This is a genomic window from Massilia pseudoviolaceinigra, assembly GCF_030846505.1.
Lineage (GTDB): Bacteria > Pseudomonadota > Gammaproteobacteria > Burkholderiales > Burkholderiaceae_D > Telluria_A > Telluria_A violaceinigra.
Window position 1 is genome coordinate 114,013 of sequence record NZ_JAVCWL010000009.1, and the last position, 96,529, is coordinate 210,541.

Below are 96,529 nucleotides of genomic sequence, written 5' to 3' on the forward strand. Positions count from 1 at the left end.
GCGAAAATCAGTTCGTAGGCGCGCTGCAGCAGCGCCGCCGCTTCCGCGTCGCTGAGCGCCTTTGCGTTCTCCACATACACCCACTTAGCCCGTGCCAGATAAGGCGCGGGAATGATGCCGGGGCGGTCGGTGAGCTCCAGGAAGCGCTCGTCGTCCACCTTGAAGCAGATGCCCGTGGCCGGCACGGCGTGGTCCGACATCGCAAACATCTTCTCGCCCACCGAATACACCGCCCGCGTTTCCCACTTCAGGTCTTCGGTCGCTCCGGGGAAGGTGCGGCACAGCGCTTTTGCGGTTTCAAAATCCATCGTGATCTCTCAGGCCAGCCAGCGTTTGCGGCGGCGGTAAAATTTCATGTCGCGAAAACTCTTGCGCTCCGCGCCAGACACGCCGAGGTAGAACTCCTTGACGTCTTCATTGCTGGCCAGTTCCTTCGCCTCGCCTTCCATTACCACACGCCCGTTTTCGAGGATGTAGCCGAAGTCGGCGTAGCGCAGCGCCACCGTGGTGTTTTGCTCGGCCAGCAGGAACGACACGCCTTCCTTCTGGTTCAGGTCCTTGACGATGTCGAAGATCTCTTCGACGATCTGCGGCGCGATGCCCATCGACGGTTCGTCGAGCAGGATCATCGACGGCTTGGCCATCAGCGCGCGCCCGATCGCGCACATCTGCTGCTCGCCGCCCGAGGTGTAGCCTGCCTGGCTACCGCGCCGCTCTTTCAGGCGCGGAAAATACTGGTACACCGCCTCCAGCGCCGCTTTCAGTTCGGCGCGCGAGATGTTGCGTGTGTACGCGCCGGTCAGCAGGTTTTCTTCGATGGTCAGGTGGCCGAAACAGTGGCGCCCTTCCATCACCTGCGACAGGCCGCGCTTGACCAGCTCATTCGGGGTCAGATGGTCGACCCGCTCCCCCTTGAACTGCACCTCGCCCTTGGTCACGTCGCCACGCTCGCCGCGCAGCAGGGTCGAAATGGTTTTCAGGGTGGTCGATTTGCCGGCGCCGTTGGCGCCCAGCAGGGCCACGATCTTGCCTTTCGGGACCTGCAGCGACACGCCTTTCAACACCAGGATCACGTGGTCGTAAATGACTTCGATGTTATTGACCGACAGGTAAGGCTGGCTGGCAGTGATGGTGGTCATAGGCTCTTCGCGCGATGTAAAAATCCCCCACGCCGCTGTTCTGGCGCGGGGGCAAGGGAACGTTTACTTCATGTGCTTACTTCATGCAGCTCGGTGTGATCTTCTTCTCGGCCGCATAGGCGTTCGACGAGTCCTCGACCAGCTTGCGCGTGAGGGCCTTGTCGCCCACCACCCAGTTCGGCGTGATGGCGATCCACTTCTTGCCGTCCCACTGCTGGACCTTGACCGCGCCCGACCCTTCGTGGTCGTCGCAGCTGGTTTTCACGGTCGGGAACATGCCGAAGGCGCCCAGCGCTTTCTGGCGCGCTTCATCCACGTTCAGGTTTTCCAGGCCCCAGCGCATCTGCTCGCCGGTCATGATCTTGCCCTTGCCGAATTTGTCCTGCGCCACGCGGATCGCTTCGACCCACAGGATGCCGGCGGTCAGGCCGCGCATGTGGTACACCGAGCCGATACGCGCCTGGTCGGCCAGGTTGCCCTTGCCGGATGCGTAGACCTTCTTGCGGATCTCGTCGATCAGCGGATAGTTACCCGGCGTGTTGAAGGTCATCGAGGTGTAACCCTTGGCCGCATCGCCCGACGGGATCGTGTCTTCTTCGGAACCGGCCCACCACACGCCAAGCATCTTCTCGCGCGGGAAGCCGTTGCGCTGCGCGGTCTTGATCGCGACCGAATTCATCACGCCCCAACCCCACAGGATCACGTGGTCCGGCTTGGCCTGGCGAATCTGCAGCCACTGCGACTGCTGCTCGCTGCCCGGCGGCGCCACGGCGATCTTGATCAACTCGAAGCCGTACTGCCTGGCCTGCGCTTCCAGCACCGGCAGCGGTTCCTTGCCGAAGGCCGAGTCGTGGTACAGGTGGACGATTTTTTTGCCTTTCAGCTTGTCGTAGCCGCCGTTCTTGTCGGCCAGGTACTTGATCATCGCCGCCGCCTGGTTCCAGTAGCTGGTAATGAGCGGGAACACGTAGGGGAAGACCTTGCCGTTGGCCGCGTCCGAGCGGCCGTAGCCGAGGGTCGTCATCGGGATCTTGTCCTGCACCAGGCGATCGAGCACGCCGTAGGCGATCCCGGTCGACAGCGGTTCGACCATGCTGGCGCCGCCGTTCTTGGTTTTCAGCCGTTCGTAGCACTCGATGCCGCGCGACGGGTTGTATTCGGTCTCGCATTCTTCCCACTGGATCTTGACGCCATTGACGCCGCCGTTGGCGTTGACCAGATTGAAGTAATCGATCGCACCGCCGTAAAAGCCCGAACCGCCGGCCGCATACGGACCCACGCGGTAGGATGGCAGCGCGATGAACTGGTCGGCCGCCTGCACCTGGTTGAATGCGCCGATCAGGGTGGCGCACAGCAGCAGGTTTTTGAATGGAGGGCTCTTCATCTTATGTTTTACGTGATTCATTGTCGTCTCCGGAAGAATGCGTTAGTGCGGGAACGGCCAAAGCCGCAGTTTTTCTTTACCTACTTGCCACAGGCGCGCAAGGCCATGCGGCTCCACGATCAGAAAAAAGATAATCAGCGCGCCGAACACCATCAGCTCCAGGTTCGACGCCACCGAGGTTGGCAGCGACAGGCTGTGCGCCAGGATGTTCAAAAAGACCGGCAGCAGCACGATGAAGGCCGCGCCCAAAAAGGAGCCGAGAACCGAGCCGACCCCGCCGATGATGATCATGAACAGGATGCGGAACGACAGATCGAGGTTGTACGCCTCCGGTTCGACCGTGCCCAGATAGGCGTAGGCGTACAGCGCGCCGGCCACGCCGCAGTAGAACGAGCTGACCGCAAACGCCAGCAGCTTGGTGCGCATCGGGCGAAAGCCGATGACTTCGGCCGCCACGTCCATGTCGCGCACCGCCATCCACGAGCGGCCCACGTTCGAGCGGATCATGTTCTTGGCCAGCAGCGCCATGAGCGCCACGATCGCCAGCACCAGCACGTACTTGCTGGCCGGCGTATCGAACTGGTAGCCGAAGATGACGATCTTCTGCGCCGTGATCACGCCCGAGCTGCTGTAGTTGGTCAAATACGGAATCTTGGTCAGGCACCAGACCACGAAGAACTGGGTGGCCAGGGTCGACGCGGCCAGGTAGAAGCCGCGGATGCGCAGCGACGGCAGGCCGAAGGCGATGCCCACCATGGCCGCGCACAGGCCGCCCAGCACGAAGGCAAGCAGCATCGGAATGCCGGGCAGGCGCGCGATGAAGTTAAACGACGCGAACGCGCCCACCGCCATGAAGGCGGCGGTGCCCAGCGAGAGCTGGCCGCAATAGCCGGTGAGGATGTTCAGGCCGAGCGCTGCCAGCGAAAAGATCAGGAACGGAATCAGGATCGCCGACAGCATGTAGGGCGAGGCGAACACCGGCACGATGGCGAGCGCCAGCAGCAGCAGGCCGCCCAGGGCAATGCGGTCCTGGCGGATCGGGAAGATCTGTCCATCGGACTCGTAGGTGGTCTTGAATTGTCCGGCTTCGCGGTAAAACATATCAGATTCTCCGGATGATTTTTTCGCCGAACAGGCCTTCCGGCCGCACCAGCAGGAACAGCAGGGCCAGCACGTACGGGAACCAGCCTTCGATGCCGCCGCCGACCATCGGGCCGATGTAGACCTCGGCCAGTTTTTCGGATGCGCCGATGATCAGGCCACCGACGATGGCGCCCGGGACAGAGGTAAAGCCGCCCAGGATCAGCACCGGCAGCGCCTTCAATGCGATGAAGGTCAGCGCGAACTGCACGCCGTTGCGGGCGCCCCACAAGAGGCCCGCCACCAGCGCGACCAGCCCCGCGACAGCCCACACCACGGCCCAGATCTGCTGCAGCGGGATGCCGACGGCAAGTGCGGCCTGATGATCGTCGGCGACGGCGCGCAGGGCGCGGCCGACTTTCGTTTTCGAGAACAGCAGCGCCAGCGCGGTGACCAGCACCGCGCAGATGCCGGCTGCGGTCACGTCGAACTGGGAGACGATGATGTTGTAGTTATCGAGCAGGAAGGGAATCGGCACGTCGTCGATCGGCAGGTCCAGCTTGTGCACCTGCGAGCCCCACAGCAGCTGGGCCAGGCCTTCGATGAAGAACGCCAGGCCGATGGTGGCCATGAAAAGGGTGATTTCGGGCTGGTTGACCAGCGGGCGCAGGACGATCCGTTCGATGGCCAGGCCGAGCGCGATCATCACCACAATGGTAAGCGGGATCGCGAGCCAGATCGAGACGCCGAATTTGTCGATGATGCCGACGCAGGTGAGAGCGGCGAAAAACACCATCGCGCCCTGGGCGAAGTTGAACACGCCGGAGGCTTTGTAGATCAGCACGAAACCGATGGCGACCAGCGCGTACATGACGCCGGAGAGCAGGCCGCCGATCAGGACTTCAAAGAAAAAGTTCATTGCGCTACTCCCAGGTACGCGTTGATCACGTTCTGATTACTGCGCACCTCATCCGGCGTTCCATCCCCGATCTTCTTGCCGTAATCGAGCACCACCACCCGGTCAGAAATATCCATCACCACGCCCATGTCATGCTCGATCAGCACGATGGTGGTTCCGAACTGGTCGTTCACGTCCAGGATGAAGCGGCACATGTCCTGCTTCTCTTCCACGTTCATCCCGGCCATCGGTTCATCGAGCAGCAAAATATCGGGCTCCGCCGCCAGTGCCCGGCCCAGCTCCACGCGCTTTTGCAGCCCGTACGGCAGGCGCCCCACCGGCGTCTTGCGGATCGCCTGGATCTCCAGGAAATCGATGATCTCTTCCGCCTTTTCGCGGTGCGCCATTTCCTCGCGCCGCGCCGGGCCCCAGTACAGGGCCTGCATCAGGAAGTTCGACTTCATCTTCAGGTTCCGGCCGGTCATGATGTTGTCCAGGACCGTCATCCCCTTGAACAGCGCGATGTTCTGGAAAGTGCGCGCAATGCCCGCCTTGGCCGCGCTGTAGCAGTCCATGTTCTTGCGGTGCTCCCCGCGCAGCACGATATCGCCCTGCTGCGGGCGGTACACGCCATTGATCACGTTCAGCATCGAACTTTTTCCCGCGCCATTGGGCCCGATGATCGCGCGGATCTCGTGCTGCCGGACGTTGAAGGAGATGTCGGTCAGTGCCTTGACCCCGCCGAAGGACAGCGAGATGTTGTTCAGGTCGAGGATGACCGGGCCGATCTTGCGGGTCGATCCCTTCGTCCCTGGTTCATTGTCCGCTGGTTCTTTGAGTTCATTCATGTTCATCGCAACGCGCTCCTCACGCAGCCTTCTCCATGGCGGGATAGGTGGTGGCCCCGCAGATGCGCAAATCGGCGCTCACCGTGCCTACGCGGCCATCTTCAAACTTGACCTGGGTGCTGATGAACTGACTGGCCTTATCGGTGTACAGCGCGTCGATCAGTACCGCGTATTTGTCGGCGATGAATTTGCGCCGCACCTTGCGCGTGCGCGTCAGCTCATCGTCGTCCGGATCGAGCTCCTTGTGCAGAATCAGGAAGCGGTGGATCTGGGTCGCCCCCATCAGCGCTTCGGCGGCCAGGTCGGCATTGACCTTCTCCACGCAGTCGCGTATCAGGTCGTAGGTGGTGCCGTGCGCGGCCAGGTCGGTGTAGCCGGCGTAGGCGATGTTGCGCCGCTCGGCCCAGTTGCCGACCGCTTCCATGTCGATATTGATGAAGGCGCACACCTGCTTGCGCGCGTTGCCGAAGGCGACCGCCTCCTTGATAAACGGGAAAAACTTGAGCTTGTTCTCGATGTAGTTGGGCGCGAAGATCGCGCCGCAGTTCATCTTGCCCACGTCGGCCGCGCGGTCGATGATCTTCAGGTGGCCTTCGCTGTCGAAAATGCCGGCGTCGCCCGTGTGGAAGTAGCCGTCGGCGTCGATCACTTCGGCGGTCGCATCGGCGCGCTTGAAGTAGCCCGCCATCGTGGCCGCCGACTTGACCAGCACCTCGCCGCTGGCGGCAATGCGCACCTCCACGCCGGGCGCGGGCAGGCCGACGCTGTCGAACTTGATGTTCCCGTCCGGCTGCAGGCACACGTAGGCGCAGGTTTCGGTGGAGCCGTACAGCTGCTTGAGATTGACGCCGATCGAGCGGTAGAAGCGGAACAGGTCCGGCCCGATCGCCGCGCCGGCGGTGTAGGCCACGCGCACGCGCGAGAGCCCAAGCACATTCTTGAGCGGACCGTAGACCAGCAGGTGGCCGAGCGCATACGCCGCGCGATCAAACGCCGGCACTGGCTTACCGTCCAGGATATCGGCGCCGCAGCGTTTGGCCACGTCCATGAAGTGATGAAACATATTGCGCTTGAGGGTGCTCGCGTCTTCCATCCGGATCATCACGGTGGTGAGCATATTCTCGAACACGCGCGGCGGCGCGAAATAATAGGTAGGGCCGATCTCGCGCAGGTCGGTCAGCACGGTGTCGCCCGACTCGGGGCAGTTGACCGTGAAACCGGCCACCATCGCTTGCGCCAGCGAGAACAGGCAGTCGCCCACCCACGCCATCGGCAGGTAGGACAGGATGTCTTCGCGGTCGGTCAGCTTGTCGAAGCCGACCCCGCCCACGCCGGCCGCCATCAGCGCGGCATGCGACTGGCATACGCCCTTCGGTTTGCCGGTGGTGCCGGAGGTGTACAGGATGATCGCAATATCGCTGCCGCCGCCGGCGGCAACCGCCGCGTCGAACGCGCCGGGGTGGGCCTGGTCCCATGCGCGGCCCAGTGCCTGCAGCGCCGCGAAAGAGGTCAGGCCGGCCTGTTTATAGTGGCGCATGCCGCGTTCGTCGTCGAAGGCGATGTGGCGCACCTGCGGGCACAGGGCCTGCAGTTCGAGCAGCTTGTCGACCTGCTCCTGGTCTTCGACGATGGCAAAGCTAATGTCGGCGTCGTTCAATACGTAGGCCATGTCGGCCGCCGGCGCGTCCTGGTACAGCGGCACCGGCACCCCGCCCAGGCATTGCGCGGCCAGCATGGCCCAGTACAGGCGCGGGCGGTTGTCGCCGATGATGGCCAGGTTCATCCCGCGCGCAAAACCCAGCGACGCCAGGCCGCAGGCCAGGGCGCGCACCTCGGCGTTCACCTCCAGCCAGCTCCAGGTCTGCCAGATGCCCAGGTGCTTTTCGCGGAAGGCGGGGCGCTGCGGGCGCGCCTGGCCGTGCGCCAGCAGGCGCCGCGGAAAAGTCTGTAATTGCGAGCCATCGGATGTAGTCACCAGCGTCCCCTTTTGTTTGTCCGGCCCCCCTCCCGCGACGGCAAATGCGGGGTGGCGCGCTTTTTGTGTGATGATATTAGCTCGCGTTGGACGAGCAGGTTGTCTTTTGGATGACAATTCGCCCTCTAATTCGCGACTTTCGATGCTGCGACGCACAATGACAAACCAGACACAGACATTAATTGAACACTTGCGCTCGACCATATGGGCCCGCACCCTCACGAGCGCCGAGATGATCCGGGTCGAAGCCGACTGCTTCGAGCAGTTCGTGCCCAAGGGCGGCTTCGTATGCCGCAAGGGTGAGGCGCTGGACAACTGGGTCGGGATCATCGACGGCCTGGTCAAGATCAACAATTTCTCGCCATCCGGTAAAAACGTGACCTTCGCCGGCGTGCCGACCGGCGGCTGGTTCGGCGAAGGCTCGCTGCTCAAGGACCAGACCCGCAAATACGATGTGATGGCGCTGCGCGACACGCGCGTGGCCCGCATGCCGCGCGACACGTTCGAGTGGCTGCTCGAAGTGAGCCTGCCGTTCACGCGTTTTTTGCTGATGCAGCTGAACGAACGCCTGGGCCAGTTCATCGGCCTGGTCGAAAACGACCGCATGCTCGACATCGATACCCGCGTGGCGCGCTGCCTGGCCGCGATGTTCAACTCGCATCTGTATCCGGGACTGGAGAAACTGGTGCAGATTTCGCAGGAAGAAATCGGCTACCTGTCGGGTGCCTCGCGCCAGCGCGCCAACCAGGCCTTGCAACTGCTGGAGAAGGAAGGGCTGGTGCGGCTCGACTACGGCGGCATCCGGGTGCTCGACCTGGAAGGGCTGCGCCACTTCCAGGCATGAAGCCCGCTTGTCCACCTGCGCACGCGTGTCGCCACGGCCGGGCGCGATAGAGGTATCATAAGACACAATGACATCACCCGATTCAACGCTGCCCATGCCCATATCCACCGCGCGCGATGAGCGCCTCGCGCAGCTGCGCGCCGCCATGCAGCGCGCGCAGGTCGACGCCTGCATCATCCCTTCATCCGACCCGCACCTGTCCGAATACCTGCCCGGCCGCTGGCAGGGCCGCGAATGGCTGACCGGTTTTACCGGTTCGGTCGGCACCTTCGTCGCCACGGGCGACTTTGCCGGCTGCTGGACCGATGCCCGCTACTGGACCCAGGCCGAGACCGAACTGGCCGGCAGCAGCGTGCAATTGATGAAAATCCCGTCCGGCGCCAGCCTGCTGCACATCGACTGGCTGGCCGCCAACCTGGCCCCGGGCCAGACGGTGGCGGTCGACGCGCGCGTGCTCGGCCTGTCCACCGCGCGCCTGCTGGCCGACGCCTTGACAGCGCGCGGCATCAATCTGCGCACCGATATCGACTTGCTGGACTCAGTCTGGAGCGAACGCCCCGCGCTTCCACCGCCGCCAGTGTTCGAGCACGGCGCGCCGTTCGCCTCCACCAGCCGCGCCGACAAGCTGGCCGCCACCCGCGCCGCCATGGCCAGACTGGGCGCGGACCGCCACTTCATTTCCACCCTCGACGACATCGCATGGCTGTTCAACCTGCGCGGCGCCGACGTGAGCTACAACCCGGTATTCCTGGCGCACGCGCTGATCAACCCCGATGGCGCGACCCTGTTCGTGGCCGAAGCCAAGGTCGACGCCGCATTGCGCGCGCGCCTGCTGCTTGACGGCGTCACTCTGGCGCCCTATGCCGACGCCGCCGGCGCGCTGGCCGCCTTGCCTTCCGGCGCGGCGCTGCTCATCGACCCGCGCCGCATCACGTCCGGCATGCGCGACGCCATCGCGCCGGGCGTGAAGGTGATCGAGGCGGTCAACCCGAGCACCTTCGCCAAATCGAAAAAGTCTGCCGCGGACGCCGCCCACGTGCGCGCCACCATGGAGCACGATGGCGCGGCCCTGTGCGAATTTTTCGCCTGGCTGGAAGCCGAACTGGCCAACCCGGCGCGCGCGCCGCTCACCGAAGTGGCCATCGACCGCCAGATTACGGCCGCGCGGGCGCGCCGGCCCGGTTTTGTCAGCCCCAGTTTCGGTACCATCGCCGGCTTTAACGCCAACGGCGCCATCATCCACTACCGCGCCAGCGAAGCGGCGCACGCCGTCATCGAAGGCGATGGCCTGCTGCTGATCGACTCCGGCGGCCAGTACCTGGGCGGCACCACCGACATCACGCGCGTGGTGCCGGTGGGCGCCACCAGCGAAGCGCAGCGCAGCGATTTCACGCTCGTGCTCAAGGGCGTGATCGCACTGTCGTCGGCGCGCTTCCCGCGCGGTACCCGTTCGCCGATGCTCGATGCGCTGGCGCGCGCCCCGATCTGGGCCGCCGGCATCGATTACGGCCACGGCACCGGCCACGGCGTCGGCTTCTTCCTGAACGTGCACGAGGGACCGCAGTCGATTTCGGCAAGCAGCATGCCGGAGCCGCACACCGCCATGGAAGAGGGCATGATCACGTCGGTCGAACCGGGCATCTACCGGCCTGGCCGCTGGGGCATCCGGATCGAAAACCTGGTACTGAACGTGGCCCTTGATGCCACCGAATTTGGCGACTGGCTGCGCTTCGAGACATTGACCTTGTGCCCGATCGACACGCGCTGCCTGCACCTGCCGCTGCTGCGCGCCGACGAAATCGCCTGGATCAACGATTACCATGCCACCGTGCGCGCGCGCCTGGCGCCGCATGTCAGCGGCGCGGCCGCCGCCTGGCTACAACAACGCACACAGGAGATCTGATGTCGACCGCACGATCAACCCGGGCCAGCGCCGCCGTCGACCGCCTCAAGGTACGCAGCGGGAACGCCGGCTATTCGATGGCCCGCACCGGCGACGGCCTGTTCTTCCTGTCGGAAGCGCCGGGCGAGCCGCCCCTGTGCGCTCCGCTCGATCTCGACGACTTCGTCGCCTTTGTCAACAAGCTCGGACCGCAGGTAGCGCGGCGCGTCAGCAAGCTCGATGTCGCCTTCGAAAAGCAGCTGGTGAAAAAGAAGCCGGCCCCCTAGCGTCACCTTGAAGGAAACCGCATGTCGTTCACGGAGCTGATGTCGGCCTACTGGTCGCAACCCGAAATCGCCACCAATGGGCTGATCCTCCTCAATCTGCTGGGCGCGCTCATTCTTGGGCTGCTGGTTGGCTACGAACGCTCGTACCATGGGCGCGCGGCCGGCATGCGCACCTATGGCCTGGTATGCATGGCCTCGGCCGCGCTGACCATCGTCGGCGGCTATCCCGGCTTCTGGTTCGGCGGCCATGGCGCCTCGCTGCTGGCCGCGGTCGACCCCACCCGCGTGATCCAGGGCATCGTCACCGGCATCGGCTTCCTGGGCGCGGGCGTCATCATGCGCGAAGGCTTCAACATCAGCGGCCTGACCACGGCCGCCTCGATCTGGACCTCGTCGGTGATCGGCATCCTGGTCGGCGTCGGGTTCTACCTGGCCGCGATGGGGCTGGCCTTTTTTTCAGCGATGATCATGATCTACCTGTCCAAGGTCGAGGCCTGGCTGCCCTCGCGCCACGCGGTGGCGGTGATGATGCGCTTCAAGCACGACTTCGTGCCGCGCGAGGATGCGCTGCGCCGCATCGCGCTGGCGCGCGGCTATGCGATTGCCGGCGGTTCGCTCACCATCGGCAGCGATAACAACATGCAGGAATGGCGCTTCGTGGCGCTGGCGCTGTCCAAGAAAAGCGGTGCGCCGCTGTCCGACCTGGCGGCGGAACTGGCGCAGTTCAACGGCATCGACAGTTTTCAAATTTCGCACGCCCGCAATTAGGCCGGGCTGCACATCAAACTGAACGCAAGGAGCTGCCATGACGGCACAAGACATACTCGATTTCTGGTTCCTGCCCGCTGGCGCCGAGGGACACGGCAAGGCGCGCGAGGTCTGGTTCCGCAAGAGCGACGCGTTCGATTCCGAGGTGGCGGAGCGCTTCGGCCCCCTGCTCGAACACGCGGTCGCCGGCGGCCTGCGCGAGTGGGACGACGAGGGCCCGCAAGGCACGCTGGCGCGCATCGTGCTGCTCGACCAGCTCACGCGCAACGCCTGGCGCGGCCAGCCTGCCTCGTTTTCCGGCGACGCGCTGGCGCTGGCCGCGGCGATGCGGCTGGTCGACAGCGGTGCCGATAAAACGCTTACCCCGCTGCAGCGCTGGTTCGTCTACATGCCGTTCGAGCACGCCGAGGATGCGCGCATGCAGGAGCGCGCGGTCGATCTGTTTTCCGGCCTGGCGCAGTACGGCGAGGCGTTCGAGGGCGCGCTCGATTACGCGCACCGCCATCGCGGCGTGATCGCGCGTTTCGGCCGCTTCCCGCACCGTAATGCGATCCTGGGGCGCGCCTCCACACCTGAAGAAATCGACTACCTCAAGCAGCCGGGGTCGGGCTTCTAGGTGGCGCGCACGCTCAACATCATCGGCGCCGGCCATGTGGGGCGCGTGCTGGGGCGCCTGCTGGGCGCTCGCGGCGGCTTTGCCGTGCAAGACGTGCTGACGCGCTCGCACGCCCGTGCGCTCGATGCCGTCGGGTTCATGGGCGCCGGGCACGCGGCGGCCGGCCTGGCCTCCATGCGGCCGGCCGACGCGTGGATGCTGGCTGTCGGCGACGACCAGATCGGCGCCGTCTGCGCGCAGCTGGCTGGCGCGCAGGCGCTCACGGGCGCCATCGTGTTTCACTGCAGCGGCGCCAAGTCCTCGGCCGAACTGGCGGCGGCCAGCGCGGCCGGGGCGCTGGTGGCGAGCGTGCATCCGATCCGCAGCTTTGCCGATCCGGCGCTGGTGGCGCAGCACTTCGACGGCACCTTTTGCGGGACCGAGGGCGACGCCGATGCACTGGCCGTGCTCACGCCGGCGCTGGCGGCGATCGGTGCGCAGCCGGTAGCCATCGACGCGCAAGCGAAAACGGTGTACCACGCTGCCTCGGTGTTCGCATCGAATTATCTGGTGACGGTGCTCGACGCCGCGCTGCGCGCCTACCAGGCGGCGGGGGTGCCGGAGCCGGTGGCGCGCGCTATGGCGCAGCCGCTGGCCTCGGAAAGCATGGCCAATGTGTTCCGCCTGGGCGCGGCGGCGGCGCTGAGCGGGCCGATTGCGCGTGGCGACATGGACACGGTGGCGCGCCAGCAGGCGGCGCTGGCCGCGTGGGACGGGCCGAGCGGGGCGCTGTATGCGGCGCTGGTGGCGCCGACCCAGGATCTGGCGCGGCGCAAGAAAGACAACAACGCGCGCAACAACGCCGCCGGCAACGGCAAGGACAAGGCATGATCAGAAAAGCCGAAGCGAAGGACCATGCGCAGCTGGTGGCGTTGTACAAGGCGGTGGCGCGCATCCCTGACGGCATTGCGCGCACCCCGGACGAGGTCACGGACGCCTATGTGAGCGGCTTCATGCAAAAAGCGGCCGCCGACGGCATCGAATTCGTCTACGAAGAAGATGGCGTGATCCATGGCGAAATTCATGCCTCGCGCGTGGGCATTGCCGCGTTGGCGCACCTGCTGACCGACCTGACCATCGCGGTGGCGCCCGGGTGCCAGGGCAAGGGCGTGGGTCGCGGCCTGTTCGGCGCGCTGCTGGCCGAGGTGAGCGAACGCATGCTGCACATTACGCGTGTCGAGCTGTTCGCGCGCGAATCGAATGTGAAGGCGCGCGCGCTGTATGCCTCGCTCGGTTTCATCGAAGAAGGGCGCCTGCGCGGCCGGGTCAGGAACTCGCGCGGGGAGATCGAAGACGACGCCTTGATGGGCTGGCTCAGGCCGGCGCCACGGTAAAGGGGTCAAGCTGGCGGCCGGTGCACCGGATCGCCCGCCGCTTATGCAACGCGGCTGATGCATTAATGCGAAAAGATGCAACCATGCATCGACAAACGCAAAAAATCGCAATAAGCTAGACCGTTACGGTGATGTTGCGGAAGAATTGCCAAAACGGCAGGCATTCCCATGCCCCTGCTTACGTCGACGAGGGAGACCAGCATGCTATTTTTGAAAAGTACGTCTGTGACAAAGGCGCCCGGCATTTATGAAGTCGATATCGCCGCCAAGCCCCCCGGCAAGACCTTCGGCGTCTTCCTCGCCACCGACCCCGACAATCCACCGAGTGCGATCCTCGCCGGCCTCGCCGAGCTGGGCTTCCAGAACACCCACAGCGAGGCCTACACCCACAAGGACCGCGGCAAGGTGCTCGACCTGCACTTCCAGAAAGACGGCACCGATATCTTCAAGGGCTGGAAAACCGAAGAGTGCGAGGCCAATCTGAAAGACATCGATACCTTGTTCGGCAACGTCGGCATCACCGTCACGCCGCGTGTGATGTCGCTGGCCGAAGCCTACGCCTGAGCGATTGCCGCCGAGGGCGGCCTCATTGCGTGACCTCGATGTGATACAGGGCCCACGGGCAGGCGCCGAAGCGTTCGGCCACCGGCCTTGCGGCCATGTCGGGAAAACGATCCGCATCGTACACGGCCCACAAGGGCCCCAGCCCGCCCAGCGCCATCGGCTTGCCGTCGAGATGGGTGGCGACGATGAAGCGCTGCGCGCGCGCCTGCGCCACGGGCAGCGCGACCGCATAGCCGTCCACGGCGCGCAGCACCAGCTTGGCGTCGTCGCGCAGGCGGGTGCCGCTGGCCGCCACCACGTCGAGCAGCAGCGGGCCGCGCAGCGCATGCGCCTTGGCGTCGTATTCCAGGGTAGGATTGATGCCGACCGCCGGCAGGGCCAGCAGCGCGCCGAAATCCAGGCTGAACGCCTTGTCGAAGCTGATCTTTTGCTTGTGCATCATCTGGTCGAGCACCGGGTCGAACGGGCCGCGGTTGCTGCGCGCCAGGGCGCCGGTCAGGGTCAGCAGGGCTGGTCCCGGTGCCTGTCGGGCTGGTGTGCCGGCAGCGAGGGCGGGGAGGGCAGCGACGCTCGCGGCGGCGCCCAGGAAGTGGCGTTTTTTCATGCGAAAATACCTCGTCTATCGTGTCATCCTGCCATCATATCGCCAAGCCGCTTTCCATGGACCTGTTTCAACAAAGTCAGTTAACCCCCTTTCCGCTCGACGATGGCACGGTAGCGGTCTTGCCCCAGCTGCCTTTTCATCTGAGTAATGCGGAGGTGCTCGCGCGCCTTGTTGCCGAAACTGCCTGGCGCGCCCAATCGATCACCCTGTGGGGAAAGCAGCATCCGCAGCCGCGCCTGACCGCCTGGCACGGCGAGGCGGCCTACACGTATTCCGGCCTGCGCCTCGAACCGCTGCCGTTCACGCCGCTGCAGCTGGCCCTCAAGGAGACGGTCGAGGCCGCCTGCGGCCAGCGCTTCAACAGCGTGCTGCTCAATTACTATCGAAACGAGCGCGACAGCATGGGCATGCACAGCGATGACGAAGCCGAGCTCGGCCCTGCGCCGGTGATCGCCTCGCTCAGTTATGGCGCTGAAAGAACCTTCATCCTGCGCCACAAACAGACCAAACAGACACTTAAGCTAGTCTTAAAAGACGGTACTTTACTAGTGATGTCAGGCAATACACAAAAGCACTGGCAGCACGGAATTAACAAGTCGACGCGCCCCAGCGGCCCGCGCGTGAACCTAACTTTCCGCTTCATCTTTTAATTTCCGCTTAAATTCGCCTAACTGAAAAATACATATAGCTGAACGCATAGTCAGTAATTTCAGCGTCACACTATTTTTCACGTTACATTTCCTTACAAGTCTTACGGAATGCCCCTTCATGCGTCCATTCGGTGGTGCTATCTTGGTTACCTCGCAATTCATTGGGAATTGCGGAACAGACTGTTTCACACAAAGGATTCCGCATGAAAAAGCTCATTTTTGCATTGATCGCTGGCGCCACCGCGATGACCGCTGCCCAGGCGCAAAGCCCGGCCCCTTACGTTGGTGTGGGCGTCGCATCGTCCGATCACAGCTACAAAATTAGCGGTAGCGACGACGGCGACGGCTACAAGCCATCGCTGAAAGTGTTCGGCGGCCTCGATATCACCCCGATGTGGGGCGTGGAAGCCGGTTACACCGACCTGACCAAGGCCGATTTCAACTACAAGATCGGCAATGACACCCGCAGCGGCACTACCGACGGCAAGCGCGCCTACATCGCCGGCAAGGCCACCATGCCTGTCAACGAGATGTTTTCGGTCTACGGCAAGCTCGGCGCTGGTTATACCAAGGTTGAAGGCAGTTCGCCTAACCTGCGCTACAAGGAAAGCGAGACAGGCGTGTACGGAGCCGTTGGCGGCCAGTACAACCTGAGCAAGCAGGTCGCCCTGACGCTGGAATATGAGCGCTATGGCAAGAGCAAGGACTTCGGTGCCAAGGCAGACGCCATCACCGTTGGTGCTCGTTACAGCTTCTGATCGGGCGCCCGTGGCTTTGCGCGCTGCGCGAAGCCCGGGCCGCAGTTGACAGAAGGGCAGACCGGAACAGGCACGGCGCCTTCCAGTGTGTGCAGCAAGCGCCCCCTCCGCTTGCTGTATCCACCGGGAGGCGCTTTGTCTTTCCGGGGCCGCGTTTGCACCCCGTTCCCTCCCCGGTAAAACCCCCTCAGTACGCCACCATCCCGGCCGCGATAAAGCGGTGCACCGACGACCATTGCCACTCCTGCGGCGCGCCGCACAGGCCGTGACGCAAGGGATTATGGTGGATATAGTCGACCAGGCCGGCATAGTCGTCGCTGCCGACGCAATGCTGCTGGTAGTGCGGTTCCCAGATGATCTCGGTGCCCCGCGTCGCGCGCGCTTTGCTCAGGGATTTGGAAAACGCAATCTTGACGGCGCGCCAGCGGGTGGCGCAATCCTCGTCGCCCGGCGGCAAGGTCCAGATGGCGTGGGCATGGTCGGGCAGGGCAACCCAGGCATCGACATGAAACGGCTTGCGGCTGCGCGCCTGGCGAATAGCCTCGCCGAAAGCGGCGATATGGTCGGTCAATAGCGTGCTGCCGCGCTCGGACAAGCGGACCGTGAAAAAATAACTGTGCCCGGCGACCCGGTTGGCGCGATAGTCATTCATCTGTCCAGTGTGCCGGGCTCGGCGTGCTTATAGGTCGATTAGCGCAAAAGTGAGGGACTTCTGAAACGAGCTGTGCTGCAAAAAGGCGTAGCGCCAGCGCGCGCTGGCTGGACCTGTCCGCTTACACCGTCAGCGGCTTGTAGCGGATCCGCTTCGGCTTGGCGCCTTCTTCGCCCAGGCGTTTCTTCTTGTCGGCTTCGTATTCCTGATAGTTACCGTCGAAGAAAGTGACTTGCGAGTTGCCTTCGAACGCCAGGATGTGGGTCGCGATGCGGTCCAGGAACCAGCGATCGTGGGAAATGACCATGACGCTGCCGGCAAATTCCAGCAGGGCATCTTCCAGCGCGCGCAGGGTTTCCACGTCCAGATCGTTCGACGGTTCATCGAGCAGCAGGACGTTGCCGCCTTGCAGCAGGGTTTTGGCCAGATGCAGACGGCCGCGTTCCCCGCCCGACAGGTTGCCGACGATCTTTTGCTGATCCGAGCCCTTGAAGTTGAAGCGGCCCAGGTAGGCGCGCGACGGCATGTCGAAACGGCCCACGGTGAGCGTATCGGCGCCGCCGGCCACGTCGTCGAACACGGTCTTGGTATTGGCCAGGTCGTCGCGGTTCTGGTCGACGATGGATACGCGCGCGGTCTGGCCGATGGCGACTTCGCCGCTGTCGGGCTGCTCTTTGCCGGTAATCATCTTGAACAGGGTCGACTTGCCGGCGCCGTTCGGGCCGATGATGCCGACGATGGCGCCCGGCGGCACGATGAACGACAGGTTCTCGATCAGCAGGCGGTCGCCGAACGATTTCGACACGTTCTTGAATTCGATCACGTCATTGCCCAGGCGCTCGGCCACGGGAATGAAGATCTCCGACGTTTCGTTGCGTTTCTGGTATTCGTGCTCGGACAGCTCGTTAAAGCGCGCCAGGCGGGCCTTGCTCTTGGCCTGGCGGCCTTTCGGATTCTGGCGCACCCATTCGAGTTCCTTGGCCATGGTTTTCTGGCGCGAGGACTCGGTCGCTTCTTCCTGCTTGAGGCGGTTGCTCTTTTGCTCCAGCCACGAGCTGTAGTTGCCTTTCCACGGAATGCCGTGGCCGCGGTCGAGTTCGAGAATCCATTCGGCGGCGTTGTCGAGGAAGTAGCGATCGTGGGTAATGCCGACCACGGTGCCCGGGAAGCGCAGCAGGAATTGTTCGAGCCAGTCGACCGATTCGGCATCCAGGTGATTGGTTGGTTCGTCGAGCAGCAGCATGTCGGGTTTCGACAGCAGCAGGCGGCACAGTGCCACGCGGCGCTTTTCGCCACCGGACAGGATGCCGATCTTGGCGTCCCACGGCGGCAGGCGCAGCGCGTCGGCGGCCATCTCCAGCTGCAGGTTCAGGTTGCCGCCGTCGGAGGTCGAGATGATCGCTTCCAGGCGCGCCTGTTCGGTCGCCAGCGCATCGAAGTCGGCGTCTTCGTCGGCATAGGCCGCGTACACCGCTTCCAGCTTGGCTTGCGCCTCGAACACTTCGCCCAGGCCCGATTCGACCACCTGGCGCACCGTCTGCTCGGGATCGAGCACAGGTTCCTGCGGCAGGTAGCCGATGTTCAGGCCCGGCATCGGCACGGCTTCGCCCTGGATGTCGGTATCGATGCCCGCCATGATTTTCAGCAAGGTCGACTTGCCGGAGCCGTTCAGGCCCAGCACGCCGATCTTGGCGCCGGGGAAGAACGACAAGGAAATATCCTTGAGGATCTGGCGTTTGGGCGGGACGATTTTGCCCACGCGATTCATGGTATAGACGTAATTGGCCATTGAGTTTCTTGAAATGGGGACGGAAGGTCAACAGGATACAATAAGTCGCCTCCGGATTGGCCCTTTCCTGTGCCGCTCCCGCTGGCGTGCGCTGCGATCGCTGCCCAATTTATGCATGCTGCAAGTATTCTTGCTGCAAAGTGTCGGAATTCTTTACACTTACAAACATGGCACGGCGCAATGTTTCTTCAAGTCATTGATTTAGTGCATCTTTTATTTCAGGTATGGAAATTGCTTAATTTTTCATCGGGCACCGCGCTCACAGAAAAACAGAATTCCAACTCTTACCTGAAAAGAACAAACAATGAAATTTAACTTGATCCGCAGCGTGATGTCGGCCGCAGCACTTCTTCTGGCCACCAGCTCGGCACACGCACTGGTCGTGACCAACACCACCAACGCAAGCACCCTGGCCAACGCCCTGGGCGGCACCGGCGTGAGCATCACCAATGCCACCCTGGCCAGCGCCACCTCGGCCGCCAGCGGCACCTTCACCGACGGCGGCAACATCGGTTTCGGCCAGGGCGTCCTGCTGACCACTGGCCGCACCGCCTGCGCGGTCGGCGGCAACAACGGCGGCAGCTGCTCCGGCGACGGCACCACCACCTCGCTCAAATTCAATTTCACCAGCACCACCGGCAACGTGTTCTTCAACTATGTCTTCGCGTCCGAGGAATACAACGAATTCGTCGGCACCGAGTACAACGACCTGTTCGAACTCAAGCTCAACGGCAAGAACATCGCCCTGGTTCCTGGCGCGAACGGCGTCGTGTCGATCAATAACGTGAACAACAATATCAATGCCGGTTACTACCGCGACAATGCCAAACAGACCGTCGACACCGGCTACGATGGCCTGACCACCGTCATGACCGCCAAAGCCTTCGGCCTGGTTGGCGTGAACACCTTTGAATTCCTGATCCAGGACCGCGGCGATGCGAATCTCGATTCGGGCGTCTTCATCCAGGGCGGCACCTTCGCCGGCGACCCGGTCGGCGTGCCTGAACCAGGCAGCCTGGCCCTGCTGGGTCTGGGCCTGGCCGGTCTGGCCGTCGCCAAGCGCAAAAAAGCGGCGTAAGCGCGTCGCTGGAATGAAAAATAGCGGCCTCGGCCGCTATTTTTTTGTCCTGCCGCCGCGTGCTTATTTGCGCTTGAGCAGTCCCTCCGCCGCATACAGGGCCAGCGCGCTCCAGATGATCGCAAAGCCGATCATGCGCTCCTGGGTGAAGGCTTCGTGGAACAGGAAGATACCCAGGCTGAGCTGGATGGTCGGCCCGATGTACTGCAGCAATCCCAGCACCGACAGCGGAATCTTGCGCGCGCCGCTGGCGAACAGCAGCAGCGGAATGGCCGTGATCGGCCCGGACGCGATGAGCAGCCAGCGCGTGCCGTTCGACGGGCTGTTCAAGAAGGCATTGTCGCCCGTCATGGTCAGCCAGATCACGAAGCCCAGCGCGAACGGAAATAGCAGCATGGTTTCAAACGACAAGCCTTCCAGCGCGCCCAGCGAGGCCGTCTTGCGCAGCAAGCCGTAGCCGCCGAAGGACGCGGCCAGCAGCAGGGCGATCCAGGGCATGCGCCCGGCCTGCCAGGTCAGCCACAGCACGCCGCAGGTGGCCAGCGCGATCGCCACCCACTGGACGGTGCGCAGCCTTTCCTTGAGCACCAGGTAGCCCAGCATCACGTTGAACAGGGGATTGATGAAGTAGCCCAGGCTCGCTTCGATCACATGGCCGCTGTTGACGGCCCAGATGTAGAGCAGCCAGTTGAAGCTGAGCAGCAGCGCGCTCAGGGCGAAACTGGCCACCACGCGCGGCTGCTGCCTGAGCGCCCCCAGCCATTTCCACTGCTGGCGGATGGTCAGCACGATCACCAGGAACAGGAGCGACCAGAGCACGCGGTGACCCATGATCTGGGCTGGCGGCACTTCCTTGAGGGCATGGAAATACAAGGGAAACAGACCCCAGCACAGGAAGGCCAGGGCGGCGGACAGGATGCCGGTACGCATGAGTGACAATCAGAGATTCATTAGATAAATATTATCTCGCAGATAGGCGAAGCTTGCCGGCCGCGGCCCATTCGCCGATCGTGCCAGTTTGCCATCGGAAACGCACTCATCCGCCCACAGCGTTTATCATGGCGTCTTCGTCGGCAAGGGACGTTCTTGCTGTAACCAAGGGTATTAATGATGCAACGAATTGTGCTTGCTTTTTCTATGGTCATCTTCTATTGTGCAATGCACCAAAACAAGAATATGGTGCAATCTTGACAGCGCAACACAAGAAGAGCAGCCTGGCGGCCCTGACCCTGGCTGCCGTCGGCATCGTCTACGGCGATATCGGTACCAGTCCTCTGTACACCCTCAAAGCCGTGTTCCACGAGGACCACGGCCTGGCCCTGAACACCCCCAATCTGCTCGGCATTATTTCCCTGATTTTCTGGGGGCTGACCCTGATCGTCTCGCTCAAGTATGTCGCGCTGATCCTGCGTGCCGACAACCGCGGCGAGGGCGGCATCATGGCGCTGATGGCGCTGGCGCTCAATTCGGTGACCAAGGCCTCCAAATGGTATTTTCCGCTGATGGTGCTGGGCGTGTTCGGCGCCACCATGTTTTATGGCGACAGCGTGATTACCCCCGCCATTTCGGTGCTGGGCGCGATCGAAGGCCTTGAGGTCGCCATTCCCGGCATTCCCAACTGGGTGGTGCTGCTCATTACCGCCATCGTGCTGGTGGCCCTGTATTCGGTGCAGCGGCGCGGCACGGCCGGCATCGGGCGCTGGTTCGGGCCCGTCATGCTGGTCTGGTTCGCCACCCTGGCGGCCATGGGCGTGGCCAACATCATCGAGGCGCCGCAGATCCTGGCCGCCCTCAATCCCCTGCACGCTTTCCGCTTCATGCTGGAAAACAAGTACACCGCCTTCATCGCGCTCGGCGCGGTGGTGCTCTCGCTGACCGGCGCCGAGGCGCTGTATGCCGACATGGGCCATTTCGGCAAGAAACCGATCCGCGCGGCCTGGTTCCTGATCGCCTTTCCGGCGCTGGCGCTGAACTACATGGGCCAGGGCGCGCTGCTGATCATGCACCCCGAGCACGTGAGCAACCCCTTCTACAACCAGCTCGGCAGCTGGAGCATCTATCCGCTGGTGCTGCTCTCGACCATGGCCGCCGTGATCGCCTCGCAAGCCACCATTTCCGGCACCTTCTCGATGACCAAGCAAGCCATCGCGCTGGGTCTGATGCCGCGCATGCGCGTGCTGCACACATCGGAAAGCGAAATCGGCCAGATCTACATTCCGGCCGTGAACTGGCTGCAGCTGGTGGTGGTCTTGATCGGCGTGCTCATTTTCCAGTCGTCCGACGACATGGCCGGCGCCTACGGCATCGCGGTCACCGCCACCATGCTGTGCACCACCATCCTGACCTTCTTCGTGACGCGCTACCGCTGGCATCTGCCGCTGGTGCTGTGCTTCGGCGCGACCGGCTTTTTCATCGTCATGGACATCATGCTGTTCTCGTCGAGCACCTTGAAACTGTTCCATGGCGGCTGGTTCCCGCTGCTGCTGGGCGCGATCCTGTTTACCGGCATGATGACCTGGAAGCGCGGGCGCCATCTGGTGTTCGAGAACCTGCAGTCGCATGCCATTCCGCTCGAAGAGTTCCTGCAGTCGCTGTTCGTGGCGCCGCCAACCCGCGTCTACGGCACCGCGATTTTCCTGCGCGGCGAAAGCGACGGCGTGCCGCACGCGCTGCTGCACAACCTGTCGCACAACAAGGTGCTGCACGAGCGCGTGGTGTTCCTGACCGTGCACATGCTGGAAGAACCGTGGGTGCCGACGGCCGAACAGGCCAAGGTCACCGCGCTGGGACACAATTGCTTCCAGATCAATGTGTTCTACGGCTTCAAGGATGAACCGGATATTCCCAAGGTGCTGGTCCAGTGCGAGGAGCACGGCCTGCCGTTCGAGATGATGGAAACGTCCTTCTTCATCGCGCGCCAGACCGTCATTTCGGCCCCGGGCGGCGGCATGGCGCCATGGCGCGAGCACCTGTTCGTGGCCATGTCGCGCAATGCCCGCGGCGCCGCCGACTACTATCAGATTCCTCCCAACCGGGTGATCGAACTGGGGACCCAGGTCGAAATCTGATTTTTGTCGACAGGATACAAGTCGATACATAAACCCCACACTTTTGATGCGAGACGAATAGTGCGGCGATGGGCAACTGCTGCTAAACTTTGGCAACTTTTTCCGTCACCGCCCAAGGATTTCATGAAACTCAAGCTTACTCTCGCCGCCGCCCTGGTTGCCACTTTTGCCCTGACCGCTTGCGGCAGTTCCGACGACAGCCCGGTCCAGGTGCCGCCGATCACGGTCGTCACCAGCCCGACCGCCCTGACCACCAAGGATACGGTGGTCGGTACCGGCGCCGAAGCCGTGGTCGGCAAGAAAATCAGCGTTAACTACAGCGGTTATCTCTACGATTCGAGCAAGCCCGACAATAAAGGCGCGAACTTCGAAACTTCCAAGGCGCCGGTGGAGTTTCCGCTGGCCACGGGCAGCTTGATCGAAGGCTGGGTCCAGGGCATTCCTGGCATGAAAGTGGGCGGCAAGCGCACCCTGTCGATTCCATCGAGCCTGGCTTACGGCGCGAGCGGCAGGGGCACCATTCCACCGAATACCGGCCTGGTGTTCGACATCGAACTGGTCGCCGTCAAGTAAGTGTGGCGCACGCCGCGCCGATGCTGACCGCATCGGCGCGCGACTGATGCGCCTCAAATAAAGCGCGCAAAGTCGGCAGATCCTTGATCCTTTCACAGCCTGAAAGGATCAAGCCATGTCTCCTCGTATTTTCCTGTTTGCCCTCGTGCTCGCGCCGCTGACCAGCGTTGCCGCGTCGCGTTATGCGGTCACGCCGCTACCCCTCAATACCAATCCTCTCGGCATCAACAATGCCGGCCAGATCGTCGGCGACCGCCCCGGCGACGGCGGCCAGCGCGGCTTCCTCTGGTCGGGCGGCACCCTGACCGAGATCGGTACCTTCGGCGGCCCCGCCAGCTCGGCCGCGGCCATCAACCGGCTTGGCCAGGCCACCGGCCACGCCAGCCTGCCGGGCGGGCAGGCGCGCGCTTTCCGCTATGCGGGCGCCACGCTGGCCGAACTGGCCACCCCCGGCAGCACCGACAGCCTGGGGACCGCCATCAACGATGCGGGCCAAGTGGCGGGGCAATACCTGACCACCACGCCCGCCTACCGGGCTTTCCTGTACAGCGGCGGCGCCAGCACCGACCTGGGCACCCTGGGCGGCAGCTTCGCCTACGCGGCCGGCATCAACAATGCCGGCCACGTGGTCGGCGTGTCGGCGCTGGACGATACCTCGCCCTATCTGGCGCACGCCTTCCTGTACGCGAACGGCAAGATGAGCGACCTCGGCACCCTGGGCGGCAGCTACAGCGCCGCGGCCGCCATCAACGATGCCGGCACCGTGGTCGGCAACGCCTGGGTGCAGGGCAGCGAGCATGCCTTCATGTACGCCAACGGCAAGATGACCGATCTGGGCACCCTGGGTGGACGGCGCAGCTACGCCAATGCGGTCAACCTGGGCGGCCAGGTGGTGGGTCGCTCGGACAGTGCGGGCGACGGCGACTCGCTCGGCTTTTTGTACGAGGGCGCCGGGCTGATCGACCTGAACACGCTGATCGATCCGGTACTCGGCTACACCGTGCACAACGCCACCGGCATCAACGACAGCGGCCAGATCGCCGCCTACGGTTGCCGCAACGGCGGCAGCGAGTGCGGCGGCCTGCTGCTGCATCCGAGCGCCACGCCCGAACCGGGCACCTGGGCCATGCTGCTGGCCGGCCTGGGACTGGTCGGCTGGTGCCGCCTGCGCGCCGCACGCATGACATAACACAGGGCGCGCGGCGGCCGTGCGCGCACGATGGCAGCTGGTCCATCTTCGAGGATTTTGCCATGTCCACTTCCCATCCTGCCCTCGCCCTCGCCCTCGCCCTCGCCCTCGCGCTGCTGCTGTCGGCCGGCGCCGCAGCGGCCGCCCCTGCCGCCGTGCCTACCGCGGTGCCTACCGCTGTTCGCTCCTACACCGTGACCGTCTTGCCGGACGCAATGAGCCCGGCCGGCATCAACAATGCCGGCCAGATCGTCGGCACCCGCAATGGGCAGGCATATCTGTGGTCGGCCGGCGGCGGCATCGACCTGGGTACCCTGGGTGGCGCCAGCAGCACCGGCACGGCGCTCAACCGCTTCGGCGAGGTGACCGGCGGCGCGCTCACCGCCAGCGGCGAAGAACACGCCTTCATCTACAGCAAGGGTGTGATGACCGACCTGGGCACCATCGGCGGCGGCACGATGACGCGTGGCACGGCGATCAACGACCGGGGCCAGGTCGCGGGCAATTTTTATGCGCCCGCCACCGGCTGGGGTGCGTTTGTGGGGGACGGTGGACGGCTGCGCGACATCGGCAACCTCGGTGGTGACAGCATCTGGGCCAGCGGCATCAACAACGCCGGCCGCGTGGTGGGCAGCTCGCTGGGGCAGGGCGAGTTTCATCCGCCGCAGACCGCGTTTGTGTACGAGAACGGCGTTATGAGCGCCCTCAACTATTCGGATTCGGGCAGCAGCACCGCCAACGCCGTCAACCAGGCCGGCCAGATTACCGGCACCGACTGGCATGGGCCCGAAAGCGCCTACCTGTACACGAACGGCATGACGCAGGTGCTGGGAAGCATGTATGGCCTGGCCGCCTGGGGCACCGGGCTCAACAACCGGGGCGAGGTGGTCGGCAATCTGGGCGGCGCGCTGCAAGTGCCTTTCTTTGCGTTTATCTATGCCAATGGTCACATGAGCGACCTGAACACGCTGATCGATCCCGCTCTTGGCTGGACCGTGCAGAGCGCCGCCGGCATCAACGACCTGGGCCAGATTGCCGCCTATGGCTGCCACGCCAGCGAGGGTTGCGGCGGCCTGCTGCTGGCGCTGACCAGCCCCGTGCCCGAGCCGCAGGCTCAGGCCATGCTGCTGGCGGGCCTGGCGTTGCTTGGCCTGGCGTGGCGGCGCCGCCTCAGCGCAGCATATCGATGTGCATGATGCCGTCTTCGTCGTAAGGCGCACTCACCGTGACGAAGCCCAGGCTGGCGTAAAAGACTTCCAGATGCTGCTGGGCGCCGATGCGGATGCGCTGGCCCGGATACTGGCGTTCGGCGCAGGCGATGCCCTCGGCCACCAGCGCGCGTCCGCTGCCGCCGCCGCGCGCGCCTTTGGTGGTGAGCACGCGCCCGAGCGACATTTCCTCGAACTTCACGCCGGGGGCGATGCAGCGCAAATACGCCGCCAGCACGCGCGCGCCGTCGACCGTGTGCCAGCCAAGCAGGTGGTACGCGCCCTGGTCGTAGCCGTCGAGGTCCGGATACAGGCAAGTCTGCTCCAGGATGAACACATCCTGGCGACTGGCCATCACCGCGTACAGATCGGCGCCGGAGAGCTCGTCGAAGTGGCGCCATTCCCAATTGATCATCGTATTGCCTTCATTCACAGTGCGGGGCAGGCGTCGCCGGACGGCGGCGCCGGTGCGTGTTCGGGCGCGTCGGGCGCGGCGAAGGCGCGGCTAAAGGTAAAGGCGCGCGCAGTGGGGCCGTGCGCGCGCAAATGCGCCAGGCTGGCGATGGCATCGTCCATCGTGGGACGCTGCCCGCGCGGCACCCACCACAGCACCATATAGGCCTCGCGCATGCGCTCGAACCACTCCTTGCGCCGCTTCATGATCTCCACGTGCGCGGTTTTGTACACATAGTGGTTCAGCGCCGCCACGTCCTCCCAGACCGACATGTTGACGATCTCGTTTTCGCCGAGAGGACTGAGGGCGGTCGCGTTGCCGTCCTCGGTCTGCAGGCGCCACACGAAGCCGGGCGACTGGTCGGCGAGCGCATTGATGCGGTCGAGATTGGCGACGAAATCGGCCATCACGGGCGAATCGATGGGACCTTTCATCAGGGCGATATTGAGTTGGGCCAGCTGGTAACGCGACATGGGCTCTTTCGTTGTGCAGGTCAGTTAGCGGTTTCAAAACCTTCTAATACATTCACCACATTGATGCCGATCTCGTTGACCGCATACCCGCCCTCGAATACAAACGCGGTCGGCAGGCCGGTGTGCGCAATGCGTTCGCCGATGCGCAGGAAATCGCTGCTTTGCAGGGCGAAGGACGACAGCGGGTCGCCCGCGAACGTATCGACGCCGAGCGACACCACCAGCGCGTCCGGCGCGAAGCTGGCCAGCTTGATGCAGGCCGACTCCAGCGCCAGGAACCACTGCGCCGGGGTCGATCCGGGCGCCAGCGGCAGATTCATGTTGTAGCCCTTGCCCTCGCCGTCGCCGGTTTCGCTGGCGTGACCGAGGTAGAACGGATACTCGCCGCGCGGATCGGCGTGGATCGAGATGAACAGCACATCGTTGCGGCCATAAAAAATGCTCTGGGTGCCGTTGCCGTGGTGGTAGTCGATATCGAGGATCGCGACTTTTTTGGCGCCGTCGTCGAGCAGGTGCTGGGCCGCCAGCGCGGCATTGTTCAGGAAGCAGTAGCCGCCGAAAAAATCGGCGCCCGCGTGGTGCCCGGGAGGGCGGGTCAGCGCAAAGGTGCCGCGCTCGCCCAGGCGCAGCGCATGCGCGGCGTTGACCGCGCAGTCGGCGCCGGTCTTGGCCGCGATCCAGGTGCCGGCGGTGAGCGGCGTGCCGCTGTCCATCGAATAGAGGCCCATGCGCGCGGCAAAATTATCGGGCTCGATATCGGTGCGCATGCCGCGGATCGGCCACACCGACGGAAACGCATCCTTGTCGGCGTTCGCTTCGTCGAGCGCGACCCACTCGCTCCAGGCATTGCGCAAAAAATGCAGGTAGCGCGGCGTATGGATGCGTTCGAGCGAGACCAGCGACACGCCGTGCGGCGTGACCACCTTGCCCAGGCCGCGCCGCTCGAATTCGGCCAGCACCATGTCGACCCGCTCCGGCTTTTCGAAGCACGGCACCAGGGCGCCACGGAACATCTCGTGACGCCCGCGGTGCTGGGCGTGGTGCTCGTTATAAAAGGTCAGCACGCTCGGTCACCTCAGTCGCCACACAATGTGCTGCTGTTGTAGGCGGCCACAAAAGCGTCGAAGCTGCCGGTCTGGGTCTGTTCGATGATGACCTGTTCGGCCAGCGAGGTGGCGGCCATCTCGTCGAACAGCGCCGCCTCGGCCGGCATCAAGGGACTGTCGCGGAACGCCGCCGCATGCAGCTCGCTCTGGCGCAAACCGAAAGCGGCCGAGGAGCCCAGCGCGCGCACTTCGTCGAGCACGCGCGCCGACGGCGTGAGCGCCGGATTGGCGATCTTGGCCCGCTGCGCGGCCAGCGAGGCGGCATGCACGCCATCCTCGTTATGCTGGCTGTCGAGCAGCGCCGCGACCGGGGCGATGCGCCCGATCAGTTCATTGGCCCAGGCGGCCAGCGAAATCTCTTCGCCGTGGCGCGTCAGGGTCAGGCCGGGACGGCGCCCTTCCTTCACGGTGCGCGCGAAATTGCGGGCGTGGACCTGGCTTTCCATCTGGTTGATCAGCGGGCTCTCGTCGAGGGCGCAGAACAGCAGGAAGGCATCCATGAAGCGCCCCGTTTCGACGCTGATGCCGATCGCCTCGAACGGATCGACATCGAGGCAGCGCACTTCGATGTACTGCACGCCGCGCTTGCACAGCGCCTGCACCGGACGCTCGCCGGTGCGGATCACGCGCTTGGGCCGGATGGTCGAATAGTATTCGTTCTCGATCTGCAGCACGTTGGTCGAGAGCTGGATCCACTGGCCATCGCGCTTGGTGCCGAGCGCCTCGTACGGCTTGTACGGACGGTTCACCGCGTCCATCAGGCTGGTGACGTAGCTCTCGAGCGAGTTCTCGTGCGGCGTCAGGCCCGATTGCGCATCGTTCTGGTAACCGAGGTCGCTCATGCGCAGGCTGGTCGCATACGGCAGGTACAGGGTGTCGCCGGACAGCGTTTCGAGCTGGTGTTGGCGTCCGCGCAGGAAGCCCGTGGACAGCGCCGGCGAGGCCCCGAACAGGTACATCAGCAGCCAGCTGTAGCGGCGGAAGTTGCGGATCAGGGCGATGTAGCTTTCGGACTGGAAGTCGCGCAGCGCGCTGCGCCGTTCTTCGGGGATGCCTTCGCTGTTCGAAAACAGCTGGAACATCTGCTCGGGCAGCGAGTAGTTGTAGTGGATGCCGGCGATGCACTGCATTGCTTTCCCGTAGCGCAGCGCCAGGCCGCGCCGGTACACGTGCTTGAGCATGCCAATGTTCGACTTGCCGTACCAGGCGATGTCGATGTCGGCTTCCTCGGGCAGCTCGCACGGCATCGATTCGCTCCACAGCATTTCGTCACCCAGCTTGGTATAGGCGTAGCGGTGGATGGCGTCGAGCTTGTGCAGGGTGGTGCCGATGTCGTGTTCCGCCGGCGTGATGAATTCGAGCAGGGCTTCGGCGTAGTCGGTGGTGATCTGCGGGTGGGTCAGCGCGGCGCCCAGCGCTTCCGGGTGCGGCGTGCGCGCCAGGCGCCCGGCGCGGTCCACGCGCAGGGTCTCGCGCTCGATGCCGCGCAGCCCCTGGCCCAGCAGGGCGCGGTGTTCATCATCGTCGAGCAGGGCCAGGCGGCGGGTCAGTTGGTTCGACACGGTGAATCCTTTCTTGTACTGCCAAATAGGTAAGTGCTGCGAGATTAACCGAAATCCGGCGAGCGCGCCTGCGGCTCCCTTTTCCTGCTGGGGTGGGGCGTGGTTTTTACGACAAGGCTTATTTTATATGCAATGCCAGGGCGGCGGGGGGACGCATCACGCGCTTACGAAGCCGGCTTTTTGGCCGCCGCGATCCATGCGTCGACCTGCTGTTCGAGCAGGGCCAGGGTCAGTGGCCCGTTATCGAGCACCACGCTGTGAAAGCGCCGGATGTCGAATTTGTCGCCCAGCGCCGCCCGCGCCTTGTCGCGCAGGGCGCGGATTTTCAGCTGTCCGACCTTGTAGCCGAGCGCCTGTCCGGGCCATGTGATGTAGCGGTCCACTTCCAGCTCGTTGTCGGAAGGCGCGTTGGCGGTGTTGGCGTTCATGTAGTCGATCGCCTGCTGGCGCGTCCAGCCCTGGGTGTGGATACCGGTATCGACCACCAGCCGCACCGCGCGGAACATGTCGGCGTTCAGGTGGCCGAAGGCCGAAAACGCATCCTTGAAAAAGCCCATCTCCTGGCCCAGCGACTCCGCGTACAGGGCCCAGCCTTCGCCATAGGCGGCGTGCCAGCCGTGGCGGCGAAAGGCCGGCAGGTCGGCGATGTCGGCGGCGCGCGCCACCTGCAGGTGGTGGCCCGGCAGTGCTTCGTGCAGTGCCAGCGTTTCCATCTCCCACATGGGGCGCGTTTCCAGCAGCGAGGTGTTGACCACGAAGGCCGCCGGACGCTCGGCGTTGCCGGCCTCGTACCAGGCCGCGCCCTGTTTCTCGGTGCCCGGGCCGGAAGCCGCCTTGACCTGCACCTCCTGCGCGGGCACGGCCGCGAACAGCTTGGGCATGGCCGCGCTGGCGCGCGTGATGATGCGCCGGTAGCGCGCCAGCAGCGGGTCGGCGCTGGTGTAGAACAGGCGCGGGTCGGTCTTGGCGAACACGATGAACCGGGCGAAGCCGCCGCTAAAGCCCGTGCGCGCGATCGCCGCCGTCATGTCGGCGCGCAGGCGCGCCACTTCCCTCAGGCCCAGCGCGTGGATCTCGGCCGGGGCCATGTCGATGGTGGTCTGGCGCGTCACCGCCAGCAGGTAATAATCGAGGCCGGACGGCAGCGCGCTGGCCGCGATCGACTCGCGCGCGACTGGCAGGTACTCGGTGCGGATGAACTCTTCGAGCTCCTGCAGCGCCGGCGCCACGCGGTTGCGCAGCGCGGCGGGGCCGGCCAGCGCAAGGGCGTCGCGCACCGGCTTGTCGATGGTGGCCGGGATCTGGCGAAACGGCAGGCCCAGGGCGCCGTCGACCGCGTTCTCGCGCAGTTGCTTGAGGATAGCCGGCACGGCGCGCACCGACACTTTGGGCGCGACCCAGCCGGTACGCATTCCTTCGCGCAGCTGTTCGATCAGGCCCGAGACGTGGGCCGGCACCGCGTCCAGGCGCGCCAGGTAGTTGCGGTAGTCGGTCTCGGTGGCGAACGGCATCTGCGCGGCCAGTTGCGCCAGGTTGATGTGGATGCCGGCGTAATAACTGATCGGCTGCGCCTGGAACGGGTACAGCGCGGCCGCCTTGACCGCCTGCTCCTTCTCCCACACGAACAGGTCGTAGGACAGCTGCTGCTGGCCGGTGAGCTTGTCGCGTTCGATCTGCCTGGCCTGTTCGAGCATCCTGCGCTGGTGCGCATTGGCGGCCCGGCTGGCGGCCAGGGTGGTGTCGCTCAGGGTCGCGTCGTAGCGGTAGTCGCCCAGGGCGGTGGCGTATTCGGGCTGGTTTTGGAGGCGCCACTTCCAGTCGCTGTCGAACAGGGCGCGCGCCTGCTGGTCGGGCGTGATGCGCTCGGGCGTGACGGCCGGTCCCGCGCCCGCGGCCAGCGGGGCGAGCATCAGGACACAGATGGCGATCAGTTTGCGCATCTGGTCATTTTAGCAAAGCCGCTGTTGCGTACGCGGCACCGCAGAAACTTACGCGGCGCGCCGTCCACCGGTGACGCGTTCGATGCCGGCCAGGTCGCGCCAGCTCTGCACTTCGGTGTAGCCGCCATCGGCCAGCAGGGCGCGCACCTGGGCCGCCTGGTCGTAGCCGTGCTCCATCAGCAGCCAGCCCTGGGGCGGCAGATGGCGCGGCGCGCCGGCCACGATGGTGCGCAGGGCCGACAGGCCGTCGGCATGGTCGGTCAGCGCGCCCACCGGCTCGAAGCGCAGGTCGCCCTGGGCCAGGTGCGCGTCGCCGTCGGCGATGTAGGGGGGATTGGAGACGATCAGGTCGAACGATTCGCCATCGATGGCCGCGAACCAGTCGCTTTGCACGAAGCGCACGGCGGCGCGGTTGGCAAGCGCGTTGGCGCGCGCCACGTCGAGGGCGGCGGCGCTGACGTCGAGGGCGGTGACGCCGGCGTCGGGCCGGGTGTGGGCCACGGCCACCGCGATGGCGCCGCTGCCGGTGCCCATATCGAGCATGCGGCCGCGCACCGGCAGGCGTTCAAGCGCCAGTTCGACCAGCAGCTCGGTGTCGGGACGGGGAATGAGCACCGCCGCGTTGACGGCAAAATCAAGGCCGTAGAATTCGCGCCGGCCGACGATGTAGGCAATCGGCTCGCCTTTCATGCGCCGTTCGACCAGCGCGCTCAAGGCGGCCGCCTCCGCTGCGGTGAGTACCCGTTCCGACTGGGTGATCATGCCGATGCGCGTGATGCCCAGTGCATGGCAGGCAAGGATGCGGTTTTCCAGCGGGTCGAGCGGCAGCAGCGCCTGCAGCGCGCCGACCGTGGCGCCGGCGGCGACCATCAGCGTGCGCTGCGGCGCGCCAGCACGACCAGCAGCGAGACGCTGATGATGGCGAACCACAGTGCCGACCATTGCGGAATGGTCAGGCCGAGCAGCTTGTCGACGGCGTCTTCGCACAGGCCGTCGGCTTCGAAAATCCAGGGCAGGTAAATCGCGGTCGGGACCTGGTTGAGCATGGTCTGCATCGGATCGATGCCGCACGAGCGGCCCGGATGGGCCAGTACCCACAGCTGCTTGCCGGCGAAGAACAGGCCGGTCAGCGAACCGGCCAGGCCGACGAAGCTCCACAGCTTGAACTGCTTGGCCGACGCCGCCGCCAGGCAGATCAGCCCACAGAAGAAGAAGGCGTAGCGCTGGATCACGCACAGCGGGCATGGCAGCATGTCCTTGTAGTGCTGCAGGTACAGCGCCGCGCCAATCAGGGCGAAGCAGATGGCGGAGAGTGACATCAGGATCGTGCGGTTATTTGGCATCGGATAAGTCCTAGAAGTGTTTTTATTGGCGTCTCTTGAAATGCAGCGCGGGTACGCCGCATGCGCAGTCTACAACGGGCAGCTTACCAAGTGCTTAATCGCCCAGCGCCGCCAGCAATTCGGCCTGGTGTTCGGCGGCCAGCGCGTTGGTCAGTTCGGTCAGTTCCCCATCCATGATGAAGTCGAGTTTATACAAGGTCAGGTTGATGCGGTGGTCCGTCATGCGGCCCTGCGGGAAGTTATAGGTGCGAATCCGCTCGCTGCGGTCGCCCGAGCCGATCAGGCTTTTGCGGGTGGCCGCTTCCTTCGATTGCTGCTCGCGCAGCTGCACGTCCTTGATGCGCGCGGCAAGCACCTTCAGTGCCGAGGCCTTGTTCTTGTGCTGGCTGCGGTCGTCCTGGCATTCGACCACGATCCCGGTCGGCAGGTGGGTGATGCGCACCGCCGAATCGGTCTTGTTGATGTGCTGCCCGCCGGCGCCCGAGGCGCGGTAGGTGTCGATGCGCAGGTCGGCCGGGTTGATGTTGACGTCTTCGACTTCGTCCGCCTCGGGCATCACCGCCACGGTGCAGGCCGAGGTATGGATGCGGCCCTGCGTTTCGGTGGCCGGCACGCGCTGCACGCGGTGCCCGCCCGATTCGAACTTGAGCTTGGAGTAGGCGCCGTTGCCGATCAGGCGCACGATCACTTCGCGGTAGCCGCCCAGGTCCGAGACCGACTCCGACACCGTCTCGATCTGCCAGCGATTGCGCTCGGCGAAGCGCAGGTACATGCGCAGCAGGTCGCCGGCGAACAGGGCCGACTCGTCGCCGCCGGTGCCGGCGCGGATTTCGAGGAAGATGTTGCGCTCGTCGTTGACGTCTTTCGGCAGCAGCATCTTCTGCAGGTCCATTTCCAGCTGCGCGACGCGTCCCTTGGCGCCTTCGATTTCTTCCTGCGCGAAGTCCTTCATGTCCGGGTCCGACAGCATGTCCTGCGCTTCGGCGATATCGTTCTGGGCGCTTTGGTACTCCTTGTACAGCGCCACCAGCGGACCGATTTCCGCGTGCTCGCGCGTCATCTTGCGGTAGGCGTCCATGTTCGAGGTCGCGCCTTCGCTCATGAGCAATTCGTCAAGTTCGACAAGGCGGTTGGCCAGTTGATCCAGCTTGGCCAGCATCGATGGTTTCATAGGGTGCTCGGTAAAAGGTAAGGAACGGCAGGGACTGGCGGGAGCGGCGGGCGCAGGACCGCGGCGCGGCGAAACGACAGGCTGGAACGCTAACGGCGGCCGCGGAACAATTGCGGCAGCAACGTTGCGAGGCGGGCGCGCTCGTCGCCCTGGGCGCGGTGCAGCGCCTGCTGCGGGCCGTGCAGGAACTTGGCGGTCAGGCCCTTGGACAGGGCGTCGAGCACGGCGTCGACATCGTCGCCGCGCGCCAGCATTTTCTTGGCGCGTTCGAGTTCGAACAGGCGCATCGCTTCGCTGTTTTCCTGCAGGTCCTGGATAACCGGCACCATGGCGCGGTCGTCGATCCAGTGCATGAACGACTTCACGCGCGTTTCGATGATGGCCTCGGCCTGGGCCACGGCGGCCTGGCGGCTTTCAAGGCCGGTCTGGACCACCTGTCCGAGGTCGTCGACGGTGTACAGGAACACGTCGTCGAGGCGGCCGACTTCGGCCTCGATATCGCGCGGCACGGCCAGGTCGACCATGAACATCGGCTTATGGCGGCGCGCCTTGATCGCGCGTTCGACCAGGCCCAGGCCGATCAACGGCAGCGAGGAGGCGGTACACGAAATGACGATGTCGAACTGTGCCAGCTGGTCGGGCAGCGCGGCCAGGCGGATCGCCTTGCCGTTGAAGCGGTGCGCGAGCGTTTCGCCGCGCTCCATGGTGCGGTTGGCGATGGTGATGTTTTTCGGGTTCTGGGCCGCGAAGTGGGTGGCGCACAGCTCGATCATTTCGCCGGCGCCGATGAACAGCACGTTCTGGTCGGAGATCTTGTCGAAGATGCGCTGCGACAGGCGCACCGCGGCCGCCGCCATCGATACGCTGTGGGCGCCGATTTCGGTGGTGGTGCGCACTTCCTTGGCCACCGAGAAGCTGCGCTGGAACAGCTGGTGCAGATAGGTGCCCAGGCCGCCGGCTTCGTCGGCCAGGCGCATCGCGTCCTTCATCTGGCCGAGGATCTGCGGCTCGCCCAGCACCATGGAATCGAGCCCCGAGGCAACCCGGAATGCATGACGCACGGCGGCATCGTGCGGCAGCATGTACAGATGCGGCCGCAGTTCGGCGAAGTTGAGCTTGTGGTAATCGGCCAGGAAGTGGGCGCTCGCGTCGAGCGGATTGTCGACATCGCTGGCGGCGTACATCTCGGTGCGGTTGCAGGTCGAGAGGATCGCCGCTTCGTCGCCGCCACGGGCATCGATGCGGGCAAACCAGCCGCGCGCCGCCTGCACCGCCTGGCCGAGCTGGTCAGGCGCGAGCGCCAGCTGCTCGCGAAGCGAGACCGGTGCGGTGGTGTGGTTGAGGCCGACGGCGAGCAGTTGCATGGCTTTACAGTGTACGGAGTTATACCGCCATTATACCGTGATGCGTCAATGGCTTACCGAAAGGGGGTAGTTTTGGTGCGGTAGGGCAATGCCGGTGGCCGATGTGCAGCTATGTCGGGCGGCCGATGTCGAGCCGCCCGCGACGCTGCGGCGCGGGGGGCGACGAACTAACTGGCGCCCAGCTTTTCCAGCCGGTATCCATAGCTGTACACCGGTACCAGCCGGAAGCCATTCTCCGGGCGCAACTGCAATTTGTTTCTTACACGCGACACATGGGTATCCATGGTGCGCGACGGCAGCGCCGTTTCCCGGATCCACACCGCCTCGTGAATATAGGCGCGCGACAGCGGACGGCCGATATTCCGGAAAAACAACAGTGCCAGGTAGAATTCCTTGTGGGTGACCTCGATCACGTTCCCGTCCATGAGCAGGCGCCCCGGCCGGGTTTCGAAAATGTAGGGTCCGAACTGCAGTTGTTCCGCCCCGTTCTGGGCCGGATAGGCGCGCCGCAGCAGCGCCTGCACGCGCGCCACTAGCTCGCCCCGGCGCAGCGGCTTGACCATGTAATCGTCGGCCCCGGCGGTGATGCCGGCCACGATATCGTCCTCGGCCGAGCTGCTGGTGAGGAACATCATCGGCGTGGTGCCCGGCAGCTTTTCCTTGGCCCGGCGCAGCACTTCGGTGCCGCTCATGTCGGCTACCTGCCAGTCCAGAACGAGCATGTCGAAGCTGTCCTTGCGTAGCTGTCCCAGCAAATCCTTCCCACTGTCAAACGACTGACAGACGTGTCCAGCGGAGGTAAGAACCTGACATATCAGGTCCGCCTGGCTGCGGTCATTGTCTAGGACGGCAATTCTCATGGTGGCATGTGTCGAACGTAAAAACGTGTTGTCGGTGGAGTTCTACTATTGCTACTGAATAGTTACTCTGAATATAACAGACTTTTCCAAAGCAACACTAAAGTGAAACACATTAATTTACACGAGGCAACGAACTGAGCTGTCGTGCCATGCCCCCGTCTGATAACACGGTACACTGGAAAAACGCCGAATTCAATCGACATTTTGAGTCTTGAAAGAAATTTACATATCGAAAGGAGAACCATGAACGAGGACTTGACACTGATTCCGGGCAATTCCGAAGCGATTATGCAAGTCCGCGAAGAATGCCGCCGCATGGTGCGCAACCGCGCGGCCGTCTCGGCCGGGGTGTCGGCGCTGCCGGTTCCCGGGCTGGACGTGATGTCCGACCTGTCGATGCTGACCGGCCTGGTCAACGATGTCAACGCGGCCTTCGGCCTGACCGCCGCGCAGGTCGAGCACCTGCAACCGACCTACAAGCGCATCGTCTACGGGGCCGCCGCGGGGGTGGGCGGAATGATGGTGGGAAAATTGGTCACGCGCCAGCTGGCGGTGCAGCTGCTCAAGCGTACCGGGCTGAGGGTGTTCGCCAAGTCGGCCGCGCGCTTCGTGCCGCTGGCCGGACAGCTGGCGTCGGCAGCGATCGGGTTTACCGTGTTCCGCAAGCTCGGCTACGATCATGTGGAAGCCTGCACCACGGTGGCCCAGCAATTGCTGGCGGCGCGGGCCGCCTAGCGTTGAGTGGTACCCGCTCCCGCCGGGGCGGGAGCGATGGCCTTAACTATCGGGCAGCACCACGTTTACTTCAAGCACTTCCAGGTTGCCCTGGCGGTCCAGCGACAGCTTGATGTCGTCCGGGTTGACGCGGGTGTACTTCGAGATCACTTCAAGCAGTTCGCGGTGCAGCGCCGGCAGAAAATCGGGGCCGGTGCGGTGGCCGCGTTCGCGCGCGATGATGATCTGCAGGCGCTCCTTGGCCGCCGTGGCGCTCTTCGGCTTGGAGGGGAACAGGAATGAAAGCAGGGCCATGTCACTTCACTCCGAAGATGCGCTGGAATATGCCTGGTTTTTCATAGGTGGTAAAGCGCAGCGGCAAGTCTTCGCCGAGGAAGCGCGACACCACGTCCTCGTATGCCTCGGCCACGTCGGTGCCCTTGAAATGAATCGCCGGATTGCCCTGGTTCGATGCGTGCAGCACCGATTCGGACTCGGGAATGATACCGATCAGCGGAATGCGCAGGATTTCCTGCACGTCCTGGTACGACAGCATTTCGTCGTTCTCGACCCGCTTGGGCGAGTAGCGCGTGATTAACAGGTGTTCCTTGACCGGCTCGGCGCCGGTCTGGGCACGGCGCGACTTGGCCTGGATGATGCCGAGGATGCGGTCCGAATCGCGCACCGACGACACTTCCGGATTGGTCACGATGACCGCTTCGTCGGCGAAGGTGAGCGCCATCAGCGCGCCATGCTCGATGCCGGCGGGCGAATCGCAGACGATGTACTCGAAACCCATGTTGATCAGGTCGTGCAGCACGCGTTCGACGCCTTCTTCCGACAAGGCATCCTTGTCGCGCGTCTGCGAAGCCGGCAGGATGAACAGGTTGTCGCAATGCTTGTCCTTGATCAGCGCCTGGTTGAGCGAGGCTTCGCCATTGATGACGTTGATCAGGTCGTACACGACGCGGCGTTCGCAACCCATGATCAGGTCGAGATTACGCAGGCCCACGTCGAAGTCGAGCACGGCGGTTTTGTGGCCACGCGTGGCCAGGCCGGTGGAAAAGCTGGCGCTGGAGGTCGTCTTGCCGACGCCGCCCTTGCCGGAAGTCACAACAATAATTCGTGCCACAGGGGGTCCTTTTTTCGTATCTGGTATTTAAACGCGGGAGGCCGGGCTGATCGACAGTATATCGATTCGGTCGCCGATCAAGCGGATTTGGGTCGGCTGGCGCGCCAGCTGGGGAGCAAAGCCTTCTTCGAAGGTGCGGTAGACGCCGGCGATCGAGACCAGCTCGGGCTGCATCGCCATGGCGAAGATGCGCGCATCCGCATTGCCCGAGGCACCGGCCAGCGCGCGCCCGAACAGCGAGGCGTAGATATGGATGCTGCCGTCGGCGATGATTTCGGCGCCGTTGTTGACCACCGCCGTGACGATCAGGTCGCAGCCGCGCGCATACACGCGCTGGCCGGCCCGCACCGGGGTATCGATGATCATGGTGCCGGGCGTGACGATGGCGGTAGCCGGCGCTTGCGCCGCCGCGGCCGGCGCGGGCGCCACTGCCGCTTCGGCGCGCTCCTTGTCGCCGCTGGCGCCGTCGTCGAGCGACAGGCCGCGCGCGCGGATCGCGTCGTGCATGGCCGCCGGGGCGCCGCGCACCGCCACCGCGTTCAGGTGATATTTCTTGAGCAGCGACACCATCTTGTCCCAATCGATGCGCGGCGCGTTCTCGGCCAGGGCGCTGATATCGATCACGGCGAATTCGTCTTCGAAGAAATCGGCCGTGCCGCCCGTCATCTGCTTGAGTGCCGCGTCGATCGCCAGCGGGTCGGCCGAGTACAGAATCGTGGAGATCGCCACCACGGTGGAAATCTTGATTTCAATAGGCAGTTGGGACGGGCTTTTGAGCATAGACGAGTCGTGAGGGATGGGCGGATCACCGCCCAAAGTGGCGCAGGCTCGTGCATTCTACTGTGAAAATTGCGGTTATGGGAGGCTTGCCACTTATGTTCCGCGTGGCAACTTCAAGCCGGTTTTTGCGGTGTACAGCGAGCACTTTTGTTCAATAAGGATATCCCGGCCGACGCTGCGCGAGCCCCTCTCAGGAGGACTAGTCCGTGATTGCCCGGCCTCGTTTGGCATGCGCCCGCGCGCGCGGCGGGACACGGCCGGCATTGATGTAACAGGCTGTCAAACATTGATTATATGTAAATTTACTATTATATAATTGCAATGTTTGCGGTGCTTGTGCACCCGGGATGCGCTTGTCGCGCCAGCCCGGAGGTCCAGGCATCAGAGGCCTGTTTGCGCAAGCAGCGGGGCCGGACATTGTCGCGCCTGCTCTTATCTCCCACATCGAGGAAAGCATGTTTGAAGCTGCCCGCATCACCGATCCCATCTCCCATACCAATGCGCTGACCGGTTTTCTGATCGGTGCGCTCATCGGCATTGCCCTGATCGCCGCGGTGGCGTTCGCCACCTTCACCTGCGGCTTCGGTGTCGCCCTGATCGCCGGCCTGGCCGCCGGTCTTGGTGCGTCGGGCATCCTCAGTCTGGGCGAGGCGATCGGGAAAATGAGTACGACCGTGACGGGAACGCTGGTGACCGGTTCCCGCAACGTCTGGACCAATGGCCTGGCGGCGACCTACGCCAAGGTCAGTACGGCGGCGTGCAGCATGCACAGCCCGGTGCAGCTGGTGGCCGAAGGCTCGGGCAACGTCTTCATCAACAGTTTGCCGGCCGCGCGCAAGGACGATGCGATCACCTGCGGCGCCAAGATTTCCGGCGGCTCCTCGAATGTCTTCATCGGCGGCGGCAGGGAACCGTATCTCCCCGTGGCCGATGAAATCCCGCCCGGGCTGCGCACCGCGGTCGACTGGGCCTTCACCGCCGCGGGCGCGGTGGGCGGCATCGGCAAGCTGCTGTGCAAGGCGGGCGGGGGGCTGACGCGCGCGGTACTGCCTTGCGCGGCGCGCTTCCTGGCCGGCTTCGCCGCCGGCGAAGCGCTCAGCCGCTACGTCATCGCGCCCGTGGTCGGACGCGCCATCGGCGGCTTGCTGGGCGAGCCGGTCGACGTCACCACCGGCCGCAAGCTGCTGCTGGCGCAAGAGGAAACCGACTTCGTCCTGCCCGGCCCGATTCCCCTGACCGGCGCGCGTTTTTATGGCAGTAACCTGGAGCGCGTCGGGGACTTGGGGCGCGGCTGGGTACTGCCCTGGGAAGTCTGGCTGCAGGCGCGTGACGGCAAGGTCTGGTACAGCGACGGCCAGGGCCGCGAAACCGGTTTTCCCATGATGCAGCCCGGTCATGCGGAATTCAGCGAGAGCGAGCAGTGCTTTTTGACGCGCAGCGCCGACGGCCGCTTTATCATGTACGACGTGAACGACGTGTATTACGACTTCGGCCAGCTCGACGTGACCGGCGGCGCGCCGGCCCCGCTGATGCGCATCGAAGACCGTAGCGGCCAATGGCAGCACTATGCCCGCGACGCGGCGCAGCGCTTGCTGTCGATCGAAACCAGCGACGGCCAGATGGTGCGGCTGGCGTACGGCGCGCAGTCGGGGCGCCTGGAAGGCATCGAGCGCGTGCGCGGCGGCACGCCGGGCTGGCTGGTGCGCTACGGTTACGACAGCCTCGGCCAGCTCATCAGCGTGCATGACACCAACGGCAACCTGGCGCGCCAGTTCAGCTATACCGACGGCCTGATGACGAGCCACACCAGCGCGCTCGGTTTCGTTTGCCATTACCGCTGGGAGATCATCGACGGCGCGCCGCGCGTTGCCGAATGCGGCAACAGCGAGGGCGAACGCACCCGCTTCGCGTACGACCCGGCGGGCCGCCAGACCCGGGCCACCGACGAACTGGGGCGCAGCGCCCATTGGATCTACGACGCCCATTTCCAGGTAGTGCAATGCACCGACCTCGATGGCGGCGTCTACCGCATCAGTTACACCGACGCGGGATCGCCGGCCACGCTCGATCTGCCTGGCGAGCGCAAGGTCGTGTTCGACTATGACGCCATGGGCCGCCTCGTCGGCGAGACCGATCCGCTCGGCCGGCGCACCACCACCGGCTACGATGGCCACAGCATGCGCGTGACCCAGCTTGCCTTCGCCGATGGCCAGCGCTGGCAAGCGGAGTACGATTTTTCAGGGCGCCTGCTGCGCACCACGGATGTGCTTGGACGCGAGGAGCGCTACGAATACGACGAGACCGGCGTGAGCCCGCTGCCCCTGGTGCACGTGGACGCCAGTGGCGGGCGCCAGCAGATGCGCTGGGACGAGCGCGGCCAGTTGCTCTCTTATACCGACTGCTCCGGCAAAACCACGCACTACACCTACGACGTCAACGGCGAACTCGCATCGGTCACCGACGCACTGGGCCAGGTCACGCGCTACGAGAACCTGCCCACGGGCGAGCCGGCGCGCATCCTGCTGGCCGACGGCAGTGTCGAAGAATATGTGTACGACGCCGCGGGACTGGTGACGTTTGCGCGCCGCAATGCGACCCAGACCCGGCACTGGAAGCGCAACGCGCGTGGCCAGGTCATCGAGGCGGTCGACCCGGCCGGACACGTTTCGCGCTACCGCTACGATGTTCGCGGACGCCCGGTGGAATTGGCGACGGCCCCCGATACCCGCTATCTGTTCAGCTACGATGCGGGCGACCGCCTTGAGCGCGAAATACGCCCGGACGGGGTCGAGCGGCACCGCCATTACGATCCCGCGGGCGAAATCATCGCGCTCGACGAACACGGCGCGCCCACGCCGGGGCAAGCCGGGCGCGCCCTGCGCACCACGCTGTTCGGGCGTGACAAGATGGGCCGGCTGTTGGCCAGGCAGACCGCCACGGCGATCAGCCGTTACGAGTGGGACGCGGGCGACCGCCTGACCGCAACCGCGCGCATGCCGACCGAGGCTGGCGCCGCGCTGGGCGTGACCGAAAGCGCTCTGCGCTTCGGCTACGATGCCGCCGGGCGCCTGATCGCGGAAGAAGGCGCCGAAGGCCGGGTCGACTATGAACTCGACGAGCTCGATAACGTCACGGGCCTGCGCCTGCCGCATGAGCAGCGGATCGATACGCTCAGCTATGGCTCCGGCCACGTGCACCAGATCCGCATGGGCGAGCGCGTCATCAGCGACTTCGAGCGCGACGACCTGCACCGCGAAATCGCCCACACGCAGGGCTCGCTGATCCAGAAACTCGGCTACGACAGGCTGGGACGGCGCCTGTGGCAGGCGTCCGCCCGCAAGAGCGAGGCGCATGGCGCCGGGCTCGGTCTTCTGTGGCGCAATTACCGCTACGACCCGATCGGCGAGCTGGGAGAGCAGCGCGATAATATCCGTGGCGCCATCCAGTATCAGTACGATCTGGCGGGCCGCATGCTCAAGCAGAACCGGGTCGCGCAGCAGCGCTTGGAAACGTTCGCCTGGGATGCGGCGGGCAACCTGCTCGACGACGTGGCGCGCAAGAGCGGCGGCCGGATTGAAGGCAACCGCCTCAAGGCATGGCAGGATCTGCGCTTCGACTACGATCCCTGGGGCAACCTGCTTACCAAACGCAAGGGCGCAAACCAGGTCCAGCATTTTTCGTTCGATGCGGACGACCGTCTGATCAAAGTCAGTACCCAGGACGCGTGGGGGACGGCGGAAACGCTGTTCGATTATGATCCTCTGGGACGGCGCATCGCCAAGACCGAATTGCGCGGCGCCACGGGAGCAATCCCTGCGGAGGGACGGCGCCGCTTCGTCTGGCAAGGCTTGCGTATGGTGCAGGAAATCCGCGACGGCGCCCTCAGCTGTTATATCTACAGCCCGGATGAAGGTTTCACGCCGCTGGCGCGCGTGGATACGGCCATCGGCCAGGGCGTGGCCTTGGCGGCGGCGGGCAGCGAGCAGCCGCGTTCGCGCATTTACCACTTCCACACGGATCTGGTTGGCGCGCCGCTGGAGGTCACGGACGAAAGCGGCGAGATGGCCTGGACGGCCAGCTATACGGCATGGGGCAAGGCCGACATCGGTGACGAAACAGCCATGGCGTCGAGGATCGAGCAGCCGTTGCGCTATCCGGGGCAGTATGCCGACCAGAGCACGGGGCTGCATTACAACACCTTCCGGTTTTACGATCCTGATATCGGGCGCTACATCAGCCCCGATCCGATCGGGCTGGAAGGCGGCACCAATCTGTTTGCGTACGTGCCCAACCCGACCGGCTGGGCGGACCCGCTCGGCTGGGACTGGAATTATCATTTAACGGACAGCTCGGGAAAAGTGTATTACCACGGCCGCGCGAGCGACAAGCAGACAATGGCTGATGTGGCGCGACGTCATGGCAATAACAAAGGCAAGGATGGCTTTCGCTTCGGAAAGGGCGACACCATGACCCGGATTACCGAACCGGGCACGCCGAAGTTGACTGCCCAGGGCATCGAGGGGATAGCGATTGATGACACCGGAATTATCGGCCGTAGAAAAACGAATGGGGATCTGGTACGGGGCAATGCAATTGCCGGAGTGGATCCAAAAACAGATACTGCCAGCTTAAAGATGGCCGCGGGCGAAGCTCATTTGAACGGGCGGGTACCAAGTGAAATGGGGCAAGTTTCCGGCAAACCATTAAAAGGAACAAAATGCTAACTGACCAAATTGACAAGAAAGCGCTCAAACTATTAAAAAGTTACAGTGGCGTTTCACAATTGTATGCTCGTTCAAAAAACCCTTTACGACCGTACCAACAACGATGGATCGACGAATTCGGCATTACTTCCGACGAGGAATTTGCGTACCTGAAAGAACATGGCTTAGCGTTTGATCTGGTAGATATGAAGCACGATGAGGCTGTCCAGAAGTGTTTTGAGTATGTTAAACAATGCAAGAAATCCCAAATTACAGATCTTTTCTTGTCGAGCTTCGCTACAGAGCGTCCCGACTTACGCAGCGATTTCGCAGCCTACGCGATAATGCAGACAATGCCCGAGCACCGCTTTGCCAATAGCAATGTACCAAATTTTTGCCATATTTGCTCCGGTAGTGACGTCTGCATTGACATGGACATGACAGACTGGAATGCGGAGCGGTTTAAATATGGATCCATCGGACCGTTAAAAGTTCCTTTTATTATTCAGTTTCACCTGGCGCAGCATCTCCGATGTGCTCATCAAACGCCAACGTCGGAAGATTTCCGTATCTTCAATGCGATTCTCGATGTACTACGTTCGGCGGAGGCAACGGCGAAGCCCAAGGACCTGCACAAGGATTTGAAGAAGATCAGTGGTTTCAAGGCGACCAACGATCAATGGAAAAGATTACTGGAAGCGCTGGGCGTCGCAGGCATCCTAGAGACGGAGCAACACAAGGGCTACCTCACGCACTATACAAATCCAGGCCTCGCCCCTTCAAAGACTTCCAGCTCGAACTGGGCCTATCCCGTCGACTTTTGGACGGGCGCGGATGGGGTCAACAGGAAGGCACTTGAATTCTGGTTTGGCGCATATCCCGAAGTACTACTTGAATGACGGAGGCAAGCGAAATTCCAAGTGCATCTTTTGAAGGAAAAATAGTGAATGCTTCGGTTGACAAAAAGGCGCTTAAATTATTGGCAAAATATAGCAGTATTTCCCAATCGTATTCTCGTTCGATCCGTCCTTTGGAGCCGCACGAGCAGAGATGGATCGATCTACGGGGCTTCAGCACCGACGAGGAATTTGAATACCTGAAAGAGCAAGGATTGGCATTCGATTCGCTTGACATGGAACATGATGCGGCGGTTCAGAAGTGCTTTGAGTATGCGAAGCAATGCAAGAAGCCGCACGTGACCGATCTTTTTCTGTCAAGTTTTACTGCGGAGCGTCTTGATTTTCGAAGTGGTTTCGCGCCATTTGCGATTATGCAGACGATGCCTGAGCACGGCTTTACAAAATCCTCAGCCCCGGGTTACTGCGCCATTTGCTCCGCCGCCGCTGTCTATACCGACATGGATCCCACTGACTGGAACGTGGATCGCTACAAGTACGGATCAATCGGGCTGCTGAAGGTGCCGTATGTCATCCAGTTCCACCTGGCTCAATACCTGCAACTTGCTCAACAAAAGCCGACGGTCAATGACTTCCGCATTTTTAACGCCATTCTCGATATCTTGCAATCGGTGGATGCCAAGACCAAACCCAAGGATCTTCATAAACACCTGAAAAGGATCGAGGGGTTCAAGGCAACCAACGATCAGTGCAGAGTATTGGTGGAGGCGTTGGGCATCGCGAGCATTCTGGAGACGGAGGAACATAAAGGTTACCTCACGCGCTACATCAATCCCGGTCTGGCGCCATCGAAATCGCACAGCTCCGATTGGGCCTACCCCGTCGATTTCTGGACCGGCGCCGATGGCGTCAACAGGAAAGCGCTCGCATTCTGGTTCGGCGACTATCCGGAAATCCGGCTCTGATCGTCGATGCCGGCCGCAAGCGCCGCATCAGGCCCGCATGCGCTTCGCCGCCGCCACCATGTTTGCCAGCGCCGCCTCGGTCTCCGCCCAGCCGCGGGTTTTCAGGCCGCAATCGGGATTGACCCACAGATTGGCCGCCGGGATCACCTGCGCCGCTTTCCTGAGCAAGCGTTCGATCGCGTCCGTATCCGGCACCGTCGGCGAATGGATGTCGTACACGCCCGGGCCGATCTCGTTCGGATAGCGATACTTGCCGAATCCATCGAGCAATGCCATGTCCGAGCGGCTGGTCTCGATCGTGATCACGTCGGCGTCGAGCGCGGCGATCTGCGGCAGGATATCGTTGAACTCGGCGTAGCACATATGCGTGTGGATCTGGGTCGCGTCGTGCGCGGCGCCGGCCGTGATGCGGAACGCGCGCGTGGCCCAGGCCAGGTAATCGTCCCAGCGCGCGCGCCGTAGCGGCAAGCCTTCGCGCAGGGCCGGCTCGTCGATCTGGATGATGCCGATCCCGGCCGCCTGCAAGTCGGCCACCTCGTCGCGCATGGCCAGCGCGATCTGCAGCGCGGTCAGCGCGCGCGGCTGGTCGTCGCGCACGAAGGACCACTGCAACATCGTTACCGGCCCGGTCAGCATGCCCTTGACCGGGCGCGCCGACAGGCCCTGCGCATGCACGGACCAGTGCACCGTCATCGGGTGCGGACGCGCCACATCGCCATACAGCACCGGCGGCTTGACGCAGCGCGAGCCGTACGACTGCACCCAGCCATGCTGGGTAAAGGCAAAGCCGTCGAGCTGCTCGCCGAAATACTCGACCATGTCGTTGCGCTCGGCTTCGCCATGCACCAGCACATCGAGCCCGAGCGCTTCCTGGCGCGCCACCGCGTGCGCGATTTCGGCCCGCATGGCCGTCTGATACTGGGCCAGCGGCAGGGCGCCGCGGCGGAAGGCGGCGCGCGCGGCGCGAATCGCCGCCGTCTGCGGGAATGAGCCGATGGTCGTGGTCGGATAAGCCGGCAGGCGCAAGCGCGCCCGCTGCAGCGCCTGGCGCGTGGCAAACGGTGCGCCGCGCCGGTCAGCGCCGGGTGGCAAGGCCTGGACCCGGGCCGCCACGGCGTCGCTGTGCACGCGGGTGCTGCGGGCGCGGCTGGCAATGGCCGCGCGCGCCTCGGCCAGCTGCGGCGCGTCGGCCCCGCCCAGGGCCGTTTTCAGGGTCGCCAGTTCATCGAGTTTTTCGGTGGCGAACGCCAGCCACGAGCGCACTTTGGGATCGAGCGCGGTTTCATCGGCCAGGCTCAGGGGCACGTGCAGCAGCGAGCACGAGGGCGCCAGCCAGAGTTCGCCGCGACGTGCCAGCAGCGGCGCCAGCACGTCGATGGCGGCGTCGAGGTCGGTGCGCCAGATATTGCGCCCGTCGACGATGCCGACCGACAGCACCTTGGGCAGGGCCAGCCAGTCGCATACGCTGGTCAGTTCATGCGCCGCGCGCACGCCATCCACATGCAGGCCGGCCACCGGCAGGCGGCAGGCCAGGCCCAGGTTTTCTTCAAGCGGCGAAAAATAGGTCGCCAGCATGATGGGCGCGCCCGACTGCGCCAGCAGCCAGTAGGCGATCTCGAAAGCGTTGCGCCATTCCTGCGGCAAGTCCAGGCCGAGGATGGGCTCATCGACCTGCACCCATTCCACGCCCTGAGCCTTGAGACGTATCAGCAAGGCGGTGTAGACCGGGAGCAGCTTTTCGAGCAGGCTCAAACGGTCGAAGCCGCTTGTGCGCGCGCTGCCCAGCCACAGGAAGGTGAGCGGGCCGATCAGGCTGACCTTGACCCGGTGGCCTAACGCCTGGGCTTCGGCCACTTCCGCCTGCAGGCGCTCGGCGGCCAGGGTGAAGGCGGTGTCGGGGCCGAATTCCGGCACCAGATAGTGGTAATTCGTGTCGAACCATTTGGTCATGTCGAGCGCGTGGCCGCCGTGCCGGTCTTCGTGCTGGCCGCCGCAGCAATCGCTGCGCTCGCCGCGCGCCATGGCGAAGGTGCGCCTGAGGGGGGTGGCGGCGCTGTCGAAACCGAAGCGTGCCGGTTCGCATCCGAACAGCTGGATATGGCTGGCCACCTGGTCGTAGAAGGCGAAGTCGCCCACCGTTACCAGATCGAGCCCCGCCGCGGCCTGCAGGGCCCAGTGGCGTGTGCGCAGAGCGGCGCCGGCCGCTTCCAGTTCCGCCTCGCCGCTGGCGCCGCTCCAGAAGGCTTCGAGGGCGGTTTTCAATTCGCGGCGTGCGCCGATGCGGGGGAAGCCGAGCACGTGTGTCTGTAGCGTTTTCATCATGTCATCGAGATTTCATTGTTCGTGTGTAAAGTTTGCGGCAAAGTGTCATATAATCAAAACGAAACCTTTTGCAGTTCCGCATGAAAAATTTTCATAGAACGAGACCATGCTAGAACTCCGACACCTGCGCACGCTCACGGCGCTGCGCTCTTCCGGCAGCCTGGTGCGTGCCGCACAGCTGCTGAACCTGACCCAGTCGGCCCTGTCGCACCAGATCAAGCTGATGGAGGAGCGCTACGGCGCCCCCCTGTTCGAGCGCAAGTCGCTGCCGATCGCGTTTACCGCCACCGGCATGCGCCTGCTCGCGCTGGCCGACCAGGTGCTGCCCGAGGTGGAGCAGGCCGAGCGCGACGTGGCGCGCCTGTCGCAGGGCGACAAGGGCCAGCTGCGCGTGGCGCTCGAATGCCACACCTGCTTCGACTGGCTGATGCCGGTCATGGATGCGTTCCGCCAGCGCTGGCCCGACGTCGAGATCGACCTGGTGTCGGGCTTTCACAGCGAACCGGTCGACCTGCTGCGCAGCGGCCTGGCCGACCTGGTGATCGGCTCGGCCGGCGGTCCCGACTACACCGTGTTTCCCCTGTTCCGCTTCGAAATTCTGGTGGTGCTGGCCCAGAAGCACCGCCTGGCCACCCAGCGCCGCCTGGAAGCGGCCGATTTTGAAGGCGAAACCCTGATCACCTATCCGGTGCCGGAAGAGCGCATCGACCTGATCCGCGAAGTCCTGCGCCCGGCCAATGTGCGCTTCGAGCGCCGCACGGCCGAGCTGACCGTGGCAATCCTCCAGCTCGTCGCCAGCCGGCGCGGACTGGCCGCGCTGCCCAACTGGGCCATCAAGAACTACGTCGACTACGATTACGTGCTGGCGCGCCCGGTGGGCGAGTTCGGCCTGTGGAGCGACCTGTTCGTTTCGGTGCCGCCAGCCCTGGCCGCCAAGGCCTACGTGAGCGATTTCGTGGGCGTGATCCGCGAGCAGTGCGCACGCACGCTCGACGGCATCACCTTGCTTAGCTGATATCCGGCCGGGGTAATTTGCGGGCGCAGGGCAATCCCCGATTGTTTTCGGTGAATAAGCTGATAAGATTGATTTTGCTCAAACTCGAACGGAGTCTGGAAACTAAGATGGAGGACTTTGTCACGCCCAGCGCTGTCAAAGACCGTCCATCCGAAAAGGGAAACCATGTTTTCAAGTTCTGACCTGTTGTTCCGCTCCATGCGGGAACTGTTCGACACCCAAGCGGGCATGTATCAGCGCAGCGTCCACGCAGCCATGGACGCCGGCGTGTCCGCGGCGGAAGTGAATGTCGATTCGATAAGAACCCTGCTCGCCACGGCCACCGTCGCAACCCGGCAGTGGCAATGTGCGGGCGGCGCCAGCAACTGGCTGACCCCGGTTCCGCGCGATGCATGGCAGTTTGCAATTTTCGGTCGGCCCCAGTTGGCTGCGCCGCCGGCCGGAGCTCAGCCGGGAACGGCGACCGGCACCTAGTGCCAGGCCGCTCACTTGAAACCTATTGGCCACCGCGCCAGAACACAGTACATCGGAGATTCACATGGAAGACGTCGTAATCGTGGCCGCTGGCCGTACCGCAGTCGGTAAATTTGGCGGCGCGCTCGCGAAAATTCCCGCCGCCGAACTGGGCGCCCACGTCATCAAGCACCTGCTGGCCCAGATCGACCTCGATCCGGCCAAAGTCAACGAGGTCATCCTCGGCCAGGTGCTGACCGCCGGCGCTGGCCAGGGTCCGGCCCGCCAGGCCGTGATCAAGGCGGGCTTGCCGAACATGGTGCCCGCTTTTACCGTCGGTAAAGTCTGCGGCAGCGGCCTGAAGGCCACCCATCTGGCGGCCCAGGCCATCAAGTGCGGCGACGCCGACATCGTCATCGCCGGCGGCCAGGAAAACATGAGCGCCTCGCCGCACGTGCTCAACGGCTCGCGCGACGGTTTCCGCATGGGCGACGCCAAGCTGGTCGACACCATGATCGTGGACGGCCTGTGGGACGCGTTCAACCAGTACCACATGGGCGTGACCGCCGAAAACGTCGCCAAGAAATACGACGTCTCGCGCGCCGAGCAGGATGAATTCGCGCTGCAGTCGCAGCTCAAGGCCGAAGCCGCGCAAAAGGCTGGCAAGTTCAAGGATGAAATCATTCCCTTCGAAATCGTGTCCAAGAAGGGCACTGTCGTGTTCGACACCGACGAGTATCCGAAGCACGGCACCACGCTCGAATCGCTGGCCAGCCTGCGCCCCGCTTTCGACAAAGCTGGTACCGTAACGGCGGGCAATGCCTCGGGCCTGAACGATGGCGCCGCCGCCGTGATCATGATGTCCGCCTCCAAGGCCAGGGAACTCGGTCTCAAGCCGCTGGCGCGCATCAAGGCGTATTCGTCGGCCGGGCTGGACCCGACCATCATGGGCATGGGCCCTGTCTCGGCGACCAAGCTGTGCCTGCAAAAGGCCGGCTGGACCCACGAAGACGTGGACCTGATGGAAATTAACGAAGCCTTCGCCGCGCAAGCGGTGGCCGTCAACAAGGAAATGGGCTGGGATACCAGCAAGATCAACGTCAATGGCGGCGCGATTGCACTGGGGCACCCGATTGGTGCGTCGGGCTGCCGCGTGCTGGTGACCTTGCTGCACGAAATGGTCCGGCGCGACGCCAAGCGCGGGCTGGCCAGCCTGTGCATCGGCGGCGGCATGGGCGTTGCTTTGGCAGTAGAACGCGACTGAGCATCGTTGCGCGCAAGCGCGATGGGGTGAAACGGCGCGACAATGAGCGCTACTGAGCACCGCTCAGTGGCGCTCAAGCGGAGCAAGGGCGGGTCCAATCCGCCCCCGCGATTTGGTTGGAGTTGGTGTACAAAAACAGGAGAAGACAAAATGGCTAGAGTTGCATTAGTGACCGGCGGTATGGGCGGTTTGGGCGAGGCGGTCTGTTTCAAGCTGGCCGCTCTCGGGTATCGGGTCGTCACCACGTATTCCCCTGGTAACAAGAAGGTCGCGGAATGGCTGGCGACCACCAAGGACATGGGCTACGACTTCAAGGCCTATGAGTGCGACGTGGCCGATTACGATTCGGCCCAGGCTTGCGTATCGAAGATCCAGGACGAAGTCGGCCTGATCGACGTGCTGGTCAACAACGCCGGCATCACGCGCGACATGACGTTCAAGAAAATGGACAAGCCGAACTGGGACGCCGTCATGGCTACCAACCTCGACTCCGTCTTCAACATGACCAAGCCTGTGTGCGATGGCATGGTCGAGCGCGGCTGGGGCCGCATCATCAACATCTCGTCGGTCAATGGCCAGAAGGGCGCCTTCGGCCAGACCAACTATTCGGCCGCCAAGGCTGGCATGCACGGCTTCACCAAGGCGCTGGCGCTGGAAGTGGCGCGCAAGGGCGTGACCGTCAACACCATTTCGCCGGGCTACATCGGCACCAAGATGGTCATGGAAATCCCGAAAGAAGTGCTCGACACCAAGATCATCCCGCAAATTCCGATGGCCCGCCTGGGTAAACCAGAAGAAGTCGCCGGTCTGGTTGCTTATCTGTCGTCGGACGAAGCCGCTTTTGTGACAGGCGCCAACATCGCCATTAACGGCGGCCAGCATATGTCCTAATCGCCGCTGGCGTTAGCATCATCCAAAAGCACTGCCCGCAGGGTGGTGCTTTTTTACTTTACGACTGCAGTCACGTAAAGGCGGTTCATGAGCAGTGCTGCATTTGAAATTCTTGCGATTGTCGAGACATTCGAGCCGGTTCGCGTACGAACGGGACGTGCCGGGTGGGAGCTGTTATTTCATCGCGTCACGGTATATGCCTTCCTCATCTCATTGGGATTAGGTGGGATTTTTTTATTGTTCTTTGGATGGGATAAGTTCGTCTCTCCGCTGCGTGGAATCCCTCGTGAGGTTGGTGCTGTATTTGGGCTGGGAGTTATCTTATCGGAGGTGGTTATCCTGATAGCGTTGGTCGCCGAAACACTATGCTCATTTATCGCATTAAGGGAGTCGCTACTACGTAATTTTATCTCCGACCTAAAATGGGATCTGGCTCATTCGCGCAGGCTGGACAGGTTTAATAAAAAGGACTTGAAGCGTGCGCAGGAATTCGTGGAACTGAGAGCAAACCGGGCGCGCGAGCGCATCAAGATGTTTATTGGCGGAACGGACAAGCTGGCACTGGTGGTGTTGCTGGCAGGTGGCTGGGCGGTCTTTAAAGAAGTACCGTGGCGCGCATCATTTTTTCTCGCAGACTGGGCAGATCCTGCCCATTTACCCAGTGCAGTCCTGTTTCTCCTTTTTGTGTTTGCCATATCGATGATAGCTGGCGCGTTTATCCTGAACGTCCAGGTGCAACGGTACGCCTATCAGCTTGAAGTCCTCAAGCTGCAATTGTCTACGCGGGACTAGCATGTCAATCAGCGCCAAACCCTATTTACGCGAAATCTCGATCACCGACGATGCCGGGATCGATTTCGACAGTTACCCCTTCAATATTCCCGCCGTGCGCGACATGGGCGTGATCGAGCCGCATGCCGACGTTACCTTTTTCGTCGGCGAAAACGGCGCCGGCAAGTCGACCATCCTCGAAGCGATCGCCGTGGCGATCGGCCTGTCCGGCGAAGGCGGCAGCCGCAGCGTCTCGCGCGGGCAGCAGAAGGTCTCGCCCCTGCACGATTGCCTGAAACTGGTGAAAGGCTTCCGCAAGCCGGCGTGGTCCTACTTCCTGCGCGCCGAAAGCCTGTTCAATGTCTTTACCTATCTCGACGAGCTCCCTCCCGGCGGAGGGCCATCGAAGCATCTGCGTTCGCACGGCGAAGCCTTCATGGACGTGATGCTGGAGTTTTCCGCCGGCGGCCTGTACCTGCTCGACGAGCCCGAGGCGGCGCTGTCGCCCAACCGCCAGCTGGCCGCCCTGTCGGCCATCGACCAGCTGGTCAAGCAGGACTGCCAGTTCATCATCGCCACCCATTCGCCGATCCTGCTGTCGTACCCGAACGCGAAAATCCTGCAGTTCGACGGCAGCGGCATCACCGAAGTGGCATACGAAGACACCGAACATTTCGCCGTCACGCGCGATTTTCTCAACCACTATCCACGGCGCTTGCAGCAGCTGCTCGCCGATGACTGACACAGGAACACGATCAACTTGAATACCACCTCCACGCTCACCTTCAGGCTGGCGACCGAAGCGGACATCGCCGCCATGTCGGCCATCCGCCTGGCCGTTACCGAGAACCGCCTGCGCGACCCTGGCCGCGTCACCGCCGCCATGTATCGCGATTACCTGGGGCGCCTGGGCCGCACCTGGGTGTGCGAGGACGACGGCGTCATCGCCGGTTTTGCCAGCGCCGACCGCGAACAAGGGTCGATCTGGGCGCTCTTCATCGACCCCGCGCGCGAAGGGCAGGGTATCGGCAAGCGCCTGCTGGCGCTGGCGGTGGACGATCTGTTCGAGCACGGGCACGAGCAGATCGTGCTCTCTACCGGCGCCGACACCCGCGCCGACATCTTTTACGAATCGCAGGGTTGGGAGCGCGGCAAGATGAAAGACGATATCGAAGTGCAGTATTCGCTGCAGCGCGCACGCGAGGTGCCACCCATGAACGACAATCTGTACGAGGCCAGCGTGCCCGTGTTCCGGCGCTACCTGCGTCAACTGCGCGCCATGCTGGTGCTGGCCGAGGCGCATCCGGATGCGGACGCACTGCTGGGCGCGCGCCTGGCGCCGGGCATGCTGACCCTGGCCGTGCAGGCCGAGGTGGCGGCCAATTTCGTCGTGCGCGCCTGCGCCCCGCTTGCCGGCAGCGTCCTGTCGCAGACTGGCGCCTTTCCCGCCAACGCGCTGCGCGACAGCGGCACGTTTGCGCCGACCTACGACGGCCTGCGCCAGCGCATCGACTTCGTGCTCGGCTTCCTGAACGCGCTCACGCCGGCGCAGTTCGACGGCGCCGCCAGCCGCGTCGTCAGCGACCGTGCCGGCGAAGCGCTGGTTACCTTGCCGGGCCAGGCGTTCCTGCTGCAGTACGCGCTGCCGAACTTCTTTTTCCACCTGACCGCCGCCTACGCCATCCTGCGCCAGGGCGGCGTCGCGATCGGCAAGGCCGATTTCGACGGTTTTCATGTCTACTCCAATGCCTGATCGTTCGCCCGCGTCCCGGCTCGAAGGCATCGGCATCGCTCCCGCGCGGGCGGCCGCCATCGCCGCCGACGTGGCGCGGGGCGACGCGCGCTCGCTGCTGCACGAACTGCTGCTGCGCGGGCTATGGAGCAGCGTCGTCGACGAAGCCGCGCCGGACGCGCTGCAGCGCCATGGAGGCGCCGTCGGCAGGCTGCTGGCCAGCGGCGTGGACCCGCACGATCTGCTGGACGTCGTGCGCGAGGCCCAGGTCGACACCATCTACAACGTGGCGCAGCTGATCGACTGGCCCGACGAGGGGCTGGAATTGGGCGAGGCGCTCGATGTCCGGCTGTCGGCCAGCCTGGCGCACGGTGGCGGCGCGCCGCAGCCGCTGCCCGAGCTGCATGCCTGCCTGATGGAGCGCGACCCCACCGGGCGATCCGGCGCGCCGCGCTCTCCCGAGCTGCGCCAGTTCGGCATGCTCGACGCGGACATCCGGCGCCAGATCACGGCGCTGACCGGCGAGCGCAAATTCTCGGCCGCCGCCGTCCTGTGGAAACAGCAGGTGGGGGGCGAACTGAAAACCGCGCTGGCGGCGGTGCAGTCGCTGGCCGGTCAGACGCGATAGGCGCGACAGGCACGCTCGCCGCGCCGGCTGCGTCAAGCCCGGCGGCAGCGGCGCGCCAGTGCGCTACAATCGGATGTCAACTACAAGAGGACTCCCATGCCCGCCATTCCGACCTGCCTGTTCCCGCCGATCCAGCCGACCCGGCACGGCATGCTGCAAGTCGATGCGCTGCACACCATCTACTGGGAGGAAGTGGGCAATCCGAAAGGCATTCCCGTGCTGTTCCTGCACGGCGGCCCGGGCGCCGGCCTGTCGCCGCAGCACCGGCGCTTTTTCGATCCGCAGCAGTACCGCATCATCCTGTTCGACCAGCGCGGCGCCGGCAAATCGACTCCGCTGGGCGAGTGGCGCGAGAACACGACCCAATTGCTGATCGGGGATATCGAAACGCTGCGCGAGCAGTTCGGCATGGACAAGTGGCTGGTGTTCGGCGGCTCGTGGGGCTCGACCCTGGCGCTGGCCTACGGCGAAGCGCATCCCGAGCGCTGCCTCGGCTTCATCCTGCGCGGGATTTTCCTGTGCACCGCCGCCGAAGTCGACTGGTTCCTGCACGGCGTGCGCTGGTTCTACCCCGAGCTGTACGACGAATTCGTGGCCCCGATTCCCGAGGCCGAGCGGGCCGACCTGCTCACGGCCTACACCACGCGCATGCTGTGCGACGATCCGGCCGTGTACTGGCCGGCGGCGCGTGCGTGGAGCCGTTTCGAGGGGCGCCGCGTATTCCTGCTGCCGCAGCCGGAAGATACCGCCTCCGACACGCTCGACCTGGGCGTGGGCCGGCTCGAATCGCACTACATGGCCAACCAGGGCTTCCTGCGCGAGGACCAGCTGGTGCAGGACGTGGGCCGCATCGCGCACCTGCCGTGCGTCATCGTGCAGGGCCGCTACGACGTCATTTGCCCGCCGCTGTCGGCCTACCGCCTGCACCAGGCCTGGCCGGGCGCGCGCCTGCGCATGGTGGCCGACGCCGGCCATGGCGCGCTGGAAGCGGGCATCGCCAAAGCCCTGGTGGGCGCCACCGAGCAGTTCAAGCGCAGCGGACGCTTCGATTAGGACGGCGGGGGTGGCCCTGCTACACTAGCGGCTGTACACGCATTATCAACTTACAGCGCCCTATGAATATCCAGCTCACCGATATCGGCCACGTCATCCAGCTGGCCATTGCGCCGGTGTTCCTGCTTACCGGCGTGTGCACCAACCTGATGGTGCTGACCAACCGCCTGGCACGCATCATCGACCGTTCGCGCGTGCTGGAAGACCGGCTCGACATCGCCTACCACGACGCCTATATGGACGAACTCGAGGTCCTGTACCGCCGCTGGCACCTGGTGAACTACGCCATTGCGCTCAGTACCGCCTGCGGCCTGCTGATTTGCCTGGTCATTGCGCTGCTGTTCCTGGGCGATACCACCAACGTGGCGCTGGACCAGTACATCGCCGGCCTGTTCGTGATCGGGATGCTGTGCCTGATCGGCAGCTTCGTGTACCTGCTGCGCGAAATTTTTGTCGCCTCCAAGACGCTGCGTTCGCGCCGTCACGTGCGTCCGCGCGGTTCGCCGCCGGCCGCCAACTAACAGATTGAGTTTTCTTATGCACGATTACCAACGTCCTCCCACCCTGTACCGCTACGCGCCGCGCGCCGAACTGGAAGCCGCGCTGACCCTGGGGCAGTTCCGCCTGGTCCCGGCCAACAACTGCCTGACCCTGTCGTTTTCGCAAGCGTGGGACAAAGCCCTGTTCGAGATCTTCTCGCCGGCCGACTGCTGCCTGGTGATCCACAACACCGAGGAATTCGGCGAACGCCTGCACCGCGCCGTGCAGCGCACCCTGCCAAGTTGGGCCGGAATCGACGGCGCCGTCGAATACGGCGCGCGCGCAGCCCTGGGCGCCGCCTTCACCAAGAGCAGCGCCGAAGCGGAAGAACGTGAATGGCAGTTCGCCTGGCGCGCCATGGCGCCGCAAATGAGTCTCAATCCCGTGACGGTCAAGATCGGCAGCATCGAAACCTTCGCCGAACTGCGCGAGCCGCAAAGCTACCAGGCTTAGTTGTCAGGCTTAGTTGTCAGGCTTAGTTGCCAGGCTTGTCGCCGCGATCGAGCCGTGCCAGCACGGCCTTCATCATGCGCTCGATGTCGGAGCGGATGATGTTCGCCCCCAGCATGCCGGGCACGTAGAATTTCGGTACCAGCCTGCCGCTGTAGACGATGCGCGTGCCGCCCGTCTCGGGCACCGGAACGAGCTCCCAGCGGCATTCGTAGACGCGCATGTCGCCGGTGATCAGGCTGATGTCGATGGACGTCATCGCTTCTTCGGTCGCTTGCACGATCAGGTGGATGTCGCGCCGGATGAACAGGAAGCTGGCCACCCCGAACTGCTCGATGATCGCCTTGTTGCCGGTGCGCGAGAGGACCTTGGAGGTTTTCAGGTCCGGCACGAAATCGGACATGCGGTCGTAATTGGTCAGCACCTTCCACACGGCCGCCGGCGCGGCGCGCACCTCGCCGCTGGACGCGACCTCGAACATGTGCTGGTCCGCTCTATCGACGCGCTTGACCGTCACCTCCAGCCTGGATTGAGCCAGGGCGGGCGTGGAACAGGCAAGAAAGCAACAAAATAGGATTCGCGGAAACATATGGCTAGCCTACGGGAAAGCGGCGACCCTGACAAGGGAGGCACGCTCAAGCGTGCGCGAGGTGGCGGGCCGAAGATTAGAACCCTGCATCTACAGAACTAGGTTGTAATGTCGTCTTGATATGCAGTCCCGACGTTCCGTCTTCACGCCCCCCACCCATCACAATCATGACAATCCAAGCCTACCCGCACCTGCTCGCGCCCCTGGACCTGGGCTTCACCACCTTGCGCAACCGCGTCATCATGGGTTCGATGCACACCGGGCTCGAAGACCGCTTCTACAATTACGGCAAGCTGGCCGCCTTTTACCGCGAGCGCGCCAAGGGCGGAGTGGGGCTGATCGTCACCGGCGGCATCTCGCCCAACCGCCAAGGCTGGCTCCTGCCGTTCGGCGGGACCCTCAATTTCGCCGGCGATGTGTATAACCACCGGCGCGTGACGACGGCGGTGCACGAGGAGGGCGGCAAGATCCTGATGCAGATCCTGCACTCGGGACGCTACGGTTATCAGCCGCTGGTGGTATCGGCATCGAACGTGAAGTCGCCGATCTCGCCGTTCAAGCCGCGCGCGCTGACGGAAAGCGGAATCGAAGCGACCATCCGCGACTACGCGCGCTGCGCCAGGCTGGCCAAGCGCGCCGGCTACGACGGCATCGAAGTGATGGGCAGCGAAGGCTACCTGCTCAACCAGTTCCTGTGCGCGCGCACCAACCTGCGCCAGGACCGCTGGGGCGGCAGCATCGAGAACCGCATGCGCCTGCCGGTCGAGATCATCAAGCGTATCCGCAAGACCGTGGGCGAGGACTTCATCATCATGTACCGCCACTCGCTGCTCGACCTGGTCGAAGGCGGCAACACCTGGGACGACGTGATCAAGGTCGCGCATGCCTTAGAGGCCGCCGGCGTCACCATCCTCAACACCGGCTACGGCTGGCACGAGGCGCGCGTGCCGACCATCGTCACCTCGGTGCCGCGCGCGGCCTTTGCCAGCGTGGCCGGACGGCTGCGGCGCGAAGTGAAGATTCCGGTGGTGGCCTCGAACCGCATCAACATGCCGTTTGAAGCGGACGACATCATCGCCCGCGGCGACGCCGACATGGTGTCGATGGCGCGCCCGTTCCTGGCCGACGCCCAGTTCGTAATCAAGGCGGCCAGCGGGCGCGCGGACGAAATCAACACCTGCATCGGCTGCAACCAGGCCTGCCTTGATCACACCTTCGCCAACAAGCGCGCCAGCTGCCTGGTCAACCCGCGCGCCTGCCATGAAACGGAGCTGGTGTACGCAAAAACGGCCAGGCCGCGCAAGGTGGCGGTGGTGGGCGCCGGTCCGGCCGGGCTGTCGGCAGCGACCGTGGCGGCCGAATGCGGGCACGCGGTGACTTTGTTCGATTCGAGCGACACGGTGGGCGGACAGTTCAAGATCGCCATGCAAATCCCGGGCAAGGAAGAATTCGCCGAAACCATCCGCTATTTTTCGCGCAAGCTGGAGCTGACCGGCGTGACGGTGCGGCTCGGTGAGCGGGTCACGCGCGAGGCGCTGCTGGCGGGCGGCTTCGATGACGTGATCGTCGCCACCGGCATCAAGGTGCGCATGCCGCCGATCGAGGGCATCAAGCATCCCAAGGTGCTCTCGTACATCGACGTGTTGCAGAAAAAAGCGCCGGTGGGAAAACGCGTGGCCATCATTGGCGCGGGCGGGATCGGTTTCGACGTGGGCGAGTACCTGTTGCACAACCCGGCGCACCCGCTGCCGCTGCCGGTGGCCGAGTGGGCTGGCGAATGGGGCGTGGACCTGGAAGCGACCACCAGCGGCGGGCTGGTGGCGCCGCACGCGGCCGAGCCGGTGCGCCAGCTGTTCCTGATGCAGCGCAAGGCGTCCAAGCTGGGTGCGGGGCTGGGCAAGACGTCCGGCTGGGTGCACCGCGCGACCCTGAGCCGCAATGGCGTTGTGATGCTGGCCGGGGTTACGTACAACAAGATCGACGACCATGGCCTGCATATCACCGTCGGTGGGGAAGAGCGCTTGATCGCGGTCGACAACGTGATCATCTGCGCGGGGCAGGACAGTTTGACGGAGCTGATGCCGGAGGAGGGCGCGGCCAGTGGTGGGCCGGTGTTCCACAAGATCGGCGGCGCGGCGCTGGCGGCCGAGTTGGACGCGAAGCGCGCCATCAGGGAAGGCGCTGAACTGGCCGCGCGCCTTTAAAGACAAGTACACCTAAAACCGTCATCCTCGCGCAGGCGGGGATCCATAGCACGTATGCTCAAAGGTGCTATGGACCCCCGCCTGCGCGGGGGCGACGGCTTGAAGTGAACGGGTTTGAGCTTAGTCGTCGGCTACTATTTTTTGCGCACCACCACGCAGCCGATCGAATACCCCGCGCCAAACGAGCAAATCACGCCGTGCGAGCCGCTTGGCATGTCGTCCTGGTACTTGTGGAAGGCGATGATCGAACCGGCCGACGAGGTATTGGCATACGTGTCCAGAATGACCGGCGCTTCCTGCGGTTCGGCGTCGCGCCCGAGCAGCATGCGCGTGATCAGCAAATTCATGTTCAGATTGGCCTGGTGCAGCCAGTAGCGCGATACCTGCGCCACTTCCAGCCCCGCATTGGTGACCGTCTCGCGGATCATCTCGGCCGCCATCGGACAGACTTCCTTGAACACCTTGCGGCCCTGCTGGCGGAACAGCTTGTCCGGATTGCCCACACCCGATTCGTCGAAGCGGTTCATGAAGCCGAAATTGTTGCGGATGTTGTTCGAGAATTTGGTCTTGAGCTTCGATTCGAGGATCTCGAACTGGTGCGCGCTGGTCGCCGTCTCGGCCGCTTCGATCACGATCGCCGTGCAGGCGTCGCCGAAAATGAAGTGGCTGTCGCGGTCGCGGAAGTTCAAATGGCCGCTGGTGATTTCCGGATTGAGCACCAGCACCGCGCGCGCCTGCCCGCTCTGCACCGCCGCCAGTGCCGTCTGGATCCCGAAGGTGGCCGAGGAACAGGCCACGTTCATGTCGAAGCCGAAACCGTCGATGCCCAGCGCTTCCTGCACCTCGACCGCCATGGCCGGGTAGGCGCGCTGCATGTTGCTGCAGGCGACCAGCACCATGTCGATGTCGGCCGCCGTGCGTGCGGCCCGGTCCAGTGCCTGGCGCGCGGCGGCCACGCAGATTTCAGCCTGCAGCGAGATTTCTTCGTCGGCGCGCTCGGGAATGCGCGCCGTCATGCGCGCCGGGTCCAGAATGCCGGATTTTTCCATCACATAGCGCGATTTGATGCCCGATGCTTTTTCGATAAAGGCGGCGCTCGATCCTTCGATCGCCGTCAGTTCGCCCGCCGCGATTGCATCAGCGTGTTCGGCGTTGTACAGTTCGGCGTAAGCGTTGAAGGCGACAACCAGCTCTTCGTTGGAGATCGAATGGGGCGGCGTGAACAGACCCGTGCCGCTGATGACGACTTGTTTCATGGTGGAGCTTTCAAATAAGGTAAGCCGGGCATAACCCGGCACGTGCCGCTGATTCTACACAATGGACTTCATGGTGGCGAGAAAAGCGCGGGGCTACCCCGGTGGAGAGCGCCTATTTCCGCTTTTTCGCGGGCGCCGGCGCGGCTGGCGCCTCGGCCGCCGGGTCCTTGGCGGGCTTGGCCAGTTGCACCGGCAAGCCTTTCAGGTGATTGAGCGCCTGCGCCAGCTGGAAGTCGTCGGCGCTGCCGTATTCGAGCGGCTTGCGCTTGCGCTCGATCGCCAGCAGGCGGCGCTGGGCGTCGAGCTGCTCGCGCGTGCTGGCCGCGCTTTCCTTGTCGCGGTCGTTCGACAAGTGCTTCTCCAGGTCGGCCTCGCGCATGCGAAACCCGTTCAAGCCATCGCCGTCGGCGTTTTCGTCGACCAGAAAGTCGGGAATGATGCCGCGCGCCTGGATCGAGCGCCCGTGCGGGGTGTAATAGCGCGCCGTGGTCAGCTTGACCGCGGTATCGCCGCCGAGCGGCTTGATGGTCTGGACCGAGCCCTTGCCGAAAGTCTGGCTGCCGAGAATCACGGCGCGCTTGTAATCCTGGAGGGCGCCAGCCACGATTTCGGAGGCCGAGGCCGAGCCGGTGTTGACCAGCACCACCATCGGCACCGTCTTGAGCGCGGCTGGCAGCCTGGCCAGCACGTCGCCGTCGCCCTGCAGGGTGTAATACTCGGGTTTGCCAAGGTAGCTCTGGCGCGAATTGGCGAGCTGGCCGTTGGTCGAGACGATCTCTACGCCGCGCGGCAAAAACGCGGCCGACACGCCGATGGCGCCTTGCAGCAGGCCGCCCGGGTCGTTGCGCAAGTCCAGCACCAGGCCCTTGAGGGCAGGATCCTGCTGGTACAGCGCGCTGAGGCGGGCCGCCATGTCGTCCACGGTCGGTTCCTGGAATTGCGAAATGCGCAGCCAGGCGTAGCCCGGCTCGACAATCTTGCCCTTGACGCTTTTCTGGATGATTTCCTGGCGCGTGATCGTCATCACCAGCGGCAGCGCCACGTCCTTGCGCAGCAGGGTCAGGGTGACCTTGGTGAGCGGCTCGCCGCGCATCTTCTTGATCGCTTCGTCGATGCCCAGGTTCTGGATGGCCTCGTTGTTGATGCGCGTGATCAGGTCGCCCGCCTTGATGCCGGCGCGCCAGGCCGGCGAATCCTCGATCGGGGCCACGATCTTGATGTAGCCTTCCTCGCTCTGGGCAATTTCGATGCCCAGGCCGACGAACTTGCCCTGGGTGCCTTCGCGCAGGTCGCGGTAGGCTTTCTTGTCGAGGTAGGCGGAATGGGGATCGAGCGAGGCCACCATGCCGCTCAGGGCATCGGTCAGCAATTTCTTGTCGGCCACCGCTTCGACATAATCGGTTTTGATCAGATCGTAGGCGTCGGACAACTGGCGCAGTTCTTCGAGCGGCATGCCTTGTTCGACCGGCTTTTGCGCCAGCGCCGAAAATTGCATGGAAAAGGCCACGCCGGCCAGGGCGCCCAGGCCGACCAGCCCGGAATTTTTGAGGGTAGAACCCATGGTGTCACCTACGATGCCAGGAAAAATGCGCCAGTTCAGCTGATGAGCTGGCACGAATCCAGTATAAACCCGATTACCCGGCCCGCAGCGAAATTGTGCATGTGCGGTTTGTGTATCGAAAAGTAAAAAAACCGGGCCCGGCGGTTCCCCCGGGAAGGCAAGGGCTAGAATGCCAGCATCGCGAGCCCGATGACGCGCCACCCACTTGCCGTCCAGCCAGCCTGATTCACCCACCGAACCCCCGATGAGCAAACTGATTCCCTTCGCCTGCGCCGCCCTGATCGCCAGTATCGCCCCGTCCCTCCACGCCCAGGACGCGCCCGCCGGACCGGTGACAGCCGTGCCGGCGGAGGACGCTGCCGCCGTGCCTCCCGCCGTGCGCGTACCCAGGTCCAAGGGCGAGCCCAAGGCTGCAGCGGGCGTGACGGCGGTCACCATCAACGGCAGCCGCGCCGGCGACACCGAATCGCGCCGCCTCTCGACCGCCGCCAAGATGGTGTTCGGGCGCGAGGAACTGGACCGCAACGGCGACAGCAGCGTCGGCGAAATCCTCAAGCGCCTGCCCGGCGTGACCATGGGCGGGCCGCCGGGACGGGGCGGCGGCGGGGTGCGCATGCGCGGCCTGGGCAACGGCTACACCCAGATGCTGGTCAACGGCGAGCGCCCACCGGCCGGGTTTTCGCTCGAATCGCTCTCGCCGGATCAGGTTGAACGCATCGAAGTCATGCGCGGCCCGGTGGCCGAACACAGCACCCAGGCCATCGCCGGCACCGTCAACGTGGTGCTGCGCGAGGGTTACCAGCAGAAGGATATCCAGCTCAAGCTGTCCGACAGCATCGAAGATGGCCGCCACGGACCGAACGTGTCGCTCACCATGCCCGGCAAGGTGGGTGCGCTGACCTGGCTGATGAGCGGCTCGATGGGCGCCAACCGCCAGCACGATGAAAGCATCTCCACCTATCAGGATACCGATCCGGCCGGCGTGATGCTGAAAGACCAGCAGGTCGACGCCCACAGCAACCGAAGCTCGCGCTCGGTGCACCTGACGCCGCGCCTGTCGTATAAATTCGACAATGGCGACACGCTCAATTTCCAGCCCTTCTTGATGCATAACCGCAGCGAAGGCGACAGCGGCAGCCTGCTGACCCAGCGCATCGGCCCGCCGCAGCGCGAGTACGCGCTGGCGCTGTCCGACTCGACCTCGTCCATGACGATGCTGCGCGGCATCGGCAACTGGCTGCACCGGATGGAAGCCGGCGCCAAGCTCGATGTCAAGTTCGGCTTCGGCGGCGGGCGCAGCGAAAGCACTTCGCTGCGCAAGCAGTACGCCGACAACGGCGTGCTCAAGGATGTCTTCAACGATGTCGACACTTCGCGCAGCCATAGCCTCAACAGCGGCGGCAAGTACAGCACGCCGCTGGCCAAGGGCCACCTGCTGGCCGCCGGCTGGGACCTGGAAGGCGGGCACCGCGAGCAGAGCACGGTGGCGCTGGTCAACGGCCGCGCCCAGTTCGCCGAATCGGGGTCGAGCATGACGGCCGACACGCGCCGCGTAGCCGGCTACGTGCAGGACGAGTGGGATATCACGCCGCAATGGTCGGCCTACCTGGGTCTGCGCTGGGAAGGCATTCGTACCAGCGCCACCAACCAGGGGCGCGACGTGCGCAACAACAGCAGCGTGTGGAGCCCGGTACTGCACACCGTGTGGCGCATTCCCGGCTTTGAAAAGGACCAGATCCGCGCCAGCCTGACGCAGAGCTACCGCGCACCCCAGCTGAACGACCTGATCGCCGTACCAACCTATTCGCAGCTCAACAGCGCAACCCGGCCCGACCGCACCGGCAATCCGAACCTCAAACCCGAGCTGGCGCAAGGGATCGACCTGGCCTACGAGCACTACCTCGGCAAGAGCGGCATCCTCAGCGCCAGCGGATTCGTGCGCAAGATCGATAACCTGATGCGGCGTGAACTGAGCTTGCGCGACACGCCGGATGGCCCGCGCTGGCTGTCGAGCCCGTCGAACATCGGCAGCGCCCGCACCAGCGGCATCGAGCTGGAAGCGAAGTTCCAGCTGGCCGAGCTGGTGGCCAACGCCCCGACTATCGACCTGCGCTCGAACTACAGCCGTTTCTGGTCGAGCGTGGATGGCATTCCCGGCCCCGACAACCGGCTCGACCAGCAAGCCAAGCAAACCGCCAACGTCGGCCTCGACTGGCGGCTAAAGGACGTGCCGCTGACCCTGGGCGGCAGCTACAACTGGACCCCGGCGATCCGGGTGCGCACCAGTGCCGATGAAATCGCCACTACCGGCGTGAAGCGCCAGTTCGACGTGTACGGCTTGTGGAAGTTCAGCGCCGGCACCCAGCTGCGCCTGTCGGCCAACAACCTGATGAGCGACGACTACGTGGCCGGGCGCAGCGTGACCAAGGAGGGCATTGCCCAGCTGTCGGACACGGCCAGCCGCACGTACACCACCTGGACCATTCGTCTGGAAATGAAGTTATAGTGATCGATGCCATGGCCACAAGCCATTTTTTCCCCGCCCCATAAGGACACCCCTGTGAAACGATATCTTCTGAGCACCCTGACCCTGAGCCTGGCGGCCGCTTTTGCCAGCGCCGCCGAACCGGTCCAACCGCCCGCGCCGCTTTCCGGCATCGATGTGCAGTACATCGACAGCAGCGTGCGGCCGCAGGACGATTTTTTCAGCTACCTCAATGGCCTGTGGCTCAAAAATACCGAGATCCCGTCCGACAAGTCGAGCTGGGGCACCTTTGCCAAGCTGCGCGACGACACCCTGCCGCAGCTGCGCGTGCTGATCGAAGCGGCCCAGAACGAAAAGAACAAGAAAGCCGGCAGCGAGACGCAGAAAATCGGCGACCTGTACGCCAGCTACATGAACGAAGCCAAGCTGGAAAAGCTCGGTTACAAGCCACTGGCCGGCGAACTGCAGCGCATTCGCGCGCTGCGTGAAAAGAAGGCCATTCCGGCCCTGATCGCGCATCTGTCGAAGATCGGCGTCAGCGTGCCGTACGGCATCTACGTCGGCCAGGACAGCCGCGAATCGACGCGCTACGCCACCTACATCAGCCAGAGCGGCCTGGGCTTGCCCGACCGCGACTACTACCTGAAAAAAGACGACGCCAAGCTGGCCGACGTGCGCGCCAAGTACGAGCGCCATATCGAGAAAACCCTGGGCATGGCCGGCCACAAGGATGCGGCAAGCGCGGCCAAGGCCATCCTGGCGCTGGAAACCGCGCTGGCCGAAGTGCAGTGGAGTAAGGTCGAGCTGCGCGATCCGGTCAAGCGCTACAACAAGGTCGAGATCGCCAAGCTGGGCGAGCTGACCCCGGGCTACGACTGGAAGGGCGCGCTGGGCGCCGCCAACGTGGCCGGCAAGGTCGACTACGTCATCGTCGGCCAGCCGAGCTACCTGAGCGGATTCAACCAGGTGCTGGAAAAGACCGACCTGGCGACCTGGAAATCGTATTTCGAATGGCAACTGTTGAACGGTTATTCGGAATACCTGTCGAAAGAATTCGTCGACGCCGATTTCGCCTTCTTTGAAACCGTGCTCAAGGGCGTGCCGGAAAACGAACCGCGCTGGAAGAACGGCGTCTCGACCGTCAATGGCGTGCTGGGCGAAGCGGTGGGCAAGGAATACGTCGCCAAGCACTTCCCGGCCGAGCGCAAGGCGCGCATGGAAGAGCTGGTGCAGAACCTGCTGGTGGCCTACAAGCAGAGCATCGACACGCTCGACTGGATGGGTCCGGAGACCAAGAAGGAAGCCCAGGCCAAGCTGGCCAAGTTCCGCCCGAAGATCGGCTATCCGAGCAAATGGCGCGACTATTCGGCGCTGACGGTCAAGCAGGATGATCTGGTCGGCAACATGATGCGCGCGCGCACCTTTGCCTACAACCGCAGCATCAACAAGCTCGGCAAGCCGATCGACCGCGAAGAGTGGGGCATGACGCCGCAGACAGTGAACGCTTACTACAGCTCGACGATGAACGAGATCGTGTTCCCGGCGTCGATCCTGCAGCCGCCGTTCTTCGACATGCGCGCCGACGACGCGGTGAACTATGGCGCCATCGGCGCGGTGATCGGACACGAGATCAGCCACGGTTTCGACGACAAGGGCAGCCAGTCCGACGGCGACGGCAACCTGCGCGAATGGTGGACCAAGGAAGACCGCGCCAAGTTCCAGGCCAAGGCCGACATGCTGGTCAAGCAGTACAGCGGCTACAGCCCGCTGAAGGGCTACAACGTCAATGGCGAGCTGACCCTGGGCGAGAACATCGGCGACAACTCGGGCGTGGCGATTGCGTACAAGGCGTACAAGATCTCGCTGGGCGGTAAACCAGCGCCGGTGATCGACGGCTTGAGCGGCGACCAGCGCTTCTTCATGGGCTTCGGGCAGGTATGGCGCATGAAGATGCGTGAAGCGCAGCAGATCGTGCAGGTGAAGACCGATCCGCACTCGCCGGGCCAGTTCCGCGCGAACGGGACCATGATGAACCAGCCGGCGTTCTACGAAGCGTTCGGCGTGAAGGAAGGCGACAAGATGTACCTGCCGCCGAAAGAGCGCGTCACGATCTGGTAATCGGGTGAATTGACACGACAAGGGCCACGCGAGTGGCCCTTTTTTGTGCCCGTGGTATTGGGAACGGGGGATTTGCCGGGCGCCGTGCTCGCGACGGCTTTACGTGTGCGAGCGCTCACTGGCGCCGCTCCTGCCCCTGGCGCAAACGCATGTGTTCCTGTCAAGTTTGCAACAACTGCCTGCGCCAGCCTCCCTCGGCTATTTCTCCAGACGAAAAAAAACCGCCCTGAAAAGAGCGGTTTAGCGGGCGTTCTGAACGCTTACTTGGATGCGGTAACCATGAAATCAACCGCTGCCTTGACTTCGTCATCCGATGCCGAGGAACCGCCTTTTGGAGGCATCATGCCAGCCTTGCCGGTATATCCCTTGATCGCGTGCTCGTACAGCAGTGGCGCGCCTTGCGCGATACGTGCGGTCCATGCTGCCTTGTCGCCGACTTTCGGCGCACCGGCGATACCTGCGCCGTGGCAAGCGATGCATGCGGAGTTGTAGACGGTCTTGCCTGTGTCAGCGGCCAGCTTTGGCGCTTCGGCCGGCGCTGCTGCTGCAGCCGGGGCCGCTGCGGGAGCTGCCGCCGGTGCTGCTGCTTCGACTGGCGCTGCTTCGACTGGCGCTGCTGCTTCGGCGGCTGCCGGGGCTGCGGCTGCGGCGGGAGCAGGAGCGGCTGGTTCCTTGAACTTGGCGCCGGACTGGTTTGCCATGTGCACGACTGCGCGCGCTACTTCGACATCGTCCAGATCAGGATTGCCGCCGCGGGCAGGCATGCCGCGGATACCGACGATTGCGTGCTTGACCAGCGTATCGTAGCCCTGAGCAATACGGGTAGCCCAGCCGCCGGCATCGCCGACCTTCGGTGCGCCACCGATGCCCGCGCCGTGGCAGGCCACGCAGTTGGCGGTGTACACGGCGTCGCCGGCGAGGAAAATCTTCGGCGCGTTGGCATCCTTGAGGGTGTAGCCGTCATCGGCCACCGGACGCAGACGCGCGGCGATCGCTTCGGCCTTCTGGCTGTCGGTGCCGGCGCCAGTGGTTTTCGTCGTCGTCACGAACGTTACCAGCAGAATGATGCCGATGACAGTGACGAGGAAGAAGCCGACCACCGCAGCGACGAGCTGCTTGGGTGTCCGGATCGCGGATTCGTGTTCGTTGTGTGCGTCGCTCATGATGTCCTTAGTACAATTTTCAAAAAGCTGCCGGCCGATCGTGTTCGCATGGAGGAACTTGCAAATACTCGCCAAACCCGCGATTATAGACTCAAAGCACCTCTTATGGAACGCAAATTCCCTGTAACGCGACACTTTCCATGGACGCGGGTACAGAAAAAACGGTATCCTTCGCGTTACGTTCGACATTCCTCAGCGCGGCTGTAGCTCAGTGGATAGAGTATTGGCCTCCGAAGCCAAGGGTCGTGGGTTCGATCCCCGCCAGCCGCACCAGAAAATCGTCCGACTTCCCACGGTTGTTGTGATTTTTCGGGAAAATTGACGTCAACACACAGACAACATCAACGCCCGAATGGCACTTCGTGGCCGCGCCGGCAATCTCAGAACCCCATGGCCGCGCCCAGCGGCGCGGCTTGCGCGGGCATCGCGCCGGCGTTGGCGGCGAGCGTCGCTGCCGGTGCATGGCTGCGGCCGACGCAAAAGTATTCCAGCCCCGCCGCGCTCGCTCGTTCGGGATCGTACAGGTTGCGCCCGTCAAACACGAGCGGGTTCAATAGCAGTTCGCGGACCTGCTCCAGGCAGACGCTGCGAAATTCCCGCCATTCCGTCACGATCAGCAGCGCGCTGGCGCCCGCCAGGGCAGCCATGGGGTCCGCAGCCAATTCGAGATCGTCGCGTTCGCCGTAAATACGGCGCGTTTCCTGCATTGCCGCCGGATCGTAGGCGCAGATGGACGCGCCCAGTTTCCACAGATGCTCCATGATGGAGCGGCTGGGCGCTTCGCGCATGTCGTCGGTGTCGGGCTTGAAGGCCAGGCCCCAGATGGCAATCCGCTTGCCGCGCAGGTCGTTCCCCAGGCGGCGCACCAGTTTGCGCGTCAGGACGTACTTTTGATGGGCATTGGCCTGTTCGACCGCGGCCACCACCCGCAGCGACACATCAACCTGCTGGCCCATCCGGCGCAGCGCCTGTACGTCCTTTGGAAAGCAACTGCCGCCATAGCCGGTGCCCGCGTAGAGGAAGTGGTAGCCGATGCGCTCATCGGCGCCAATGCCCTGGCGCACCCGCTCGATGTCGGCGCCCACCGCATCGGACAGGTTGGCCAGCTCGTTCATGAAGCTGATGCGCGTGGCGAGCATCGCGTTGGCCGCGTACTTGGTCAGTTCCGCGCTGCGCACATCCATCGTGACCATGCGTTCGTGGTTGCGCTGGAAGGGCGCGTACAGTTCGAGCAGGATCGGGCCGGCACGCTCGCCGGACGTGCCGATGACAATCCGGTCGGGCCGCATGAAGTCGGCAACGGCCGCGCCTTCCTTCAGGAATTCAGGGTTGCTGGCCACCTCGAACGTGGCGTCGCTGGCGCGGGCCGCCAATTCTTTGCAGATGACCTCGGCAACGCGCTCGGCCGTGCCAACCGGCACCGTACTTTTGTTGACGATGAGTTTGAATCCGGTCATGAAACGGCCGATATTGCGCGCCGCCGCCAGCACATGCTGGATGTCGGAGTCGCCGTCTTCGTCAGCCGGGGTGCCGACGGCGATGAACTGGACTGAGCCGAACTGCACCGCTTCGGCGATATCGGTCGAAAACCGCAGGCGGCCGGCGCGGGCATTGCGTTGCACCATGGCCTCCAGTCCCGGCTCATGGATGGGGATGCGTCCTTGGCGCAAATTGGCCACCTTCGCTACATCCAGGTCAAGGCACAGCACATCGTTTCCAACTTCAGCCAGACAGGTTCCAGTGACCAGGCCGACATAACCGGTACCAATAACAGTGATTTTCATAGGATCGTTTTCAATTTTCCTGTCAGCCCATCCACAGCACAAGTGTCGATATGATCAAGAACGGATTTCCGGGAGGATGGGCGGCGTCTTTTCGTGAAAAAATCGGCGGGAAGCATGCACGGCGAGATATTTTCTGGTTCGTGAAAATCGAAGAATCCCTGCCGGCCCAATATCAGGAAAACATATCGATAGTAAAGCCCGGACGCTCCGCAAATTCCTCGACCGCATACGACGAGGCGAACGCTCTTGCTACATGGTTGATCGCATCGAGTGAAGGATGGCGGTCATCTTCTTGCCATAGCATCATCTGCAATGGATTGGCCGCAAAAAACTCGTAGGACGGGAAATAGGAAACGAAGGGATCCCTGCAATGTTCGTCGAGCTGGCTGTAGATCGCCGACAAAAGGATCGCCTTGGAACGGCTGTTGGCGATATGCGGATGAAAACTCCCGTTAGCGTGCTTCAGCGGAACAGGAGACACGGTGAAAATGATGGGCGTCTCGGCGCCCTTGGCGGCGCGGATCAGGCCGATAATCTGGCGGATGTCATCCACGCATTCTTCAACGCTTAAAAAACGGTTATCAATGCGCTCGGACGCTTTTTCATCGAGAATTTTAACGCCGAGATAAGGCGCGCGATTCAGTGTCACCGGCACCCCGTCGATCGCGGTTTCCCACACATCCGACAGGCCCAGGGTGACGAAGAACGCGTCGGCCCGCTCGAATACCTCGCGCGACTGCGCCGCAATGTCGGCTTTGATGCGGCCAAGTTCCTCGATGCTCTGGGCATCGATACAGTGGCGCAATGCATCGCCATACACAGTCACGCCGTCATTTCTGCATACCCGCCAATCGACGTCAGGCACGCTGTATCCGGCGGCACGACGCAGCTCGTGAAGGATGGTGCGGCTATTGTAGTGAAGACCCCAGGACACTTCCGGAACCGCAAAGCCTTGGAACTTCAGCCAACGATTCATGTTGGCCGCAAAACAGCTGCCGATCGAGTAGATACAACTGCTTTTGCTCAGAAACCTCAAGGGATTGACGGGTTGCGTCAGCGGGCTGTCGTGCAGCACCCATTTACTCCCCGAATGTGGCATTGCGGAACGCCAAGACATAGATATTCCTCTATCCAAAGACACCGATTTACTTAATTAACAAAAAGCAATGAAATGACATTTTTGGCACGAAACAGAAACTGCTTCGCAAACGGGTTCGCCAGGAGGGCTGAAATGCGGCGGCGATGGAAGACAAGAATCACATTGATTTACTTGCAGATACCCTATATCCGCTCAAGCCAGCATTGCAGACCGTGAAATGCGCACCAAGCCAAGCGCCCTCACCAACCTGTCCCGAATAGAATGGGTGATGAATTGTGCATTGTTGCTTATAATACATTACTCTAAAGTGTATCCATTGGTCAAGACAATCTTTCAGCCCATTTTTCACCTTTGAATGCATCCGGCTCGCCGTGTATTTGCCGCTCTGGCGATGGCGCTTATCGACATAACGCGACGATTGTTTCGTGTACCCGGGTGCGCCCGATATCCGGGTTTTCCGGCGCGCTGGCGCGTGTGATGACGCGTTGAAGGGCTGGCGTTCCATGCCGGCCGCGATTATCGGAAGAAAGGGCGACATTCGATTGGCGGCAGAGTGCGGCAGGAGAATATGCAGGGTCGGCGGCGCCGGTATTGGCGCCGGCGCAGTGGCGGCGCTGCCCTGCGGCGGGCGGCTGGTCGTGGCGCTTATCCTTCGCCGGGCTGGTCGTCGGGATCGGTGTCCACATTGCGCGCCTGCGCCTGGTAGAGGCGGAAATACGCGCCTTCGCGCGCCATCAGCTCGTCGTGCGCGCCTTCTTCCACCACCTGGCCGCGCTCCAGCACGATCAGGCGGTCGGCGCTTTGCAGGGTCGACAGGCGGTGGGCGATGGCAATCGTGGTGCGTCCGCGCACCAGGTTGTCCAGGGCTTTCTGGATTTCCTTCTCGGTTTCCGAATCGACCGAGGAGGTGGCTTCGTCAAGGATCAGGATGCGCGGGTCGATCAGCAACGCGCGGGCAATCGAGATGCGCTGCCGTTCGCCGCCGGACAATGCCTGGCCGCGCTCGCCCACCATCGAATCGTAGCCTTGAGGCATACGCAGGATGAATTCATGGGCATGCGCGGCGCGCGCGGCGGCGATGATTTCCTCGCGGCTGGCGTCCGGCTTGCCGTAGGCCAGGTTCTCGGCAATGGTGCCGAAGAAAAGGAACGGTTCCTGCAGCACCAGGCCGATGTTGCGCCGGTACGCCGACAGCGGCAGCGAGCGGATATCGACCCCGTCGAGCAGGATGGCGCCCTCGGATACGTCGTAAAAGCGGCAGATCAGGTTGACCAGGGTGGTCTTGCCCGACCCGCTGTGGCCGACCAGGCCAACCATTTCACCCGCCTTGATGTCCAGGGAAATACCGCGGTTGACGGTCCGGTTGCCATAACGAAAGCCAACTGCGCGCAAGGTGATCGCACCGCGCACTTGCGGCAAGTGCACCGGCCTGGCCGGTTCGGGCACGCTGGAAACATGATCGAGGATGTCGAGAATGCGCTTGGCGGCCGAGGCCGACTGCTGGGTCGCCGAGACGATCCGGCTCATCGAGTCGAGGCGGCCATAAAAGCGGCTGCTGTAGGCGATAAAGGCGGTCAGCACGCCCACCGTGATGTGGCCCCTGGACAGGCGCTCGATGCCGCACACCCAGATCACCAGCAAGCCCAGTTCGGTGAGGAAGGAGAGCGTCGGCGAAAACAGCGACCAGATGCGATTCATTTTGTCGTTGGCCGCCAGATTGCGCTTGTTGGCGCCGCGGAAGCGCTGCGCTTCGCGCGCCTCACGGGCGAAGGCTTTGACGACCCGGATGCCGGGAATGGTATCGGCCAGCACATTGGTCACTTCGCCCCACACCCGGTCGATCTTTTGAAACCAGATGTCCAGGCGCTCGCGTACGGCGCGGATCAGGCCGGCGATGAAGGGCAGCGGCAGCAGGGCCACCGCCGCCAGCCACGGGTCGATCGAGCACAGGATCACGCCGGTCATGATGATGATCAGCATGTCCGAGGCAAAGTCGAGCAGGTGCAGCGAGAGAAACATGCAGATCCGGTCCGTGCCCCTGCCAATGCGCGACATCAGGTCGCCAGTGCGCTTGCCGCCGAAATAGTCCAGCGAGAGCGTGAGCAAATGCTCGTAGGTGGCCGTGCGCAGGTCGGCGCCGATGCGTTCGGACGCCAGTGCCAGCACATAGGTCTTGCCCCAGCCTAGTGCCCAGGCCAGCACGGCCGAGAGCAGCAAGCCGCCCATGTACATCGCCACCAGCGTCGGGTCGACCGGTTTGCCGTTCTGATAAGGAATCAGCACATTATCCATCAGCGGCATGGTCAGGTAGGGCGGAATCATGTGCGCCGCCGTGCTCATCAGCATGAGGGCGAAGCCCAGCGCCAGCTGGCCCTGGTGAGGTCTGGCAAAGCGCCACAGGCGCAACAGGATCCAGGTCGACGGCGCGCTGTACGCCACCCTGGTGCACAGCGGGCATGCTTGCCGGTCCGGTTCGAGCGCGGCCTTGCAGTGGGGGCAGGCATGCTGCTCGCCGCCTTGCAGCGGCACATTGCCGCACTGGCGGTCGCGCAGCGCGCAAAATTGTTCGACCAGGCGGCTCGCCACCAGATTCTGGCCCAGGGTAAAGCACCAGGCCGCCAGCCGGGCATCGGCATCGACGAGTTCCAGATGCCCGACCCCGGCGTGGTCATGGTGTTTTAATACCAGCGCGGGCCCGTACGGCCAGGCCGACCAGCCGCCCGATCCCGGCGCGCGCGCCAGGATCCGGCTTTGCGTGACCACCACCAGCCCCTTGGCGAAATGCAGCCGGGCATCGAGGTCCAGCACCAGGGCGCTGACAATGCTTTCCCCTTTGGAAAGTTGCTGCTGCACTTCGCGGCGCCAGATGGCCGGCAATTCGCTACGGTTCAGGAGAGGAGGGGGAAGCAATTCGCTTGTCATTGTGCAACATACTCCGGTCGATCTTTGCCGTATCGAAAAATTGCCTGATAAGAGGGGAAATGCCTGGAAAAAAATGTTGAGTATACAGCAAGATCGGAAGGCGGCAGGGGCCTCATGTGGCCGTATTGCCGTATTGCCATATTGCAGATACACTAACATAGCCGAGTTAGCCATGGCGCATACCCAGGGACAAGAACGGAAAAATGACCACAAAGAAAGACATCGACATTCTCCGCGTCAGCTATGTGCATGGGCCGAATGTCTGGAATTACCATCCGGTGATCGAAGCGATACTCGACATCGGCGAACTGGAGAATTTTCCGTCGAACACCATTCCGGGACTGTATGAGCGGCTGACGGCGCTGTTGCCCACGCTGGCCGGACACGCTTGCACCGTAGGCGGCCCGGGCGGCTTTTTCGCGCGCTTGCGCGAGGGCACTTACGCTGGCCATATCCTCGAACATGTGGTGCTGGAATTGCAAAACCTGATTGGCATGCAGACCGCTTTCGGCCGCACGCGCCAGGTGTCGGACCCCGGCACGATCTACAAAATGATGTTCCGCACCGACCAGGAACAGGTTGGCCGGGCCGCCCTGGCCGCCGGCCGCGACCTGCTGATGGCGGCGATCGACGGGCGGCCGTACGATGTGGCCGCGACCGTGGCCAGGCTGGGCGAGTTGGCCGAGCGCCTGTGCCTGGGGCCGAGCACGGCCCATATCGTCGAGACCGCCGCCTGGCGCGGCATTCCCGCGATCCGCCTCAACGAGGGCAACCTGGTGCAGCTGGGCCATGGCGCGCGCCAGCGCCGCATCTGGACCGCTGAAACGGAATTGACCGGTGCGCTGGCCGAAAGCATTTCCGGCGACAAGGATTTGACCAACAGGCTGCTGTTCTGGTGCGGCGTGCCGGTGCCGGACGGCGAGCTGGTGCGCAGCGCCGAGGCGGCTTGGGAAGAAGCCGTCGAGATCGGCTTGCCGGTGGTGCTCAAGCCGCACAACGGTAACCATGGGCGCGGCGTGTCGATCAACCTGAACAGCCGCGACGAGGTCAGCGCCGCCTATCACCTGGCCAGCCGCGAGGCCGACGGCGCCGGCGTGATCGTCGAATCGTTCGTGCGCGGTAACGAGCACCGCTTGCTGGTGGTGGACGGCCGCCTGGTGGCGGCGGCGCGCGGCGAACCGGCTTTTGTCAGCGGCGACGGCGCGGCCGACATCCTCGAACTGATCGAGCGGCAGATCAATGGCGATCCGCGGCGCGCCGCGCACGCGGCGCTGAACCGGATCGCCCTGGGCGAGTCGGACGAAATCATCCTCGAACTCGAACGCCAAGGCTTGACCGTGCGCTCGGTGCCGGCGGCCGGCCGCAAAGTACTGATCCAGCGCAATGGCAATGTCGATTGCGACGTCACCGACGAGGTCCATCCCAGCATCGCCGCCAGCGCCATCCTGGCCGCGCGCGTGGTCGGGCTGGACGTCGCCGGCATCGACCTGGTGGCGCAAGACATTTCCCGGCCGCTCGATCAGCAAGACGGCGCGATCGTCGAAGTCAATGCCAGCCCCGGTTTGCTGACGCACACGAAACCGGGCAGCGGCGCGCCGCGCGCGGTCGGCAAGGCCATCGTCAGACACCTGTTCGGCGTCCAGGCGCTTGACCCTGGCCGCATCCCCATCGTCGGCATTGCCGGCACCCGTGGCACCGCCCTGATCGCGCGGGTCATCGCCAGCCTGCTGCACATGAGCGGCAAGTATGTGGGCTTGAGCGGCCAGGACGGCCAGTGGCTCAATGGCCGCAAACTGCCGCAAGGCATCCTGGGCGAATGGGATGCGGCGCAGCGCTTGCTGATCAACCGCAATGTCGAGGCGGCCGTGTTCGAGAGCACCCCCCGCACCATGCTCGCCGACGGCCTGGCCTATGACAAATGCCTGGTCGGCGTGGTCACCGATGTTCCCCTGCCGGCCGGCCTGGAAGCGTTTTATATCCACGAGCGCGACCAGCTGGCCCGGGTGCTGCGCACCCAGGTCGACGTGATCTTGCCGCACGGCGTGGCGGTGCTCAACGCGGCCGACGAGCTGGTGGCCGGCATGGCCGGCCTGTGCGACGGCGACGTGATCTTGTATGGCCTGGACGGGCGCTTGCCGGCCATCGCCGCGCAGCGCGCGCTGGGCCGGCGCGCCGCCTTCATGCGCGACGGCCATGTCGTGCTGGCGCTGGGCGCCGACGAAACGGCCTTGCTGCCGCTGTCGCTGCTGAAACCGGCCGTGCTGGCCCAGAGCGAAGCGGTGCTGGCGGCGCTGGCCGCCGCCTGGGCCCTGGGGCTGGACCCGCACATGATCCGTGCCGGCATGCGCAACGCCGAGTAACAGACCAAGCCGCCCTTATCAAGGACCCGCCGCGCGCGGCAGATAACCCGACAGGACATGAACATGGATGTTTTACGCACACGCGCCTTGCGCGGCCCGAACCGGTGGAGCCGGCACACGGCGATCCAGGCAAACATTTCGTGCACGCCGCAAGAGCATGCGGTCGACCAGATGCCCGGCTTTGAGCTGCGCCTGCGGGCCCGTTTTCCCGGCATCGGGGCATTGCGCCCGTCTGGCCAGGACGCTGCGCTGTCGCTGGCGGGGGTGCTGGAAGCGGCCGCGCTGGCGCTGCAGGCGCAGGCCGGCTGCCCGGTCAGCTTCAGCCGCACCACCGAGGGCTTGACCCCGGGGATTTTCCTCACCGTGGTCGAATATACCGAAGAAGCCGTGGGCCTGCTGGCGGTGAAGCTGGCCGATGCGCTGTGCAAGGCGGCGCAGGCCGATACCCCATTCGACCTGGCCGATGCGCTGCGGCGCCTGCGCGAGCTCGATGAAAAGGTCCGCATGGGACCGGGTACGCGCGCCATCGTGCACAGCGCGCTGGCGCGCGGCATTCCGTTTCGCCGGCTGACCGAGGGCAGCAAGGTGACGCTCGGCTGGGGCAGCCGCCAGCGGCGCCTCCAGGCCCACGGCGCCAGGATGGATAGCACGGGGGCGATCGGGGCAGCGATCGCCCGGGACAAGAACCTGACCAGGAAGCTGCTCGACGCGGCCGGCGTACCGGTGCCGCCCGGCCGCACCGTGACCGACGCCGACGACGCCTGGGCGGCGGCGCTGCAGATCGGCCTGCCGGTTGTGGTCAAGCCGAAGGGGCGCAGCCAGGGCAAGGGCATCACGCTCAAGCTGTCCAGCCGCGAGCATGTCGAGGCCGCCTTCAAGGTGGCGCGCGCCTGCGGCGGCGACGTCATGGTCGAGCGCTTCCTGGCGGGCGACAATGTGCAGCTGCTGGTAATCGGCAACAAGCTGGTGGCTGCTGCGCGGCGCGAGCGGCCGCAGCTGGCCGGCGCCGGCCTCACCGATGCCACCGACGTTACCGACGTCACCGACGTCACCGGCGACGTGCATCCGGAGTTGGCCGCACAGGCCATCGAGGCGGCGCGGACAATCGGGCTGGACCTGTGCAGCGTGGACCTGGTCTGCCGCGGCGTGCTGCAGCCGATCGGGGAGCAGCAGGGCGGGGTGATCGGGGTCAACGCCGCGCCCGACCTGCGCATGTATCTGGCGCCATCGTTCGGCCACGGGCGGCCGGTCGGCGAAGCGATCGTCTCGTGCCTGTTCCCCGACGGCGCGCACGGGCGCATTCCTGTGGTGGCGGTCACCGGCGCCAACGGCAAGACCACCACCGTGCGCCTGATCGCCCACCTGCTCGGCAGCGCGGGACTGCGCACCGGGATGACCAATACCGACGGCATGTATTTCGAGGGCCGGCGCATCGCCCGCAGCGATTGCAGCGGCCCGCGCAGCGCGCGCAAGATGCTGCTGCACCCGCAGGCCGATGCGGCGGTGTTTGAAGTGGCACGCGGCGGCCTGCTGCGTGAGGGCCTCGGCTTCGACCGCTGCCAGGTGGCGGTGGTGACCAACATCCGCAGCGGCGACCATCTGGGCCTGAACCACATCGCAACCGTCGAGGAGCTGGCGGCGGTCAAACGGGTGATCGTGCAAACGGTCGGCCGCGACGGGATGGCGGTGCTCAACGCGGACGACCCGAGCGTGGCTGGCATGGCCGCCGCCTGCCACGGCCAGGTGACGTTGTTCGGCAGCGGCGCCAACCCGCTGATCGCCTCCCATCTGGCGCAGGGCCGGCGTGTGATGCATGTCGAGGACGGCCAGCTGGTGGCCACCGACGGCAAGGAGCGCCATACGGTGGCACTGGCGGCGGTGCCGGTGACGCTCGGCGGCAGCATCGGCTTCCAGCTCGAGAACGTGATGGCGGCAGTGGCGGCGGCGTGGGGCGTGGGCATCGACTGGGATGCGATCCGCCTCGGCCTGGCGACGTTTGTCAACGACCCCGGCAACACGCCGGGCCGCTTCAACGTCTTCAACTACCGCGGTGCCACCGTGATTGCCGACTTCGGCCACAACCAGGACGCCATGCGGGCCCTGGTGCAGGCGGTGGAAACCATGCCGGCCCGGCGCCGCTCGGTGGTGATCAGCGGCGTGCCCGACCGGCGCGAGGAAGACTTGCGCGAGCAGACCCAGATCCTCGGCCAGGCCTTCGACGACGTGCTGCTGTACCACGATCCGTACCGCAGCGGTGCGCGGGCCGGCGGCGACGTCGTGAAGCTGCTGCGTGCCGGCCTGGAAAGCGCCGCGCGCACCACCCACGTGGCCGAGATCGAGGGTGAATTCCTGGCCATCGACACGGCGCTGGGCCGCCTGCGGGAGGGCGATCTCTGCCTGATCCTGATCAGCCAGGTGGAGGACGCGCTGGCCCACCTGGTCAGCCGCGGCGCCCTGGCCGCGTAGAACGTGCTCAGTGATACGCCGATCGGGCACGCTATTAATAACCCTGGCCCGGCCGGATTACCGGAGGCCGGGTTACCGGACGCCGGATTACCGGACGCCGGGTTACCGGAAATGCCTGCCGGCGGGCGTCCGAAAAAACGACCAAGGCTGGCCTTTAAATATCTTGCATATCCATTGACAAAAACAGGAGCCCGAATTAGCATCTAAGCATGCTTGGCTATGTGTTAACACTGGTACAGGGGAAACGGGCGTCGTCCGGCGTATTTTCGCCGACCCTGTCCTGCATGTGTCCGGTCACGTAATGTAAATACCGTCGCGCGCGGCGCCGGTGGGGTTTTGAAAGCGCCGTGGCGCGGGATGCGGTCTTATCTTTTCCATGGGGCGCAGGCGTATGCACGCTGCCCGTGGAGCGAATGTCCCGGTCTTGAAAATGCTGACCCGCCCTATGCGCCATTCAGTAGCGGGCTGGCGTTGAATGTAATGTCTGGGGTATTAATTGGAAAATAGTATTAGACAGGATATCTGGGTCATCAGCTGCTATTCCAATCCATTGGGCTACCGCACGCGGCGTCAGAATTTCGAGCGCTTTGCGGCATCGATCGTCAGGCAGGGCGGCAACTTGCTGGTTCTGGAAAAAGCGGAAGTGGATAGCCAGTTCGATCTCGACGAACAAGCCTACAACTGCGTACGTCTGCGCGGCGACGGGCTGATATGGCAGAAGGAGAGGATGCTGAATCTGGCGCTCCGGCATTTACCTCCCGAATGCCGGAAGGTGGTGTGGGCCGATGGCGACATACTGTTCGAAGCGCCAAATTGGCTGGCACTGACATCGGACGCCTTGGAACACGATATCGTCGTGCAGCCATTTGATCGCAGCGTGCGGCTTCCGTATGGCCATCTCGAATATCGCGGTGAATCCCAGGAGAATAGCGGAGTGACCGAGTCATTCGCCTCCTGCTACCAGCGCGACGCCGCTCTGTCGCGCAACGAGATTTACGCAAACCATGGCCATACCGGCTATGCATGGGCAGCCCGCCGCGATTTCCTCGAAACCTGCGGTTTATACGATGTGTGCATCACGGGCAGCGGCGATCATCTGATGGCACATGCATTTGCCGGCGCGCTATCGTCACCGTGTATCGCAAAAATGATCGGCGAAGGGCATGCCTTTGCACGGCATTTCGCGCGCTGGGCGCAGAAGGCGGATGGGATTTGCCAGGGCCGTCTCGGCTTCGTGCCGGGCACCGTGCTGCATTTGTGGCACGGCTCCCTGGCCAACCGGCGATATTTCGTGCGGAATCAGGAAGTCAAGGAATTGGATTTCGATCCCGAACGGGATATGCGGCTCGATGCCAACGGCCTGTGGACGTGGGCGGATTCGGCCGGGCACCTGCGTGAATGGTCCGCAGCCTTTTTCAAGTCGCGCCATGAGGATGATGTCGAGGAAGCAGCCGCGGCGTAAGGGGCCGCAAAAACCGCGGCATGGGCGCCCATGTTGATTTTTCGATGTTCAGTTAAGCGGCGAAACATTGTTTATGAAATATAACAAAATCGGTGTGATCGGGGCTGGCGTGATTGGCAGGGGAGTGGCGCAATCGTTCGCGCAAACCGGCCATTCGGTGGTGCTGCTGGATGTATCGGCATCGATACTGGACGACGCAAAAAGCGATATCGCCAGGGGTTTGCGCCTGTCATCGCTGACCGATCCGACGCTGCGCGGTTTAAATCACGCGGAGATTCTGTCGAGGATCGGCTTCACGACCGATTATGCGCATCTGGCCGAGACAGAATTTGTCGTCGAAAACGTGACCGAGAACTGGGACGTCAAGGAAGCCGTGTACCGGTCGCTCGACCGCATTTGCCCTGAACATTGCATATTTGCCGTCAATACGTCGGCCATTCCCATTGCGCGCGTCGCCGCGATTACCTCGCGGCCGGCATCGGTCATCGGTATTCACTTCATGAATCCGGTGCCAAAAAAGCAGTTTGTCGAGCTCATCACCAGCGAGCACACTGGCGCCGATACGGTGAAGGTCACGCTTGAGATTCTTGAGCAATTGGGCAAGAAGGCAATCTTCGTCAACGATCAGCCCGGTTTTGTATCGAACCGGATCATGATGCTGATGATTAATGAATCGATTGCCACGCTGGCCGACGGCGTCGCCACCGCGGAAGCTGTGGACAGCATTTTCGTGAACTGTTTTGCCCACAAGATGGGCCCGCTGGCGACGGCGGATTTGATTGGGCTCGATACCATTCTGCATACGCTCGACGTCTTGCATGACAGTTATCGTAGTCCCAAATTTGAAGCCTGCTCCCTGCTGCGCGACATGGTGCAATCGGGAAGGCTCGGCCGTAAATCCGGGCGCGGGTTCTTTGAGTACAATAATTTGACAGCGGGCAGCAATGGGCATTAAGCAAAAAATCAGGGACTATTTTTCCAAGACAATCTCCGCGCAGGTGAAGGATGAGGATGACGTTTTCAGCCTGGGCGTGGTGGATTCACTGTTTGCCTTGCAACTTGTGCTTTTTGTGGAGCAAGAGTTCGATGTGCAGGTCGAGGGCGACGATCTTAATCTCGACCATTTTTGTACGATTAATGCGATCCATTCATTCGTCGAAGCCAAGCGTGCTCTCGTGAGCCAATAATGGATTTACGGTTGACCGACGAGCAGAAAGAATGCCGCGACCGGGCGCGCCGTTTTGCGGCGGCTCACATTTTGCCGCTAGCTCAGCACATCGATCGCGATAAAGTCCTGCCGCAAGCGCTGATCGAGGCGCTATGCGCCGAGGGCTGGCTGGGCGCCGCTCTGCCGACCCAATGGGGCGGGGGCGGCATGGATCCGGTTGCGTATGGCTTGGCCACCGAAGAAATCGGCAAGGCTTGCTCGTCGGTGCGCAGCCTGTTAACCAGCCATAACATGGCTACCCAGGCGATCTTACGGCATGGTAATGCCGGACAAAAGGAGCGCTACCTGCCTGAGTTGTGTGCCGGACGTAAGATCATATCGTTTGCGCTGACCGAGGAGAATGCCGGCAGTGCGGCCAGGTCGATCGCTACCGACGCTGTCGAGAATGGCCCGACGTATCGCGTGAACGGTACCAAACTATGGATCACCTGCGGCCTGATTGCCCATGTCTATCTGGTGTTTGTCCGGTCCGATGATAAACACCTTGCCCTCGTGATCGAACGGGAACGTCCCGGCGTGGCTGTCGAGCCGATGCCAGAGGTCCTTGGTACCAGAGGTTCGATGCTGGCACGCCTGCAGCTAAGCGACGTTGACGTCCCCGTTTCACAACGCATAGGCGCGGTGGGTGCCGGCATCTCTTTTGTCGCCAATACGGCATTGGATCATGGCCGTTTTTCCGTCGCCTGGGGTGCGGCCGGGATTATCCAGGCTTGCCTCGATGCCACGCATTCGTATGTAAAACAACGCCAGCAGGACGGCCACAGCCTGGCGGAGCATCAGCTGGTCAGGCGGCAGCTGACGGATATGTTATTGGCTTATACCAGCGTGCGCGCGCTGTGTTTTCGTAGTGCTTGCCTGAGGAACACCGGTGATCAACGTGCGGCGATGGAGACAATGCTCGCAAAATATCATGGCGCCAGTTCCGCAGTGGAAACAACGACCAATGCCCTGCGAATGCATGGAGCCAATGGCTACAGTCTCGACTATCCCGTCGAACGTTATCTGCGCGATGCCATGGCCCTGGAAATCATCGAAGGCACAAGAGAAATGAATCAAGTCGGGCTTGCTTCGTATGCGCTGCAATGGCCACATATCAATGAATAATCTCGGCTCCGCGAAAAGCGCATGAAAAATACTCCAAGAATCAAATGCGTCATCTGGGATCTGGATGGGACCATTTGGAATGGCACCTTGCTGGAAGATTCCGCTGTCGAGCTTAAATCCGGCATCGCGGATTTGATCAGGACCCTGGATTCGTACGGCATTCTTCAATCGGTGGCGAGCAAGAATGATCATGATGTCGCATGGCCGGTTCTGGAGTCGATGCAGCTCGCGCAATATTTTCTGCATCCACAGATAAACTGGGCGGGCAAAGCCGATTCGGTCCGGGCAATTGGCGAGCGGCTCGGGATCGGTCTCGATACCTTGGCCTTGATTGACGATCGTATTGAAGAGCGCGATGAGGTTCAATATTTTCTGCCGCAGGTGACGGCGATCGATGGCGCGGATAGCGGCGATCTTTTGAATCTGCTGTGCCTGCAGCCTGGTGTCGTCACCGACGATGGGCGCGAGCGGCGCAAGATGTACCAGGCCGATATCGCCAGGACCGATGCGGAAGAAAAATTCGAGGGCAAGCGCGATGCATTTTTGCAGACCCTGGGCATGCGGATGACAATCAGTCGCGCCGGCAGGGATGATCTGCGGCGGGCGGAAGAGCTGACCCTGCGAACGAATCAACTCAATACCACGGGCCGCACGTATTCTTTTGACGAGCTGGAAGCGTTGGCCAACTCCCCTGATCACCTTTTGCTGGTTGCCAAATTGGAAGATTGTTATGGCAGCTACGGGACGATCGGTTTGACCTTGGTGGAGAAAAATGCCACGGCATGGACGATCCAGCTGTTGATCATGTCTTGCCGGGTGATCACGCGCGGCGTGGGATCGGTCCTGATCGGCTACTTGCTGCGCCTGGCGACCGATGCCGGCGTGCATTTACGCGCGGATTTTTGTCATACCGGACGCAATCGCCAAATGTATATGACGTATAAGTTTTCCGGATTTCGCGAGCTGGCCACGACCGCTGATTCGGTCGTCCTGGAACATGACCTGCGGCGTATCAATCCCTATCCCGGATACATCTCGGTAACCAGCGAGCAATGATGAACCAGGCCCGCCATGCATGTGACCCTGCAGGGCAGCGAATATTGATGGGCTCAAGGTTTCGGAATCAACACAACGGCATGGGACCAGAATTTCGTTTATGAACAGAATTCCGCGAAAAGAATCGGTCAGGTTGCAAGCGAACCAGAAATACGATTCCATGACCAGCATGCTGGGTACCGCCGTTTTCCTGATCCTGGGTTGCGCCAGGTACCGGTTGCTCCGGGTTGCGAGTGTCGGAGGATGGCTGCAATCGCCGATTCTGTTGAAGCAGATCTGCTTTTTCTATGACACGCTGGGTAATCCGATCGGGTATATCACATGGGCCTATTTGTCTGCCGATGTGGAACAACGCTTTGTCGCGGATCCGGATTTTCTGCTGCATTTTAGCGAGTGGAACGAAGGCGAGCGGCTCTGGATAATCGATTTTGTCGCTCCCAATGGAATGGTGCGGGAAATCGTCGATTACATCAGGCGCCATCTGTTCAGCGAGTTTTCGGAGGCGCGCTACGTCCGGCGCGATGCGAGCGGCAAGGTACGCAAGGTGTGTGTCTGGCCGCATGCAACGAATCGAATGATCGGATGAGTGACGCGATGCTGACACCTTCAGAAATCCAGAGCATCGAGCACGGCCTGTTCGACATACAGCAGGTAGGCCAGGACATCACAGTGCCGTTTCGTGCAAACAAACTGCAGCACGCCAGCGTAGTGTGGATAAACGAAAGATGGTTTCTGGAAAGGCGGATCGATGTCACGGACACGGATGTGCGTCGACGCCTGGACCAGTGGCTGATCGACGAACATGCTTATCTTGTTCCGCTCGACGACGATGCGCCATGCGATGCTGCCGCTGGGACGAAGACTTTTCTGGCCGATTCGTACGGAAACTCGGAGATGGCGACCCACGGCGGGAGTGGCCGTGTAGGAATTACGGGCCGCTTTCAGGTCAAGGGCCTGGGCAGAACCCCGCTCGTCGGGGCGGCTGTCGACTGGCTGCATTCGCATGGTTGTCTGTGGCTTGAGGAAGCATTGCGCGAAGCGGTGTACGCGGAAATAACGGCAAACGAGTTTCCCCACGGTGCCGTGCCGGTGCTTGCCGTGATCGACACCGGGCTGCGCCACCAGCTTGAAAACGGGGAGGGCGGTGAGCGGCGGGCACTCAGTATCCGGCCGGTGGTGGTACGTCCGGCTTATTTCGAGCGCGCCGTCTTGTTTCAGCCGCCCGGGAAAGAGCATGAGGCAAGACAGCGTGATGTAAGACGGGTCAGGCAGGTGGTGCAATACTTCGAGCATCAATACCGGCAGGCGGAAGAGCTGGCGCTGTTGGAAAAATTTTCCAGGACTTTCACCAGCCTCGCGCGGCAGATCGCGTTTTCGCGGGCGCAGCGGCTATTCCCGGGTAACTATGCTTCGTCGAATGTGAGCATGGAAGGGGAGCTTCTCGATTTTGGCGCATTCAGGGCGTTGCCGAACTGGTGCCGCGCCATTTGCATGAACGCCTTTGAAGGATTCGGGAACGAGGGCCCAGAGCTGGGCGGGTCCATGAAATCCATCTCGTTCTACGTCAACAAGTACAAGGCGGGCGATTCCGCGAACCTGAATCCGGCAGCGTTGCTGCTTGCTTTTACCGAGGAACTGGAACGCGCTTGCGCCAGAGAGTTTTTATACCTGTTTCATCTGGAAGAGGTCGAAGACGAAGGCATCAGGCGGAAAGCCCTGGCGACCCTGTTTGCCTACTACGGCATGCAGCAGCGCTTCGAGGTCAGGTATCAGAACGGCGTCAAGAAAAAGCTGGACTGGCTCGGTGAGGTAGTTGCGCCAGGTGCTGCGCAAGCTGATTCATTGGCCACCGAGCGTATGGTCCTGGCTGATCTGGCTGGCGCGGTGCGATCCGGCGCTCTTGACGAAGAGAGCAAGGAATTGCTTTGCCGGCGCATGCGTGTGACTGCGGCAAGGTTATTGCCGGTGCGGCAGGAGATCGTCAGGGAGTCCCTGGCGGGCGCGCTCAACGCGGTGATCATGAAGAGGGATGCTGGCGATGGTTCCCGCAGCGGCATGATTGAGGACGCGGTCAACGGCATCATTGCGCGCAGCAGGCGCCATTGGCCGGCGCTGCCGCGAAACCTGATTGTGCTGGCACAGTTTTCCAGTCCGCGCTGCGCCCTTTGTTATTGCCTGGATCCGGAAAATGGAAAATATTTTCTATGGATGGAGGCTGCGTCCTTGAACCATGATCTCTGGTGCCTCGATCAATGGCTGGCGCAGTCGGTGGTGGAGCCCTACCGGTATCACGGCGGGCGTAGCGGGTGGTACGGATTGTTTCCGGCCAGTGCGTCGGCGCCAACAACAACGGCGCCAGAACTTGATCTGCACCTGCCGGATGGCGCCATCTGGTTCGATGCAAATGAATCTTGTGGTCCGAAATAGAAAGTCGGGGCGAAAAACGGTTTGGATAGTTATGCCGAAGTCGGGACGGCTGGTTCTCGATAATATTGGAGAGAAAATCATGCGTGATCTCAACGAAAGCGAAGTCGCCCACGTCGGCGGCGTCCAGGCTGCTGCATCGTAAGAGCAGTGCTGTCGCATTGTTACTAAACTAGGCATGGATTGCTGGTTTGCGAGCTCATTCTCGCGGGTGAGCTCGATTTTTCCGAGGTGGATTCCGGTCCGGACGCGGCACTGAACGTCATGCCGTTTGTGGTTTCCCGCTGCCGTCCAACAACGTGTTGTAAGCCGGTCTGTTGCAAATGAATCTGTGGCGCAAGGCGATCCCAGTCGCGATGCGATTAACAAGGGGTCAACCCTGTGGCGGCTGATCCGGGCGGCCCGTGAACTGTTTTCTGATATTGAGTCATAATGAATTCCTTGGTTTCCCCAGAGCAAGAACGCATTGCGTCCTGCGTGCTCCTCGATGACTTTATCGAAAGGGCGAAGGGCTGTCTTCCCAAAGCCAGTTTCGATTATATCGATGCCTGTGCAATGGATGGAGTGACGTATCGTGCCAACCGCGCGGATTTCGACCGGCTGGCGTTTTCGCCGTTGGCGATGCGCGCTGTGGCGGCGCCCGATCCGGCGACCAGTTATTTCGGCCGGACGCATGACGTCCCGATCGGAATCAGCCCGATGGCGTTTCATCAGCTCGCTCATCCGGAAGGTGAATTGGCCACTGCCAGTGCGGCGCAGGCGGCGGGTGCGCCGATCGTTGTTTCCTCGATGTCCAGCCGTTCTTTGGAAGAGATTGCAAAGCATGCGCGCGGCGCCAGGCTGTGGCTGCATGTGTACCTATTCCGAAACCGCGATGTGACCCGGAGATTGATCGCGCGCGCGCAAGACGCCGGTTTCGAAGCCATCACGGTCGGCTTGGGCTGCCCGGCGCTGGGCAAGCGCCCTGTCAATCTGCGTAATGCCTTCACGCTGCCGGATGGTGTCGGCGCCGCCAATTTCTCCCGCAATCCTTCCGATCCAACAGCATTATCGTGGGTTGACGCCGAACTCGATCCGTCTGCCACCTGGTCCGACATCGAGGCGCTGTGCCGCCATACGTCGCTCCCGCTGATCGGAAAAGGCATCATGAATCCGCTGGATGTGCCGCCTGCGCTCAATGCCGGGCTATCCGGTCTCATGGTGTCGAACCACGGCGGCAGGCAGCTTGACGGGTGCGTTTCATCCATCCGCGCACTGCCGGACATTGTCGCCGCCGCCGCCGGCCGGGTTCCCGTTTTTCTCGATAGCGGCGTGCGGCGCGGGACCGATGCGTTGAAAGCGCTGTCGTTAGGTGCCAGCGCCGTCTTCGTCGGCCGCCCCGCACTATGGGCGCTCAGTGTCAATGGCGAGCAAGGGGTGATCGACATGCTGTCCATCTTGAAGGATGAGTTGCGCCTTGCAATGCAGCTGGTCGGCTGTGCGAACTTGAAAGATGCACGAGCGCTGGCGCCGGATATCCTGCGCTGGACCTGACTATTTTCGCTTTCAGCCTGGTGCACGCCGAAGCCGGCCACCTCTCGGTGAGGTTGCCGGCACGGCAGGCGCCGCGTTGCGAGTTTTGAAGTATGGCTGCGCAATTTTTCGACTGGTTTAGACCGATGCAATCTGATATTTCTGGTATGTCACCTGGCGCGCCGACAGCGCGTTACCGTGCCCTTTTTTACGTCTTCGATGGCGGCAGCGGAATCGGTCATTTGCGCCGGCTGGCGCGCATTGCCGCGGCCATGCAGGATCGATTCTCTTGCCTGATCATTACCGGGCATGACGTCGGGCCTCAGTGGATCGTTGCGCAAGGGTGCGAGTACATCCGCCTGCCAGCGTGGGATAGCCTGATTCCCGCCAAAGCCGCGTACTGGGGGAGAACGCCGTTCCTGGATGTGCCTTTGAGCGAGGCGGTCGAACTTCGCCGCTCCATCCTGGAGGGTGTATTCAAGGGGTTTCGGCCGGACGTGCTGCTGGTGGACCATCTTCCCCTGGGCGCTCATGAGGAACTGGCGCCGATTATCCGCAACGGAGATTGCCGCAAGTATCTCATCACGCGCGGCGTGCAGAACGAGACCGAGGATCTGCAGCGCCTGGTGCTGGGAGGCGCCGCCCTTGACAGCCTGCGCGACAACTACACGCGTATTTTATCGGCGATCGACAAGCGGATTTTCGACTTCTCCGCGAGCTATGGGCTGCCTGCGGAAATCGCACAGAAAATCAGTTCGACAGGGTATGTTGCGCCGCCGGTCGCGCCTGAGCATCGCGCGCAGACGCGCGCCGCACGCGGCATTGGCGAGGACGCGCTCTGGGTTGTCGCTTCCGCCGGCGGCGGGCAATGGGGAGAGCCATTGATGGAAGCTTGCCTGGCGCTGACGGATCTGGATCGGACTGTCCATTTCGATATTATCCTCGGCCCGCGCTCGAGGCTGCCCCGTCCGGCGAATAACCCGGAGTTGCTCGATGGTGGGCGGATAAGGGTGCACACGTCCTGCTCCAGCCTGGCTGATTTCCATTCGGCTGCGGATCTGGTCATTACCACAGGCGGATACAACTCCCTGCTTGAAACCCTGCAGGGGCAAGCCCGCATTCTGTGCCTCCCTTACCGCAAAGATCCCGGGGATGAGCCGGTCCGGCATGCCAATTGCCTGAAACAGCATGTGGACCTGCAGGTCGATACCGATATTTCCCGGCTGCCGGCAATGTTTGAGGCGGCGATCAGGGAGTGCAGGACCGGCCCGGCCCGCGACCAGCGCCGCGCAATCAGCATGGATGGGGCGGATGGTATCGCGCAAATCGTTTTCAACGACGTGTCGTCAGCTAAAGGCTTATGAAGAATGATCAATGAAATAGACCCGCCTGAGTCATTGGCGTATCACGTTGGCTTGAGTAAAAAACGGGAAATGGTCATCAGCTCCCATTTCATGCATAAAATTTCGCAGAATCCATCCCTTCATCTGTACAAGAACCGGTATTTCCAGTCAAAACGGCTTGTGATCAACCGCGAATTCGTCATTGAGGAATTGATTCCGATTTTGAAATCGGCGTGTGCCGATTTCTGTGAAAAACGGGCTACCGCGGCCAAGCGGCGGGCATTGTCGAGATACAAAAGTTTCGGTTATGACACGGAACAGATGATTGGCGCGTCGGAAATCATTACGGAGGCGTTGCTCGATAAAGAGTTTTCAAGAAACGGGGAGAAGTACAATTCCAGGCATGAGCTGAATGAAAAAGTAAGGCGAATGATTGACGAGAAGGGGGCGATTGAAATGACGATGCCCGCGCTTCCGTTCAAGATTCCGTCGCCGCTGAAAAGCCGCGGCGATGCGCCCGACCTTGGCGAAATCAATTTTCTGCTCAGCGTCTACGAGATTGCCAGGACCCTCGAGATCATTTGCCAGAAGGAAGCTTGTTCCGAAACGGGCATCCAAGTCAGGTTTGCGATCGTTTCCGATGGCTCGCGTTTCGATGATATCGTCAACGAGTCCGGCAATACGTTAAGAATGTACCAGGATAAACTGGCGGGCTGGATCACCCTGCTCGGGGTCGAAGCGTATATACAGCTGATCGACTACCGGCTCCTGCTTCGGGACAAGCTGCCCAAGAAGATATTCGATTCCAAGCTTGAATTATTTCGCCAGGCCCATGCCAGCTACACCAAAGCGTTATGGCCTGTGTTCGATCCCGACGATATGGTGGCCTCGTTTGAGGCTGCCCGGCAAGTGGAGCTGGATCCCGAGTACGGAAACGCAGAAGGCAGGTTTTTCTCCTTGTTCAAATCGCTGGTGTATACCGTCAAGTACAAGGCATTGCAGGAACTGAGCTTCTGTTCGGACGACCAGCGCTCGGTGATTTACAGGGAATTGACGGCCCATCTGTTCCAACCCTACGACAGCGATGCCGCTGCCGCTGCCATGCCAATGTGGACGGACGCCGTCAACGAGGCTGGCATCGACTTGTCGCTGGAAGTCAAGGAACGGCTGCGCAAGGCCATGCTGGCCGAGGCGTGGGGGGCTGCGATTAATTACATTTCGGAAATAAAGAGCGATCGCGATCTTGCTGAAGACCCCATTCTGACCTGTCTTCCCGAATATTTGCGGTGGACAATTCATGCGAAACAAGGGCAGCTCGCGATTGCCACGCCGCCAATCCTGGGCATGAGCGTGCAGCCCTGGGCGGGAAGTGCGGTGTTCAGGCTGACCAGCAAGGGAGGAATCAGGTTGTGCACTCTGCCCTCATTGATCCTGGAGGGCGCCTCGGCGATCCCGGTCGTGGTCGAGGAAAATGGCGGCTCAGGCGCGTATTCTCAGCCGCTGTTTTATCTGGATAAGGATCTCGGGATTGCCGACGTCGCCGATCTGTTACCCCTGCTTCGCGATTCCTACACCAGGCAGCGCTTCAGTTGAAGCGCGTGGCACTCCTTTCGGCAGCAGCGCCGGAGCGCCGCCGCGCGCGTCCCGGTACAACATTGGTGCATTTTCTAAACGAGGTGAACAGTGAATTTCAAACGGCCTGAGACCTTATCGGGGCCAAATATCGTTCTGGAACCCTTGCTGCCTTGTCACCGCGAGCCGTTGAGGGCTGCGGCGGCGGATGATTCCGATATATGGCGCTATTTTCCCGTGAATTTCAACGGGGCAGGCCAGGACTTCGATCCCTGGTTCGACTATACCCTGCAGCGGTATGCGGAAGGCATGCATTATCCGTTCGCCGTCAGGCGCCGCAGCGACGCGAAAATAATCGGTACGACCCGCTTTTACGATATGTCGTATGATCACCGGCGCTTATCCATCGGATCAACCTGGTACTTGAAGGAGGCAAGAGGAACGCTGGTCAATGCCGAAGTCAGGCTGCTTACCATGAGCTATGCGTTCGAGCGCCTCGCCATCAATCGACTGGAAATGATCACGGACGTGCGCAACCTGAATTCACGGGCGGCCATGAGAATCCTGGGTGCGGTTCAGGAAGGCATCATGCGCAATCATATGATTTATAAGGATGGCCGCGTCCGCGATTCGATTCTTTACAGCATTATCGCGCCGGAATGGCCGGAAGTGAAACACAAGCTGATGTCCAAGCTCGATTATGTTGTCGAACAATTGGCGTATTAGCAGGTGACACAGGCGGTCGGTGCGGAGCTGGGAACGTCCGGGCATTGGTATTGAATTTAGGAAACTTTATGGAAAAGATTTTGGTAACCGGGGGTGCCGGGTTCCTCGGAAGCCACTTGTGCGACCGCTTGGTAAACAGTGGCGCAGACGTGTTATGTGTCGATAATTTTTTTACCGGCAGCAAATCCAATCTTGCACACCTGATAGGCAAGCCGAACTTCGAGCTGATGCGGCACGACGTCACTTTTCCGCTCTATGTGGAAGTGGACAAGATATTTAATCTGGCCTGTCCCGCCAGTCCCGTACATTACCAGCACGATCCGGTGCAGACCACCAAGACCAGTGTGCAGGGGGCGATCAATATGCTGGGATTGGCCAAGCGCGTCAAGGCGCGCATTCTGCAGGCGTCGACCAGCGAGGTCTATGGCGATCCCGAGATCCACCCGCAGACGGAAGATTACTGGGGCCGGGTCAACCCGATCGGCATCCGCTCGTGCTACGACGAGGGCAAGCGTTGCGCCGAAACCCTGTTTTTCGATTATTGGCGCCAGCACAAGCTGCGCATCAAGGTCATCCGGATCTTCAACACCTATGGTCCGCGCATGCATCCGAACGACGGTCGCGTGGTCTCGAATTTTATCGTCCAGGCGCTCCAGAACAAGGACATCACCTTGTACGGGGACGGCCGCCAGACGCGCAGTTTCTGTTACGTGGACGATCTGATCGATGGCTTCATGTCGATGATGGATAGCCCGGACCATATTACGGGACCGATCAACATGGGAAACCCCGGTGAATTTTCCATGATCGAATTGGCGGAATTGACTTTGCGGCTGACTGGTTCGAAGTCGAAGATTGTGTTCCTGCCCTTGCCTCAGGACGATCCGCGTCGCAGACAGCCGGACATCGACGAAGCGAAGGAAAAACTGCACTGGTGGCCCAAGGTTCAGCTGGAGGATGGGTTGAAAGAGACCATTGCCTATTTCAGGAGTGCGCACGATCTTTAATCATGGCAGCGCGCCGCTTGGGCGCCGCTGTCCCATTGGCGGAAAGACCGGCCGGACTGGACGATGTTCTGTCCGGACTTGCTTGTTTGCATACCTGCGTAAGGAACAAGGCGCAGCGCTTGTGGTGCGATGGCCTGAACGGCCGATTCGCCGCGCGATGCCTGCGTGATGGTCTTATCCGGCTGCTGAAGCAGTCAATCTTGCGAAGTTCAATACAATGTTAAAAGAAATCAGCAACGCCAGACGTCTCCTGTGCCGCCATACGCAAGGCTATGCGGTAGTTGGGACGACACTGTCCGTGATCCTGGCCGGGCTGGCCATCCTGCCTGCGCCAGCGCGCGCTGAAGAGCCGGAAAGCCCGACGGTTACGATTGCAGGAAAGAAAGAGCCGGTTGTCAAGAAGGTCGATAAGACGGTGTATGACGTTTCCACTATGGCGAGGGCGGCAAACGGTAGTGCACAGGATGTCTTGCAATCGACTCCCGAGGTATCGGTCACCGCCGACGGGCAAATCTCGGTCAAGGGAAATACCCAGGTCACCGTCCTGGTCAACGGCAAGCCGACGGCGATGATGTCGGGTGACGAGCGGGCGGTGGCGCTGCAAACCATGAGCGGCACCGATATTGCCAGCGTCGAAGTGATTACCAATCCTTCAGCCGCCTACAGCGCCAATGGCGGTGCGATCGTTAATATTGTGTTGAAGCGAAACCGCAAGCCAGGCACGCACGCGCAGATCAAGGGAAGCGCCACTGACCAGGGCCTGTGGAATGTCGGTACCTCGGGCGACGTGACCAGAAAGGATTTGAGCGTGCAAGGCAGCCTGGCGTACCGCCGCGACGGCACGCGCAAATTGCGCCAGTCGGCAGTCGACTGGAATAATCCTCTCAGCGGCGAGACCGGAAGTACGCTGCAGACGTCCGAGGTATTCGTCCGCCGCAAGGTCCAAAGCGCGTCACTGGGCGTCGATTATGCCCTCAGCGACACGGATAGCCTCAGCCTGTCGGCACGCTATAACGACCGCGCGTCGCGCCCGCTGTTCGACACGCTGAACGTGGCCCGCGACGGCGCTGGCGAGCGCATCTATCATCGCATCTCCTACGGCCCCAACGAGCAGGCCGACGACAGCGCCAGCCTCAGTTACAGCCACCAGGACTCCGGCACTGCGCTGAAGGCGATGCTTCAGCGCAGCAATACCAAGGGCTTGATCGACAAGTCCTATCGCGACGTGTCCGTCGAACCGGCGCGCGCCACCAGCTACAGCCACGGCGCCACCAGGTCGGCGCGCCACCTCAACCAGGCCACCCTCGACTGGAGTCGCGCGTCCGGTCACGGCCAGTGGGGCATGGGCCTCGATATCCAGGACGAAGTCAACGACCTCTACAACTATCAGGCATCGGTCGATCGGCTGACGGGAGCGGAGACGCCCGATCCCGATACGACCAATGGCTATGGGGTGGCGACTACGCTGAGCGCCGCCTATATCACCGACCAGATCAGGCATGGAAAATGGGAAGCGCTGCTGGGCGGCCGGATCGAGCGCATGGCGCTGCGGGTGAGACCGGCACATGGCGTGATGCAGACCGGGCGTTGGCAGGCATTCAATCCCAGCCTTCACCTGAAATATGCCGCCAGCGACAAAACCGACCTGACGCTCAGCTTTCGGCGCAGCCTCCAGCGGCCCGATCCGCGCGATCTGAATCCGTTTACCACCTACGTCGATGCGCAAAACCTGAGCCGCGGCAATCCCGGCCTCCAGCCGCAGCTTCTGACCTCGTGGGAGATCGGCACCAACGCGGACATGGAGAACTTGAGCGGCAGTGTGAGTGCCTTTTACCGCACCAGCCGCGATACGGTGACCGATGCGCGCAGTTTTGCCGACAACGTGCTTGTTACCTCGAAGCAGAATGGCGGGCAAGCTCGCTCGGCGGGCGTCACCGGCTCTATCGAGTGGACGCCTGATGCGACGCTGAGTTTCGGCATGGACGGTGGCGTCTATCGCGTGATGCTGTCTACGCCCGATCTCTATGGCCGCGTGCGCCAGGACGATATCTCGGGCTATCTGAAATTCAGGGCAGCTTACAAAGTCGGACCGGACGACGTGTCGCTCGACGCTCAAGCCCAGTCGTCAGGAATCACACCGCTCGGCCGATTTGGCGCGACCAGCAGTGTGAACCTGACCTGGAAGCACCAATTGAGCAAGACGCTCGGCTTGACGGTGAACGCCAGCGATATTTTCGATGGCAGCAAACGCACCTACCGGACAGACGCCAGCACATTCCGTCAGAATGGATTCGATCACTTCGTCGCAAGGCGCGTCTACGTGGGTTTTGTAAAAAAGTTCGAGTGAGGCCAACGATCGGATCGAGATAAGGGAGCACGCATCTCGGTGCGGCGTTTTGTGCCGATTATCGGCATACGCCATGGGGGTATCCTGTGTCGCGCCGGATGCGCGGCGGCGGCCGCCTGTCGAGCCAGCTCATGCGGTGGCGCCGCGCGGAGATTGACCGGCCGGATGGAACGCTGAAAGCCGGTGCATGGGCGCATCCGCCGTGCTCGCGCATCTGGCGCAGTTTCTCCGCTGTCTGAATAGTGGGCATGATCCCAATAACGCCATTTACAGAGGCATTCGACGGGCATTGTAAATTTGCTCAATCACAATTTAATGCCGTCTCGGCGCGCCGCCGTTCAGGCCACGGCATCCTTGGGAAGCTTAAGCAGCAGCGCCAGCAGCGCCGCCGCCATCCTTTTCTCAGGCCAGCAGGCGCGAGTGTTTCGGCAACTTGGCCGATAGATAATCATGCTGGTCCGCCAGCACATTCCTGCCGCTCAAGATGAAGTGCTCGAAACGGCATGGCACATACGGCACGTACAGCAGCGGATGGAAGTCGTGCACCATGGTGGCGCCCTTGGCCTGGTTGCACGGCTTGCAGGCGGTGACGCAGTTTGTCCAGCTATCCTTGCCGCCGTGGGTGCGCGCCAGTACGTGATCGCGCGACAGGTGCTGGCGGGCGAAGACGTTGCCGCAGTAAGCGCAGGTATGGCGGTCGCGCGCGAACAGCAGGTGGTTATCGTCGCCCAGCGGCAGCGCCACGCGCAGTTTTTTGGTCATGCGCTCGCTGCCCGAAATGGAAATGATCGGCTTGACCGTCATCGTCGAGAGCACGCCCGCATTCGACACGCCGCCGCGAAACAAGAATTCACGGTCGCCCAGTTCCCACGCTACCTTGCCGACGGCGTAGTAGTGGATCGCTTCCTGGGCGGAGATCCATCCGAATGGATTTCCTGCGATGTCGAGTGCTAAGATTTGCGGAGTCATATTTTCACTTTTACTGATGCCTGTTTGAATGGAATAGTAGAAAAGACCGGCGCTTGGGCGCTGGCCGGAGAATGAAAATCTGGACAGGTGTTAACGTGATAATACGCCTTGCAGGCAAAGCAGCAAGCACGAAAAAAAGGCGCAGCGCGCATTCCGGGGCGCCGTGAGGAACGCCCGAGCAATATCGCTTGCGCTGCATTGGAGTGGGGTGCCGGATTCGAACCGGCGAACAACGACTTTGCAGTGTGCCCTTGGGCGTCGCGCCCTTGGACCGCTCGGGCAACCCCACGTAAAGATGGCATCCCAGGAAGGAGTCGAACCTTCAGCCTTCGGTTTTGGAGACCGCTGCGCTGCCAATTGCGCCACTGAGATAGTGCGTCGATGATTGCGGCAGAGAGCGCGCAATCGAAGAAATGGGGTGACGTACCGGATTTGAACCGGCGGCCCTTGGAATCACAATCCAATGCTCTGCCAACTGAGCTAACGTCACCATTGAAACCTTATAAAAACTATTACTTTTTGCTGCCCCCGCAAGCGGCGATGGCGTCGTCAAGGCGGTTATGCCAGTACGAATTGCTGTCCTCCTTACGGCTGACCGCATTCCTGATCGCGTTTAGCGGCGCCAGCAGCAGCGGATGTGCCATCATGTCGGCCGCTTCCAGTTCGAAGACCATGCAGTCTTCATTAAGGCGTTCTAGCAAAACCGCGATCAGGCGTTCATCCTTGCGCGACGCCAGTCCGGCCAGGGCTTCGCCGCTGACGTTCTCGTTGCTGTCGCCAAGGTTTTGCCACAGGCGCTCGCGGATCTCGGCAGTATCGGCCTCGTGCATGCAGCCGAGCGCAAAGGTGGCCCAGTCGCGCGTATCGTCGTCAGGGTCGGTCGCCAGCACCAGCAGTGCCTCGACCGAGGCATCCTCGTGATACTGTGCGAGGGCGAATGCCACCTGAAAGCGAATATCCGCATCGGCGTGCGTGGCGAATGCGAGCAGCGCCGGCAGTGCCGATGGATGCGGGCGGTGGGCGAAACCGGAAATGGCCGCCGTCACCACGTTCGTTACCGGGTCTTTTAAACCGGTAAGCAACAAGGCCTGGGTTTCCTCCACGGCGTACTCGTCGCTTTGGGTAAGCGCGGATATTGAGTAGCGCTCGCGCCTGAGCTGGGAAGCGATATACATCGCCAGCGCGCGTTTGTGCGCGTTTTTGCTGGCCGCAAACCGCCGCGCCATCGCCAGGTTATCGGGTGAACCGAGCATCTGCAGCGCGCGGATCGCTTTCCAGCTCGTTTCGCTTTCCCACGCCTGGAGCGCGCTGGCGGCCAGGCTTTTCAAAGAGGCTTGTTTTACAACGGTCTTTTTCATGCGTGCCGATCCGGTTGATTGAATGCGGCCCAGTATAGGCGCGCTCAATACCGCGGCGAACATGGGTGATTGGTGCGCTCGGAGGGCGTCGAACCCTCAATGCCTTTGCGGCGCCAGATTTTGAATCTGGTGTGTATGCCATTTCCACCACGAGCGCGGTGCAGGTCCCGGTTGCCTGCCGGGGTAGTGCGCACTTTCGGAGCGCACCACGGCTTGCGCGTGCCGGGCTGATATCCGGAACCCGCTGGCTGACTTCGTCACGAACCCTATCCGGGAACTATGGGATAACCGCGGTTAGGCCACGCGTGTCTTGTCCCTTCCCGCATGTCATCATCGGGTCGTCCGCCATCGCCACCAGCGCGTCGATTGATGCGTCGTCGTCATAGTTTGCCAAGGCGAATCCCACCTGAAAGCGGATGCGGGCATCGGTGTGGGTGGCCAAGGCAAGAAGCGACGGCAAGGCCAATGGATGCGGGCGGTAACCGAAGCCGGCAACAGCCGCCACCACGACGTTATCGATGGCATCCTTCATGCCAGCCAGTAGCAAGGCCAGGGTTTCCTCCGGGGCGTACTCGGCGCTGTCGGTGCCCTGTTGTGCCGGGCAAGGCTGGCGCCTGAGCTTCGAAGCGATACGCATCGCCAAC

83 protein-coding genes and 5 tRNA genes (1 of these 88 cut by a window edge) are annotated in these 96,529 nt (G+C 62.8%); 49 read left to right on the forward strand and 39 right to left on the reverse strand.

Features of this window, described 5'->3' with window-relative positions:
* The 7 genes from RBA40_RS10960 to RBA40_RS10990 form a co-directional block, all read right to left on the reverse strand.
* Positions 1-308, reverse strand: partial view of an MmcQ/YjbR family DNA-binding protein gene (locus tag RBA40_RS10960; RefSeq protein ID WP_099873443.1) — the 5' portion only. 46 nt of this gene lie to the left of the window's left edge; 308 of the gene's 354 nt are visible here — the first part of the coding sequence; it begins with the start codon at positions 306-308; its stop codon lies off the left edge, out of view.
* Positions 309-317: 9 nt separating this feature from the next.
* A complete protein-coding gene (locus RBA40_RS10965; protein ID WP_306647918.1) occupies positions 318-1,139 on the reverse strand; it encodes an ABC transporter ATP-binding protein in 822 nt (273 codons plus the stop codon).
* A gap of 76 nt (positions 1,140-1,215) precedes the next feature.
* Positions 1,216-2,523 (reverse strand): ABC transporter substrate-binding protein, encoded by a 1,308-nt coding sequence (locus tag RBA40_RS10970; RefSeq protein WP_306647919.1) that lies wholly within the window; start codon positions 2,521-2,523, stop codon positions 1,216-1,218.
* A 42-nt stretch (positions 2,524-2,565) separates the two neighbouring features.
* Positions 2,566-3,624 carry a branched-chain amino acid ABC transporter permease gene (locus RBA40_RS10975; protein WP_099873449.1) on the reverse strand — a complete coding sequence of 353 codons (1,059 nt, stop codon included), beginning with the start codon at positions 3,622-3,624 and terminating at the stop codon, positions 2,566-2,568.
* 1 nt (position 3,625) lies between these two features.
* On the reverse strand, positions 3,626-4,522 hold the full coding sequence (locus RBA40_RS10980) for a branched-chain amino acid ABC transporter permease (protein WP_099873451.1): 897 nt from the start codon (positions 4,520-4,522) through the stop codon (positions 3,626-3,628).
* The gene (locus RBA40_RS10985) at positions 4,519-5,349 is read right to left on the reverse strand and encodes an ABC transporter ATP-binding protein (RefSeq protein ID WP_306647920.1); all 831 of its coding nucleotides are present in this window, start codon (positions 5,347-5,349) and stop codon (positions 4,519-4,521) included. The genes RBA40_RS10980 and RBA40_RS10985 overlap by 4 nt, the downstream gene beginning before the upstream one ends.
* 19 nt (positions 5,350-5,368) lie before the next feature.
* A complete protein-coding gene (locus RBA40_RS10990) occupies positions 5,369-7,327 on the reverse strand; it encodes an AMP-dependent synthetase/ligase (RefSeq protein WP_374710479.1) in 1,959 nt (652 codons plus the stop codon).
* A 154-nt stretch (positions 7,328-7,481) separates the two neighbouring features.
* Here RBA40_RS10990 and RBA40_RS10995 point away from each other — a divergent pair, with 154 nt between their 5' ends.
* From RBA40_RS10995 to RBA40_RS11030, 8 genes are all read left to right on the forward strand, one after another.
* Positions 7,482-8,168: a Crp/Fnr family transcriptional regulator gene (locus RBA40_RS10995; protein WP_374710478.1), complete on the forward strand. Its 687-nt coding sequence runs from the start codon at positions 7,482-7,484 to the stop codon at positions 8,166-8,168.
* A gap of 94 nt (positions 8,169-8,262) precedes the next feature.
* Positions 8,263-10,071, forward strand: coding sequence for an aminopeptidase P family protein (locus tag RBA40_RS11000; RefSeq protein ID WP_306647922.1), 1,809 nt, complete (start codon positions 8,263-8,265; stop codon positions 10,069-10,071).
* Entirely contained in the window at positions 10,071-10,337 is a 267-nt protein-coding gene (locus RBA40_RS11005; protein ID WP_306625428.1) for a hypothetical protein, read from the forward strand. Before RBA40_RS11000 ends, RBA40_RS11005 begins: the two co-directional genes overlap by 1 nt.
* A 21-nt stretch (positions 10,338-10,358) precedes the next feature.
* A complete protein-coding gene (locus tag RBA40_RS11010; protein ID WP_306647923.1) occupies positions 10,359-11,105 on the forward strand; it encodes an MgtC/SapB family protein in 747 nt (248 codons plus the stop codon).
* A gap of 37 nt (positions 11,106-11,142) precedes the next feature.
* Positions 11,143-11,721, forward strand: coding sequence for a DUF924 family protein (locus RBA40_RS11015; protein WP_306647924.1), 579 nt, complete (start codon positions 11,143-11,145; stop codon positions 11,719-11,721).
* Positions 11,722-12,591, forward strand: coding sequence for a Rossmann-like and DUF2520 domain-containing protein (locus RBA40_RS11020; protein ID WP_306647925.1), 870 nt, complete (start codon positions 11,722-11,724; stop codon positions 12,589-12,591).
* The gene (locus tag RBA40_RS11025; RefSeq protein ID WP_306647926.1) at positions 12,588-13,094 is read left to right on the forward strand and encodes a GNAT family N-acetyltransferase; all 507 of its coding nucleotides are present in this window, start codon (positions 12,588-12,590) and stop codon (positions 13,092-13,094) included. The genes RBA40_RS11020 and RBA40_RS11025 overlap by 4 nt, the downstream gene beginning before the upstream one ends.
* Before the next feature lie 201 nt (positions 13,095-13,295).
* On the forward strand, positions 13,296-13,658 hold the full coding sequence (locus tag RBA40_RS11030) for a hypothetical protein (RefSeq protein ID WP_099873467.1): 363 nt from the start codon (positions 13,296-13,298) through the stop codon (positions 13,656-13,658).
* 22 nt (positions 13,659-13,680) lie between these two features.
* Here RBA40_RS11030 and RBA40_RS11035 read toward each other — a convergent pair whose 3' ends face one another.
* On the reverse strand, positions 13,681-14,262 hold the full coding sequence (locus tag RBA40_RS11035; protein WP_306647927.1) for a putative pterin-binding protein: 582 nt from the start codon (positions 14,260-14,262) through the stop codon (positions 13,681-13,683).
* Between the two features lie 56 nt (positions 14,263-14,318).
* Here RBA40_RS11035 and RBA40_RS11040 point away from each other — a divergent pair, with 56 nt between their 5' ends.
* On the forward strand, positions 14,319-14,912 hold the full coding sequence (locus RBA40_RS11040) for an alpha-ketoglutarate-dependent dioxygenase AlkB family protein (protein ID WP_306647928.1): 594 nt from the start codon (positions 14,319-14,321) through the stop codon (positions 14,910-14,912).
* 203 nt (positions 14,913-15,115) lie between these two features.
* A complete protein-coding gene (locus RBA40_RS11045) occupies positions 15,116-15,670 on the forward strand; it encodes a porin family protein (RefSeq protein WP_306647929.1) in 555 nt (184 codons plus the stop codon).
* 187 nt (positions 15,671-15,857) lie between these two features.
* Here the strand turns inward: RBA40_RS11045 and RBA40_RS11050 are convergent, their stop codons facing one another.
* Together RBA40_RS11050 and ettA are read right to left on the reverse strand one after the other, a co-directional pair.
* Complete coding sequence (locus RBA40_RS11050) at positions 15,858-16,322, reverse strand: REP-associated tyrosine transposase (protein WP_306647930.1); 465 nt, start codon at positions 16,320-16,322, stop codon at positions 15,858-15,860.
* Positions 16,323-16,443: 121 nt separating this feature from the next.
* Complete coding sequence (gene ettA / locus RBA40_RS11055; protein ID WP_099873477.1) at positions 16,444-18,111, reverse strand: energy-dependent translational throttle protein EttA; 1,668 nt, start codon at positions 18,109-18,111, stop codon at positions 16,444-16,446.
* A gap of 304 nt (positions 18,112-18,415) precedes the next feature.
* On the opposite strand from ettA, the gene RBA40_RS11060 reads away from it, so the two are divergent.
* Positions 18,416-19,189, forward strand: coding sequence for a choice-of-anchor L family PEP-CTERM protein (locus RBA40_RS11060; RefSeq protein ID WP_306647931.1), 774 nt, complete (start codon positions 18,416-18,418; stop codon positions 19,187-19,189).
* Between the two features lie 63 nt (positions 19,190-19,252).
* Here RBA40_RS11060 and rarD read toward each other — a convergent pair whose 3' ends face one another.
* The gene (gene rarD, locus RBA40_RS11065; protein ID WP_306647986.1) at positions 19,253-20,119 is read right to left on the reverse strand and encodes an EamA family transporter RarD; all 867 of its coding nucleotides are present in this window, start codon (positions 20,117-20,119) and stop codon (positions 19,253-19,255) included.
* A 257-nt stretch (positions 20,120-20,376) separates the two neighbouring features.
* Here rarD and RBA40_RS11070 point away from each other — a divergent pair, with 257 nt between their 5' ends.
* From RBA40_RS11070 to RBA40_RS11085, 4 genes are all read left to right on the forward strand, one after another.
* Positions 20,377-22,257 (forward strand): potassium transporter Kup, encoded by a 1,881-nt coding sequence (locus tag RBA40_RS11070; protein ID WP_306647932.1) that lies wholly within the window; start codon positions 20,377-20,379, stop codon positions 22,255-22,257.
* 123 nt (positions 22,258-22,380) lie between these two features.
* Positions 22,381-22,830, forward strand: a complete 450-nt coding sequence (locus tag RBA40_RS11075) for an FKBP-type peptidyl-prolyl cis-trans isomerase (protein ID WP_099873483.1) — start codon at positions 22,381-22,383, stop codon at positions 22,828-22,830.
* 115 nt (positions 22,831-22,945) lie between these two features.
* On the forward strand, positions 22,946-24,019 hold the full coding sequence (locus RBA40_RS11080; protein ID WP_306647933.1) for a DUF3466 family protein: 1,074 nt from the start codon (positions 22,946-22,948) through the stop codon (positions 24,017-24,019).
* A gap of 62 nt (positions 24,020-24,081) precedes the next feature.
* The gene (locus RBA40_RS11085; protein ID WP_306647934.1) at positions 24,082-25,215 is read left to right on the forward strand and encodes a PEP-CTERM sorting domain-containing protein; all 1,134 of its coding nucleotides are present in this window, start codon (positions 24,082-24,084) and stop codon (positions 25,213-25,215) included.
* Here the strand turns inward: RBA40_RS11085 and RBA40_RS11090 are convergent.
* The 10 genes from RBA40_RS11090 to RBA40_RS11135 form a co-directional block, all read right to left on the reverse strand.
* Positions 25,190-25,642, reverse strand: coding sequence for a GNAT family N-acetyltransferase (locus RBA40_RS11090; protein WP_306647935.1), 453 nt, complete (start codon positions 25,640-25,642; stop codon positions 25,190-25,192). The two genes, RBA40_RS11085 and RBA40_RS11090, sit on opposite strands and share 26 nt — an antisense overlap.
* 14 nt (positions 25,643-25,656) lie before the next feature.
* A complete protein-coding gene (locus tag RBA40_RS11095; protein WP_306647936.1) occupies positions 25,657-26,154 on the reverse strand; it encodes a DUF3291 domain-containing protein in 498 nt (165 codons plus the stop codon).
* 20 nt (positions 26,155-26,174) lie between these two features.
* Positions 26,175-27,218 carry a histone deacetylase family protein gene (locus RBA40_RS11100; protein ID WP_306647937.1) on the reverse strand — a complete coding sequence of 348 codons (1,044 nt, stop codon included), beginning with the start codon at positions 27,216-27,218 and terminating at the stop codon, positions 26,175-26,177.
* An 11-nt stretch (positions 27,219-27,229) separates the two neighbouring features.
* Positions 27,230-28,822: a glutamate--cysteine ligase gene (gene gshA / locus RBA40_RS11105; RefSeq protein ID WP_306647938.1), complete on the reverse strand. Its 1,593-nt coding sequence runs from the start codon at positions 28,820-28,822 to the stop codon at positions 27,230-27,232.
* 164 nt (positions 28,823-28,986) lie between these two features.
* Positions 28,987-30,762: a DUF885 domain-containing protein gene (locus RBA40_RS11110; protein WP_306647939.1), complete on the reverse strand. Its 1,776-nt coding sequence runs from the start codon at positions 30,760-30,762 to the stop codon at positions 28,987-28,989.
* A 48-nt stretch (positions 30,763-30,810) separates the two neighbouring features.
* Positions 30,811-31,632, reverse strand: a complete 822-nt coding sequence (gene prmC / locus RBA40_RS11115; RefSeq protein ID WP_306647940.1) for a peptide chain release factor N(5)-glutamine methyltransferase — start codon at positions 31,630-31,632, stop codon at positions 30,811-30,813.
* Positions 31,632-32,105: a disulfide bond formation protein B gene (locus RBA40_RS11120; protein WP_306647941.1), complete on the reverse strand. Its 474-nt coding sequence runs from the start codon at positions 32,103-32,105 to the stop codon at positions 31,632-31,634. Before RBA40_RS11120 ends, prmC begins: the two co-directional genes overlap by 1 nt.
* Positions 32,106-32,199: 94 nt before the next feature.
* Positions 32,200-33,276 (reverse strand): peptide chain release factor 1, encoded by a 1,077-nt coding sequence (gene prfA / locus RBA40_RS11125; RefSeq protein WP_306647942.1) that lies wholly within the window; start codon positions 33,274-33,276, stop codon positions 32,200-32,202.
* Between the two features lie 89 nt (positions 33,277-33,365).
* Positions 33,366-34,640 carry a glutamyl-tRNA reductase gene (gene hemA, locus RBA40_RS11130; RefSeq protein ID WP_306647943.1) on the reverse strand — a complete coding sequence of 425 codons (1,275 nt, stop codon included), beginning with the start codon at positions 34,638-34,640 and terminating at the stop codon, positions 33,366-33,368.
* Between the two features lie 167 nt (positions 34,641-34,807).
* Positions 34,808-35,500, reverse strand: coding sequence for a response regulator transcription factor (locus RBA40_RS11135; RefSeq protein ID WP_306647944.1), 693 nt, complete (start codon positions 35,498-35,500; stop codon positions 34,808-34,810).
* Between the two features lie 243 nt (positions 35,501-35,743).
* On the opposite strand from RBA40_RS11135, the gene RBA40_RS11140 reads away from it, so the two are divergent.
* Positions 35,744-36,235: an MDR/zinc-dependent alcohol dehydrogenase-like family protein gene (locus RBA40_RS11140; protein WP_306647945.1), complete on the forward strand. Its 492-nt coding sequence runs from the start codon at positions 35,744-35,746 to the stop codon at positions 36,233-36,235.
* Between the two features lie 42 nt (positions 36,236-36,277).
* Here the strand turns inward: RBA40_RS11140 and minE are convergent, their stop codons facing one another.
* Genes minE through minC form a run of 3 tightly spaced genes read right to left on the reverse strand, consistent with a single transcriptional unit; the run spans position 36,278 to position 38,126 of the window.
* Entirely contained in the window at positions 36,278-36,529 is a 252-nt protein-coding gene (gene minE, locus RBA40_RS11145) for a cell division topological specificity factor MinE (RefSeq protein WP_099873509.1), read from the reverse strand.
* A gap of 1 nt (position 36,530) precedes the next feature.
* Positions 36,531-37,346, reverse strand: a complete 816-nt coding sequence (gene minD / locus RBA40_RS11150; protein WP_099873512.1) for a septum site-determining protein MinD — start codon at positions 37,344-37,346, stop codon at positions 36,531-36,533.
* Positions 37,347-37,373: 27 nt separating this feature from the next.
* The gene (minC, locus tag RBA40_RS11155) at positions 37,374-38,126 is read right to left on the reverse strand and encodes a septum site-determining protein MinC (protein WP_099873514.1); all 753 of its coding nucleotides are present in this window, start codon (positions 38,124-38,126) and stop codon (positions 37,374-37,376) included.
* Positions 38,127-38,581: 455 nt separating this feature from the next.
* Between minC and RBA40_RS11160 the strand changes: the two genes are divergently transcribed.
* Genes RBA40_RS11160 through RBA40_RS11170 form a run of 3 tightly spaced genes read left to right on the forward strand, consistent with a single transcriptional unit; the run spans position 38,582 to position 44,651 of the window.
* Positions 38,582-42,850 carry an RHS repeat-associated core domain-containing protein gene (locus RBA40_RS11160; protein ID WP_306647946.1) on the forward strand — a complete coding sequence of 1,423 codons (4,269 nt, stop codon included), beginning with the start codon at positions 38,582-38,584 and terminating at the stop codon, positions 42,848-42,850.
* Positions 42,844-43,728 (forward strand): hypothetical protein, encoded by an 885-nt coding sequence (locus tag RBA40_RS11165; protein ID WP_306647947.1) that lies wholly within the window; start codon positions 42,844-42,846, stop codon positions 43,726-43,728. Before RBA40_RS11160 ends, RBA40_RS11165 begins: the two co-directional genes overlap by 7 nt.
* 44 nt (positions 43,729-43,772) lie before the next feature.
* A complete protein-coding gene (locus RBA40_RS11170; RefSeq protein ID WP_306647948.1) occupies positions 43,773-44,651 on the forward strand; it encodes a hypothetical protein in 879 nt (292 codons plus the stop codon).
* A gap of 27 nt (positions 44,652-44,678) precedes the next feature.
* On the opposite strand, the gene metE is transcribed toward RBA40_RS11170, so the two are convergent.
* Positions 44,679-46,970 carry a 5-methyltetrahydropteroyltriglutamate--homocysteine S-methyltransferase gene (gene metE / locus RBA40_RS11175; RefSeq protein WP_306647987.1) on the reverse strand — a complete coding sequence of 764 codons (2,292 nt, stop codon included), beginning with the start codon at positions 46,968-46,970 and terminating at the stop codon, positions 44,679-44,681.
* Between the two features lie 109 nt (positions 46,971-47,079).
* Between metE and RBA40_RS11180 the strand changes: the two genes are divergently transcribed.
* From RBA40_RS11180 to RBA40_RS11230, 11 genes are all read left to right on the forward strand, one after another.
* A complete protein-coding gene (locus RBA40_RS11180) occupies positions 47,080-47,988 on the forward strand; it encodes a LysR family transcriptional regulator (RefSeq protein ID WP_099873523.1) in 909 nt (302 codons plus the stop codon).
* A 165-nt stretch (positions 47,989-48,153) separates the two neighbouring features.
* Positions 48,154-48,462 carry a hypothetical protein gene (locus tag RBA40_RS11185; protein ID WP_157778293.1) on the forward strand — a complete coding sequence of 103 codons (309 nt, stop codon included), beginning with the start codon at positions 48,154-48,156 and terminating at the stop codon, positions 48,460-48,462.
* A 64-nt stretch (positions 48,463-48,526) separates the two neighbouring features.
* Positions 48,527-49,705, forward strand: coding sequence for an acetyl-CoA C-acetyltransferase (locus tag RBA40_RS11190; RefSeq protein WP_306647949.1), 1,179 nt, complete (start codon positions 48,527-48,529; stop codon positions 49,703-49,705).
* Between the two features lie 150 nt (positions 49,706-49,855).
* Positions 49,856-50,596, forward strand: a complete 741-nt coding sequence (gene phbB, locus RBA40_RS11195; RefSeq protein ID WP_099873526.1) for an acetoacetyl-CoA reductase — start codon at positions 49,856-49,858, stop codon at positions 50,594-50,596.
* 87 nt (positions 50,597-50,683) lie between these two features.
* Positions 50,684-51,388 (forward strand): YuaM family protein, encoded by a 705-nt coding sequence (locus RBA40_RS11200; RefSeq protein ID WP_306647950.1) that lies wholly within the window; start codon positions 50,684-50,686, stop codon positions 51,386-51,388.
* A 1-nt stretch (position 51,389) separates the two neighbouring features.
* Positions 51,390-52,109 carry an AAA family ATPase gene (locus RBA40_RS11205; RefSeq protein ID WP_306647951.1) on the forward strand — a complete coding sequence of 240 codons (720 nt, stop codon included), beginning with the start codon at positions 51,390-51,392 and terminating at the stop codon, positions 52,107-52,109.
* A gap of 18 nt (positions 52,110-52,127) precedes the next feature.
* Entirely contained in the window at positions 52,128-53,120 is a 993-nt protein-coding gene (locus RBA40_RS11210; protein ID WP_306647953.1) for a DUF1993 family protein, read from the forward strand.
* Positions 53,101-53,727 carry a hypothetical protein gene (locus RBA40_RS11215; protein WP_306647954.1) on the forward strand — a complete coding sequence of 209 codons (627 nt, stop codon included), beginning with the start codon at positions 53,101-53,103 and terminating at the stop codon, positions 53,725-53,727. The genes RBA40_RS11210 and RBA40_RS11215 overlap by 20 nt, the downstream gene beginning before the upstream one ends.
* Positions 53,728-53,823: 96 nt before the next feature.
* Positions 53,824-54,780: a prolyl aminopeptidase gene (gene pip, locus RBA40_RS11220; protein WP_306647955.1), complete on the forward strand. Its 957-nt coding sequence runs from the start codon at positions 53,824-53,826 to the stop codon at positions 54,778-54,780.
* Between the two features lie 62 nt (positions 54,781-54,842).
* A complete protein-coding gene (locus RBA40_RS11225; RefSeq protein ID WP_099873534.1) occupies positions 54,843-55,301 on the forward strand; it encodes a DUF2721 domain-containing protein in 459 nt (152 codons plus the stop codon).
* A 16-nt stretch (positions 55,302-55,317) separates the two neighbouring features.
* Positions 55,318-55,773, forward strand: a complete 456-nt coding sequence (locus tag RBA40_RS11230; RefSeq protein ID WP_099873536.1) for a hypothetical protein — start codon at positions 55,318-55,320, stop codon at positions 55,771-55,773.
* A 22-nt stretch (positions 55,774-55,795) separates the two neighbouring features.
* Here the strand turns inward: RBA40_RS11230 and RBA40_RS11235 are convergent, their stop codons facing one another.
* Complete coding sequence (locus RBA40_RS11235) at positions 55,796-56,251, reverse strand: SRPBCC family protein (protein ID WP_306647956.1); 456 nt, start codon at positions 56,249-56,251, stop codon at positions 55,796-55,798.
* A 275-nt stretch (positions 56,252-56,526) separates the two neighbouring features.
* On the opposite strand from RBA40_RS11235, the gene RBA40_RS11240 reads away from it, so the two are divergent.
* Positions 56,527-58,563 (forward strand): NADPH-dependent 2,4-dienoyl-CoA reductase, encoded by a 2,037-nt coding sequence (locus RBA40_RS11240; RefSeq protein WP_306647957.1) that lies wholly within the window; start codon positions 56,527-56,529, stop codon positions 58,561-58,563.
* A gap of 134 nt (positions 58,564-58,697) precedes the next feature.
* Here the strand turns inward: RBA40_RS11240 and RBA40_RS11245 are convergent, their stop codons facing one another.
* Complete coding sequence (locus RBA40_RS11245) at positions 58,698-59,819, reverse strand: beta-ketoacyl-ACP synthase III (RefSeq protein WP_306647958.1); 1,122 nt, start codon at positions 59,817-59,819, stop codon at positions 58,698-58,700.
* A gap of 112 nt (positions 59,820-59,931) precedes the next feature.
* Entirely contained in the window at positions 59,932-61,380 is a 1,449-nt protein-coding gene (locus RBA40_RS11250; protein ID WP_306647959.1) for a S41 family peptidase, read from the reverse strand.
* A gap of 244 nt (positions 61,381-61,624) precedes the next feature.
* Between RBA40_RS11250 and RBA40_RS11255 the strand changes: the two genes are divergently transcribed.
* Both RBA40_RS11255 and RBA40_RS11260 read left to right on the forward strand, forming a co-directional pair.
* Positions 61,625-63,886, forward strand: a complete 2,262-nt coding sequence (locus RBA40_RS11255) for a TonB-dependent receptor plug domain-containing protein (protein WP_306647960.1) — start codon at positions 61,625-61,627, stop codon at positions 63,884-63,886.
* 54 nt (positions 63,887-63,940) lie between these two features.
* Positions 63,941-65,983: a M13 family metallopeptidase gene (locus RBA40_RS11260; RefSeq protein ID WP_306647961.1), complete on the forward strand. Its 2,043-nt coding sequence runs from the start codon at positions 63,941-63,943 to the stop codon at positions 65,981-65,983.
* 260 nt (positions 65,984-66,243) lie between these two features.
* Here the strand turns inward: RBA40_RS11260 and RBA40_RS11265 are convergent, their stop codons facing one another.
* Positions 66,244-67,146, reverse strand: a complete 903-nt coding sequence (locus RBA40_RS11265) for a c-type cytochrome (RefSeq protein ID WP_306647962.1) — start codon at positions 67,144-67,146, stop codon at positions 66,244-66,246.
* Between the two features lie 197 nt (positions 67,147-67,343).
* Here RBA40_RS11265 and RBA40_RS11270 point away from each other — a divergent pair.
* Positions 67,344-67,419, forward strand: a tRNA-Arg gene (locus RBA40_RS11270).
* Between the two features lie 107 nt (positions 67,420-67,526).
* Here the strand turns inward: RBA40_RS11270 and RBA40_RS11275 are convergent.
* The 3 genes from RBA40_RS11275 to RBA40_RS11285 all read right to left on the reverse strand — a co-directional run bounded on the left by RBA40_RS11275 (position 67,527) and on the right by RBA40_RS11285 (position 72,951).
* Entirely contained in the window at positions 67,527-68,930 is a 1,404-nt protein-coding gene (locus RBA40_RS11275) for a UDP-glucose dehydrogenase family protein (RefSeq protein ID WP_306647963.1), read from the reverse strand.
* A 172-nt stretch (positions 68,931-69,102) separates the two neighbouring features.
* Entirely contained in the window at positions 69,103-70,047 is a 945-nt protein-coding gene (locus RBA40_RS11280) for a GSCFA domain-containing protein (protein ID WP_306647964.1), read from the reverse strand.
* A 627-nt stretch (positions 70,048-70,674) separates the two neighbouring features.
* Positions 70,675-72,951 carry a cyanophycin metabolism-associated ABC transporter gene (locus RBA40_RS11285; protein WP_306647965.1) on the reverse strand — a complete coding sequence of 759 codons (2,277 nt, stop codon included), beginning with the start codon at positions 72,949-72,951 and terminating at the stop codon, positions 70,675-70,677.
* 203 nt (positions 72,952-73,154) lie between these two features.
* Here RBA40_RS11285 and RBA40_RS11290 point away from each other — a divergent pair, with 203 nt between their 5' ends.
* The 15 genes from RBA40_RS11290 to RBA40_RS11360 all read left to right on the forward strand — a co-directional run bounded on the left by RBA40_RS11290 (position 73,155) and on the right by RBA40_RS11360 (position 93,558).
* Positions 73,155-75,311 (forward strand): cyanophycin synthetase, encoded by a 2,157-nt coding sequence (locus tag RBA40_RS11290; protein WP_306647966.1) that lies wholly within the window; start codon positions 73,155-73,157, stop codon positions 75,309-75,311.
* A gap of 63 nt (positions 75,312-75,374) precedes the next feature.
* A complete protein-coding gene (locus RBA40_RS11295) occupies positions 75,375-77,777 on the forward strand; it encodes a Mur ligase family protein (RefSeq protein WP_306647967.1) in 2,403 nt (800 codons plus the stop codon).
* A gap of 496 nt (positions 77,778-78,273) precedes the next feature.
* A complete protein-coding gene (locus tag RBA40_RS11300; protein ID WP_306647968.1) occupies positions 78,274-79,239 on the forward strand; it encodes a hypothetical protein in 966 nt (321 codons plus the stop codon).
* 73 nt (positions 79,240-79,312) lie between these two features.
* Positions 79,313-80,194: a 3-hydroxyacyl-CoA dehydrogenase family protein gene (locus RBA40_RS11305; RefSeq protein WP_306647969.1), complete on the forward strand. Its 882-nt coding sequence runs from the start codon at positions 79,313-79,315 to the stop codon at positions 80,192-80,194.
* The gene (locus RBA40_RS11310) at positions 80,184-80,426 is read left to right on the forward strand and encodes an acyl carrier protein (protein WP_306647970.1); all 243 of its coding nucleotides are present in this window, start codon (positions 80,184-80,186) and stop codon (positions 80,424-80,426) included. Before RBA40_RS11305 ends, RBA40_RS11310 begins: the two co-directional genes overlap by 11 nt.
* A gap of 11 nt (positions 80,427-80,437) precedes the next feature.
* Positions 80,438-81,571, forward strand: coding sequence for an acyl-CoA dehydrogenase family protein (locus tag RBA40_RS11315; RefSeq protein ID WP_306647971.1), 1,134 nt, complete (start codon positions 80,438-80,440; stop codon positions 81,569-81,571).
* 21 nt (positions 81,572-81,592) lie between these two features.
* Entirely contained in the window at positions 81,593-82,627 is a 1,035-nt protein-coding gene (locus RBA40_RS11320; RefSeq protein ID WP_306647972.1) for an HAD-IIIC family phosphatase, read from the forward strand.
* 100 nt (positions 82,628-82,727) lie between these two features.
* A complete protein-coding gene (locus RBA40_RS11325; RefSeq protein ID WP_306647973.1) occupies positions 82,728-83,213 on the forward strand; it encodes a toxin-activating lysine-acyltransferase in 486 nt (161 codons plus the stop codon).
* Between the two features lie 8 nt (positions 83,214-83,221).
* Complete coding sequence (locus tag RBA40_RS11330; protein WP_306647974.1) at positions 83,222-85,054, forward strand: hypothetical protein; 1,833 nt, start codon at positions 83,222-83,224, stop codon at positions 85,052-85,054.
* A gap of 429 nt (positions 85,055-85,483) precedes the next feature.
* Complete coding sequence (locus RBA40_RS11335) at positions 85,484-86,584, forward strand: alpha-hydroxy acid oxidase (protein ID WP_306647975.1); 1,101 nt, start codon at positions 85,484-85,486, stop codon at positions 86,582-86,584.
* Between the two features lie 92 nt (positions 86,585-86,676).
* Positions 86,677-87,927, forward strand: coding sequence for a hypothetical protein (locus tag RBA40_RS11340; RefSeq protein WP_306647976.1), 1,251 nt, complete (start codon positions 86,677-86,679; stop codon positions 87,925-87,927).
* Between the two features lie 3 nt (positions 87,928-87,930).
* Positions 87,931-89,499: an L-tyrosine/L-tryptophan isonitrile synthase family protein gene (locus RBA40_RS11345; RefSeq protein WP_306647977.1), complete on the forward strand. Its 1,569-nt coding sequence runs from the start codon at positions 87,931-87,933 to the stop codon at positions 89,497-89,499.
* Positions 89,500-89,589: 90 nt separating this feature from the next.
* Entirely contained in the window at positions 89,590-90,204 is a 615-nt protein-coding gene (locus RBA40_RS11350) for a GNAT family N-acetyltransferase (protein ID WP_306647978.1), read from the forward strand.
* A gap of 68 nt (positions 90,205-90,272) precedes the next feature.
* On the forward strand, positions 90,273-91,211 hold the full coding sequence (locus tag RBA40_RS11355) for a UDP-glucuronic acid decarboxylase family protein (RefSeq protein ID WP_306647979.1): 939 nt from the start codon (positions 90,273-90,275) through the stop codon (positions 91,209-91,211).
* A gap of 217 nt (positions 91,212-91,428) precedes the next feature.
* Positions 91,429-93,558 carry a TonB-dependent receptor gene (locus RBA40_RS11360; RefSeq protein ID WP_306647980.1) on the forward strand — a complete coding sequence of 710 codons (2,130 nt, stop codon included), beginning with the start codon at positions 91,429-91,431 and terminating at the stop codon, positions 93,556-93,558.
* 402 nt (positions 93,559-93,960) lie between these two features.
* Here RBA40_RS11360 and RBA40_RS11365 read toward each other — a convergent pair whose 3' ends face one another.
* The 7 genes from RBA40_RS11365 to RBA40_RS11395 all read right to left on the reverse strand — a co-directional run.
* Positions 93,961-94,527, reverse strand: a complete 567-nt coding sequence (locus RBA40_RS11365; RefSeq protein ID WP_099873554.1) for an HNH endonuclease — start codon at positions 94,525-94,527, stop codon at positions 93,961-93,963.
* Between the two features lie 199 nt (positions 94,528-94,726).
* A tRNA-OTHER gene (locus RBA40_RS11370) sits at positions 94,727-94,816 on the reverse strand.
* Between the two features lie 7 nt (positions 94,817-94,823).
* A tRNA-Trp gene (locus tag RBA40_RS11375) sits at positions 94,824-94,899 on the reverse strand.
* Between the two features lie 42 nt (positions 94,900-94,941).
* Positions 94,942-95,017 (reverse strand) — tRNA-His (locus RBA40_RS11380).
* Between the two features lie 22 nt (positions 95,018-95,039).
* Positions 95,040-95,885 (reverse strand): HEAT repeat domain-containing protein, encoded by an 846-nt coding sequence (locus RBA40_RS11385; RefSeq protein WP_306647981.1) that lies wholly within the window; start codon positions 95,883-95,885, stop codon positions 95,040-95,042.
* A gap of 70 nt (positions 95,886-95,955) precedes the next feature.
* Positions 95,956-96,042 (reverse strand) — tRNA-Leu (locus RBA40_RS11390).
* 120 nt (positions 96,043-96,162) lie between these two features.
* Positions 96,163-96,529 (reverse strand): HEAT repeat domain-containing protein (locus RBA40_RS11395; protein WP_306647982.1); only part of this gene is annotated, 367 nt, incomplete at its 5' end.

What these genes read in the sequence shown, in the direction of transcription:
- RBA40_RS10985 (WP_306647920.1), bottom strand. Translation starts at nt 5,349, where the DNA reads ATGAATGAACTCAAAGAACCAGCGGACAATGAACCAGGGACGAAGGGA.
- RBA40_RS11135 (WP_306647944.1), bottom strand. Translation starts at nt 35,500, where the DNA reads ATGAGAATTGCCGTCCTAGACAATGACCGCAGCCAGGCGGACCTGATA.
- minE (WP_099873509.1), bottom strand. Translation starts at nt 36,529, where the DNA reads ATGGCCCTGCTTTCATTCCTGTTCCCCTCCAAGCCGAAGAGCGCCACG.
- RBA40_RS11085 (WP_306647934.1), top strand. Translation starts at nt 24,082, where the DNA reads ATGTCCACTTCCCATCCTGCCCTCGCCCTCGCCCTCGCCCTCGCCCTC.
- RBA40_RS11330 (WP_306647974.1), top strand. Translation starts at nt 83,222, where the DNA reads ATGCTGACACCTTCAGAAATCCAGAGCATCGAGCACGGCCTGTTCGAC.
- RBA40_RS11025 (WP_306647926.1), top strand. Translation starts at nt 12,588, where the DNA reads ATGATCAGAAAAGCCGAAGCGAAGGACCATGCGCAGCTGGTGGCGTTG.
- RBA40_RS11190 (WP_306647949.1), top strand. Translation starts at nt 48,527, where the DNA reads ATGGAAGACGTCGTAATCGTGGCCGCTGGCCGTACCGCAGTCGGTAAA.
- RBA40_RS11200 (WP_306647950.1), top strand. Translation starts at nt 50,684, where the DNA reads ATGAGCAGTGCTGCATTTGAAATTCTTGCGATTGTCGAGACATTCGAG.
- rarD (WP_306647986.1), bottom strand. Translation starts at nt 20,119, where the DNA reads ATGCGTACCGGCATCCTGTCCGCCGCCCTGGCCTTCCTGTGCTGGGGT.
- RBA40_RS11245 (WP_306647958.1), bottom strand. Translation starts at nt 59,819, where the DNA reads ATGAAACAAGTCGTCATCAGCGGCACGGGTCTGTTCACGCCGCCCCAT.
- RBA40_RS11120 (WP_306647941.1), bottom strand. Translation starts at nt 32,105, where the DNA reads ATGCCAAATAACCGCACGATCCTGATGTCACTCTCCGCCATCTGCTTC.
- metE (WP_306647987.1), bottom strand. Translation starts at nt 46,970, where the DNA reads ATGAAAACGCTACAGACACACGTGCTCGGCTTCCCCCGCATCGGCGCA.
- RBA40_RS11230 (WP_099873536.1), top strand. Translation starts at nt 55,318, where the DNA reads ATGCACGATTACCAACGTCCTCCCACCCTGTACCGCTACGCGCCGCGC.
- RBA40_RS11235 (WP_306647956.1), bottom strand. Translation starts at nt 56,251, where the DNA reads ATGTTCGAGGTCGCGTCCAGCGGCGAGGTGCGCGCCGCGCCGGCGGCC.
- RBA40_RS11035 (WP_306647927.1), bottom strand. Translation starts at nt 14,262, where the DNA reads ATGAAAAAACGCCACTTCCTGGGCGCCGCCGCGAGCGTCGCTGCCCTC.
- RBA40_RS11160 (WP_306647946.1), top strand. Translation starts at nt 38,582, where the DNA reads ATGTTTGAAGCTGCCCGCATCACCGATCCCATCTCCCATACCAATGCG.
- RBA40_RS11075 (WP_099873483.1), top strand. Translation starts at nt 22,381, where the DNA reads ATGAAACTCAAGCTTACTCTCGCCGCCGCCCTGGTTGCCACTTTTGCC.
- RBA40_RS11335 (WP_306647975.1), top strand. Translation starts at nt 85,484, where the DNA reads ATGAATTCCTTGGTTTCCCCAGAGCAAGAACGCATTGCGTCCTGCGTG.
- RBA40_RS10970 (WP_306647919.1), bottom strand. Translation starts at nt 2,523, where the DNA reads ATGAAGAGCCCTCCATTCAAAAACCTGCTGCTGTGCGCCACCCTGATC.
- hemA (WP_306647943.1), bottom strand. Translation starts at nt 34,640, where the DNA reads ATGCAACTGCTCGCCGTCGGCCTCAACCACACCACCGCACCGGTCTCG.
- RBA40_RS11110 (WP_306647939.1), bottom strand. Translation starts at nt 30,762, where the DNA reads ATGCGCAAACTGATCGCCATCTGTGTCCTGATGCTCGCCCCGCTGGCC.
- RBA40_RS11385 (WP_306647981.1), bottom strand. Translation starts at nt 95,885, where the DNA reads ATGAAAAAGACCGTTGTAAAACAAGCCTCTTTGAAAAGCCTGGCCGCC.
- RBA40_RS11005 (WP_306625428.1), top strand. Translation starts at nt 10,071, where the DNA reads ATGTCGACCGCACGATCAACCCGGGCCAGCGCCGCCGTCGACCGCCTC.
- RBA40_RS10975 (WP_099873449.1), bottom strand. Translation starts at nt 3,624, where the DNA reads ATGTTTTACCGCGAAGCCGGACAATTCAAGACCACCTACGAGTCCGAT.
- RBA40_RS11265 (WP_306647962.1), bottom strand. Translation starts at nt 67,146, where the DNA reads ATGAGCGACGCACACAACGAACACGAATCCGCGATCCGGACACCCAAG.
- RBA40_RS11050 (WP_306647930.1), bottom strand. Translation starts at nt 16,322, where the DNA reads ATGAATGACTATCGCGCCAACCGGGTCGCCGGGCACAGTTATTTTTTC.
- RBA40_RS11010 (WP_306647923.1), top strand. Translation starts at nt 10,359, where the DNA reads ATGTCGTTCACGGAGCTGATGTCGGCCTACTGGTCGCAACCCGAAATC.
- RBA40_RS11345 (WP_306647977.1), top strand. Translation starts at nt 87,931, where the DNA reads ATGATCAATGAAATAGACCCGCCTGAGTCATTGGCGTATCACGTTGGC.
- RBA40_RS11295 (WP_306647967.1), top strand. Translation starts at nt 75,375, where the DNA reads ATGGATGTTTTACGCACACGCGCCTTGCGCGGCCCGAACCGGTGGAGC.
- RBA40_RS11215 (WP_306647954.1), top strand. Translation starts at nt 53,101, where the DNA reads ATGTCTACTCCAATGCCTGATCGTTCGCCCGCGTCCCGGCTCGAAGGC.
- minC (WP_099873514.1), bottom strand. Translation starts at nt 38,126, where the DNA reads ATGCTCAAAAGCCCGTCCCAACTGCCTATTGAAATCAAGATTTCCACC.
- RBA40_RS11255 (WP_306647960.1), top strand. Translation starts at nt 61,625, where the DNA reads ATGAGCAAACTGATTCCCTTCGCCTGCGCCGCCCTGATCGCCAGTATC.
- RBA40_RS11360 (WP_306647980.1), top strand. Translation starts at nt 91,429, where the DNA reads ATGTTAAAAGAAATCAGCAACGCCAGACGTCTCCTGTGCCGCCATACG.
- RBA40_RS10995 (WP_374710478.1), top strand. Translation starts at nt 7,482, where the DNA reads ATGACAAACCAGACACAGACATTAATTGAACACTTGCGCTCGACCATA.
- RBA40_RS11180 (WP_099873523.1), top strand. Translation starts at nt 47,080, where the DNA reads ATGCTAGAACTCCGACACCTGCGCACGCTCACGGCGCTGCGCTCTTCC.
- RBA40_RS11290 (WP_306647966.1), top strand. Translation starts at nt 73,155, where the DNA reads ATGACCACAAAGAAAGACATCGACATTCTCCGCGTCAGCTATGTGCAT.
- RBA40_RS11185 (WP_157778293.1), top strand. Translation starts at nt 48,154, where the DNA reads ATGTTTTCAAGTTCTGACCTGTTGTTCCGCTCCATGCGGGAACTGTTC.
- RBA40_RS11240 (WP_306647957.1), top strand. Translation starts at nt 56,527, where the DNA reads ATGACAATCCAAGCCTACCCGCACCTGCTCGCGCCCCTGGACCTGGGC.
- RBA40_RS11015 (WP_306647924.1), top strand. Translation starts at nt 11,143, where the DNA reads ATGACGGCACAAGACATACTCGATTTCTGGTTCCTGCCCGCTGGCGCC.
- RBA40_RS11000 (WP_306647922.1), top strand. Translation starts at nt 8,263, where the DNA reads ATGCCCATATCCACCGCGCGCGATGAGCGCCTCGCGCAGCTGCGCGCC.
- RBA40_RS11090 (WP_306647935.1), bottom strand. Translation starts at nt 25,642, where the DNA reads ATGATCAATTGGGAATGGCGCCACTTCGACGAGCTCTCCGGCGCCGAT.
- RBA40_RS10965 (WP_306647918.1), bottom strand. Translation starts at nt 1,139, where the DNA reads ATGACCACCATCACTGCCAGCCAGCCTTACCTGTCGGTCAATAACATC.
- RBA40_RS11225 (WP_099873534.1), top strand. Translation starts at nt 54,843, where the DNA reads ATGAATATCCAGCTCACCGATATCGGCCACGTCATCCAGCTGGCCATT.
- RBA40_RS11165 (WP_306647947.1), top strand. Translation starts at nt 42,844, where the DNA reads ATGCTAACTGACCAAATTGACAAGAAAGCGCTCAAACTATTAAAAAGT.
- RBA40_RS11305 (WP_306647969.1), top strand. Translation starts at nt 79,313, where the DNA reads ATGAAATATAACAAAATCGGTGTGATCGGGGCTGGCGTGATTGGCAGG.
- RBA40_RS10980 (WP_099873451.1), bottom strand. Translation starts at nt 4,522, where the DNA reads ATGAACTTTTTCTTTGAAGTCCTGATCGGCGGCCTGCTCTCCGGCGTC.
- RBA40_RS11030 (WP_099873467.1), top strand. Translation starts at nt 13,296, where the DNA reads ATGCTATTTTTGAAAAGTACGTCTGTGACAAAGGCGCCCGGCATTTAT.
- RBA40_RS11325 (WP_306647973.1), top strand. Translation starts at nt 82,728, where the DNA reads ATGAACAGAATTCCGCGAAAAGAATCGGTCAGGTTGCAAGCGAACCAG.
- RBA40_RS11340 (WP_306647976.1), top strand. Translation starts at nt 86,677, where the DNA reads ATGGCTGCGCAATTTTTCGACTGGTTTAGACCGATGCAATCTGATATT.
- ettA (WP_099873477.1), bottom strand. Translation starts at nt 18,111, where the DNA reads ATGGCCAATTACGTCTATACCATGAATCGCGTGGGCAAAATCGTCCCG.
- RBA40_RS11060 (WP_306647931.1), top strand. Translation starts at nt 18,416, where the DNA reads ATGAAATTTAACTTGATCCGCAGCGTGATGTCGGCCGCAGCACTTCTT.
- RBA40_RS11275 (WP_306647963.1), bottom strand. Translation starts at nt 68,930, where the DNA reads ATGAAAATCACTGTTATTGGTACCGGTTATGTCGGCCTGGTCACTGGA.
- RBA40_RS11280 (WP_306647964.1), bottom strand. Translation starts at nt 70,047, where the DNA reads ATGTCTTGGCGTTCCGCAATGCCACATTCGGGGAGTAAATGGGTGCTG.
- pip (WP_306647955.1), top strand. Translation starts at nt 53,824, where the DNA reads ATGCCCGCCATTCCGACCTGCCTGTTCCCGCCGATCCAGCCGACCCGG.
- RBA40_RS11040 (WP_306647928.1), top strand. Translation starts at nt 14,319, where the DNA reads ATGGACCTGTTTCAACAAAGTCAGTTAACCCCCTTTCCGCTCGACGAT.
- prmC (WP_306647940.1), bottom strand. Translation starts at nt 31,632, where the DNA reads ATGGTCGCCGCCGGCGCCACGGTCGGCGCGCTGCAGGCGCTGCTGCCG.
- RBA40_RS11355 (WP_306647979.1), top strand. Translation starts at nt 90,273, where the DNA reads ATGGAAAAGATTTTGGTAACCGGGGGTGCCGGGTTCCTCGGAAGCCAC.
- prfA (WP_306647942.1), bottom strand. Translation starts at nt 33,276, where the DNA reads ATGAAACCATCGATGCTGGCCAAGCTGGATCAACTGGCCAACCGCCTT.
- RBA40_RS11080 (WP_306647933.1), top strand. Translation starts at nt 22,946, where the DNA reads ATGTCTCCTCGTATTTTCCTGTTTGCCCTCGTGCTCGCGCCGCTGACC.
- RBA40_RS11320 (WP_306647972.1), top strand. Translation starts at nt 81,593, where the DNA reads ATGAAAAATACTCCAAGAATCAAATGCGTCATCTGGGATCTGGATGGG.
- RBA40_RS11310 (WP_306647970.1), top strand. Translation starts at nt 80,184, where the DNA reads ATGGGCATTAAGCAAAAAATCAGGGACTATTTTTCCAAGACAATCTCC.
- RBA40_RS11045 (WP_306647929.1), top strand. Translation starts at nt 15,116, where the DNA reads ATGAAAAAGCTCATTTTTGCATTGATCGCTGGCGCCACCGCGATGACC.
- RBA40_RS11285 (WP_306647965.1), bottom strand. Translation starts at nt 72,951, where the DNA reads ATGACAAGCGAATTGCTTCCCCCTCCTCTCCTGAACCGTAGCGAATTG.
- phbB (WP_099873526.1), top strand. Translation starts at nt 49,856, where the DNA reads ATGGCTAGAGTTGCATTAGTGACCGGCGGTATGGGCGGTTTGGGCGAG.
- RBA40_RS11205 (WP_306647951.1), top strand. Translation starts at nt 51,390, where the DNA reads ATGTCAATCAGCGCCAAACCCTATTTACGCGAAATCTCGATCACCGAC.
- RBA40_RS11250 (WP_306647959.1), bottom strand. Translation starts at nt 61,380, where the DNA reads ATGGGTTCTACCCTCAAAAATTCCGGGCTGGTCGGCCTGGGCGCCCTG.
- RBA40_RS11095 (WP_306647936.1), bottom strand. Translation starts at nt 26,154, where the DNA reads ATGTCGCGTTACCAGCTGGCCCAACTCAATATCGCCCTGATGAAAGGT.
- RBA40_RS11140 (WP_306647945.1), top strand. Translation starts at nt 35,744, where the DNA reads ATGAACGAGGACTTGACACTGATTCCGGGCAATTCCGAAGCGATTATG.
- RBA40_RS11365 (WP_099873554.1), bottom strand. Translation starts at nt 94,527, where the DNA reads ATGACTCCGCAAATCTTAGCACTCGACATCGCAGGAAATCCATTCGGA.